At 36.8% G+C, this 92,273-nt stretch carries 41 protein-coding genes; 15 read left to right on the top strand and 26 right to left on the bottom strand.

Going from position 1 to position 92,273, the window contains the following annotated elements:
* The 5 genes from KAOT1_RS04180 to KAOT1_RS04160 all read left to right on the top strand — a co-directional run.
* Nucleotides 1-2,689 (top strand): efflux RND transporter permease subunit (locus tag KAOT1_RS04180; RefSeq protein WP_007093464.1); only part of this gene is annotated, 2,689 nt, incomplete at its 5' end.
* Complete coding sequence (locus tag KAOT1_RS04175; RefSeq protein WP_007093463.1) at nt 2,679-3,902, top strand: TolC family protein; 1,224 nt, start codon at nt 2,679-2,681, stop codon at nt 3,900-3,902. The genes KAOT1_RS04180 and KAOT1_RS04175, both read left to right, overlap by 11 nt.
* A 6-nt stretch (nt 3,903-3,908) precedes the next feature.
* Nucleotides 3,909-4,628 carry a heavy metal translocating P-type ATPase gene (locus KAOT1_RS04170; protein ID WP_007093462.1) on the top strand — a complete coding sequence of 240 codons (720 nt, stop codon included), beginning with the start codon at nt 3,909-3,911 and terminating at the stop codon, nt 4,626-4,628.
* 3 nt (nt 4,629-4,631) lie between these two features.
* A complete protein-coding gene (locus KAOT1_RS04165; RefSeq protein ID WP_007093461.1) occupies nt 4,632-6,329 on the top strand; it encodes an efflux RND transporter periplasmic adaptor subunit in 1,698 nt (565 codons plus the stop codon).
* A gap of 60 nt (nt 6,330-6,389) precedes the next feature.
* Nucleotides 6,390-6,791 (top strand): heavy-metal-associated domain-containing protein, encoded by a 402-nt coding sequence (locus tag KAOT1_RS04160; RefSeq protein ID WP_007093460.1) that lies wholly within the window; start codon nt 6,390-6,392, stop codon nt 6,789-6,791.
* 250 nt (nt 6,792-7,041) lie between these two features.
* On the opposite strand, the gene KAOT1_RS04155 is transcribed toward KAOT1_RS04160, so the two are convergent.
* On the bottom strand, nt 7,042-7,341 hold the full coding sequence (locus KAOT1_RS04155) for a GIY-YIG nuclease family protein (protein WP_007093459.1): 300 nt from the start codon (nt 7,339-7,341) through the stop codon (nt 7,042-7,044).
* A 180-nt stretch (nt 7,342-7,521) separates the two neighbouring features.
* Here KAOT1_RS04155 and KAOT1_RS04150 point away from each other — a divergent pair, with 180 nt between their 5' ends.
* The gene (locus tag KAOT1_RS04150) at nt 7,522-7,896 is read left to right on the top strand and encodes a DUF423 domain-containing protein (protein WP_007093458.1); all 375 of its coding nucleotides are present in this window, start codon (nt 7,522-7,524) and stop codon (nt 7,894-7,896) included.
* 35 nt (nt 7,897-7,931) lie between these two features.
* Here KAOT1_RS04150 and KAOT1_RS04145 read toward each other — a convergent pair whose 3' ends face one another.
* On the bottom strand, nt 7,932-8,558 hold the full coding sequence (locus tag KAOT1_RS04145; protein WP_007093457.1) for a hypothetical protein: 627 nt from the start codon (nt 8,556-8,558) through the stop codon (nt 7,932-7,934).
* 57 nt (nt 8,559-8,615) lie between these two features.
* Here KAOT1_RS04145 and KAOT1_RS04140 point away from each other — a divergent pair, with 57 nt between their 5' ends.
* The 4 genes from KAOT1_RS04140 to KAOT1_RS04125 all read left to right on the top strand — a co-directional run bounded on the left by KAOT1_RS04140 (nt 8,616) and on the right by KAOT1_RS04125 (nt 13,471).
* Nucleotides 8,616-9,392, top strand: a complete 777-nt coding sequence (locus KAOT1_RS04140; RefSeq protein ID WP_007093456.1) for a DUF3108 domain-containing protein — start codon at nt 8,616-8,618, stop codon at nt 9,390-9,392.
* 22 nt (nt 9,393-9,414) lie between these two features.
* Nucleotides 9,415-9,744 (top strand): hypothetical protein, encoded by a 330-nt coding sequence (locus KAOT1_RS04135; protein WP_007093455.1) that lies wholly within the window; start codon nt 9,415-9,417, stop codon nt 9,742-9,744.
* A gap of 700 nt (nt 9,745-10,444) precedes the next feature.
* Nucleotides 10,445-12,001, top strand: a complete 1,557-nt coding sequence (locus tag KAOT1_RS04130) for a M28 family peptidase (RefSeq protein WP_007093454.1) — start codon at nt 10,445-10,447, stop codon at nt 11,999-12,001.
* Between the two features lie 330 nt (nt 12,002-12,331).
* Nucleotides 12,332-13,471, top strand: coding sequence for a glycoside hydrolase family 64 protein (locus KAOT1_RS04125; RefSeq protein ID WP_007093453.1), 1,140 nt, complete (start codon nt 12,332-12,334; stop codon nt 13,469-13,471).
* Nucleotides 13,472-13,696: 225 nt separating this feature from the next.
* On the opposite strand, the gene KAOT1_RS04120 is transcribed toward KAOT1_RS04125, so the two are convergent.
* Nucleotides 13,697-14,101: a hypothetical protein gene (locus KAOT1_RS04120; RefSeq protein ID WP_007093452.1), complete on the bottom strand. Its 405-nt coding sequence runs from the start codon at nt 14,099-14,101 to the stop codon at nt 13,697-13,699.
* 128 nt (nt 14,102-14,229) lie between these two features.
* On the opposite strand from KAOT1_RS04120, the gene KAOT1_RS04115 reads away from it, so the two are divergent.
* The 5 genes from KAOT1_RS04115 (at nt 14,230) to KAOT1_RS04095 (ending at nt 19,194) form a co-directional block, all read left to right on the top strand.
* Nucleotides 14,230-15,453 carry a PAS domain-containing sensor histidine kinase gene (locus tag KAOT1_RS04115; RefSeq protein WP_007093451.1) on the top strand — a complete coding sequence of 408 codons (1,224 nt, stop codon included), beginning with the start codon at nt 14,230-14,232 and terminating at the stop codon, nt 15,451-15,453.
* A 9-nt stretch (nt 15,454-15,462) separates the two neighbouring features.
* The gene (locus tag KAOT1_RS04110) at nt 15,463-16,509 is read left to right on the top strand and encodes a response regulator (protein WP_007093450.1); all 1,047 of its coding nucleotides are present in this window, start codon (nt 15,463-15,465) and stop codon (nt 16,507-16,509) included.
* A gap of 89 nt (nt 16,510-16,598) precedes the next feature.
* Nucleotides 16,599-17,378 (top strand): universal stress protein, encoded by a 780-nt coding sequence (locus tag KAOT1_RS04105; protein ID WP_007093449.1) that lies wholly within the window; start codon nt 16,599-16,601, stop codon nt 17,376-17,378.
* 92 nt (nt 17,379-17,470) lie between these two features.
* A complete protein-coding gene (locus tag KAOT1_RS04100) occupies nt 17,471-18,313 on the top strand; it encodes a universal stress protein (protein WP_007093448.1) in 843 nt (280 codons plus the stop codon).
* Nucleotides 18,314-18,366: 53 nt separating this feature from the next.
* Nucleotides 18,367-19,194: a universal stress protein gene (locus tag KAOT1_RS04095; protein ID WP_007093447.1), complete on the top strand. Its 828-nt coding sequence runs from the start codon at nt 18,367-18,369 to the stop codon at nt 19,192-19,194.
* 110 nt (nt 19,195-19,304) lie between these two features.
* Here KAOT1_RS04095 and KAOT1_RS04090 read toward each other — a convergent pair whose 3' ends face one another.
* From KAOT1_RS04090 to KAOT1_RS03980, 23 genes are all read right to left on the bottom strand, one after another.
* Nucleotides 19,305-19,976 carry a 4'-phosphopantetheinyl transferase family protein gene (locus KAOT1_RS04090; protein ID WP_007093446.1) on the bottom strand — a complete coding sequence of 224 codons (672 nt, stop codon included), beginning with the start codon at nt 19,974-19,976 and terminating at the stop codon, nt 19,305-19,307.
* A gap of 13 nt (nt 19,977-19,989) precedes the next feature.
* Nucleotides 19,990-20,898 carry an alkaline phosphatase family protein gene (locus tag KAOT1_RS04085; RefSeq protein ID WP_007093445.1) on the bottom strand — a complete coding sequence of 303 codons (909 nt, stop codon included), beginning with the start codon at nt 20,896-20,898 and terminating at the stop codon, nt 19,990-19,992.
* A gap of 9 nt (nt 20,899-20,907) precedes the next feature.
* Nucleotides 20,908-22,026 (bottom strand): ACP S-malonyltransferase, encoded by a 1,119-nt coding sequence (gene fabD / locus KAOT1_RS04080; RefSeq protein ID WP_007093444.1) that lies wholly within the window; start codon nt 22,024-22,026, stop codon nt 20,908-20,910.
* Between the two features lie 19 nt (nt 22,027-22,045).
* The gene (locus KAOT1_RS04075; RefSeq protein WP_007093443.1) at nt 22,046-23,323 is read right to left on the bottom strand and encodes a beta-ketoacyl synthase N-terminal-like domain-containing protein; all 1,278 of its coding nucleotides are present in this window, start codon (nt 23,321-23,323) and stop codon (nt 22,046-22,048) included.
* A gap of 28 nt (nt 23,324-23,351) precedes the next feature.
* Nucleotides 23,352-23,597, bottom strand: a complete 246-nt coding sequence (locus tag KAOT1_RS04070; RefSeq protein ID WP_007093442.1) for an acyl carrier protein — start codon at nt 23,595-23,597, stop codon at nt 23,352-23,354.
* A gap of 294 nt (nt 23,598-23,891) precedes the next feature.
* Nucleotides 23,892-24,602, bottom strand: coding sequence for an MBL fold metallo-hydrolase (locus KAOT1_RS04065; RefSeq protein WP_007093441.1), 711 nt, complete (start codon nt 24,600-24,602; stop codon nt 23,892-23,894).
* A 28-nt stretch (nt 24,603-24,630) separates the two neighbouring features.
* A complete protein-coding gene (locus tag KAOT1_RS04060; protein ID WP_007093440.1) occupies nt 24,631-25,590 on the bottom strand; it encodes an acyltransferase domain-containing protein in 960 nt (319 codons plus the stop codon).
* A 21-nt stretch (nt 25,591-25,611) separates the two neighbouring features.
* On the bottom strand, nt 25,612-26,361 hold the full coding sequence (locus tag KAOT1_RS04055) for a polyketide synthase (RefSeq protein ID WP_007093439.1): 750 nt from the start codon (nt 26,359-26,361) through the stop codon (nt 25,612-25,614).
* A gap of 11 nt (nt 26,362-26,372) precedes the next feature.
* Nucleotides 26,373-27,143 (bottom strand): enoyl-CoA hydratase/isomerase, encoded by a 771-nt coding sequence (locus KAOT1_RS04050; RefSeq protein ID WP_007093438.1) that lies wholly within the window; start codon nt 27,141-27,143, stop codon nt 26,373-26,375.
* Nucleotides 27,131-28,390 carry a hydroxymethylglutaryl-CoA synthase family protein gene (locus KAOT1_RS04045; protein ID WP_007093437.1) on the bottom strand — a complete coding sequence of 420 codons (1,260 nt, stop codon included), beginning with the start codon at nt 28,388-28,390 and terminating at the stop codon, nt 27,131-27,133. Before KAOT1_RS04045 ends, KAOT1_RS04050 begins: the two co-directional genes overlap by 13 nt.
* An 80-nt stretch (nt 28,391-28,470) precedes the next feature.
* Nucleotides 28,471-32,502 carry an SDR family NAD(P)-dependent oxidoreductase gene (locus tag KAOT1_RS04040; protein WP_007093436.1) on the bottom strand — a complete coding sequence of 1,344 codons (4,032 nt, stop codon included), beginning with the start codon at nt 32,500-32,502 and terminating at the stop codon, nt 28,471-28,473.
* A 31-nt stretch (nt 32,503-32,533) separates the two neighbouring features.
* The gene (locus KAOT1_RS04035) at nt 32,534-39,481 is read right to left on the bottom strand and encodes an SDR family NAD(P)-dependent oxidoreductase (RefSeq protein ID WP_007093435.1); all 6,948 of its coding nucleotides are present in this window, start codon (nt 39,479-39,481) and stop codon (nt 32,534-32,536) included.
* A gap of 67 nt (nt 39,482-39,548) precedes the next feature.
* Nucleotides 39,549-45,626, bottom strand: coding sequence for an SDR family NAD(P)-dependent oxidoreductase (locus KAOT1_RS04030; protein WP_007093434.1), 6,078 nt, complete (start codon nt 45,624-45,626; stop codon nt 39,549-39,551).
* 59 nt (nt 45,627-45,685) lie between these two features.
* Entirely contained in the window at nt 45,686-55,510 is a 9,825-nt protein-coding gene (locus tag KAOT1_RS04025; protein ID WP_007093433.1) for an SDR family NAD(P)-dependent oxidoreductase, read from the bottom strand.
* 8 nt (nt 55,511-55,518) lie between these two features.
* Nucleotides 55,519-67,830, bottom strand: a complete 12,312-nt coding sequence (locus KAOT1_RS04020; RefSeq protein ID WP_394330260.1) for an SDR family NAD(P)-dependent oxidoreductase — start codon at nt 67,828-67,830, stop codon at nt 55,519-55,521.
* Between the two features lie 53 nt (nt 67,831-67,883).
* Nucleotides 67,884-79,610 (bottom strand): SDR family NAD(P)-dependent oxidoreductase, encoded by an 11,727-nt coding sequence (locus KAOT1_RS04015; protein ID WP_007093431.1) that lies wholly within the window; start codon nt 79,608-79,610, stop codon nt 67,884-67,886.
* A gap of 316 nt (nt 79,611-79,926) precedes the next feature.
* A complete protein-coding gene (locus tag KAOT1_RS04010; protein WP_007093430.1) occupies nt 79,927-80,655 on the bottom strand; it encodes an START domain-containing protein in 729 nt (242 codons plus the stop codon).
* Between the two features lie 153 nt (nt 80,656-80,808).
* Nucleotides 80,809-82,098, bottom strand: a complete 1,290-nt coding sequence (locus KAOT1_RS04005) for an FAD-dependent oxidoreductase (protein WP_007093429.1) — start codon at nt 82,096-82,098, stop codon at nt 80,809-80,811.
* A gap of 85 nt (nt 82,099-82,183) precedes the next feature.
* Nucleotides 82,184-83,092: an outer membrane lipoprotein-sorting protein gene (locus tag KAOT1_RS04000; protein WP_007093428.1), complete on the bottom strand. Its 909-nt coding sequence runs from the start codon at nt 83,090-83,092 to the stop codon at nt 82,184-82,186.
* Nucleotides 83,079-85,670: an efflux RND transporter permease subunit gene (locus KAOT1_RS03995; protein ID WP_007093427.1), complete on the bottom strand. Its 2,592-nt coding sequence runs from the start codon at nt 85,668-85,670 to the stop codon at nt 83,079-83,081. Before KAOT1_RS03995 ends, KAOT1_RS04000 begins: the two co-directional genes overlap by 14 nt.
* Before the next feature lie 91 nt (nt 85,671-85,761).
* The gene (locus tag KAOT1_RS03990) at nt 85,762-86,688 is read right to left on the bottom strand and encodes an NAD(P)-dependent alcohol dehydrogenase (RefSeq protein WP_007093426.1); all 927 of its coding nucleotides are present in this window, start codon (nt 86,686-86,688) and stop codon (nt 85,762-85,764) included.
* A 49-nt stretch (nt 86,689-86,737) separates the two neighbouring features.
* Nucleotides 86,738-90,484 carry a beta-ketoacyl synthase N-terminal-like domain-containing protein gene (locus KAOT1_RS03985; RefSeq protein WP_007093425.1) on the bottom strand — a complete coding sequence of 1,249 codons (3,747 nt, stop codon included), beginning with the start codon at nt 90,482-90,484 and terminating at the stop codon, nt 86,738-86,740.
* An 18-nt stretch (nt 90,485-90,502) separates the two neighbouring features.
* Nucleotides 90,503-92,273: aspartate aminotransferase family protein (locus tag KAOT1_RS03980; protein WP_007093424.1), on the bottom strand; the 1,771-nt coding region annotated here is incomplete at its 5' end.

The raw sequence follows: 92,273 nt of genomic DNA, 5'->3' as shown, positions 1-92,273 counted from the left end.
CGCTCGAATCCTTATTACCTTGCTCATCATTATTATTATGGTGTTTAATCTTCGTGCTTCATTCCTAATTGCAAGTATTTTGCCAGTAGCGGTTCTCTTGGTTTTTGTAACAATGAAACTTGGAAATGTAGACGCAAATATTGTCGCACTTTCTGGAATTGCTATCGCTATTGGTACCATGGTCGATATGGGAATCGTACTTATAGAAAACATCACGCGACATCTAGAAAAAGACACTAAAAACACACCGATCAATTCACTGGTTTACAAAGCAACTTCAGAAGTTTCAGGCGCTATTCTCACGGCAGTGCTAACCACTATCGTCAGTTTCATTCCTGTATTTATGCTTGTTGGTGCAGAAGGAAAACTATTCAGTCCGTTGGCATTTACCAAAACAATGGCGTTGATTTCGGCAATTATTATTACGTTATTCGTCTTACCAGCATTGGCAGCTTGGGTTTTTAGTTGGAAATTAGTACGAAAAAAGTTAAATATCACTCTAAACATCGTGCTTATTCTTCTTGCGATCTATGGAATCATTTCAGGATTTTACATCGCGATTGCACTTATAATCTTCGGAATTGTAAATCTGTTAGAAGCACAACGTATCATCACACAAAAAACAAAAAAGCAAGTACATATTGTTACGGCAATTGGAGCGTTATTAATCCTTCTTACCTTATATTGGCGACCTTTGGGATACACAAATGCTCTGGGAACAAACTTTATATTTGTCGCGCTGACGTGTACAATTGTCATTGGAACGTTCTCTTTGTTCATCAACTATTACGAACGATTATTGCGTTGGGCGTTAACACACAAAATGCTATTTTTAAGTCTGCCACTATTGATACTTCTTGCTGGCATTTCCATTTGGCGAAACACAGGAAAAGAATTCATGCCAGCTTTGGATGAAGGGTCGTTTTTACTCATGCCAACGTCGCTTCCACATGCGGGAATTGAAGAAAACAAACAAATCTTACAGCAATTGGACATGGCAGTTGCCAACATTCCTGAAATAGAAACGGTAGTTGGAAAAGCGGGTCGCGTAGAAAGTGCGTTAGATCCTGCGCCGTTGTCAATGTATGAAAACATCATTCACTACAAATCTGAATACATTACGGATGAAAATGGCAAACCGATTCGTTTTAAAGTAAATGATGCTGGTGAATTTATAATGCGTGCTTCGGCTCCGCTCAGTACGCTGACTAATGAAAATAGTAATGCCACTTCCGTAGATGTGACAAACGAAAACCAAACGTCAGATCGAGTGGCGCAAGGAACGAGCGTTGTATCGAGATCCACTACAAAAAACATAAAAGCAAAAAACCTAATTCCAGACGACAACGGAGAATTCTATCGCAATTGGCGACCACATATCAAATCGCCAGACGACATTTGGAACGAAATTGTGCAAAACACCAAACTCCCAAGTATAACGTCAGCGCCAAAACTACAACCTATTGAAACGCGCCTCATCATGTTGCAAACGGGCATGCGTTCGCCAATGGGAATCAAGATTAAAGGACAAAACTTGGAGCAGATAGAAAGCTTTGGATTGCAACTAGAAAGCATCTTACAAGAAGTTCCTGAAGTCAAAAAAGAAACCGTTTTTGCAGAACGCTTAATCGGAAAACCGTATCTAATTCTCGACATCAATCGTGAAGAAATTGCACGCTACGGATTGTCTATCAAAGCGGTACAAGACATTTTGGAAATTGCCATTGGCGGAAAAATAGTCACACAAACCATTGAAGGTCGCGAACGATACAATGTACGTGTGCGCTATCCGAGAGAATTGCGTGCCAATCCGAATGACTTGGAAAACATCTACATTCCGTTGCCAAACGGTTCTGAAATCTTACTAAAAGAAGTCGTAACCATTGGTTATGAAAAAGGTCCACAAATGATTAAAAGTGAAGATACGTTTCTAGTGAGTTACGTATTATTCAACAAACAAGCAGACATTGCCGAAGTAAACTTGGTGGAACAATTACAACAACTCCTCAAAGAAAAGATTGACAATGGAAGTTTAATCGTTCCAAAAGGTGTCAACTATGAATTTTCGGGAACGTACGAACAACAAGTACGTGCCGAAAAAACCTTGTTGATTATTGTGCCAATAGTATTGCTCATTATCTTTTTGATTCTGTACTTTCAATTCAAATCGGTGGCAACTTCACTCTTTATTTTTGTGGGAATCGCCGTTGCTTTTGCTGGTGGTTTCCTCATGATTTGGTTGTACGGACAACCGTGGTTTCTCAATATTGAAGTCTTTGGCAGTAACATTCGTGAGTTGTTTCACATAAAAACCATCAACCTTAGTGTTGCGGTTTGGGTAGGATTTATTGCCTTATTCGGAATTGCTACCGATGATGGCGTGATTATGGCAACCTATTTAAAGCAAAACTTCGATAAGAAACTTCCAAATACCAAAGAAAGTATTCAAAATGCCGTTGTAGAAGCTGGAAAAAAACGAATTCGTCCTTGTTTAATGACGACTGCCACAACTTTGCTAGCATTATTACCAATACTTACGTCTACAGGACGCGGAAGCGATATCATGATTCCAATGGCGATTCCAAGTTTTGGCGGCATGTTGATCGCGTTAATTACCTTATTTGTCGTGCCCGTTTTATACAGTTGGCATCAAGAAATTCAATTAAAAAGTAATACAAATGAAGTATAGTTTTACATACATTATTGGTTGTTTATTGGTTGTCCATATCGCAAATGGGCAAACCCTAGCGGACTATCTGGCGGAAGCCGAAAAGAATAGTTCTGAAATTTTAGCTAAGCAATTGCAATACGAAAGCGCGCTAGAAAAAGTAAACGAAGTTGGAAGTTTGCCCAACACACAATTGGGCGTTGGAGTATTTGCGCAAGCTGTAGAAACAAGAGTTGGACCACAACGCGCACGATTCTCGGCAAGTCAAAAAATTCCGTGGTTTGGAACGCTTTCGGCGAAAAAAGAAAACGCGCGATTGTTAGCAAAAGCCAAAGAAAGTGAAATTGATTTTTTAAAACGACAGCTTTCGCTGAATGTAAAAATAGCGTACTACAACTTGTTTGAGTTGCAACAAAAACTAAAAATCACACAGCAACACATTGAAATTTTAGATACCTATGAAAAATTGGCGTTAAATGAACTCGAAAACAATCGTACAAATATGGTGGATGTATTGCATATTAAAATGAAAAAGAATGAATTACAACAACAATTTCAAGCAATATCAGAAGACATTCAAAGTCAAAAAGCACAATTTAATTTACTGTTGAACAAACCTATTACTACGGAAGTTTTGCAATTAGATTCATTGGAAATAGCACAAACAACGCTCTTTACAACGGTTGAAACTGTAGCAAATCATCCAAAGTTACAACAATTGGATGCGCAGGAAATTGCTTTGCAACAATCGGAAATCGTTGCCAAAAAAGAAGGAAATCCAACAATTGGTTTCGGACTCGATTATGTACTGGTGGCAGAACGTTCAGGAATTGCATTACCTGATAATGGAAAAGACATCATTATGCCAATGGTTTCTGTGTCGATTCCGTTGTTTAACAAGCGACATATTGCGAAGCAAAAGCAAATACAGCTTGAACAAGAAGCAATTATTCAATCTAAAACAACCGTAAAAAATCAGTTGTTAATTGCTTTACAACAAGCAAAAAACAGGTTGAAAAATGCTACAGAAAGTATGAAAACACAAGAAGAAAACAGTTTACAAGCAGATCAAGCCAAAGAAGTCATCTTAGCAGCGTACCAAACTGCCAAAATGGACTTTGAACAATTGTTAGCACTCGATCAACTAAAACTTGGCTTTGAAATGCAAAAAGTAAAAGACGTCAATACAACCTTGGTTAGTATGGCGATGATTGAATTTTTAATCGCAAATTAAAACAACATGAAACAAACTTATATCATTAACGGAATGACGTGCAACGGTTGCCGAACTAAGGTCGAAAAGCTTTTAAATGAGCTAGATTCAGTGAACAAAGCAACTGTAAACCTAGAAACCTCAGAAGCAATTGTGGAAGCTTCTACTCCACTCGATCCTGCGATTTTGCAATCGGCATTGCCTGAAAAATATACGGTTCAAGAGAAATCAGAAAATCTATTTTCTTCGGTTGCAACCGAAGAAAAAAGCGAACTCAAACAACTATTTCCGTTGTTTCTGATCTTTTTCTACATCACAACCGCAAGTATTTTAATGCATGTCAATAATTGGTCTACATCAGCATTTATGTTAGATTTTATGGGACTTTTTTATGTGGTGTTTAGCTTCTTTAAATTCTTAGATTACAAAGGTTTTCCCAATTCGTTTCAAATGTACGATCCGCTAGCAAAACAAATTCCAATCTATGCATGGATCTATCCATTTATTGAAGTTGCTTTAGGACTTATGTTTTTATTCCGATTTGAAATTCCGATCGCATTAATTATCACGGTAATTATTTTGGGAATCACCACCATTGGTGTTACCAAAGCATTATTAGACAAAAAAGCGATACAATGTGCTTGTTTGGGAACGGCGCTTAAATTACCCATGACCAAAGCGACTTTTATAGAAAACTCCATCATGCTCATCATGGCAATTTGGATGTTGATGAACTTATACTTTTAGACGATGAAAAAATACCTTATTTATATAATTTTACTCCTCGCGGGAATTGTTATTGGGAAGTTTGCCCTTTCGGGAGAAACGACTCAAGAACATTCGCATACGGCGGAAACTACTGAAAAAAGTACAATTTGGACGTGTTCTATGCATCCGCAGATTCAACAACCTGAAGCAGGCGATTGTCCCATTTGTGGAATGGATTTGATTCCTGCGCAAGAACGTACAACCGAGTTGTCTTCAAATGAGTTTCGCATGACGGAAAACGCAATGGCATTGGCAAATATTCAAACTACGAAAGTCTCCGAAGGAACTGCTTCTAATACACGTTTGAAACTTACCGGAACCATTGAACCTAACGAAAAAACGAATGCTATACAAACTGCACATGTTGGCGGACGAATTGAAAAGTTATATGTAAACCTTACAGGCGAAGAAGTCAGAAAAGGACAACGAATTGCGTTGATTTATTCGCCCGAATTGGTTACCACGCAACAAGAATTGTTGACAGCGTTGCGCATGAAAGAATCGCAACCTGAATTGTACAAAGCAGTTCGAAATAAGTTAAAACTTTGGAAACTGTCTGAAAGTCAAATTCAACAAATAGAAACTTCTAAAAAAGTTACAAATAAATTTCCAATTTACGCGAGTGTTTCTGGCGTTGTGACTGAAAAAATGGTAGAAGAAGGAAATCATGTTATGGAAGGTGGCGCGTTGTTTAAGGTTTCTAATTTGAATACTGTTTGGGCAAGTTTTGATGCGTATGAAAAACAATTTTCACAATTGAAAAAAGGCGATAATATTACCATTACTACAAATGCGAATCCTAATGAGCAAATTCCTGCAAAGATTACGTTTATTGATCCTGTATTGAATACAAATACACGAACCGTTGCTGTAAAAGTAGCTTTGAAGAATGCAGATAGAAAGCTAAAACCTGGCATGTTTGTGACAGGAGTTTTAGATACAGAGATTTCTAAAAATACAATGCTTACTATTCCGAAATCGGCAGTATTATGGACAGGAAAACGCTCTATTGTATATGTAAAAAAAGCTTCTACTGAACCTGTTTTTGAAGCACGAGAAGTGACTTTAGGAAATGCAATACAAGATCGTTATGAAGTCATTTCAGGAATTGATTCAGCAGATGAAATTGTTACCAATGGCGCGTTTACCGTAGATGCCGCAGCACAATTACAAGGAAAGAAATCAATGATGAATGCTTCCAAAGATGTTTCAGACGAAACGAAAACAAAAAAAGACATTACCTTTGATGCAAGTTTTGAAAAAGCGTTTCAACCAAGTATTAAAGCCTATTTAGCATTGAAAGATGCTTTGGTAAAAAGTGACACAAAGTTATCCGCAGAAAAAAGTGAAGCCTTCCGAAAAGCATTGGAACAATTGACCGTTCCACAACGAAAAACTGAAAATTCGTATTGGGCAGTGCTGCATAAAACTTCTAAAGGAATCAATAAAAATACATCAATTGAACAACAACGAAAGAGTTTTCAAATCATTTCAAATCATATGATCGAATTGGTACAACATTTTAAGATTTTCGATCAGAAACTTACCGTTCAGTTTTGTCCGATGGCAAATAATGACAAAGGTGCATATTGGTTGAGTGACGAAGAACAAATTAGAAATCCTTATTTTGGGGACGCAATGTTGAATTGTGGAAGTGTAGAACAGGTTTTGGGGGATTAGGTGTTAGGTAATTTAAAATTTCAAGTAAAAAAGTAAATCATTAATTAAAAATAGTAAAAAATGAAAAAAGTAATCTTAAGTCTATTTGTAGTAGCATCGTTTGCATTTGTGAGCTGTAAAGGAGAAAGCAACACAAAAACGGAAACTGAAGTACAAACAACCACAGCCGATGGAAAAGATTTGTCGATGGCAACTTTTGGTGTGCGTGGAAATTGTGGTATGTGTAAAACGACGATTGAGAAAGCCGCAAAAAGTGTGGATGGCGTTGCAAGCGCAATTTGGGACGTGAAAAAGAAAAGTATCAATGTTTCGTATGACGAACATAAAATTAATGAAAAGGAGATTCATAAAGCGATTGCGGCGGCTGGTTACGATACCGATCAGGCAAAAGGCGATAAAGCTGCGTATAAAAGCTTGCCAAAATGCTGTCAGTATGAAGGCGATCAGGTGATGAATCAGTAAAAATTATTACAAGTCTTTGCGAGCGTTTGGAAAACGCGTGGCAATCTGTTTCTAATGAAATTAAAGTTTTATCTGAAACAGATTGCTTCGGCTTCGCCTCGCAATGAAGATTCATAGGCTTCGAAATAAAAATACTATGTAACGTCTTTGCGAGCGTTTGAAAAACGTGTGGCAATCTGTTGCTAATGAAATTAAAGTTTTATCTGAAACAGATTGCTTCGGCTTCGCCTCGCAAAGACGATTCATAGAGTTAATCAAAGTAAAATAACCAACCTTCCGACAGATCATTCCATTCCGGGTTTTCTTTATTGATAAGTTCCTCTTTTCGTTTTCTGTTTCCCGATTTTAATTGTTTCTCTCTGATAATTGCTTCATTAATTGATTGAAATTCTTCAAAGTATACAAGCTTATCACAATTATACTTTGATGTGAACCCCTTATAACTTTTAGTTTTATGTTGATAGATTCTTTTCATAAGATTTGAAGTCACACCTATATAAATAACAGTATTATTTTTATTGGTTAAGAAGTATACAAAAGGTTTCTTCATAGAAATAAATATACTATTTTTCTAGTATATATTTTTGAAACGTCTTTGCGAGCGTTTGGAAAACGCGTGGCAATCTGTTGCTAATGAAATTAAAGTTTTATCTGAAACAGATTGCTTCGGCTTCTCCTCGCAACGATTCATAGACTTTTTAGTAACAATTCAAAATAGTACCTTTGCGCCATGGAAAAAATCGTATTGAATATTGCGACATTGTATGGCGCATTGGGAATTATTTTTGGCGCATTTGGCGCACATGCGTTGAAGAAAGTTTTTTCAGAAGAATTACTGAAAAGTTTTGAAACTGGCGTAAAATACCAAATGTATCACGCCCTTGTGTTGCTTGTGCTTGGATTTCAATTGTCGTTCACAGAAACCATTGAAAAAAGCGCTGCTTGGTGCTTGATTCTCGGTACATTCTTGTTTTCTTTTAGTATTTATGGCTTGTGTTTGAGCAGTGCCAAAGGCAAGAAACTCCGCTTTTTAGGTCCAATTACGCCACTTGGTGGATTATTGTTAGTAATGGGCTGGATTTTGTTGGGAATTTCGTTTTTGTAGTATTTGTACAACACTTAATCAAGATACAGAAAAGATTATTCATTATACAAACGCTTCAACTCAGGAAGTGTTTTGTTGGAAGTTATCAATCCGTTGATGAGGTACTTTCGTAAATCTTCCAAATCGTCATGCGGAATGTATTTTGCCCATTTGGTTTCGGTTGTAATGGCTTTTAGTTGTCGTAAAACTTTGCGTGTTTCTCCAGAAGTTCGCAATACATATTTGGAAGTATACGAAGGTTCATCCTTATGAAAGTATTCGTATTTATGGCTAAATTCACTTTTTTTGATGAAATACAACTTCTCTACTTCATTATCTTTGTAAAAACTTGACCATTTCGCAAAACCAACTTTTTTTCCGTTTTTAATATTGCGTTCATCCGTTTGCAATCGCCATTTGCAAGTAGCTGCGCGTCCCCAATGAGTTGAAATACGATATACACCATCTTCTGTGTAGAAATATTGACTACCAGAACGACTTGTAAAATTGGGCTTTTTATCCTTTACAAGCTGAAAGTCAACTGCTTTAAAAATGCAATAGGTATTTTTGAAAAAGTTTTGTTTGTGGTATATTAATTTCGTCACTGCGCGGTAATGTGTATTTTTGTCAAAGCTACAAAATGTAGAATGATGTGTTGTGACAAATAAATAATACTTTGGCACAATAAGTGTTTTATACTACGTTAATAGTAAAGAATAAAGAACTAAACAATGAATAAAATGAAAAAGATTGTATGTCTATTTTTGGTAGGTTTCATGTTTCAAACCGTTGCAACAGCGCAAAAAATGGCGTTTAAAGATGGCGAAAAACTTACCTTTACCGCATCATACAAAATGTCTGGATTTATGACACAGCTTGCGCAAGTAAGCATGGAAACCTCGGAAGTAAAAACATCAAAAAACACGTTATTGCATTTTAAATCTCGTGCAACTACGTATAAGAAGTTTGATGCTTTTTTTAAAATTCGTGATATGTATGAATCATATGTAAGCAAAGCTAGTTTATTGCCTGTTTTGTATCGTAGAGATATACAAGAAGGGAATTATAAAAAGAAAATGAAATATGTGTACAATCAAAGAAGTAAAACGATAAAAAGTACACAAACAAAACGTAGAGGCGATGGTACGGACTGGATTGTAAATAAAAATTTTAGTTTTAGCAATCAAGCAATGGATGTTGTTTCAACTTTGTACAATTTGCGTAATTTACCAATAGAAAGTGCGCGTGTAGGCGATACGAAAACTTTCAAAATTATTTTTGATCGAAAAGAAACACCTGTCACGATTAAATATGTTGGAAAAGAAACGGTAAATGCTGGAAATTTAGGAAGTAAAGAATGTTATAAATTACAAGTATTGACTTCGGGTGAATTCTTAAAATCTGGAACACTTTGGCTCACTGCCGATGCTAACAAAGTTCCTGTACAAGCACGATTTACCATTCCAATTGGAAGCGGAATGTTACAACTAACGAATGCTTCTGGCTTAGCAAATTAATCATTAAAACCAAAAATATACCATGAGAACATTATGTATCATACTAGGAAGTATTGCCGCTGTACTCGGTTTTTTACTTTCTTTTTTCTTTGACAGTTTTGCGTTTATTCCTGTAGTTTTCGGACTTATCTTAGGATTTGCCGCATTAATTATTTCTAGAAAAAACGGACTCCGCGAAAGCGTTCCAAAATTAATCATTGCATTGTCTTTTCTGGCAGCAGCCATTACTACGATGAATATGTTTAAAGAGAATAAGGTTGCAGACGACGCAAAGTTGACTATTGAAGAAAAGAAACAACAAGAAAAAGAAGACCTAAAAGAGATTGAAAAAGAACTGGAAGGAATTGAATAAATTAAAAGAAATGTAGCAATTTGTTTCAAACAATATTCAAATTTTTCTCAGAAACAACCTTGAATCATTGAATTTTTGAATCCTTGAATTGAGCGAAGCAAAAAAAATAGGTATTAGCTTTTGGGAATTAGGTATTAGTCAAGTTCTAAGAGTAATTGGAAATTCAAACTAAAATACGAATATACTTTGAGCGACAGCGATATTTAAATTTTAATGTAGCAATTTGAAAATTTGGAAATTGTAGCAATTGATTTAAAACAATATTCAGGTTTGTCTTAGAAACAACATTGAATTATTAAATTTTTGAATCCTTGAATTAAGCAAAGCGAAAAAACAGGCATTAGCTTTTGGGAATTAGGTATTGGTCAAGTTCTAAGAGTAATTGGAAATTCAAACTAAAATATGAATATACTTTGAGCGATGCGATATTTAAATTTTAATGTAGCAATTTGAAAATTTGGAAATGTAGCAATTGGTTTCAAACAATATTCAGGTTTGTCTTAGAAACAACTTTGAATTATTAAATTTTTGAATCCTTGAATTGAGCATAGCGAACCTAACGGAAAGAAAAGTCTATCAAAAAACAACTTGATAGACTTTTTTTATTCTCAAAAATACTTGTTTTTACATTTTTTTAAGAAATCTATAACAAAATTAAGATACTGATTTCAATACCTTTGGGCATCCTAAAAATAACTATATGAAAAAATTGCTATCCCTAGCCCTTTTAGCTGCGATTGGATGCGGAACTAATCAGAAAACTTCAGACAAGAAAGATGTCAAAAATGTAGATCCGATTCCTTATGCTAACACAATTACTGAAGCTGAATTAAAAACACACTTGTACATATATGCATCTGATGAATTTGAAGGTAGAGATACTGGAGAACCTGGGCAAAAGAAAGCAGTTGCCTATTTAAGAGATGAATATAAAAACTTAAAGGTTCCTGCGGCGCAAGAGGATGGAAATTATTTTCAAAATGTTCCTTTGCAAAAAGGAGCCGAATTGAATTCAACCTTAACCATTGACGGAAAGGCGTATAAATTTGAAGACGATTTCTTGACATTCAATGCAGGACAAAACGGAACTATAAAATTCTCTGACATTGTATATTTAGGATATGGAATTGATGATGAAAAATATTCTGACTACGACAATCAGAATGTAGAAGGAAAAGTGCTTCTTATCAAAATGGGAGAACCAAAAAATAAAGAGGGAAACTATGTAGTTTCTGGAACAGAAGAAACTTCCAAATGGAGTAACGGCAGACAAGGTCCGGCGGCAAAAATTAACGCAGCAAAAGAACGCAAAGCAAAAGGTGTTTTATTTTATGTGGATGAAATGTATCCGCGTTACAAAATGCAATTGGCATATGTTAAGAACAATAATAGAGTTTCCTTAAAAGGCGAAAAAAGTCCTTTCTTCTATTATGTTATTGGAGATACGTTGGCAAAAGACTTACATGCTACGATTGCTAATGATGATAACGCTAAAACAATGAATGTTGATGCTACTTTAGTTGTTAATGACAAAACGAATGACGTAAGTTCTGAAAATGTTGTTGCAATCATAAAAGGTTCTGAAAAACCAGAAGAATATATTGTAATCTCTGCGCATTTAGATCATGAAGGTGTGAAAAATGGCGAAATATACAATGGTGCTGACGATGACGGTTCGGGAACAGTTGCCATGTTAGAAATTGCAGAAGCTTTTAGAAAAGCACAAAAAGAAGGAAATGGTCCAAAACGTTCTATCGTATTTTTACACGTTACTGGGGAAGAAAAAGGTTTGTTAGGTTCAAGATACTACACAGATAATCCGATTTTTCCATTAGAACAAACGGTATGCGATTTAAATATTGATATGATTGGACGTATTGATCCAAAACGTACTGAAGGTGATCGTAATTATATATACTTAATTGGTTCTGATAAGTTAAGTACTGAATTGCATAACATTTCGGAAGAAGTAAACAAAAAATACACAAACATTGAACTAGATTATACATTTAATGATGAAAATGATCCGAATCGTTATTACTACCGTTCCGATCATTACAACTTTGCAAAAAACAACATTCCTGTTATTTTCTATTTCAACGGAACCCATGATGATTACCACAAACCTAGTGATACTGTAGAAAAAATCAATTATGATTTATTAGAAAACCGTACACGCTTAATTTTCCACACAGCGTGGGAATTGGCAAACAGAGACAAACGAATTGTTGCCGACAAAGCAACAGCTACCAAATAAATAATTCACACACAGAAAAACGAAAAGCTTCCCGAAAACGGAAGCTTTTTTTATGTCTACTTTTAACTGAAGTGATTTAAACTTTTTTGATTTGCTAAAAAATTACTGTTTTTCAGTCCTGTTTTCGTCTTTTTTTCGTTCCGTAGCGCTACTATGAAACTCAAAAAAGCCTTCAACAGTACTTAAAACTTCTAATTTTCGCTTAAACCCGAAAAGTTTAAATCACTTCACTAAGTAAAATCTCCTGTTTTGATAAAACGCGTAATTGCTCTCTATAATAAATTATTGAACCACAGTACTTTTACATCATAATCTAAAACCCTTACCATTATGAGTATACAAGTTAATATTACCAATAACAGTGGAACATCTTCAAGTGATGTATATTGGATTTGCTTTGGATTGGATAGTGATCCTGCGACAAGTTCTCCAAATTGGAGCTATGTAGATGTGGATAGCAACGGAAATGCTTCTTTACAAAAGTTTACCAAAGGACAAGATTGTTCAAAACTATTTAAAACCGTTGACGAATTGAGTGCCTTCAACAACTTACCGCCAATGTGGTCTGGGCAATTCCTATTCTCTTTCAATCAATTGCCTAATGTTTTTAATATTGTTTCTGGCGGACAAAATGGTTTGGGAGTTCAAACACCTCCATTTACACCTGGAACGGCTGATGCTGATACGTTATTTGTTGTGGTAGAATTTACAAATATTGGAACTGAATTGTATGCCGATTGTACCATTGTAGACTACTTCTCTGCTCCTGTTTCTATAGAAGTTATCGGAAAAACTGACTCAAAAACGAATGGAATTATGAAATCGACAAGTTCGCGTGATGCTATTTTTGATGGAATTACCGCTTTGGGAAGTCCGTGGAGCAATTTAATAATGAAAGATGGTTCAGGAAATAACATTCGTGTATTAGGTCCGCAACACGCTGTACAAACTACAAATCCAAACTTACTTTCTTCAACTATTTACGATGCGTATGTAGATGCTTGTTGGAAAAACTTCAAATCGAATACACTAACCATCAACTGTCCGACATTCGGAACATATACAGGAACCGTGAATTCTAGTGACGAATTGGTCTTCTCACAAACCGATCAACCTGACGTTACCATTCAAAAGCCTGGACCAGGAAAAGCATATGATATTTTTGGTTGTGTTGGTACATTAGCTGCACCAAACAATACGCCTTTAGGAGAAATTGCTGCCATTTTAGGAGCTGCTTTAAACAGAACCATCTTAAGTAGCAACGGCAATGATACGCAACCAAATTGTACAACAAGTGATTTTTACACGGTACAAAACGGAGTGACAAATGAATATGCAAACATCGTTCATCAAAACTATAAATCAGGAATTTACGCATTCCCGTTTGATGATGTTTGTAGCAAAGATAGCCCGTTGATTGATATTACAAACCCAACTAACTTTAATATTACTTTATCAGATTGGAGTTAACTCCTACCTATTATATTATTTACAATTACCATACAAAAGCGAGCTGAGAAGTTCGCTTTTTTTTAGTTATACCAAATCTACTATAAAATGCGACTTTAGAAACGAAGTTGCTTTGGTAGTGTAGGACGCAGTGGATTCTTTGCATCTAGCTACGGAAAGGAGCCTCAAGAAACTACACTGCCAAATGAACGAGTTTATATGTTGTATATTATGGTTGATTTGGTATTACTTCTTAAACGCAATACTCAATTTTGCAAGCATGATAAGTTCTGACTTGTTACGATTTGAAAAACTTGAAGCTATTTTGCCCGCAATTGATAATATATTTTCCTTAACCGATGCTGTAAATAGTTCTTCATGCTTCTCTTTAAAACTTATAAATTCATCGTAACAGATTTGCGGTGAAACTTTATCGGCAAACATAAGTGTGAATGCAGAAAGAATATGATGCTTTCCTCCTAAGGTCTTGTCTACAGCTAAAAGTTCTGTAAAAGAGCTTGCCGTAGAAAGTTCGTTTTTTAAAGTGTCAAATTCGCCTTCATCTAATTTGTTATCTGAAAGTGCTACTGCATAAAATAACTTTCCGACATGCTGATAAAACTCAATAATAGTGTGTTGATTTTTTTCCATTTTGACTTGCTTTATATCGTAAAGATACGCCGTTAAAAATTTCTTTTCAATGATATAAATCAGAAACCAACTTCGTGCATATTTTTTTGTAGTTTTATGCTCCTTAATTATAACCGTTACTACGCCATATGTTTCGCAAAGAAGAAGATATTTTTAACATCCTTTTAGGCGCTGTTTCTGAAGGTGTTATCATTGTGAACGAACAGCAAAAAATAATGGAAGCCAATACTGCTGCTGCAAAAATGTTTGGTTATTCACGAGACGAATTGCTTCAAAAATCATTAGACCTCTTAATCCCAAAGAAATATCACGCTGGTCATGGAGCGCATTTTGAAAGTTTTATGAAACATCGTGAAACTCGTCAAATGGGACATGGACGCGATTTACACGGCGCACACAAAAATGGAACTACATTTCCTGTAGAAGCAGGTTTGAATCCGTTTTCGGTAAATGATGAAAACTATGTAATGGCGTTGGTCATTGATATTACAATTAGAAAACAACAAGAAGCAAAAATTCAGGAGTTGTATGCTGGTTTGGAACAAAAAGTGATGCAACGAACACAAGAGTTAAGTGAGACAATTGCTGAGTTGGAAGCTGAAAATAAATTACGTTTACAAGCTGAAAAAGATGCAAAAACTGCGCTAAAACGAGAACAGGAACTGAATGAATTAAAAACTAAATTTTTATCGTTAGTTTCACACGAATTCAAAACACCTTTAAGTAGTATTTTAACATCTTCCATGTTGTTAGGAAAGTATAAATTAACCGAACAACAAGCCAAACGCGACCGACATATTAAGATTATTTCTGATAAAGTTCATTATTTGAATAATATTCTAAACGATTTCCTTTCGGTTGAAAAACTAGAAAAAGGAAAGGTAAATTATAAGCTGAGTACTTTCAAAGTGAGCAAAGTAGTCAATGAAGTTGTCTATAATGCAAACATGTTGTTAAAAGACGGACAACAGATTAATTATCCGGATAATATTGATGGTTTTTCGTTGCATCAAGATGAAAAAATAATTGAATTGGCCTTATCAAATGTTGTCAATAACGCCATTAAATATTCTTCTGAAAATACCATTATTGATATCAGTATTACACAAGACGATTTCATCACAACCATCCAAATTAAAGACAACGGAATTGGTATCCCTGAAAAGGAACAAAAAAACATATTCAATCGTTATTTTAGAGCTGAAAACGCTTTATTAGTGCAAGGAACTGGTATCGGATTGAATATTGTAAAAAATCACTTGGAGAATTTAAAAGGAAGTATTTCTTTTGAAAGTATAGAAAACGTAGGCACCACTTTTACGCTAAAAATACCCAATAAAGCCACTGTATAAAACAAACCGATGAAGAAAGTACTATTAATTGAAGACGATACAATTTTAAGAGAAAATACGGCGGAATTGCTAGAACTCGCTGATTATGATGTTGTGACTGCGCCCAACGGAAAAGTAGGCGTAGAAACAGCGTTACAAGATTCACCTGACATTATTGTATGTGATATCATGATGCCAGCATTAGACGGTTACGGCGTGTTGGAAGCATTGTCTAAAAACGATGCTACAAAGTACATTCCGTTTATATTTTTATCGGCGAAAACGGAACGTCAGGATATCCGAAAAGGAATGGATTTGGGCGCAGACGATTATATTACGAAACCTTTTGAGGAAGAAGAATTGATTAGCGCCATAGAAAGTAGAATAGCAAAAGCTGCGATTTTAAAAGACGAACGCGAAGGAAATGTTGAGAATAATGACGAACACCAATTACGCGATTTAAATGATTTGAAGAACTTTTTTGATGACAATGGTACCATTTTCAATTATGGAAAAAATGATATCATTTACAAAGAAGGACAAAATTCCAATTATATTTATTTGATTGTAAAAGGCGTTGTAAAATGTCATAAGTTTGACGAACAAGGAAAAGAATTAACGACCGCATTGCACAAAGAAGACGATTTGTTTGGGTACACCTCATTTACCCAAAACATGCCATATCAAGAAACTGCAACTGCGATAAAAGCTACGGAAGTTGTCGCGCTTTCTAAAACGGAATTGATTGCAGTGTTAGATAAAAATCATAAAGTTACTTTAGAGTTGATTCAATTGTTGACCGATAATATTTCAGGCATCAAAAATCAATTGTTACAAATGGCATACAGTTCTGTACATCGAAAAACGGCGACGACGATTTTAAAATTTGCCGAAAAACTCAATCGAAATCCAGAAGATCCTATCAAAATTTCCAGAAACGATTTGGCTAGTGTTGCCGGAATTGCCACCGAAACACTTATTAGAACACTGTCGCGCTTCAAGAAAGAAGGTATTATTGAAATTGAAGGTAGAAATATTAAAATTGTTGATTACCAACAACTTCAAGAAATGTATTAAAGAAAACAAGTCATTTTATTGAATATGACCAAAATCATATTTTTTAAAGTTGCTTCCGCTTAGATTTGCCTGTAAACGTCGATCTAAGCATGAAAAACATTTTATTACCAACAGACTTCTCAGAAAACGCATGGAATGCCATTGTGTATGCGCTTCAGTTTTTGGAAAATGCTACGTGTAATTTTTATGTGTTGCATGTTTGTGAATCTCCAGAAACAAATGTAGCCGTAAAGTTTCAACAATTACAAAAACGCATTGCAGCACTTCCTGCAAATGCTCAACATCACTTTTTTACACTTACCGAACAAAATTCTTTTATTGAAGCCATTCGCAATCAAGTGGAAGATAAAAAGATTGACATGATAATTATGGGCGCAAAAGGTGTGTCTAATACAAATTCTTGTATGATTGGACATTACGCCGAAAGTGTCATCACTAAAGTAAAGTGCAAATTGTTAATTGTTCCTGAAAATGCTACTTATACCATGTTTGACGAAGTTGCTTTTCCAACAGATTTTACCTTGGCTTCCGATATTCAGACTTTGGCTCCTATTACAACAATTTTAGATAAAAAAATTACGTCATTACGTATTTTATATATTAATAAAGTGACTCAAAAACTAAACAATCATCAATTAGCCAACAAACATCTTTTGGAAGATTTTTTGGATGATTTGGAATATAGTTTTCACTTTTTGACCAATAATAATGTGGAAGATGCTGTGGAAGATTTTACCGAAAGTAAAGACATCAATTTGATAATTATGGCGGCTAAAAATTTAAATTATTTTAAACAGATTTTATTCCACTCAAAGGTAGATAAAATCAGCTATCACACACACATTCCTTTTTTAGTATTGCATGAATAGTTTTTGATTTTTAGTAATTTCAAACTGATATATATCATAGTTTTTTGTGTTTTTGAAGTGTACTTTTAAGTAACAAATTAAAATGTATCGCAATGAAAAAAATACTTGTTCCCACCGACTTTTCAGAGAATTCATTGAATGCCATTCGGTATGCAGTTCAATTGTTTAAAAACGAATCTTGTAATTTTATTTTACTGAATACGTACACACCTGTAATTTATCATGTAGAACACATGGAAGTTGGTGCTGCGCAATACGGATTGTTGGATGCAATGAAAGAAGCATCTCAAAAAGGATTGGAAAAAATACAGGAAACAATTGAAGCTGAATTCCAAAATCCAAACCATATTTTTTATAAAATTTCGTCTTTTAACATGCTAGTTTCAGAGATTGATAAATTGTATGAAGAAAATGTTATGGATATGATTGTAATGGGCACACAAGGCGCTTCTGGCTTAAAAGAAGTCTTGTTTGGTTCTAATATGATTCACGTATTGAAAACTGCAAAATGTCCTTTGTTGGCAATTCCGAGTGGATTTTCGTTTGAAGAACCTCATGAAATTTTATTTCCGTCAGATTACAATGTTGATTTTAAAGAATCACATGTAAATATCATTCAAAAGTTGGCTTCTTTTTATCATTCTCGAATCAATGTATTGCATGTTTCAAATACTGATAAGTTGACTACAACACAAAAGATGCATCAAAAGCAACTAGAAGTATTTTTAAAAGATATTTCACATTTGTTCCATTTGGTACACGATGATGATATTCCGAGTGCTATTGCTGAATTTCAATCAAAATCACGCATCAATTTGTTAGTCATGCTGAATAATAAACATTCGTTTTTTGAGAATTTATTTTTTGGATCGAAAGTGAAAAAAATTGGACTTCACTTGAATATTCCTTTTTTGGTCATTCCCGCGAAAGCGTAAACACTAACAAGAGTTTTTTATCAATTTAAACATCACAATTTAACTATATAACTATGACAAATATACTGTTACCGACTGATTTTTCAGACAATTCAAAAAATGCAATTCGGTATACCTTGCACTTGTATGCCAATGAAAAATGTACTTTTTACATACTCAATTCGGCAAAAGTAATAGCAACAAGATCGGCAAGTTTTTCAAGCAAATTAGGAACGACCGTTTTGGAAAATTCAAAAAGAGATTTGGCAGCCTTAAAAGATGCTTTACAAGCAGAGTTTACCAATAAAAATCATACATTCAAGATTATTGCGAGCGCAAACGATTTGGACGACGCTATTGAAATATTTGCTGAAAAATATGAAATCGATTTGATTGTGATGGGAACAAAAGGTGCCACAGGTGCAAAAGAAATTTTGTTTGGAAGCAATACTACAAAAATTTTCAAAAAAGTGACGTCCTGCCCTATTTTGGCGATTCCTGAAAATCATACGTTTGTCGTTCCAACGCAAATTGGTTTTCCTTCAGATTTTAATCGCTATTGTGATGCAAAAGAGTTGCATTTTTTGAAGAAAATGGCAAAACTGCATGATGCAAGTATTCGCATCATTCATATACATGAAACGGAACGTTTAAGCGAGCAGCAAGAGCAAAATATGACTACTTTAAAACAGTATTTGAAAGAACATAAACATAGTTTTCATTGGATTCAAAATTACACAAGCAAAGAAAAAGCAATTCATGAATTTATTGATGAAATGCAAATTGAAATGCTAGCAATGGTACAATATTCTCATGGTTTTATAGATCGTATGCTGCGCGAACCTGTCATTAAAAAAATTGGTTTTCATCTTAAAGTACCATTTTTGGTAATTCCTGAATAAAGAAAAACAAAGCTTTGAAAAAAGCATAAAAAAAGTCGTTTTTAAAACGACTTTTCAGAACTAATTCACTTTGAATCTTTTACAAGATCAAAAAATGATTTTTTATGGAATTATATTTTGTTTGCTAACAAAGTAGTAGTTGCTGCTGTAAAATCTAGTTTGTGCAATTTATATGATGATAATTTATTGGTTGCGATCGTTACGCTGTAATCTTCAGCGATATCAATATCACTTAAAAACCATAATTTTCCTTCGTATTGAACTGTTTTATCTTTGACTTCGAGTTCTTCATACGGAATGTAAAATCCGCGACCATCAGCTTTGGAAACACTTTCTTTGATTGTCCAATATTTGTAAAATGTTTCTATTGGATTTTCTGAACTTGATATGTGTTCCCATTGTTTGGAATTCATCGTTTTATCAAAGTTTTCAAAGTCTCGATCCTGCTTTTTTTCAATATCAATTCCAATTCTAACATTTTGACCTATGGCACAAATTGCGTACGCACCAGAATGTGATATGTTAAAATCATAGCTAGGCAATGTTAAAAACGGACGTTTGTGCTCACTATACAGAATCAATTTACTTAGATTGTTATTGATGTTGTGATATTTGAGCGCTTCCATAAGAAGCAATTTTCCAAACAGATTTGCATGCTTGTCTTGCCAACGTAAAAAACGTTCGTTACGTTCTTGTAAATCTTTCGGTAATAAAGATAAAAGTTCCGAATATAAAGTTGTCGGAAGCGGTTCTGTAAATGAAGTGTAAAAGATATCTATCAAGGTGTGAATGTTTTTAAGTGTTAGCGCCTACTTTGAATACTTTTGAAAATATAGCATCAAATATTTCGTCAATTCTATGTACATCTTTAAATTGTGCAGCTTCGTTACCAATAACCAGCAACGGAACTTCATTTTTACTGTGTCCGCCAAAAGATAAATCTTCAATATTTCCATGATCGCTGCTCATGAGTACATGAATATGATCTTCTTTGTTATGCAGGATTCCACGTAAAAATTCATCAAACATTTCAAAGAATGCTATAGATTTACTCATATCTTTTCGGTGTCCAATTAAATCTGGAATAAAACATTCAAACACTACCAAATCGTACGTATCCGTAATGTTTTTTAAATTTTTTCCAGCTTGAAACGGACTGATTTCTGGTACACGATTGTTTGGCAAACCTTGTAATGTACTGTTGGTTATGTCCCAATGTACGGCATTTCCATCTACAAGATCATCCAAAGTATTGAATCCGTTATCGGCTGCCAAAACACTGTATGTGGTTACACTGTAGCGAGACGTATCTGCGGAAGTGAAAAATCCATCTGTATATGAATTTGCAAAGACGTTGGAGATATTGTGCGCATTTGCATATTTAAAGATGGAACGTTTTTGTATAATTTGAACCAATTCTTCACTCGGATACGCCATTAAATGATATCCCAAAAAAGCGGGCGCGTTATAACCTGTAAATAAACACGTTTGTCCTGTAGCACTTTGCGGAATTCCTTTTACACCAAGACATGCATCAATTCCTTTGAGTAATAATTTGTCTGATGAAACCTCAACATCGCGTAGCAATCTTTTGCCCGTAAGTTGATGTACCGTTGGCATGTCAACTTTTGCCAACGGATTGGTTGCAACATTATCGCCCAAACCGACGCCATCCAGAAAGATAAATATGAGTTTATTTCTCATTATTTATGATTAAGCAGGAGTTACTTCGCGTAAATCAAAATATCCGTTGTAACCTTTCATATATACTGCTGCTCTGTGTCCAAATAATACCATTGCTTCGGTACGTGTTTCTAATTCTGAATCGTAAAAGTCAGATTTTACTTTTGTTCCTACAGGGTTTGAAGCATTCCATTGTGCTACTAATTCTAGTGAATCGCCTGATGGTTTTTTAGCTGTTTTTACTTTTTTGGCTTCTGATTTTTTTACTGGTTTTTCAACTGTTGAAGCTTTTTCTTTCTTCGCAAAATCTCTTTTTATGTAACCTGATAGCTTTGTCAGTACGTCTCCAACACCAAGTTCTTCGAATTCCATATCGCCTTTTTCTAGCAAATACGTCATACTGTCAGACCATCGTACGCTGTTGTATAACTGATCTACCAAGTGTTCTGCTACTTTTTTGTCATCGTACGGTTTTCCTGTGGTATTGGCAATGACTTCAATTTTTGGTTTGTAAAAACGTTTTCTTTTTAAGAATTTTTCAAACTCATCTGCGGCTTCTTTCATGTATCGTGAGTGAAATGCACCACTTGTATTTAATGGAATAAACATCACACCAGCTTTTTCAAAGAATGCTTGTGCGTTGTTGATATCTTCTTTTAATCCAGAAATTACAATTTGTGAACCTGCGTTAAGGTTTGCAATATCAATCGTTTCTAGTTTGGCATCCTTTAAGATTTCCTTGATTTGTTCTTCAGAAGAATTTAAAATAGCTGCCATTCCACCATTTTTGGCTTCGCTCATCAACTCTCCACGCTTTTTTACGAATTTCAATCCGCTTTCAAAACTAAAAACGCCTGCGGCTTGTAATGCATTGTATTCTCCCAAACTATGTCCAGCTACAAAATCAGGTTCTTTTTCACCATCTTTTAGCTTTTTTTGGTATGACAATGCATTTACAACATACAATGCAGGTTGTGTAAATTGTGTTTGATTTAATTGTTTGTTCGGATCTTCCAAACAGAGTTCTTTGATGGAATATCCTAAGATTTTATCCGCCTTTTTGGTCAATTCAGGAAATTCATCAAAAAGCCCTTCTCCCATTCCTCGTTTCTGAGAGCCTTGACCTGGAAATAAGAATGTTTTTTTCATGTTTGTATTTTTTAGTTGATTATTTATTATTTTTCAATGCGATAGACGTATTTATTCCACCAAATCCGAAAGAATTACTTAATGCGGTTTGTATGGTATATTTTTTTGCGGTGTTGCCACAGAATTGTAAATCGCTTCGAATTGGTTGTTCTAAATTGATATTTGGATGCAGAAAATCATATTTCATTTGTAGTACTGTAGCAATAACTTCTACCATTCCTGCGGTATATAAACAATGTCCTGTAAGTCCTTTTGTAGCATTTAAATGTATGTTAGCCAGATGATCTGTAAATACATTGTAAATGGCTTCGGCTTCCGTTTGATCGCCCAAAGGTGAAGAACTTCCATGTGTATTGATGTAATTAATGTCAGCATTGGTAATGTTTGCTCGTTCCATTGCTTGTTGCATTGCTTTTTCTTCTCCTGCTAAGTTTGGGTTTGCCGAACTGTTTTTGTCTAAGTAGTAACCGTAACCAATGACATTTGCAAATGATGCTATACTTCTTTCTTCCGAACTTTGTTGAGTTTCTAACACAATACTTGTACTTGCCTGACCGTACACGAAACCTTCATGGTTTTTATCGAAGGGACGACATGCCAACGTAGGTTGTTCATTGTAGGTTTTTCCGCCCATTGCTCCAATATTGATAAATCCTTGCATGTCTAGCGGAGATAAATCTGCGGGAACGCCAACCACCAAACAAACATCTACATTTCCTAATTCTAGCAATTGATGTCCTTTGATGATTCCTACGTTTCCTGTGGCAGAAGCGCCGCCAACAACGACGCCTTCTCCTTCTATTTCAAACAGTTCACTCAATACTCCAACTTGATTGGTTTCTAGAAATTCTAGCGCATATCTTGGTGATAGATATTCTGGATTTTCGTTGAATTCTGAGATGAGTTTGTATTGATAGTTTTGTGTACTATTTTGTCCGGCTACGACCAAACCAATTCGTTCTGAAGCTACTTTGTTATGAAACAAACCTGCTTCTGCCCATGCTTGTAATGCTGCCAAAATTGTTGTCTGAATTACAAAAGGTGCACGCTGTCCCAATCGTTTTGCTTTTTTTACTTTTTCTTCAGGAATGTTTTTGAGATTTTTCAATTGTTCCGCAAAGGAAAAATCGCGAATTTCCGCAGCAATATTCACAGCTAAAACAGGTTCAGCAGTATTGCTCATTTTTTGAATGCCAGAAATTCCTTGTTGCAACGAGTGTGTAAATGTTTCTATATCGTTTCCGATGGAAGATACAATTCCCATTCCTGTAATTCCGATACTTTTTTTGTGTAGCATTTTCAGTCTACTTTTAAGAAATTGTTACTTAGTTGTTTACATTTTCATGCAATACATTTACCAAACCTTCAATATTGTTTACACCTGCAAAACTCATTAAAGGAATTTTTATGTTTAATTCTCGCATAGACATGGTTACAATTTCCATTCGATCAATAGAATTTGCGCCAATGTCTTTTAGTTGTTTTTCGATTGCAATGTTTTCTTTTTCCACATCTGGAAGGATTTCCATAATTATTTCTTGTACAATGTGGTACACTTCATCTTTTGACATAATTTGATTTTTAAGTTTATGATTCGTTTTCTTGTTATTTCATTTCAACTGCGCTCAATGTGACAGTTGTTTGTTGTTTGTTGTTTCATCTCGACTACGCTCGATGTGACAGTTGTATGTAAGATGTTTACTTTTAAATAGTTGCTAAGCTTAAACTTATAAACTTATCAACTGTTGACTTAAGTTGTGATATTTAGTGCAACTGTTCTCGATACAAATTTGCGCTGCAAATCCACTCGAACTGACGTTTTGTACTATTTAGACTTTGAAGTTTTTTAATTCAAAATTTAAATTTTAATAGAACTCAAAGAATTTTGCATGATTTTGTCCTTTTCGTAAACGATAGGCAGCAAAATCTTCTTTGTTCGAAAATTGCAAATAGATATTGTTCTGCAATACTGTTGCAAATTGTTCTCCTGGAGAACGCGCGTATTTGTGTCCTGGAAAAATGCGCGTAGTTTCGTTTACGTATGCTTTTATTTTGTTTAAACTTTCATACATATGGTGAGCTGCTTTGACATCATTGCACAAACCGCATCCTTCAATAAAAAGTGTATCTCCACTAAAAAGATTGTTTCCAATCATGTAACACATACTTCCTGCGGTATGACCTGGCGTAAGCAGCGGAACGATTTTTAATGATTCCACCCAAATTGGCGTTTCATCTATTGGCTGTAATTGCGGCGCATCATATCCTGAGATTGCAATTTCTTCTTGCGACATCCAAATAGGACAGTTGTGTTTTTCGGCTAATGGTTTTGCCAAGTGTAAATGATCGAAATGTGAATGCGTGAGCAAAACTCCTTTTAGTGTTGTGTTACTTACTTCGATTGCTTGCTCAATACGTTCTAAATCCCATGCAGGATCTACAATGATTGAGGTACTATTTATGTGATCTATTACTAGATAATTATAGTTAATTACAAACATATTAGACACTCTCAATACAACTACTTGCGGTTCTAATCCTTCTTCTTGTGGAGTCTCTAAAGTATTTTTATTCATAAGCCATTTTTTCGTTCTTCATTTTATGTTATTGTACTTTTGAAAAGCTTTCTTTGAACTTTTCAAATGTTTGTAAATTTTTTCCGTATTGATTGATGAGTTGCAACGGCACTGATGTTGCATCTTCTTCTAGAATGTATTTTACTGATGTTGCTAATGAGCCACTTGGACCTAAGTCTATAAATACGCAATCCTGTTGATTGACCATCATTTTTATCGCATTTTCAAAGTTGACAGAATAGCGCAATACTTCCCAAAAATCCTGATGCAGTATTTCATGTTTGATACTCGAATCTTTTGAAGAAACTATGGGAACTTTTCCTTTTGAAAGCTGTACTGCTTGTACTGTTTCTTTGAGTTTATCTTCAACAGGATCAATTAATGGTGTGTGAAATCCGTTGTTGACAGGCAATTGCTGAGAAATGATTCCTTCTTGTTGTAATGCTTTTTGCAATGTTTGTATTTCTTCAGGCAAACCACAAACCACAAAACTTTGTGAAAAGTTAGTCGCAATGAGCCAGCAATTTGAGAATATGTCCGGATTTTGGACAATGATTTCTTTTCCCGACATGATTGCCAACATTGCCGCTTTTGGAGTGTTCTTTTCTACCAACTTTGCAATTTCTACAGAAAGTTTTAATCCATCTTTTAGCGATAACACTTCTGAAGCAATACACGAAGTGATTTCACCTAAACTGTAACCCATTACATAATCTGGTTCAATTTGAATATCACGCAACATGCGAAAGAGACTGTATTGTACACTTATCAACGTTGGATTTGTATACAAAAGCTCATCAAAAGGTTCTCCTTTTTTACTCGGATCGTATAGCATTTCAATGAGTGAAGTTCCTATATGAGAAGACACGATTTCACTACATTCATTCATCCAAAAGTTGAAAATTTTGTTGTTTTCGTATAATTCTCTACCCATTCCGTAATACTGCGAACCTTGTCCTGAAAACAGAAAAACTTTTTTCTTACTCATTAATTTCTTTTTACGCTTTTTTTATTGTCCAAATAGTGTTTTGATGCGTTCTTTTACTTCTGGTTGTGCAAAGGTAATTTCGTGCATTTTCACTTCTTGTTGAATGACTTTTGGCAACTCGTTTCGCATTTCTGCTACTAAATGATCTTTGAGTGCAACAAGCGAAACACGTGGTTTTTCTGCTAAACTTTTTCCCAATTCATATGCGTGATGCATCACTTCTTCACGACGTAAAACGCTGAATGGAATGCCACGTGTTTTGAGTTCGTCTCCGCGATAGTTTCTGGCAGTTAGCAACATTTCTTCCGCCAAGGTGATTCCTATTTTTTTGGGAAGAATGTACGTTGCGCCCATTCCAGGCGTAAAGCCGTATTTCATAAAGTTGGTCGTGTAAATACTTTCTTTGCTCAGTATGACGAAGTCTGCGAATAATCCCATGGCAAATCCGCCACCAATTCCATGACCCTGCATTGCTGCGATTACAGGAATTGGGCAGTTTAACGACAAACTATATAGATCGAAATCAGTGAATTTTGAACCACTACCATCTGAAAGCGACATTAATTGATTTTGCGTTCCGCCACTAGCAAAATACGTATCGTATCCTGTAAGAATTACAGCTTTGTATTTTTCTTGCTTTTCAATGTATTTGTATGCTTTGATGAGTCCATCTGTCAATGCTTGCGAAAAAGTGTTTTTACTTTTTTTGTCTTGCATTTTTATTTGAATGATGGCATCATCAATTTCAGTAAGTTCTACTACATTTTCCATACGCTGTTTTTTTATTCCCACGGAAATTGTCCCGTATTCACGAATCGTTTGATTTTGTTTACATTTTCTTCATCCGAAAAGACTTCAATGTTTGCCGCAATGGCATCAGATTTTGAGTTTTCTGGTAATGAATCGAGTTTGTTCATGTATTTTTTGTAGCGTGCTACACCAGCTTTGTTCAATCTGCGGAGGCGTAATAAGTGCTTTCTGAGCAAGTTTTTAGAGTTTTCTTCACAGGCATCTACCAATCCCCATTCTAAGGCTTGTTGCGCATTGACAGGTTGCGTCATGATTGTGAGATAGTTTGCTTTTGCAAAGCCCATTCTTCGGATTAGAAATGGCAATACGCACGCTGGCATTAATCCGAATAGTAATTCCGATAGACTGAATACTGCCTTGTCTTCGCAAAGCACAATGTCGCACGCAGCTACAAATCCTACGCCACCTGCATTTGCTTTTCCGCGAACGTGTGCAATTGATACGAATGATCCTGTAGCAAGTTGCAACCAAACGTCGTATAATGGTTCAGGGTTTTGCTCTTGGTTATCTGTGTTTTCGTTGATTGCTTTGAAATCGGCACCAAAACAGAATACTTCTGGCAAACCTTCAATGACAACAATTTTTGCTTCCGTTTCACAGACTTCCAAAACGGCTTTAAATTCATGTATCAAACGATCATTGATGGTATTGTTTTCTTCTGGACGATCGATTTGAATGAAACAAATTTCGTCCTTCAATTTTACCTGTAATGTATCGTAATTTGTGGTGTTTAAGATATCCATTCGTATTCTCTATGAAATTCGTTTATTTCTTTTAGGAATAGTGTTTCTTTTCCTAGTGCTTTTCTTGCTTGCGGAATGAAATCTGCATCCAATTTAGTGTTACGCGTTCCAAATTTTACGGCATTACTGTTTATGAGCAATTGCTCGTATTCTTCGATTGTCATCTCGTAACGATTGTCTAATTTTTCTTTGATGTTGAATTTCTTTAAACGCTCTTGTCCTTCTTTGTTGACAACACCACTAAAGAATTCTGAACAACAACCAGAACCATAAGAGAAAACACCTATTCGTCTTGGCTCATCAAAGTTTCCGTTGGCAATGGTACTTACTAATGATAGTAAAGCCGTTGCGCCCATAATGTTTGCTACACGCTGACAGTAATCGAGTCCTGGCATTACTCTACGCTGAAAATCTTCTTCGATATCTTTTCTTTTCACATCTGTAACTTTGCCCATGATATTTCTATGTGCTCCTTTAACCATTCCACCAAAAGGTGCGTGAAAAGCCAAGTAATCAAAGGTAGTTTTGTAATCGCAACCTTCTACCCTTTTTGCGTATTCTAAGTATGCATTTTCACAGCAATCTAAGTATGAAAGTAATGATAAGTCAGAGTCACCTGCATCACCATCAGCAGTTGGACGACAAGTGTCCATTACTTCGTAACCGTAATATCCAGTAGCACCAACATCAATTTGGAATATGTGTGGTTGATCGCTCACTAATAAAGCGACACTTCCTGCGCCACCACTTGGTTCTGCAAACGACCAATCTTCTGTGAGTGCATCTCCACCTTCTTCTACCATAAATCGTGATACATCTGTGGCAATCACTAAGGCTTTTGCGCCTGGCGATGTTTGTGATAGGATAAAGTTTACCGCAGTTTGTAAACCTGCAATTCCTGAGTAACAAGCATTTTTTAGCTCGAATAAACGACAGTTTCGGTTTAATCCTAAAAGATCGTGAAAGTAGGTACTCATTGATTTACCGAAGTCGAAAGCTGATTCTGTACAGGAAATCACCATTTCAATTCGGTCACGTTCTTCAGGACTTAACGCGTCAATTAAAGGTTTGGCAGCATTTACGCCATAGGTAATTGGATCTTCATACGGCAATGCAACCGTTTTTTCTTTCATTAATAAGTTTTCAAATCTAGTCATGTCTAGATTTCGATGTTCTGCCAATTTTTTTACGTCTAAACATGCTGATCCTGCATGTACGTTTATTGCTTCAATTCCAACTAATTTCATGTGTTTGGTATTTAATTTGTTTTAGAGAGTTTTGGTATGTTTCTCTTTTTGTTTTGATTATGAGTTTTTATGTTTGTTTATTATTGATAGAGTAATTCCCAATCGATTGCGGCACCTTCTGTCCAGAGTTCCGCAATTTTTTCATGGTTATTTTCTGCTATTAGTTTTTGAATGTATTCACGTTGCGATTCGTCCTTTTTTGTGTTTTTATTTTTCTTTTTGTAGACTGAGTTTCTAAAGATTTTCCCAGAAGTTTTTACGTCATTTTCGTTGAGATATGCATCTATTTGTTGTTCCCAATCTTGAAAAGAATCTGCTACAAAAGCGACACGTTCGGGCATTTCAGAACGACCTGTCTGTAAGGTGTATGCAATACGTTCAAGCGTTTCGGTATTTTGATCTGCTTTTTGAATGTATTCTTTGTATTTGGAAAGGTATTTTTTGAGTCCGTCAGGATCATTTGCAGAAACAACAAAAACCATTTTTTGTGCTGTTTCTTGCGTTTTTTCTTCTGTTACTGTTTTAGGTTCTAGATATTCTTCTAAGACAATGTGTGCGTTTACACCACCAAATCCGAAACTACTAACGCCTGCAACACGTGGTTGTGTAACGTTTTGTTTCCAATCGCTTGATTGATGTGCAATTTTAAAAGGTGTTCCCTCTAGTTTTATGTATGGATTTACCGCATCACAATGCAACGTTTTGGCAATTTTTTCATGTTTCATTTGAAGAATTACTTTTAGTAATCCTACCACACCTGCGCCATATTCTAAGTGTCCTATATTTGATTTGATACTTCCGAGTTTGCATTCTTGCTTTTCTTTGGAAGCAGCACTTGATGAAGCAACCATTTTTAGACCTTCTATTTCTATCGGATCGCCTAATGGTGTTCCTGTTCCGTGGCATTCTACATAGCTTACACGACTGAAATCCATTTCTGCATCTTGCAATGCTCTTTTGATAACTGCTGCTTGCGATTTTGGATTTGGAGCAGTCAATGAATTGGCATGTCCACCATGATTTTCGGCAGTTCCTTTGACTACCGCGTAAATATTGTCGCCATCTTTGATAGCATCTTTTAGTTTTTTAACCATTAAGACACCAATTCCTTCGCCACGAACATATCCATTGGCTTTGTCTGAAAATGTTTTACAACGTCCATCTTCACACAACATTCCCGATTTTGAGAAACTGATGTATACATCTGGCGTTAGTAATGCATTGACGCCACCAATAAATGCTTGATCGCAATGTCCAAGATTAATTGCTTCCATAGCGCGATGTAAGGCAACCAAACTACTACTACACGCTGTATCAATTGGATTACTTGGTCCGTGCCAATCCATTAGGAAACTGATTCGGTTTGGTCCAACTGATGGTACCATTCCTGTAGCTGAGTACGCTTCTACAGGCATAGAACTTAGTAAATGTACGTAACTACTTGGTCCGCAACCCATAAATAATCCTGTGTTGGTTCCTCGGAGTTCATCAGGTGCGTATCCTGCATCTTCCATACATTCCCAAACATATTGGATCATTAAGCGTTGTTCTGGTGACATGTAAATGGCTTCCGCAGGCGAGATTCCAAAAAATAGCGGATCAAACGCTGCAATGTCATCTACAAATGATCCCCATTTACTGATGCCTTCGTAGTCTTTCCAATTCCAACGATCTTTTGGTATTTCGCTAATCATGTCTTTTTCGCCGATGAGCATTTCCCAAAATTCTTCTGGATTGTTTGCACCAGCAATTTTACAACTCATTCCAACAATGGCTAAATCCTTGTCGCGATATACGTTTCTGCTTTTGTATTTTTGCTTGAAACTACGCGCAAACGAAGTGATATCATCTTCTTCTACAGTTTCGTTTTGAGTTTCTTCTTGTGTCGTGTCTTGTGGTTTTTCAGAAGAAGTTGTATTTGAAAATGTACTTGCGTGATTTTCGTATAGATATTCTGTAAAAGCATCAATACTTGTCGCTTCAAATAATACCGTTGGCAATAGATTTAAGTTGAATTCCGCATTGAATTTGTTGATGAAACTTGATAGTAAGATCGAATCAAAACCAAATTCCGACCAATCTTCCGTAGTGTCTAGTTGTTCTATTTTACGTTTTAAGTGTGCTGCAACTTGCTCTTTTACTTTTTGTGAGATTTCTTTTTGCAAACCATCCGTTTCAGTAGCTACATTTGACGTTTTTGGTGTTGCTGTTTTTTTCTTCTTTTTTGGTTTGTTGAATAGGTTTTTGATGTTTTTCTTACTTCCGTATAAAACTACTACTTGTGTTGCTTTACTTTGTAATATCTGCAGCAGCGCCGTTAATCCTTCTTTTGCTGGCAACGGTTTTATTTTGAATACTTCCTGCAAGTTCTTTTTCGTTTCTGCATCTAGTTGCATTCCGTCACTTTCCCACAACGGCCAGTTGATACTGACACTTTTTCCGTAGCTTTTTTGTGTTGCTACTCTTTCAGCACGATCTGTCATATACGCATCCATATACGAATTTGCCGCAGCATAATCTGCTTGACCTGCATTTCCAAGCGCGCCCGCAATGGACGAAAATGTGATAAAATAGTCAAGTTTTAAGTGTGCCGTAGCATTGTCTAAGTATTGCAATCCTTGTACTTTTGGTGCTAAGACTTGCTCAATTTCTTTGTGTGTTTTTTTGGTGATGAAATTGTCTGCGTTGCTTCCCGAACAGTGAATGATACCATTGATATCAGCATTGTTTTTTATCAATTCTTGTACTTCTTCTTCATTGCTTACATCGCAAGAAATATAGTTTGCTTTGACTCCTTTGGCAGTAAGTTGATTGATAAACTTTTTGCGTTCGTTGGTCAGTTTACTTCTTCCAACAAGTAGTAACGTACAGTTGTTGCTTTTTTCGGCAATGTCTTGACAGATGAGTTTTCCAACGCCACCAAGCGCACCTGTGATGAGAATTGTTTTGTTGTTCTGCCACGTAAGTTTAGAGTCTGTTGAAAAATCAGCTTCGGTGAATATGGTTTCTATTTCCTTATTTTCAACTGTAACTTTTGTTTCAATTTTCGGATATTCAATTGTAGCCGTTTTTAGCAAACCAACAATTCCTTTCCATGAAGGTTTGTCTTTAGGAAGTTGTACTTCTACTAAGTGATTTGTCGCTTTTTCTTCGATTAGTTTTTTTACCGTTGAAAAGGTAGATTTTACTAATTCGTTATAGGTTTTTGCGCCTTTGACAATTGTTTTATTTTCGTGTGCTTCTTCGTCTGCATTTTCAGAAGTTTCCCAAGTTGCGTTGTAATAGACCAATTGTTCTTCTTGTGCTGCAATTTCTATTTCACGTGCTTGAAATCCTTTGATGACTACTTTTATTTCTCCGTTTTCGTCGGAAACTGTATAGTCCATTCCGTCTTCTTGCTTTTCAATGTACGCAAACATTGTATCGGTCAATTCGCCAAAAACAAAGGTATTTCGTACTGCAAACGGAACTACATTTGCTTCTGGATTGCTCGCTAAGGCAATTCCACCTTGAATGATACTGTCTAACATTCCCGGATCCATTGCCATGTTTCGCTGGCTTGATGTTGGTAGCGATAGGTTTACCAGTGCAGTGTTATCGCCAATATGAATGGTTTCGATTCCTTGGTGACTTGGTCCAAGAAATACTTCACGCTTGCGCATGTTTTCATAGAATTTTGCTTTGGAAGGTCCTTCTTTCGTACATGTTTCTTGCAATTCAGCAATGGGAAGTGTTTCAGCAATTTTATGCGTTTTACGTACTTCATCTTTTGTGAGAATCAACGCTTTTGTTTGAAAGTGTACACCTTGACTCGTCATGACTTCAACGCCAAATTCACCAAAAGCACCAGGATATACTTTGGCTTGTACTTCTCGTTTTTGAGAGACTAAGATTGCTTGCACAAAGACGCTGTCTTCCAACACAATCATTTGATCGTCTGCAAGTTCTATAGAGTTTGCCACAGCAGCTCGGGATATTTCCAAATATGCCATTCCCGGAAGGATTTTTTGTCCTTGTATGATATGATCTGCTAAGAAAAGTTCGTTTCCTGTAAATGTGGATGTAAATACACCAATAGGATACGTTTCGTTAGGTGATTGATTTTTTGACATGGTTGTTTTTAATATTTTAGTTGTAGACAGTTTATAGTGAAAGTGCTTCTTCGTTGGTCGTTTCCTGACGAACAGCTCTTGCATAGAAGTTGCTTACTTTTACAAGTAATGCGCCTTTTTTGTTTACAATTTTTATGTTGAATTTTTTAATGTCTGATTGTATGCCGTTGTTACTGTCTGCAAATTCTGCAATGACGTAACAGGTTGCTGTTAATGGTCGAATCATTTCAAGTTCATCAATAGCGAAAGGCATGTGCGGATCTTTGGCATTTGAATTTGCTAATAACCCTGCAACAGTTTGCATAGCGCCATCAAAGATGCTTGGATGTAAGATGTAGCGATCAAAATCGGCTCTTAGTTTTGGAGCAATTTTTAGTTTTGATAATGTATACGTATCACTTACATGTAATTCCTGAATGGTTTGAAATGCTTCACCGTAGACAATTCCAGATTTTTTGAACGATTCGTAATATTGCTTACTGTCAATCGTTTTATGACATTTTTCTTGTAATGCTTCAATAGAAACCTGTTCATTTTCGGTAGAAGCATCGCGACTGTTTTCAAAGACAATTCTTCCTTCAGCATGTGTCACCAATTCGTTTTGATTGTTTAATGAACGTATTTGATAACGCGTAGCATTTCCTTTTTGCTCTAAATAGGTTTGTACAGATTTTGAACTGTTTTCAAACGTTAATGGATGCATCCAAACGATTTCCTTGATTTTTCTCGTTTTACGTTCACCTGCAATGTTTCCACATACGTTTGCCATTTCTATGAATCCTGCGCCTGGAAATATTGGCATATCATTTATGGTATGATCCTGTGCATAGTATTCGTTGTGATGTAATAGTGATTCAAAACCAATACTTCGCAAGGTTGAGATATTGTGAGATACTAATGGATGTAATTGTATGCCAACGGTTTCAGGTTGCGTTTGTACTGAACTTTTTGTTGCGTTTATATCTGTAATCCAATAGCTTTCTTTGGCAAATGGATAGGTTGGCAATGAGATTCTTTTTGGTTGATGGTTTGTATATAATTTATTCCAATTGATATCTGCACCTTCTATCCACTTACGTGCAATTTCAGTGAGATTCTTTTTGCCAAGCAAGAATTCAATGTATTCTTTTTCATCTTTTGAGAATCGTTTTTTAATTGCTCCTTTCTCTTGCGTACTTTCAAAAGTATTTGCTGTTGTTTGCTTGTTTCTCCAGCTTTTTAGTTGTTGCATTAATTCTTTTGAATCTTTTGCAATGAAAGCCAAACGTTCCGACATTGCTTCTCTACCAACTTGAAGTGTAAATGCAATATTGGAAAGTTTTTCGTTGATATTTCTTCCCACAAAAGCCAAGAGTTGATTTGCATATTGCTCCAAACTTTCTTTATTTTTTGCTGATAGTACTATCAATTGAGGTTCGTTGTTTGTTGTTTCTTTTTCCGCCTTTGTTTCGTGCTCATGTTCTTCCACAACTAAACAAGCATTTACGCCGCCAGCTCCAAATGAGTTGATGAGTGCACGTCTTGGTGTATTGTTCACTTTTTCCCAACTTGTTACCTTATGTTGTAAATAAAATGGTGTTGCCTCAAAGTTGATGTTCGGATTTACTTCTTCTGAATTGATTGTCGGTACTAATACTTTGTGTTTTAATTGCCATAAGATTTTTGTCAATCCTGCAATTCCTGCGGCAGATTCAGAATGTCCTATGTTTGCTTTTACAGAACCAATCGCACAGAATTGTTTTTCTGTAGTTGCTTTTTTGAAAGCATTGGTTAAGGCTAAGATTTCTAAACTATCGCCTAATTGTGTTCCTGTTCCGTGACCTTCTACATAGTTGATGGTTTCTGGAGAAACTTGCGCATTTTGTAATGTTTCTTCTATTAAAGCAGCTTGTGAGTTAGGATTTGGCGCTGAATATCCGTTAGAACTTCCGCTGTGTCCGTACGCGCTTCCTTTTACCACTGCGTATATGTGATCGTTGTCTTCAATAGCTTTGCTGAGTGGTTTTAGTAAGACTGAACCAACTCCTTCACTTGGCACAAAACCATCGTCTCCTGCTCCAAAACTGTAGTTTTTGTTTCCTTTTGCGACCATTCCTTTGCCACAAAGTGAATGATATTTGGAAGGATGCAAGTATAAGTTTACGCCACCTGCTACTGCTACTTTACATTCTTGTCGTTTGAGACTTTCGCAAGCTAAGTGAATTGCCACTAATGATGATGAACACGCAGTGTCAATTGGCATGCTTGGTCCTTGAAAATCCATTAAGTATGAAACTCTGTTTGCAATAGACCAAGGTAATGCACTTGCATTTAGGTAGTTTCCATCGTTCCATGCATCAGTTGCGAGAATGTTGTATGTGTTTGTGGTGACTCCGACAAATACGCCGACATCTGCTCCTTTTCCTTTTTGATATTTTGTACGCAAACTGCTTTTGGTATATCCTGCATCTTCGATGGTTGCCCAAACAGAAGCTAGAAATAAGCGTTCTTGCGGATCCATCATTTTGGCTTCTTGCTCTGTGATTTTGAAGAATTTTGGATCAAATTTGTCTACATCGTTTACAAATCCGCCCCATTTGCTGTACATTTTTCCTTCGGAAGCTTTTTCAGGGTTTTCGTCGTAATAGTCATCTGCATTCCAGCGTGTGTTCGGAACTTCTTCAATTAGATTTTTTCCTTTTTTGAGATGTTTCCAATACGTTTCTATCGTATCTGATTTTGGATATTTTCCGTTGATTCCGATGATTGCAATAGGTTCATCGCTAGTTGGTGTCGGATTTTGTATGGTTTTTTGTGGAACTGCAGCTTTTATCGCATCGCGTTTTATTTCTGCGGAAGCGACCATAGCAACAGGCTCAGGCTTCGAAATTTCCAATACTTTGTACAATTGGTCTTTTGCTTCAATGTGTAAATGATCTGCCAATTCCTTGATCGTCGGATATTCGTAAAGCAAGGTTTTTGGCAATGCGCCCAAGTCATTTTCGAGGCTGATGTTGATTTGCCCGATGACGATAGAATCGATTCCAAAGACATCAAATGGTTCTTCAATGTCAATTCGAGAAGCCTCAAGTTTGATGACATTTCCGATGAGTTCTTGAAGATAGATTTGTGTTTTTTCTAGTAATTCTGAGTCGTCAATTGTTGTCGTAACTTGTGTTTTTTCAACTTTTTCTGTAACAATTTCTTGTTGTAGGTATTGCTTAATTTTTGCTTCATTTCCGTATAATGCAATGGTTTGTGATTTTCCAGAGCTTAGGAATTCTTCAAAATATTCGAGTCCGATGTTGGTAGCAATTGGATGAATTCCGATGTATTCTTTTCCTTGTGCAATGTCGCTTTCTGAGAGCGAGAAACCGCCTTCTTCCCAAAATGGCCAGTTGATGGAAAGTGTGTTTCCAAAACGTGTTTTCGTTGTTGTCTGATGGTTTCTGTGTGTTGCAAAAGCGTCTAAGAAATTGTTTGCATACGCATAATCTGTTTGACCGTAATTCCCTAAAACACCTGCAATTGATGAGAATACTACAAATATGTCTAGCTTTTCCGCTTTGGTCGCTTTGTCTAGATTGACAGCGCCTAAGATTTTAGGATTGATGACTTGTTGCGCTTCTTCCAACGATTTTTTGATTAAGAAACTATCTTTGCTTACGCCTGCGCTGTGAATGATTCCGTTGATTGTAGCAAACGTTGTTTTCGTGGATTGAACGAGTTTTTCAACCGCTTCAAAGTTTGTCACATCAACTTGTTTGTAGCTTACTTTTGCTTGATATGAATTTAGTTTGTCAAGTCGCGCTTGCTTCGTTTTGTCTAAGGCAGAACGACCAAAAAGCACTAATGTACATGCAAAGTTTTTTGCTAAGTATTCACTGATAATGTAGCCTAATCCGCCAATTCCGCCAGAGATAAGATAGACACCTTTTTGTTTGATTGGTAGAATTGCCAAGTTTCGTTGTACAGGCGAAAATACTTGTATTTTTTTTGCAAATCGTTCCGTTTTTTGATTGCCTTGAACAATGTGTTTGATTTCGTTGTGTTGCCAGTTTTCTTCTGAAAATTCATTGGTGAGTACTTCTGTAATGGTTTCCGAAGTGATTTTTGTTCCTTCAAGAAGAATGGTTTTTGCTTGGTATTTTGGATTTTCCAGCGAAAGCGTTTTAAAGAATGCACCAAAAGCTTCTTGTAATGGTGTTGCTATGGTAGAACGATCTGTAGCAAGTGAAATGATTTTTACGGCAAGCTTCGTTTTTAGACTTACTAAGTTTTTACAGAGATTGAAAAGTGTAACTATTCCGTTTTGCATTGCTGTTGCAACTTCATCATCACTTTTTAGTCCGTGATGAATGATGTGTGTTGGCAATGTATTTTTTGCTTCTAGTTGCGCGATGAGTTGTGAAATATCTTTTTCCTGACTTGGATTGATGTGATATTCCGTTTTTGAAACTTCTTTGTATGTATCTGCAAGTTTTACAAAGATAAGTTGCTGATTTTCTGTTGAAGCATGTTGCTTTTGATACGATTTGTATAAGGTTTCGTCTGTATCAAGAATTAGGATGCTTTTTGTAGTATTTTGAGTTTCTTTTGAAGCAATGTCAGTCGCTTTCCACGCAGTTGTGTAATGTAGTTTTCCTATTTTTTCAGGAACAGCTTTTACAGGAACTACTGTTTCTACAGTTTGTGTTTCTACTTGTACTGTTTCTTCCGGAATTTCCGCCCAATAACGTTCTTTTGCAAACGGATAGGTTGGCAAGTTGACGCGATTTGGTTTTTCACTTCCGTAGAATTGTTCCCAGTTCAATTCCACTCCATTTGCCCAAATTTCAGCGAGTTTGTCAAAGGTTTTTTCGTTTATCCAAGTGTCCACAAGTTTACTAAGTGTTGCATTGTCTTCAAAAATGTCTAACGAATCGTTGTTATTTTTTTGCTTGAGATATACATTTGGAATGTTTTCTTCGCCAATAATGTACGCTTCTAGTTTTTCACAGAGATCACTGGTTGATGTTGCTACAAAAGCAACTCTTTTGCGCATTTCTTCTCTACCAACTTGTAGCGTGAATGCAATATCATTGATATGCAATTTTGCTTTGTTCGTTGTTAGTGCCGCGTGTAAGTCTGTGATTTTCTGCGCCAATTGTTCGTCTGTTCTTGCTGAGATTGGCACAAGAACACCATCTGTATTGATCTCAGGACGTTTTTTGGAAGTTGCCTTGTTTTGAGGATATTCTTCAATGACTAAGTGTGCGTTCGTTCCGCTGAAACCAAATGAACTGATGGCAGCTCTGCGTGGTTGTTCTTCGCCATTTATGGTAGCTTCCCAAGGTTTTTCTTCCCTAGAAATATAGAAAGGAGATTTTTTGAAATCGAAGATTGTATTTTCCTTTTCTACATTTAAACTTGGCACTAAGGTTTTGTTTTGCATGCAAAGCAATACTTTGTGAATGCTTGCTACTCCAGCCGCACCCGACGTGTGACCAAGATTACTTTTTACCGAACCAATTCCGCAGAAATTTTGCTTGTCTGTTTTTTCTTTGAAAACCGTTGATAAGGCTTCTAATTCTATTGGATCGCCTAGTTTTGTTCCTGTTCCGTGAGCTTCCACATAACTGATGGTCTCTGGATTGATGTTGTAACGTTTGTAGATTTCACGTTCTAGTTCTATTTGACTGTTTACGCTTGGCGCTGTAATTCCGTTGGTTTTTCCATCTTGATTGATTCCTGAACCAATAATCACTCCGTAGATATGATCGTTATCGCGTTCTGCATCTTTTAGACGTTTTAAAACAATGGTTCCTGCGCCTTCTCCTGGCACAAATCCGTTTGCTGAATCGTCGAAAGTTTTGCATTGTCCATCTGGCGAAAGCATTCCTGCCTGACACATTCCTACATACGATTCTGGAATTAGATATAGACTAACTCCGCCCGCAAGTGCCATGTCAATTTCTTTGTTTAGTAATCCTTGACAAGCGACATGCGTTGCAACTAATGAAGACGAACACGCCGTATCAAAAGGAATTGCTGGACCTTTTAGGTTCATAAAATACGAGATTCTCGCAGAACCAATGGCAAAACTGTTTGCGGTTGTATTGATGGAATTTGAGTTTCCTTTTGCCATTAAATGTGAGTATTCATTGCTCATGATTCCCATGTACACACCACATTTTTTGTCGCTCAAATTGTTTCTGGAATATCCTGCATCTTCAAAGGCTTTGTAACTTTCTTCCAAGAATATTCTGTGTTGCGGATCCATGGATTCTGCTTCCGCGGGCGATATTTGGAAGAATAATGGATCAAAACAATCTACATCATCTAACATTCCCAACGATTTACAATATATTTTGCCAGGTTTTGTAGGATCTGGATCGTAATATTTACTGGTGTCCCAACGTGATTTTGGAATTTCTCTTACGGAGTTTTTACCCGCTTTTAGGTTTTCCCAGTATTGTTGCAAGTTTGGCGCATCTGGATATCTTCCTGAGATTCCAACGATGGCTATTTTTTCATCTTCAAATCCGCTACTTAACTTTTCTATTTGTTTTTTTCGTGGCTTTTTTGTCAGAGTCGGAAAAGAAGTTAGCGAGTTTAGTGAAATACTCGTGGATGATTTTGGCGTTTCCAATTCGATTTTCTTTACAACTGGTGTTGATTGAATCGGTTTTGGTTGCATCATAGGTTCCACTTTCACTTCTGGTCTTACTGGAGTTTTCTGCGTTTCTGCTGCAACGTTTGCATTTGGATTTTTCGCTAATTCTTCCGCTACATACGCCGACAATTGTTTTACGGTTGAATAGTCGTATACTTTGGTCGACGAGAGTTCGAGATCAAATTCTTTGTTGATAGTTTTTATCCACTCTACGCCTACGATGGAATCTAGACCTAAATCTGTAAATGATTTGTCCGCATCAATTTCAGAAGGTTCTAAGTAAAGTGCGTCGGCTAGACTTACTATAAGACGTTTTTGTATTTGTGTCTTGGTTAAACTATGCATTTTGGTATGTTTTGATTGAGTATTTTCTCAGTGTTTGTAAATGTTTCTTTGGTACTGTAATTACTTGCTATGAAATTGCATTTTCCATACTTTCCATTTCGCTACGTATGTATTTGGCAAGCGCGTTTACAGTTGCGTAGTCGTAAATTTTGGTAGACGATAATTCCATGTTTAGTTCTTTGTTGATCGTTTTTATCCATTCTACACCAACAATTGAATCTAAACCAATGTCTATAAATGATTTGTCGGCGTCAATTTCATGCGGTTCTAGATACAATGCATCTGCCAACGTATTGATAAGCATTTGTTTGAGTTGTTCTTTTGAGAAAGTGTTTTCTGAAACGTTTGATGTTTCAATGGTTACTGATTTTTCTTTTACAGCTTCCACTTTTGGTACATCGAGATCAATTAATTTGATTTCTTTTTGTTTTGGAGTTATTGCGCTTTCCACTTTTGGTGCGTCGTCAAAATCGTCTAAACTTATTTTTTTGATTGTCGGCGCGTCGTTTTGTATTGCTGCTTTTTGTATGATTTGCGTGTTTGCTAATGCTACATTTGTTGGTTTTGGCGAAATGATTTTTTCTTCAATCGCAATTTTGGTAGACAACTCGCGTAGTTGTACGTCTGTTGGCTTTTCTATTTTTGATTCTAATATGACAAACGGTTCTAGATCGATTGTAACCTTTTTTGCTTGTTTGACGGTTCTGTCTAACTTGATTTGTTGTAACTCTAAACCTTTTAGTTGAGCGTAAACAATTCCGTTTTCGTCACAGAAATCTGCATTGATGTATACGGCATCTTCCGAAGTTTGCGATTCGTCATATTGAACTAATACGAACATTTTCTTCGTGAAAGCGTTATAAATCGTTAATGAATCCGTTGCCACAGGAATAAACATGTAGTTTTCAGACAGTTTTAAATCGGTTATGAGACATATTGAAGCTTGCATCACACTGTCTAAAATACTTGGATGTAGTACAAAATCTGTTAGACTGTTTTCAATAGTTTTTGGCAATGAAATTTCTGATAAGAGATAATTTTTGCTCATGTATACTTTCTGAATTACCTGATTGGATGCGCCATAATACAATCCCATGACACTAAAAGCGGTGTAAATTTCGTTTGCTTCGCGTGTGTTTGACTGTAATTCATTTTGAAGTTTGGCTACATCAAATTGGAAACTTTGTTCCGCAGTTTCATAGTTTGCCAGTCCTTGCGCATGAATGATTTCTTCATTTTCTTGCTTGCTTGTAATTTCAAAATAAACACCATTTTCACCTTCTTTTTCAAGGATGATATCTAGTTGTTTGTTTTCATTGAGTAGAAATGGTTTTCCCCAAGAAATTCCTTGCAACGAAATTGCTTCTGCTTTTTTCGATGCAGGTTTGATATGTTCTGCGGCAGCGCGAGCCATTTCTAGACTAGCCAAAGCAGGCAACGCTTTTTTGGCGCCAGTTCCGTTGAGTTTTAGTTGATAGTCTTTTACAAAGAATTCTTTTCCTGTAAATGTCGTCGTAAAACGTTGTTGGTCTAAGTTGGACGTATTTGCATGCACTAATGGATGTAATGCAGAAATATTTTGAGTTTCTGGCAATACTTTTCCTCGCATTTCCGGAGCATTCCAGTATTTTTCTTTTGCAAACGGATAGGTTGGCAAACTGATGCGCTGTATTTTTTCATTGCCATAGAATGTACTCCAGTCAAGTTGAAGCCCTTTTGCCCATAAGTCAAAAACCTTTGCGTATTTTTTCTGTTCAATCCATTTGTTGATGGTTTCCTGAAAGTCTACATCCGAATTGAATAATGAAATGGTTTCTTTGTTTTGCTGTACTTGCCCGCGATAAATGTCTCCGTGTTCGGTGTCACCATTTACAAATGCTGTTAATTTTTCGATTAGGTCATCTACGGAAGTGACCAAGAAACCGACACGCTCATCCATCGCTTCTCTACCAATTTGTAAGGTATACGCGAGTTCCGTAAGATTGATTGTTTCTTTATTTTTTTGAATGAATGCTAAAAGATCAGTTGCTTTTTGAATTAATTGACGTTCAATTCTAGCCGATAAAGGCACAAGAAATTCTGAAATTTCTAACGAATAATCGTTTTGTTTAGTTTCGTATTCTTGTATGATGATGTGTGCATTAGAACCGCCAGCTCCGAAAGATGATAATCCTGCCAAACGCGGAATTGTACTTCCTTCAACAACTGGTTTTTCCCAATCGCGTAAGGTTTGATTGATTTCAAAAGGTGTTTTCGTAAAGTCTATGTTTGGATTTAAGCGTTTGGAATGCAATGAAGGAACAATTTGCTTGTGCTTCATTTGCAATAATACTTTGGTAAATCCTGCAATTCCTGCGGCAGATTCACAGTGTCCTAAGTTTGATTTGGATGAACCGACTAAGCAGTGACTTTTTTCTGCTGAGATTTGATATGCTTTGGTCAACGCTGCAATTTCAATCGGATCGCCCAATTTTGTTCCTGTTCCGTGTGCTTCTACATAACTGATGTGTTTTGGATCTGTTTTTGATTCGCGCAATGCTCTCGATATCGCTGCCGCTTGCGCATTTGGATTTGGTACTGTATACCCATTGGTTTTTCCACCGTGATTTAACGCTGTTCCTTTGATGATTCCGTAGATGTGATCGCCATCTTTTTCTGCTTCTGATAAACGTTTTAAGATCACAGCTCCAACACCTTCGCCTGGAATGTAACCATCGCCACCTTCTCCAAAACTTTGACAGTGTCCGTCACTCGAAATGAATTGTCCTGCGCTTAGCATGCTGTATTTGTTGGCATCGATACTTACGTTTACGCCACCCGCAATTGCCATGTTGGTACGTCCAAGTTTGATGTCTTGACATGCCAAATGAATTGCTGTGAGTGATGAAGAACACATCGTATCAAGCGTCATACTTGGTCCGTGAAGATTTAAGAAGTACGAAACTCTGTTGGCGATACTTGCCAAACTTCCTGAGAGATTGTATTCGCCATACATGACACCAACATAAACACCAATTTGCGCTGATTGATCGTTTTCCATTGGAATTTGTAACGATTGTCTTGTGTAACCTGCATCTTCAATCGCTGTCCAAGCATGTTGTAAAAAGATACGTTCTTGCGGATCTATGTAGCTTGCTTCTCTTGGCGAGATGTTGAAAAATCGTGGATCAAATTCGTCTACTCCTGTGATAAATCCGCCCCATTTGCTTGTATGTGCGCCTGGATTTGCTTTGTCTTCGTTGTAGAAATCACGCCAATCCCAACGTTGCTTTGGAACTTCTGTTACACAGTCTTTTCCGTTTTTTAGATTGTTCCAATAGGCTTCTATATTGATTGATTCAGGATAACGTCCGCTAAGTCCCACAATCGCAATCGGTTCGTTGTTAACTGATTCTAGAGATTTTGAATATGCATTTTGATTTGCTCCTAATTTCTTGAATTTTCTTCGCTGTCTTCTTGTTATTGTTGGCGTTTCTACTTTTTGAACAGGTTTTGAAACTTGCTTTTTTGGAGATTTTACCGCAGTTTTTTCAATGGAAAATAGTGTTTGTAGTTTTTCTTGAAAGTTTGCTGCAATGTATTCGCCCAATTCATCAATCGTTTGGTATTCAAAGAATAAGGTTTTGGATAAGGTTCCAAATGTTTTTTCTAGTTTTCCTGTCAGATTCATTGCTACGACAGAATCGATTCCGTAACGTTCTAGCGGAGCGCGTGTGTCAATTTTGTGCAACGATATTTTTAAGACTGATGAGAATTCTTTTCGTAAATATGCTATCGTTTTTTCAACTAGATTATCTGTAGTTTCAGTCGTTGTTGCTTTTGGCGTTTCTTCCGTAATTTCTTTTATCGTTTCTATCGCTGGTTTTTCAAAGAGTAGTTTGCGAATTTTTTGTGCTTCTCCTTCTAATAAAAATAGTGAAGAAGTTTCTAAGTTTAATGAATGTTGAAATGCTGTTGTACCATTTGCGGTTTCCAACGGACGTACGCCAGTTTGTTGTTTCATGTTTTCAAGCATTTCTGCTTGTAATCCCATGCCACCATTTTTCCATAACGGCCAATTTATCGCAACGTATTTTGTATTGTTTTGCTGTTTGTTTTGATAGTTTGCATAGTGATCTAAGAATCCGTTTGCTAGTGCATAATCTCCTTGCCCTGGATTTCCTAGTGCCGCAACTCCTGATGAAAATAATGCGATGAAATCTATATCAGTATTTTGTGTAGCAAGGTTTAAGTTGTACGTTCCAATTACTTTTGGTTGCAGTACGTTTGTGAATTCTTCCGTAGTTTTTTTGAGAATGAAATTATCTGCTGTCATTCCTGCTGTGTGAAGAATTCCGTTTAATTGATCGAATTCTTTTAAGATTGCTGCAATTGCTGATTTTGTTTGTTTTTCGTCTGAAAGATTTAGTTGACGATAGGCAACGTTTCCGCCATTTTCAGTGAGTTTTTTGAGTTTTGCTTCTTTTTCAGATGTTAGTTCAGAACGACCAGAAAGAATGATGGTTGCATTGTTGGTTTGCTGTAGTATTTCTTCCACGAAAAGCGTTCCCAATCCGCCAAATCCACCTGTAATGAGATACACGCCATTTTCTTTGAAACTGATGTTTTCTTGTGTATTTGGTAAGCTAATTTCCTCCAATTGCCACACATAACGTACTGTATTTTCATATTTTACAACCGTATCAATGTAGTTTTCTTGATTGAATTGTAATTGCTTCGTGATTTCTTTCGCGTCATTTTGATCTGTGAGAATGATTTGTCCTGAGAATTTCGGATTTTCTAAAGCGGCTGTTTTTAGTAAGCCTGTGATTCCTGTAAAGATTTCATTTTCAGCAGTGTTATTATATACGATTTGCAAGTGTACTTTTCCTTGCGATTTCTTTTGAATGAGTTCCTGTACTTTTTTGAAAATCTGCAATGAAACTTCTTCGTAGATTTCTGCTGTATTTTTCTTAGAAGAAACCTTAAATGCACTACATGATGCGTTTGACAGGTTATTTTGAATCGTTTTTACGTCTTCCTGAGCGAAATTATAGAAGATGATTTCGTTGTGATCGAATGCAACTTTGGCAGTTTCTCCTTTGGTTTCTTTCCAAGTTTGTGTTGCGTATACGACTGTCGCTTCTTCTGAATTTGCAATTGTTTTTAGACTTGGAACTGTAAATGTTTTTGACGTAAATCCTTTGAGTTGTGCACAGATGATTCCATCTGCATCACAAACATCTATGTCAAGTTTGGTAATGGTATCGCCACTTTTAGAACCTTCCGCATAGCGAATCCAAACGAACATTTCTTCTGTACACGAAGTAAATACTTGAATATTTTCTAACGCAAATGGCAACATCGGACTTCCAGAAGATAAAGTTGCTAAATCATCCACCAAACCTAAACTCGCTTGCAATGCACCATCTAACATTCCGTGATGCAATGTGTATTTTTCTTGTGTTGCTTTTGAAGCGTTCGCCAATTCGAGTTTGGCAATGAGTTCGTTGTTTCCTTGATAGATTTTTGAGATTACTTGATGCGTGTCACCATATTGTAATCCTAAGTTTGCATACGTTTCGTAAATCTCTGCAGTGTTTAATTCGCCACGATGCATGTTATCTGTAAGTTTTTCAACTTCTAGCGTTTTGTTTTCCTCTTTTTCAACATAATTGATTTCTCCTTTACAGTGAATTGTTTCCTGTGCATTACTTTCGCTACTGTAGATTTCAAACTGAATGTTTTCTTCGTTTTCCGTGAGTAATTCAATATGAATTTCTTTCGCTTCCGACACAAAAAATGGTTGCATCCAAACCACGTTTTTAAGTTCTATGACATGTGTATCTGTGATGTTTGGCAACGCATTTGCTAGCGCGGCATGTGCCATTTCTAAATACGCAACGCCAGGCAAGATTTTCATAAGATTGTCTTCGCCCAATCGTACTTGATGATCTGCTAAAAATGGTTCGCTTCCATTCAAAACGGTGCTGTAACGCTGCTGATAGAAATCAGACGTGTTGGTATGCAGCAATGGATGAATTGCTTTATGTACTGCTTGTGTTGACGATTTTTGTGAAAATTGCTTTATGAGTGATAAGGCATTTCCTTTGGATAGTCTCTTGTGTTTCAGTTCGGAAACTACATATTCAATAAAATCTATCATTTGGTTTTTCTTTTTTTCTGGTGGAAATTTGAAAGTCTTTTTTGGTGAATTGTCTGTTTTTAGAGTAAATCTTTTAATATTAATACTGCTTCATCAGTATCTAATAATTCTCCATCTATACGTTCTATGACATCTTCAATAGCATCTAAATCTTTGAATACTATGGTAGATTCTTTTGGTGTTTCAACTGCTTTTGGCGCTGTTTCTGGCCAACATTTTTCTTGGTCAAAAGGATATGTTGGTAAGTTGATACGTTTTATTTTTTTGCGTTTGGTTTCTGTCGTTGCATCTTTTTGAGTGGCATCTGTTAAACCTTGCGCTTTTAAATCTTCTGTTTTTTCGTGTACTAACGGATGTAGTTTTGCTGATTTTTCTTCTGGAATTTCCGCATTGTAATTGATTGTTGTTGCTTCTAACCAATAGCTTTCTTTGGCAAATGGATAGATTGGTAAACGCTGACGTTTTGGTTTTTGGTTTCCATAGAGAATGTTCCAATCAAAATCCAATCCTTTTGTCCATAAATCAAGCAACTTGTTTAGTTTTTTGTCAGAAACCCATTTTTGAATGATGAGTTCTTTCATTTCTTTATCGCCACTTACCAGTTTGAGTCCTTCTTTGTTTTCTTTGATGTGACCTTGGTAGAAATCTTTGATGAATTCCTCGCCTTGCAAATACGCTTCAACCTTGTCAATGAGTTCTTCCACGGAAGTGACCATAAAACCAACGCGCGCTTCCATGGCATCACGACCAACTTGTAGTGTGTAAGCCATTTCTACAAGATCGATCGTAGTCAAGTTTTGTTTCGCATACGCTAGCAAGTTTTCTGCTTGAATTTCTAGTTGTTCTTCGTTGCGTGCAGAGATTGGAATGAGGTATTTTTTGTTTTGAGTGATGACATTTATCTGCGATTTGTCTACCGTTTCTGGAATGTATTCGCTCATTACCAAATGTGCGTTTGTTCCGCTGAAACCAAAGGCACTGATTGCCGCATGACGAATTTCAGCTTGTCCAACTTCCCAATCTTGCAAACGATCGTTTACGTAAAACGGACTTTTTTCTAATGAAATATGCTCATTTAGCTGATTGTAATGTATGGTTGGTGGCAATTTTTTGTGTTCCATTGCCTTCATTACTTTGATAAATCCTGCAACTCCTGCGGCTGTTAAGCAATGTCCGATGTTACTTTTTACCGAACCTAACGCGCAATATTGCTCTTTTTCTGTATATTTTTTGAAGGAATTTTTCAACGCGGCAACTTCTATCGGATCGCCCAATTTCGTTCCCGTTCCGTGTGCTTCTATGAGTTGAATTTCTTCTGGATTGATGTCGTATCTGTCATACACTTCTTGTTCTAAGTTGGTTTGCGATTGTGAGTTTGGCGCTGTAATTCCGTTGGTTCTTCCATCTTGGTTTAATCCCCAACCTTTGATAACTCCATAAATATTGTCGTTATCGCGTTCTGCGTCTTCTAAACGTTTTAGCATTACGACTCCAACAGCTTCTCCAGGTACAAATCCGTTGGCTTCTTGGTCGAATGTGTGACATTTTCCGTCTTTTGATAACATTCCCGATTGTGCTGTTTTGACATGCATTTCTGGTCCTGTCATTACATAAACTCCTCCTGCCAAAGCAGAATCGCTTGCGCCTGAAGCTAAACTATCACAAGCGTTTGCAATAGCTACTAACGATGATGAACACGCCGTATCTAAAGCAATACATGGTCCTTGCAAGTTTAAGAAATATGAGATTCGCGCCGCTAAGATGGACGATGTTCCTCCTGTAAATCCTTGTGCGCTAAGTTGTTGCTCACGTGAAGGCAATTGGTAATCGCCTGTAGCACAACCTACAAAGACACCACATTTTGTTCCTGAGAGTGCTTGCGGATTGTAACCTGCATCTTCAATACTATGCCAGCATGATTGTAAAAATAATCGCTGTTGCGGATCCATACTTTCGGCTTCTATTGGCGAAATAGTGAAGAATAACGGATCAAATTGATCGTATCCTGCCAAGCTTCCCAACCATTTGCTATTGGTTTTTCCTGGCGTTGGTGTTCCTTCGCTGTAGTATTCGTTAATGTCCCAACGTTCTTTTGGAACTTCCGTGATACAGTTTTCGCCTTGCGCAATGTTTTGCCAGAACTGCTGTACGTTTTCCGCTTTTGGGAATTGTCCTGCCATTCCAACGACTGCAATTGCTTGCGATGTGTAATTGTTTGTTTTGGCAACACTCTTTTTAATCGCTTTTTTGGAACGAATGGATGTTAGTTTTCGTTCTGTAAATTGGAACGTATTGTTGCTATTTGGTATTGTTTGAACCGTTTTTGGCGTTGTAGCAACTACTTTTTTGGTTATTTTTTTAGTTTCTGTTAATCCGAGTCTTTGCAATTCCTCTTTGATGAATTCGCTGAGACTGTTGAGACTTGGATAGGTATATATTTGCGTTGCTTCAATGCTTGTTTTGTAATGATCGTTTATTTTTCGAATCCACGTTACACCAGTAATGGAGTCTAAACCAATGTCAATAAATTGTGCGTCTTCTTCTATTTCATTTTCTTCTAATTGCAATTCGTTTGCTAAGAACTTTTTGATAGTTTCTACAATTTCAGCAGTTCCATCAACTGTTTCTATTACTTCTTCTTCGTAAACGATTGTTTCAACTTCTTTCGGAGCTGGCGTTGCTACGGTTTTTGTTTCTTTCGTAGTTCGTATTGTTCCTCCAAGTTCTTTTTGAATGAAATCACCCAATTGTTGGAGCGTTGTGTATGTGTAAATTTGTGTTGCTTCCAGCGATAGTTTGTAGTAATCGTTTATTTTTCGAATCCACGTTACTCCTGTGATGGAGTCTAAACCAATATCAACAAATTGTGCATCTTCTTCGATTTCATTTTCTTCTAATTGCAATTCGTTTGCTAGAAACTTTTTGATCGTTTCTACGACATCTGAAATCGTATTTTCTTCAATATCATTCGATACTTCTTTTTCCGTAGTTATGACCTCATCAATATTTGTTGTTGCTTGCTTGTACGCAAAGTTTTCTTGAATTTGTTGCAATGTTGCTGCGTCTCCCACAAAAGTTTCGTCGTGCATTGCCAATTCTAGCTTTTTGGTTGCTTCTGCTTCCGCAACACGATTTTGTATGAGTTGCTGTTTGAACGCGATGAGTGTGTTTCTGGAATTTTTTGCAATCATTTTTGCCAATTCCACTGCGTAAGTTACTACTTCATCTTTGGTTAATACTGGTAATGCTACACCTCTATTTTCAAAATCTAGTCCGCTGTATTCTTTTGCTGTGAATAGTGTTTCGCGTGCCAGATCGTATCCCATAATTTCTGGGAAAATGTAGGTTGCTCCTGCGCCTGGCGTAAATCCGTAGTTCATGTACGGACTTAGGTATTTGCGTTCTTTGCTGAATAGTGTGAAATCAGCATACATTCCCATTGCCCAACCTGCGCCAATTGCGTGACCTTGCATTGCAGCGATGACAGGAATTTTACATTCCATTGCGAGTTGGAAAATTTTCGTATCAGTAAATTTACTTTTCCCTTCTTGAATTGCCACCAATCCTTCTTTTGTTCCGCCAGAAGCGAAATAGTTGTCGTAACCAGTTAGGATGACAACTTTGTAGTTTGGCGTGTTTTCAATGTGTTCAAAAACTTCATTTACACCAGCCATAAAGTCGTCCGTAAACATATTTTTAGAACCGCGTTCTTCTAATCGAATTTCTAGAATTCCAGCTTCTAAAACGGTTGCTTTGACAACTGATGATTTTAAATTGACAGTTCCTGTTTTTGGCGCTTTCTCGTCTTTTGCTGTGGCTAGTTTCCACGTTGGAAGTTCCTTTTTTGATTCTTTGATCGCTTTGATTTTGGCTGACTTCCAAGTTTTTGTGTTTTTTGCTGTTGACCAACTTTTTGCAAGTTCTGTAGCGTTTGTCGCTGTCTGAATTGTTGGTATTACGGTTTTTAGTTCTTTTCCATTGTATGATTTTCCAAGCAACAAGAGTTCTTTACTTGCCAATTCGCCATAACACGCTGTGAATAACAACGTAGCTTTTTGTGCTAAGGTTTTGTTGGCTAGTAATTCTTTTGCAGTGTAGTTTCCTGTTTCACTGTAGATTACTTCATCTGTGTGTAGACTTACCAACCATGCTTTTGCATTAGGTGAATTTTGTAATTCTGTGATGATTGGATAGTTGCAGTTTAGTAAGATTTCTGAAAGTTTGATGATTTCTACATCTTTTGCCGTTTGTGGTATGAAACTTTCTTGCTCACTTTTTAGCACAATTGTGCTATGATTTTTTGTGTTGTTGACTTCTGAAAAGAATGCTCCTATTTCACTGTTTAGTGTTCGAATACCTTTAAGCTTCGTGTTCTTGATGGTTACGACACAAACTCCATCTTTTTGGTATTGAACTTTGAAACTTTTTGTTTCGGAAATCTCCACTTTTTCAAAAGCTGTGTTTTCTGTTATTGTCGAAATTGCTGTGAGTTGTTCAACTTTTTCAGAAATATGACGCGATAAATGTTGTTTGAGTAAACGTAATGTTCGCTGAGATTTTTTAGCTAAGTTATCTGCTAAGTCTGCTGCCGTTTTTGTTACTTTTTCTGAAGCAACTATTGGCATGGTAAATCCGTTTTGTTTGAGTTGTGTTCCTGTGAAGCTTTTGTTTGGTTGTAGCAAGTTGTTTGCTAAGACTGCTCCAAAACGTTCATTGAAAAGGTTTGTAAGCTTGTCGTTTGTGTTTGAAAACTCGTATGTTGCTTGTTCGTTGCAAATTATAAAATCACAGAGTGAAGCTAGTAAAAATCCAACATTTGAAGCGTTTCCTTGAACGTTTGCAATGATTGGATAGTTGAACGATAGTATTTCTTTGAATAGTTCTTGTTGCAAGGCTTCATTGAAAACTTCGCTTTCTCCGTGTAAGAAATCTGTTTGTGTTCCTTCTATTAAAAGTACTTTTAAGTTTTCTTCTTTTGCGAGTCTTTGCAATGCACTTTTGAATTGGACAATGAATGTTTTGTCCAATTCAGAAGTTTCTAGTTGTAGTTTGTAGATTCCGTTGCCTGTGTTGAATAGTCTCAACATTGGTACAGTCGTTTCTATAATTTGTTGCGAACTTTCTACTGATAGTTGTACACGTCCTTTTTTCAAGGTTGCACTGTTTTTCTTATCAACTACAATTGCTGTTGGTTTTGTCAACTTAATACTAGAAGGTTTTTCTAGAGAACTTACCGTATTTTCAGCGTTTGTCGCCGTTAATGCAATTGTTGGCTTCGTTTGCACTGTAAAGAATAATTCCTTTGGTGTTTCAAACGTTTCTGCAAGCGTTGCTGTTGCTGCTGCTTTTACCGAAGTTTCTTTTGTCTCCAAAGTTGGTTCGAACTGTGTACTTTCTACGGAAGTGCTAAAAGAGATCCCCACAAATTGCGCACAGATTGTTCCGTTTGTATCACAGAGATCAATGTCAATTTTAACTTCGTTTTCTGCCTGCGAGTCGTTTTCGCTATAGCGAATCCAAGCAAACATTTCGCTTGTACAAGACGCGTGAATGTTTACAGAAGTAATTTCTGTTGGAATGATGGTAGTTGCCGAAATTTCGTTTTGGTTTCCTGCAATTCCTGAAACTGCTTTTACCGCACTCTCCAAAATTGTTGGATGTAATACGTAACTTTTTACGTCGTTTACCACTTCCGAAGGCAATTGTAAATGTGCTAATATTTGCTGATTTCCAAAATGTACGGTTTTTATGCCGCGATATGAAGTTCCGTATTGTACGGCATTTTCATAGATTGTCGTTCCTGAAATCACCGCTTTTGACATTTGTTGACGCAATGCGTTGATGTCTACTTGTAAGGTCGCTTTTTTGTCTGTATATCTTGCTTTTCCTTGCGTGTAAATGATGTCTTCATCGTCATGTTGACTGTATATTTCGTAACTCGCTACCGATTCACTTTCTGGAAGTAACGCAATGTGAATTTGATTTACTGACGAAGCTTGCATGAATGCACCAAATTGCACATTGGTAATCGAAAGAACGTTGTCTTCTTTTTGTTGCGGAATGGCTTGTGCTATTGCTTCGCGCGCCATTTCGAGACTTGCCATGAATGGTAATCCGTGAAGTGTTTGGTTTTCTTTGTGAATCGTAAAGTCTTTTATGTATGCTTCTTCTCCGTTGAATGTACTGCTGAAACGCGTTTCTGAAATGTTGGACGTGTTTTCGTGTACCAACGGATGAATGATCGCTTTTGTGGTTTCTTTTGTTGCTCTGCCTCTTTCTTCTGGCGTAAGCAGGTAACTTTCTTTGGCAAACGGATAGGTTGGTAAACTGATGCGTTGCGGTTTTTGAGTCGCGTAAAGTTCATTCCATTGTACGTCAATTCCTTTTGTCCACCATGCTAAGAGTTCTCCGTAATTTTTGTTTTGTAACCAAGTTGCGCATGTTTCATCGAAGTTGGCTTCCGATTTGAAATCTAGAACATCATTTTTATGATCTTTTGTACGTGCTTGGTGATATTTTGAGGTTTGTAATGCGTTTCCAAGATATGCGTTGAGTGTTTTTGTGAGTTCTTCAATAGAAAAAACTATTGTAGCAAAACGTTCGTCCATCGCTTCTCTACCTGTTTGCAATGTGTATGCGATTGCTAGTAAGTCTGGCGTATGTTCTTGGTTTTCTATGAAACGGGCAAGTTCTTGTATTTTTTGTTTTAGTTGTGGTTTTGTTCTTGCTGATAATACAATAGCAACTTCCGTATTTGGTGTATGTGTTGCTACATTTTTAACTGAATTGTATTCTTCAATGAGAATGTGTGCGTTTGCGCCACCAGCTCCAAAGGAAGAAACTCCAGCAATACGCGGAATGATGTTTCCATCAACGATTGGGTTTTCCCAAGTTTTTAATGATTGATTTACTACAAACGGCGTATGTTCGAAATCGATATGCGGATTGAGTTTTGCCGAATGTAATGAAGGAACTATTTGTTTGTGTTGTAATTGTAAGATGACTTTGGTGATTCCTGCGATTCCTGCGGCAGATTCACAGTGTCCGATGTTTGATTTTGCCGAACCGAGTTGACAGAAATGATTTTCATTATCAATTCCGAAAGCTTTGTTGAGTGCCGTTATTTCTATCGGATCGCCCAATTTTGTTCCTGTTCCGTGTGCTTCAATGTAGCTTACATGTCGTGGATGAACGTTTGCTTCTCGCAATGCACGACTGATGACACTTGCTTGTGCTTTTGGATTGGGCACACTGTAACCATTGGTTTTTCCTCCATGATTGAGCGCGCTTCCTTTGATGATTCCGTAGATGTGATCGCCATCTTTTTCTGCGTCTGATAATCGTTTTAGCATGACAACTCCAACACCTTCTCCCGGAATGTAACCATCGCCACCTTCGCCAAAACTTTGACAGTGTCCGTCACTTGAAATGAATTGTCCTGTACTTAGCATTTGATATTTGTTGGCATCAATACTAACGTTTACGCCACCTGCCAAAGCCATGTCTGTACGTCCAGATTTTAAATCTTGACATGCTAAATGTACTGAGGTAAGTGATGAAGAACACATCGTGTCTAATGTGATACTTGGTCCGTGAAGATTGAGCACGTAGGAAACTCTGTTGGCAATACTTGCCAAACTTCCTGAGAGATTGTATTCTCCGTACATGACACCAACATACACACCAACTTGTCCTGGTAAGTTGTTTTCAGAAGCTTTGTGCAATGCTTCGCGTGTATACCCTGCGTCTTCCATTGCCATCCAAGAGTGTTGCAAGAATAAGCGTTCTTGCGGATCGATGTTTTTGGCTTCTCTTGGCGAAATGTTGAAGAAACGCGGATCGAATTCGTCTACTCCTGCTATAAATCCGCCCCATTTGCTGTAATGACGATTTTGTTCTGTACGATCTTTGCTGTAATGTTTTTTCCAGTCCCAACGACTTTTTGGTACTTCAATGATGCAATCTTTTCCTTGTTGTAGGTTGTTCCAGAATTCTTGAATGTTTTCCGATTCGGGATATCGACCACTTAAACCAACGATTGCAATTGGTTCGTTTTGGTTGGTATTTTGTGGAGTAAATTGTACGTTAAAAGATTGTTCAGATTGCGTTCTTATTTTCTTTTTTGTTGTTTTTGTTTGATGCGACTTGCTATGTACAATCGTCTTTTTCGTGTTTGAAACGGATTGCTTTTTAGTCGCATTTGATGAAAATTTCGCAGTTAATACTGATGTAAAAGCATTTGCTAGATATTCACTGAGTTCATCAATAGTTTGATATTCAAAGAATAGCGTTTTGGAAAGTCGCCCAAATGTTTTTTCAAGCTGACTTGTAATGTTCATCGCTAAGATGGAATCGATTCCGTATTTTTCTAAAGCAACATGTGTTTCTATTTCACGTGCAGGAAGTTTGATGATTGTTGAGAATTCATCACGAACAAATGCTGTTGTTTTACGGAGTAATTCTTTTTCATCTAAGGTTTCAGAAATGATTTCTTCTTCTTGTTGCTGAACTTTTACTACTTGATTAAATAGTGTGTCTTTTATTTTTTCTAAAGAACCTTTTACACCCAAAATGTGTGTTTGATTGGTATTGATGGCTTTTTGGAATATGGTTGTTCCTGTTTGATCGTCAAGCGGAATGAATCCTGTTTCTTCGAGCAATCGTGCTTTGATTTCACTGTCAATTTCCATGCCTCCATTTTCCCAAAGTGGCCAATTGATTGATAGTGTTTTTCCTTTGCGTTTTCCTGCTTGTACAAGTTGATTTCGCTGTTTTGCAAATTCGTCCATAAAAGCATTTGCCACTGCATAATCTGCTTGCCCTGGATTTCCAAACCATGCTGCGATTGATGAGAAATAGGTTATAAAATCTAAGTCAACATCCTTTGTCGCTTCGTCAATGTTTTGTGTTCCTGCTACTTTTGCTTGTAAGACTTCTTTGAATTCTGCTACTGATTTTTTGAGGATGAAATTGTCTTTGTTGATTCCTGCCGCATGAATGATTCCGTGTAGTTTTTTGTACTCTTTTAGTATGTTTTGAACGTTTTCTGCAACTTTTTGCTCGTTTGCAACGTCCATTTGGATGTATTGAACTTTTTTGTTTTTTTCAGAGAGTTGTTGGAGCAATTGGCGTTTTTCAGCAGTTAGCTTTGAACGTCCTGTGAGAATGATTGTTGTTTTTTCTAGTTGCTGTAATATTTCTTTGGCGAAAGCAATTCCGACACCTCCAAATCCGCCAGTGATAAGATATACACCGTTTTCTTTGTATGCGCTGTTGTTTGATTGCTGGGTTTGAATTTCTTCTAGACGTTTTACAGCACGTTTTCCGCCTTCGTATTTGATGATGGCATCTGTGGATTGTTGCGTTTCTTCAATCAGTTGTGCTGCTAGTTTTTCTACCGCATTTTTTTGATCTGAAACGATGAGCTGACCAATTAGATTATGATTTTCTAAGGTTGCTGTTTTGAATAACGCTGACAGACTTTGCAGCAGGGTTTCTTCTACGGAAGTGCCCAAAACAATTTGCACGTAACTGTTTGCCTGAATTTTATTTTCAAGAATATTTTTGATGATGCTAAAACACGACAATGCAATTTCGCTAAAGTTTGAAGCTTTTACAGTGTGAATCGTACTTTGCGGAAGTTTTTTAGCAAGTACTTTTTGTGCGTTATCCGCTATTTGTAGGCAAATCACGTGATGTGCATTTACTGCTTGATTGTCATGCGGATTTTTGACAATTTTCCACGTAGGACTTGCATATAGCGTACTGACATCACTGTGTTTTTGTGCTGCTTTGATTGCTCTTATTTTTTCTAAAGCTTCTTTTTCAGAAAGCTTTTTACTCGATAAGTCTAGAAATATTTTTTTGAGTTGTTCTTTCATCATGATTAATGCTATACGAGTTCTAAAATGTCATCAAGTGAAACTTCGTTATTTAGGTAACTCTTTATTAAGTTTTTATGATAGGTTTCGTCAAACGAAAGTCCGTTTTGTTGGTTCGTTTTCGAAGCTGTTGTTGCTACTACGTAGTTTGTGTTTTCTGTTTGTGTGTTTAGCGTACGCGAAATGAATCCTTGTGTTTGTACACAGATATTCCCTTCGGTATCGCAGAGATCAATGTCTACTTTTGTGGTGTCGTTGTTTCCAACTGCTGTTGATGATTTGCGAATCCAAGCGACCATTTCTTCTGTGCATTTTGCATGAACTTTAAGTGATTCTACTAAGAATGGTAAGGATGGTTTGTCTGAGCTGTTTTCAATGTCTGCCAACAGTCCGATAGTAGATTGAAACGCGCTGTCCATTAAACTTGGATGTAAGTCAAAAACACTTGTATCTTCGTCGTTATCGAGAATTTCTGGCAAACGTAAGCTTGCTAAGACTTCATTTTCTCCTTTGCGTATTTTTTCAATTCCTTGATGTGCTTCTCCATATTCCAATCCGGAAGCTGCAAATATTGGATATAAGTCTGCTTTTGCTAGCGTTCCTTTGTTCATTTTGGTTTCTAGCGTGTTGAGATTGATTTTTGAAACGTTTGAAACTGTCTGATAACTTGCGTGTCCTTTGCAGTGAATGATTTCTTGTGTTGTGTTTTCATCTACAGTGATGAAGCTTCTGATTTCGAAGTCAATTTGTTCCGTTTCGTCATTTTCAAAGAGTACAATTGTGACTTCTTTTGGAGTTTCAACTGCGATTGGATACATCCAAATGACATCATTTAGTTCAATGATTTGTGATTCGTTTGCTGCTTTTATAGACATTGCAACTGCCGTTCGCGCCATTTCTAAATAAGCAACGCCTGGCAATACTTTTTGGTTTCCTTCATCCGTGAGTTTGACTTTATGATCTCGCAAGAAGAATTCTTCTCCTATAAATGTGGATGTGAATTGTTGCTGTGTGAAATCGGAAGTGTTTTTATGTACAAGCGGATGTAATTTTTGTGTCAGATTTGCACCATTCTTTTCTGAATTGATCGCTTTGTTTTCAATCCAATAGCGTTTTTCTGCAAATGGATATACTGGAAGTCCGATACGTTTCGGTTTGTTTTCGCCGTACATTAGGTTCCAATCAAAATTTAATCCTTTTACCCATAATTCGAGCAGTTTGGATAGTTTGTTTTCGTGTATCCATTTGTGAACTATGGTTTCTTTTAGGTCTTCATCTTGTGCAAAAAGGCGTAATTCGTCTTTGTTTTCGTTGCTGTCACCAACATACATTCCTTTTACGAAGTCATCACCATTTGCATAACTTTTTAGTTGTCCTAGCAGTTCTTCGACAGTATTTGTGATGAATCCGACGCGCGCTTCCATTGGTTCTCGACCAACTTGTAAGGTGTACGCCAATTCTTGAAGCTTCAACGTTTCCTGAGAACTTTCTACGGAAGTGATAAGATCATTTACTTTTTGTAAAAGTTGCGCTTTGTTTTTAGCCGCTAGCGGAATGGCAAATCCATCCAAAGTATAGTCTACTGTATGTTGATGAGTATTTTTCGGAACGTATTCTGACAAGACAATGTGTGCATTTGTTCCGCTGAAACCGAACGAACTGATGGCTGCCTGACGCTTTTCTTCCGAATTAATTTTCCAATCTTGCAATTTATTATTTACATAGAACGGACTGTTTTTTAGGTTGATGTGTTCGTTGAGTTTGCTATAGTTGATGGTTGGCGGTAATTGTTGATGTTGCAAGGCTAGAATGACTTTTAGGAAACCTGAAATTCCCGCTGCCCACATGGTGTGACCGATGTTACTTTTTACCGAACCTAACGCACAGAATGTTTCGTTTTCTGTGTATTTTTTGAACGATTGTTTTAGCGCATCTACTTCTATTGGATCGCCTAGTTTTGTTCCTGTTCCGTGTGCTTCTATGAGTTGAATTTGTGCAGGATCGATGTTGAATTTTTCATATACTTCTGCTTCTAAGCTTGCTTGCGATACTGCATTTGGCGCGGTAATTCCGTTGGTTTTTCCATCTTGATTTACGCCCCAACCTTGTACGACTCCGTAAATTCGATCGTTGTCACGTTCTGCATCTTCTAGTCGTTTTAGCATAACCACTCCGACGGCTTCACCTGGAACAAATCCGTTGGCATTTTGATCGAATGTGTGACATTTTCCATCTTGCGATAACATTCCTGCTTGCGCGGTCATGATATGCATTGCAGGAGTTGCCATGATTCCTACGCCACCAGCAAGTGCTACGTTGCAGTTTCCTGAAACTAAGTTGTCGCACGCCGTTGCTAATGCTACTAATGATGACGAACATGCTGTGTCTATTGATAAACATGGACCTTGCAAGTTGAGTAAGTACGAGATACGTGCCGCCAATATTGATGACGAACCGCCCGTAAATCCTTGTGCGCTGAGTCTGTGCTCACTTGATAGTTGATGGTAATCGCTTGCGCCACAACCTACAAATACGCCACATTTGGTTCCTGAGAGTGCATTTGTGTTGTATCCTGCATCTTCAATGGTATGCCAGCATGATTGTAAAAATAAACGCTGTTGCGGATCCATACTTTCTGCTTCTACAGGCGAAATGTTGAAAAATAACGGATCAAATTTGTCGTAATTTTCTAATGCGCCCATCCACTTGCTGTTGGTTTTTCCAGGAGTTGGATCGCCTGCTTTGAAATGTTTTTTGTTGTCCCAACGATCTTTTGAGACTTCACTAATGCAGTTTTTACCTGTTGCGAGATTGTTCCAGAATTCTGTGACATTTTTTGCTTTTGGAAATTGTCCTGCAATTCCGATGACAGCAATGCGATGATCGTTGTTGTTGCGTATATTTTTCGTCGCAGACTTTTGTGTTGGTTGTGTTTTTTTGGTTTGTTGTGCTTTCCAAGATGTTAATCCGTTGCGATTGAATATGGAAAGTTTTGATGCTGGTTTTTGAATTGTAGATTTTTTTGCCTGAACTGGCTTTTGCACTACTTTTCGTTGTACCTTTTTTACAACTTTCGTCGGTGTTGTATGTTTGTCTATTTCTGCTTTGATGTATTTACTCAGTTCCGTTAAGGTTGGATAACTGTATACTTTTGTGGCTTCAATAGATGTTTTAAATTTTGTGTTTATTTTACGAACCCACGTTACGCCTGTGATCGAATCCATTCCCAAGTCTACGAATTGTGTTTGCTCGTCTACATCTTTCGTTTCCATGTGTAATTCTTCTGCCAAGAATGTTTTGATTGCTTGTAAAACTTCACGTTGATCGATGGTTTCATTGACAACTTCTTCTACGATTTCTTCCACAATTTCTTCTGTGATTTCTTCTGAAGTTGTTGCTGTTACAGTTGCTTCAGGAATTTCATCAGCAAGTTTTTCATCAACTTGTTCTTTGATGTATTTGCTAAATTCGTTTAGCGTTGGAAAACTGTATACTTTTGTGGCTTCGATAGACGTTTTGAATTGATCGTTTATTTTACGAACCCACGTTACTCCTGTGATCGAATCCATTCCTAAGTCCACAAATTGTGTTTCTTCATCAATTAGATTTGCTTCCATGTGCAGTTCTTCCGCAAGGAATTTTTTGATGTTGTGTAAAACTTCGTCAATACCTATTGTACGTTTCATGTGTGTTTTCTTTTCGGCGTTCGCTATTGTTTTAGAAGATTTTTGCGTGTCAATAGTTTTACCACTTTCGTGAATAAAGTTTTTCTCTATTTGTTGCAATGCGTTGTTTGCACCTACAAAGGTTTGCTCGTGCATTGCTAGTTCTAGTGTGTATACAGCGTCAATTTTGCTTAGTTTTTTATGTACTAATTGCTGTTTGAAAGCCACAAGAATTGCTCTCGTATTTTTCGCAAGTTGTTTTGCTAATGTGAATGCTTCTTGTATAATTTCGTTTTTACTGTATACAGCTTGTTGTATTCCTTTTTCTTGGAGTTCACTTCCTGAGATTTCATTTGCCGTAAGTAGCGTTTCGCGTGCTAGATCATAACCCAATGTTTCTAGGAAAATGTACGTTGCTCCTGCTCCTGGTGTGAATCCGTAGTTCATGTACGGACTTAGATATTTGCGTTCTTTGCTAAAGAAAATGAAGTCGGCAAACATTCCAAATGACCAACCGCCACCAATGGCGTGACCTTGCATTGCGGCAATGACAGGAATTTTACATTCCATTGCGAGTTGATAGATTTTTGTATCAGTAAATTTACTTTTCCCTTCTTGAATTGCCACCAATCCTTCTTTTGTTCCGCCAGAAGCGAAATAGTTGTCGTAACCTGTTAGGATGACCACTTTGTAGTTTGGCGTGTTTTCAATGTGTTCAAAAACTTCGTTCACACCAGCCATAAAGTCGTCCGTAAACATATTTTTAGAACCGCGTTCTTCTAAGCGAATTTCTAGAATTCCAGCTTCTAAAACGGTTGCTTTGACAACTGATGATTTTAAATTGACAGTTCCTGTTTTTGGCGCTTTCTCGTCTTTTGCTGTGGCTAGTTTCCACGTTGGAAGTTCCTTTTTTGATTCTTTGATCGCTTTGATTTTGGCTGACTTCCAAGTTTTTGCATGGTTTTCTGTTGACCAACTTTTTGCAAGTTCTGTAGCGTTTGTCGCTGTCTGAATTGTTGGTATTACGGCTTTTAGCTCTTTTCCATTGTATGTTTTTCCAAGCAACAAGAGTTCTTTACTTGCCAATTCGCCATAACGCGCTGTGAATAACAACGTAGCTTTTTGTGCTAAGGTTTTGTTGACTAGTAATCCTTTTGCGGTGTAGTTTCCTGTTTCACTATAGATTACTTCATCTGTGTGTAGACTTACCAACCATGCTTTTGTGTTGGGTGATTTGTCTAATTCCGTAACGATTGGATAGTTGCAGTTTAGTAAGATTTCTGAAAGCTTGATGATTTCTGCATCTTTCGCCGTTTGTGGTATGAAACTTTCTTGCTCACTTTTTAGCACAATTGTGCTATGATTTTTTGTGTTGTTGATTTCTGAAAAGAATGCTCCTATTTCACTGTTTAGCGTTTGAATTCCTTTTAACTTCGTGTTCTTGATGGTTACGACACAAACTCCATCTTTTTGGTATTGAACTTTGAAACTTTTTGTTTCGGAAATCTCCACTTTTTCAAAAGCTGTGTTTTCTGTTATTGTCGAAATTGCTGTGAGTTGTTCAACTTTTTCAGAAATATGACGCGATAAATGTTGTTTGAGTAAACGTAATGTTCGCTGAGATTTTTTAGCTAAGTTATCTGCTAAGTCTGCTGCCGTTTCCGTTACTTTTTCTGAAGCAACTATTGGCATGGTAAATCCGTTTTGTTTGAGTTGTATTCCTGTAAAACTTTTGTTTGGTTGTAGCAAGTTGTTTGCTAAGACTGCTCCAAAACGTTCATTGAATAGGTTTGTAAGTTTGTCATTTGTGTTTGAAAACTTATATGTTGCTTTTTCGTTGCAAATGATAAAGTCACAGAGTGAAGCGATTAAGAATCCAACGTTTGAAGCGTTTCCTTGTGTATTTGCAATGATTGGATAGTTGAACGATAGTATTTCTTTGAATAGTTCTTGTTGCAAAGCTTCATTGAAAACTTCCGTTTCTCCGTGTAAGAAATCTGTTTGTGTTCCTTCTATTAAAAGTACTTTTAGATGTTCTTCTTTTGTGAGTCTTTGCAATGCACTTTTGAATTGAGCGATGAACGTTTTGTCCAATTCAGACGTTTCTAATTGCAGTTTATAGATGCCGTTGCCTGTGTTGAATAGTCTCAACATTGGCGCAGTGGTTTCTATAATTTGTTGCGAACTTTCTGCCGATAGTTGTACACGTCCTTTTTTCAAGGTTGCACTCTTTTTATTGTCAACTACAATTGCTGTTGGTTTTGATAATTTAATATTAGAAGGTTTTTCTAGTGAACTAACAGTAATATTTTCAGTATTTGCCGTTGCTGTAGAAATTACTGGTTTCGTTTGCACTGTAAAGAAAATTTCCTTTGGCGTTTCAAACGTTTCTGCAAGCGTTGCTGTTGTTGCTGCTTTTACCGAAGTTTCTTTTGTTTCCAAAGTTGGTTCGAACTGTGTACTTTCTACGGAAGTGATAAAAGAGATCCCCACAAATTGCGCACAGATCGTTCCATCCGTACCGCAGAGATCAATGTCAATTTTCACTTCGTTTTCTGCCTGTGTGTCGTTTTCGCTGTAGCGAATCCAAGCAAATACTTCGTTTCCAAATGGTTGCATTTTTCGAATGGTATCAATCGAAATTGGCAACTGCGCAGTTTCTTGTGCTTCTAATAGTAATGTGCTTGCCTGTAAAACACCTTCTAGAATGCTTGGATGTAATTCGAATTCAGTAGCATCTTGCTGATATTTTGATGGAATTTGTAATTGTGCTACGAGTTGCTGATTTCCAAGATGAATTTCCTGAATCGCTTGATAGTACGCGCCATAGTTGATTTCTTTTTGAGAGAATTCATTGTAAAACGTATTTCCATCAACCGTATGCTCCATTTCTTCAAAAAGCTCGTCAAACGGCAATGTTTCTGTATAATTTCTGTATTCGTAGCTCGCTATTCCTTGCGTATGAACTTTTGTTTTTTCTGAGTTTTCTGAGAATATTTCGTAACCTACAGAATTTTCGTCGATGGCAAATAGTGCGGTTTGAATTGCTTGTTGTGAAGTAATTTCTATGAGCGAACCAAAGTGATGATTGTTTAGTTCTAGAATCGTTCCTTCGTCTGTATTTGCAAATCCTATTGCGATTGCCGCTTGAATCATTTCGACACTTGCTAAGAATGGTAACGCTTTTACCGTTTCATTTCCGTTTTGTAACGCGTAGTGTTTTACGAATGCTTCTTCGCCTGTAAATGTTGTGCTAAACTGCGTTTGTTGCACATTGGAAATGTTACTGTGAATCATTGGATGCAGTTTTGCTGCTCCAGCAACGATAGTGTTGTGTTTGTTTGGCGTAATCCAATAGCGTTCTTTGGCAAATGGATAGGTTGGCAAACTGATGCGTTGTGGCTTTTTGCTTGAGTATAATTCATTCCATTGAACGTCGATACCTTTTGTCCACCAAGCTAAGAGTTCTGTGTAATTTTTGTCTTTTATCCAAGTTGAAAGCATTTGTTTGTAGTTTGCTTCCGATTTGAAGTTTAAGACTTCATCTTTATGATTTTTGGTACGTGAGCGCTGATATTTTCTAGTTTCTAACGAATTATTGAGATATGCATTGAGCGTTTTTATAAGTGCTGCTACAGAAGAAACTGTTGTTGCAAAACGTTCGTCCATCGCTTCTCTACCCGTTTGAAGCGTGTATGCAATTGCCAATAAATCAAGTTCATTTTCTTTGCTTTCAACGAAACTTAGTAAGTCTTGAATTTTTTGTGTGAGTTGTGATTCCGTTCTTGCTGAAAGTACTATAGCAACTTCTGTGTTTGGCGTGTGTGTTGCCAAGTTTTGTGGTACTGCTTCATATTCTGCAAGAATGACGTGTGCGTTTGCGCCACCAGCTCCAAAAGACGAAATTCCTGCAATACGCGGAATGTGTTGTTCCGTTCCGTTAATTTCGATAGCAGGTTTTTGCCATGTTTCTGTAGCTTGTTGCAATTTGAAAGGCGTTTTCCCGAAATCAATTTCAGGATTTAATACTTCTGCATGCAATGAAGGTACTAATTGTTGGTGCTTGAATTGTAGTAGAATTTTTGTCAATCCTGCGATTCCTGCGGCAGATTCGCAATGTCCGATGTTTGATTTTACAGAACCAATTGCACATTTGTTATTGCTGTTTTCAGTTTTTAAAGCACGTGTGAGCGCTGAGATTTCAATTGGATCTCCTAACGCTGTTCCCGTTCCGTGTGCTTCTATGTAGCTGATTTGTTCTTTGTTGATTTCCGCACTTTCTAAAGCTTTGCTGATAACTGCCGATTGTGCTTTTGGATTTGGAACCGTATAACCGTTCGTTTTTCCTCCAGCATTGATGGCACTTCCTTTGATGACTCCGTAAATATGATCGCCATCTGCTTCTGCTTTGTGCAATGGTTTTAGAATGATGGCTCCGACACCTTCTGAGTCTACGAATCCGTCTGCTTTGTTTCCAAAGGCTTTGTTTTGATTTCCTGTAGATAACATCGTCATTGCAGAGAGTTGAATGTAATGTTCTGGATCAATTATGATGTTGACTCCACCAGCAATGGCACATTCACTGGTACCGTTATAAATACTTTCCAACGCTAAATGAATCGCCGTGAGTGATGAGGAACACGCTGTATCAACTGCCATACTTGGTCCTTGAAAGTTGAACGTGTATGAAACTCTGTTGGCAACCGAATAGTGTAAGGATTGCGCTGTGTAGCGAGAGTTCATAATTCCTGCAAAGACACCGATTTTATCATTTTCTGCGATATTTTTTGGTGTGTAACCTGCATCTTCAATGGCATGGTAACATGTTTGCAAGAATAAACGTTCTTGCGGATCCATTTTCTTGGCATCTTTTGGCGCTATTTTGAAGAATAACGGATCAAATTTGTCGATATCACTGATAAATCCGCCATATTTTGTATAGATTTTGCCCGCTTTCCCTTTTTCTTCATCGTAATAGTCTTCCCAATTCCAACGATCTTTTGGTATTTCAGTGATACAGTTTTCTCCTTTTGACAGATTGTTCCAGAAAGTGTCTATGTTTTCAGCTTTTGGATAACGACCGCTTACACCAATGATGGCTACATCAAATTTTGAACGTATGTTGTTGTTTGTCGCGGTGGTTTTGATGGTCGGTTTGTTTGTTTTTCGGAAGATTTCAAACGGTTTACGAGCATCTTTGATCGCGATGGTCGCTTGTTCTTTTTCTTCTGAAATAACAGTTTCTACTTCTACTTCCGAAGCAGTTTCTACAAATAATGCTTGTAATGCTTCTTTTTTGTTTTCTAGGAAGTAATTCACCAAACCATCAACCGTGTTTTCCTCAAAGAATAACGTACTTGTGATGTCTGGGAATACTTTGCGGAATTGATTGGTAAGTTGTACCACCATGATAGAATCTAATCCGTAATTTTCTAACGGTTGTGAAGCTTCTATTTGTTGCGGTTTCATTCTGAGTGACTTCGCTACTAATTCCGTTAAGAATGTGATACTTTTTTCTCGTAAGTTTCCTTGTGGAGCCACTACCGTTTTTGCGATATTCTTTTTGATTGGTGCTTTCGCTATTTTTTTGGATGGTTTTGTAGCAGCAACTTCTTTTTTGATATGTTTTTGTACTACTTTCCCATCACTTACTGCTGCAATTACTTGTTGCCCGTACGGATGCGCTTTTGCTACTGGGAATAAGGTTTGATTGAAACCAACTTCTTTGAGCACTTTTTCCCAGTTTTCTGCATCAATTCCAGGACTTCCAGCGACACGTAAGCTTGTTTCTTCGTATAACCACCAACCTTCTAGCAATCCGAAGATTAAGTGTGTAAATAGTGTCCATGTGCTCATTTCATTGATGAGTACAATTCCTTGATTTTTGAGAATTGCTTTCGTATTTCGCATGGTTTGCCTCATGTTTGGCGTTGCATGCAATACATTGGTTGCAATGATAATGTCGTAGTAGTTTGTTTCTACCGATTGTGTTGCAATTGGTTTGGAAACATCTAGTATGGATGTTGTTAATTTTGGAAATATTGGTTGGTAATTTTCTTCTGCATGAATTAAGAATGCTTTTGATAAGTCTGTGTAACGATATTCCACAACGGTTTCCCCGAACTCTTTTAAAACAGGAAGCACTTTAACTGTCGTTCCTCCAGTTCCTGCACCAATTTCTAGAATTCTTAGTTGTTTGTCAGCATTGTTCTTGATATGTTCATTGATGCAGGTTCTTAGCGTATTGCATAGTACATCGTTGAAATAGTCTACTTGGAAACTTCCTTTGTAAACGCCTTCAACTAGATGTAATGAGGAGTTTGGAAATATGATATCTGTAGATAATACTTCTCCTTTTAATATTTCTGGTAACGATTTTAAACAGACTTCTAATAAGGTTACTTGTTTTTCCCAGTTTGGATTTTTATTCCATTCTTTTTTAGCTTCATCCCATTGTTCCCAAACTTTTGGTAAACTGATAACTTCAGGTTTTGCAAGCTGTGATTCTTCGTTAACAATGTTTTCTTCTCGCAAGTATGAAATGGTTGCTGCTAACCATCTTTCAAAGAATTGTGCTGGCGGCGTTTGTAAGTTTAAGTCAGCTATGTGTGTGTTTCCATCTTTCAACAATCCAACTGCTACTAAACTTGAAACCACAATTTGAGTTGCCAATGCGTTCATTTCGTCTGGAATTTGAACGTCTGCCAATGCTTTTATTTGCTCGTCAGTATCTAGTGTTGGCAGTTGTGCTGAAACAGCAGATAGATTGAACGTTTCTTTGTTTTCATAGAAATGTACTTCTTCCGTAATGGTTAAGTTGGCATTTTCAATTCCGTCTTCAGTAATGATTTTGTGCAACGCCATTTGCGGTACATCTGTACTCATTAATACTTCCAACGCTTGCATGCCTTCGTTAGGTTCTATAGAGCCAATTCCTTGTTGCGCCATTCGTTCTTTGTAGAAAGTATCTGCCACAATTCCTACATTGCCCCAATAACTCCAGTTCATGGTTTTTACTGGATAGTTTTTCTGCTGATCGAGATAGTGTGCAAAACTGTCTTTGAATGTACAACCTGCCGCATAGTTTGCTTGCCCAGGTGCTTTTACAAATGAAGTTAACGATGAGAAGAACAACATAAAGTCTAGATCGTGTGTTCCAAAAACACGTTCCATGTGTATGCTGATGTCTACTTTGGCAGATAGACTTTGCTTGAAACGACTTTCTTCCATTGCCTTGAGACTTTGATCTTTTAAGACAATTGCCGAATGTATAATTCCGTTTATGTTTGTATGTTCTTCAAGGATTTGATCGTGTGCATTTTTGAGTGACGCTTCATCTGTTGCATCTGCTGAAATGTACATTGGTGCTTTTCCGAGCTTACCTAAAGCATCAATTTTATGTTGAATTTCTTCGTTGATTTCTTTTCTTCCAATCCAGATGATTTGTGCGTTGTATTTTTCAATCATGTAACGCGTTAAGATTTCTCCTAATCCACCAGCGCCACCAATGATTACGTATATACCATTTTGTTTGTATAACGTGTGACTGCTATTATTGCTAGAAACATACGCAAACTCTTGGGCAAACCATTCGCCGTGACGATGTGCAAGTACGTTTCCTTGTTCATTCCACGGAAGTGATAAACAACTTTTTGCCGTAACCGCTTGGAACGTGTCAATATCCGCCAATTGAATGTTCCAATTTGGATATTCTTTTGCTAAAGAACCTACAAAACCAACAACACTTGCATGCGTAAAGTTCACTACATCATTGCTGATGACTTTTTGTGTGTTTTGTGTGATGAATGACCATTTTAGATTTTCATCCGCAAAACCAGCTTCTAGTAATGCTTTTGTGATGCGATATATTTCTAAAACACCAACTTCTTGCGCTGAAATTGATTTTTGAATGTTTGTTTTGCTGGTTGTTTCTGGTGCAATCCAAACAAGTTGATCGAATGTGGTATTTTTTAATTTGTCAGCAATAGTTTCAACAGCTTCCTGACTTTCTATTTGCAAATATTTCGTATCAGGAAATGATGTTTGCAACCAGTTTTGTTGAGTTTTTTCACTTCCTATGAGTAAAATTTTAGCATTCTCCGAGATTTCAGTTGCTTCTGAAAGTGTTGCCAGATTCCAAATTGGCGATAAGTATTTTAGTCCATCATCTGCATTATTTTTAGCATTTGTTCCATCTGCTTCTTGTAAGAATCTTGCTGTAAATCCTTCTATTTCTGCACAAATTGTTCCTTCGTTGTCTGTAAGCGTGATGTCTAGTTTTTTCACAGCATCATTCGTGGAAGCTCCGTTGGCAAATCGCGCATAAGCGTACATTTCTTTTTCAGTACGTGAAAGAATTTGAACATTTTCCACAGCATACGGTAATAATGCTTCGTTTGCAGACGCTTCTAAATCGACCATTAACGCCACACAACTTTGCAATGCGCTGTCTAAGATACTTGGATGCAAGCCTAATGTTTCTGCCGAATTGTGAATTGTATTTGGCAATACTAGTTTTGCCAAAATCGTGTCATTTCCTTTGTAAACGGTTTCAATTCCTCTAAACGCAGTTCCGTAATCAACACCCGTTTTTTCAAAGTAGTTGTAGAATTGAGTTGCGCTTATTTGTGTGGATAGTTCTTGTTTTACTTGCGGAATGTCAATACTGTATCTTTCCGATTTTGAATGTAATACAGCTTCTCCTTGACAGTTTACACTATTTTCTTCTTCATTTTTGTGACGATTTCAAAAGCGATTGTTGCATCGTCATTAGGTGTTACGGTGATTTCAATTTCCGTAGTCGTTTCAACTGTTAGCGGACGAATCCAGAAGATATTTTGCAATGAGATTTCATATTCGTCAGAAAGATTTGGAACTGATTTTTCGATTGCGACACGAATCATTTCTAAATATGCCACTCCTGGAAGAATCGCTTTTCCGTGTACTAAATGTTCTTTTAGGAAAAATTCGTTTCCACTGAACGTAGACGTAAAACTTTGCTGATTTAAATTTGATGTGTTTGTATGAACTAACGGATGTATTGTTGCTGTAACTCCTGAATGATTTGTTGCAGCTTCTCCGTTTTGTGATGTTACCCAATATTTTTCTTTTGCAAACGGATAAGTTGGCAAACTAACACGCTTTGGCTTAGTATTTTCGTAGAATTTACTCCATGAAATAGTCAATCCGTTTACCCAAAGTTTGAGTAGTTTTTCAAGTTTTCCATTCTGTATCCAATTGCTGACAGCTTCTTGCAAGTCTGTATCTGTACTAAAGAGTGAAAGCGTATCATTTTGAGTTGTTGCTTTTCCTGTATAGATTTCATTATCGGAATCGTTTCCGTTAAGATATGCTTGCAATTTATTTTCAAGTTGATCTATAGAGTTTACAACAAATCCTAAACGTTCTCGCATGTCATCACGTCCAATTTGCAATGTATACGCGATAGATCCTAAGTCTAGCGTGTTGGTATTTTCTTCTGATGCTTCTGCCTTATTTTGTTCGCTTATGAATGCTAATAAATCTGCTGCTTTTTCTTTTAGTTGCGCTGTTGTTTTTGCCGAAAGCGGAATGATAACAGATTTTGTTTCAGATGTAGCTTGATTTGTTGTTTTTGGATATTCTTCAATGACCAAATGTGAGTTCGTTCCACTGAAACCAAACGAACTTACACTGGCACGACGCAAACTATGCGGATTGGTTTTCCATACTCTTTTTTCCGTGTTTACATAGAAAGGCGAATTGTTGAAATCGAAATGTGAGTTTTCTTTGGTAACGTGTAATGTTGGCGCTAGTGTTTGGTTTTGTAATGATAATAATACTTTGTGAACACCTGCAATTCCTGCCGCCGCCGTTGTATGACCAATGTTACTTTTTACAGAACCGAGTGCACAATAGTTTTTCTTATCGGTACTTTCTCCAAAAACTGTTGACAAGGCTTGTAGTTCTATCGGATCGCCCAATTTGGTTCCTGTTCCGTGTGCTTCTACATAAGTTATTGTGCTCGGATCGATATTGTTTTGTGCGTATACTTCTTGTTCTAGTGCAATTTGGCTTTTTACGCTTGGCGCTGTGATTCCGTTGGTTTTTCCATCTTGATTGATTCCTGAACCTAGAATGACTCCTAAGATGTTGTCATTGTCTGCTTCGGCGTCTTTTAAACGTTTTAACACTACGGCTCCAACACCTTCTCCTGGCACAAATCCGTTGGCGCTGTCGTCAAATGTTTTGCATTTTCCATCTGGCGAAAGCATTCGTGCCTGACACATTCCTTGGTAAGTTTCTGGACCTAACCATAAACGTACACCACCAGTCAACGCCATGTCTATTTCGTTGTTAAGCAACGATTTGCACGCCAAATGCATTGCCACAAGTGACGATGAACAAGCAGTATCTATCGTAATTGCTGGTCCTTTTAAGTTTAGGAAATACGCAATTCTTGCCGCCGCTATTGCGGAATTGTTACTTGTTACGTTTGGCGACATTGCATTGTTTTGTCTTAAATGCCATGAATATTCGCTTCGTTCAAGTCCGAGGTACACACCACATTTGATGTCTTTTAGTGCTTCTCCTGCATATCCTGCATCTTCAAAAGCTTTGTAACCTTCTTGCAAAAATAGACGATGCTCTGGATCCATATAGGTTGCTTCTTGAGGCGATATTTTGAAGAATAACGGATCAAAAAGATCTACTTCATCCAACATTCCCATCCATTTGGCGTATATTTTCCCTTCTTTTTCAGGATCTGGATCGTAGTATTTGTCTATGTTCCAACGACTGTTTGGAATTTCAGTGACTGCATCTACTCCATTTTCAAGATTGTTCCAGTATTCTTTTAGATTTTTTGCTTTTGGGTATTTTCCAGACATTCCAACAATGGCGATTTTGTCATCTGTTGTTGCTGATGATTTTTGTGTACTATACCCGTAAGCTGGCGTAATGTTTCCGTATAAATTAGTGAGATTCGTTACTTTTCTGCGTGTGAGTTTTGGATATTTTTCACCAAAATTGATAAGATTTTCCGTGTCTATTTTGGCAACTGCTTTGACTTCTTTCGAAATAGTCGCAATTGATTTTTTAGCAATTGACGTGTTTTTTAATAAGTGTGAGTTTACATAACTAGAAAGCTCTTTGATGTTTGGATAATCGTATACAATTACGTTAGAAATGGCAGTTCCGAAAGTGTTATTGATGGCAATGGCTAATTCAACTCCCAAGATCGAATTGAGTCCCATATCTACAAAAGTTTGCTCCATGGAAAGTGCCGAAGATTGAATTCCGAGAATTTCTGTTAGAATTCCTTTGAGGGTTTCCTGAGTATTTTCTACTGTGTAATTACTTTCTACAATATTTTCAGAAATCGTTGCATCTTGCGTTGTTTGCGCTGATTTTTTTAGATTGAAAACATGCGATTTGATTTTGTTTCCGTTTCCTTCAACTACCAAACTTTGACTGCAATCTGATTGTAAACTCGTGTAAAATGCTTTTAATCCTGTTTTGGTTGCCAAACTTTGCATTCCGATGGTTTGTGCTACCATTTTCTCGGTTGCTTTGTCGATTCCCATGCCACCATCTTTCCAAAGTGGCCAATTGATTGAAAGTGTTTTTCCGTGTCGTTTTCCTTTTTGAACCAAGCCGTTTCTGTAATACGCATAGTGATCCATAAAGCTATTCGCAGACGCGTAATCTGCCTGACCAACGAAACCAATGGCTCCTGCAATGGAAGAAAAATATACTAAGAAGTCTAGTTCAATTTCCGCCGTAGCGTTATCAATATAGATAGTTCCATCAACTTTTGGCATAAGTACTTGGTGGAATTCTTCTGTTGTTTTTTCAGCAATGAAGTTGTCTGAAATCATTCCTGCACAATGCAAAATTCCATTGATTTGCTGATGTGATTTTAGTACATTTTCAAAGAAATTGTGAACCGCTTTTTCATCAGCTATATTTACTGATTTGTAGATAACCGTTCCGCCATAAGACTTCAATTTTGCAATTGCATCTTTTTTAGTTTGCGTCAGTTCTGAACGACCTGTGAGAATGACAGTTGCATTGGTTGTTTTTTGTAAAATTTCTTTACAGAAAATTGTTCCCAATCCGCCTAAACCTCCAGTAATAACGTAAATTCCTTGATCTTTGTATACAATTTCATTTGACGTTTGTAGCGATTGTTGTTGCCATTGAAAAACGTATTGTTTTTTGTTTTCGTGCTTGACAATCAAATCTGTATTGCGAACAGTTTGCGCGTTGAGTTGTTGCGCTAAATTGTTTTGAGAAACGTGAGCATCCGTGAGCAATATTTGTCCAGAAATTTTAGGATTTTCCAACATTGCAGTACGCAATAAACCATATACTCCTTGTAATGGTGCATACTGTTCCGTATTTGGAATTACAAACCAAATGTGTTGATTTCCAATAAATTTTTCTTTCTGTAAGTTTTTGATGTATTCAAAACAAGCTGTCGCGTATTGATGATATTGTGCGTGTAAATTTTCTTTTTTTAATGAAATGTTCGTGCATACGTTATTACCAATCGCCGTTTCTAATTGCGTTGTTTTAATCTGTGGAAGATCCAGCAAAATGGTATGATATTGTGCTACATCACGCTTTTGCGTACCTTCTACCTTTGTTTCTTGCCATTGCGGAGTAAAGAATAGTTTTTCTGTTTCAGTAGCTTCGGTTGTTGCGGTTAAAGTTTCCGATTGCTTCCCAAATGAGCAACCTACAAATTGTACACATACGTTTCCGAGCGTATCACAAATGTCAATATTTAACGTACAAATGTCATCACTAAATAGACTTTCTTCTACAAAAGAAATAATGATACATGCTTCTTCTTGAAGCGGTTGAATGATTTGAACAGCATCGCAACCAATGATGTATGCGTTTGACATTTTGTGCTCAAATTCCGCTAAGATATTTTGGATATAACTGAGCGTTTTTGGATGCAAAATGAGTGTTTCTTGCTGCTGTAAAATTTCTTCAGAAAAATCGATGGTAGCTACTAATTTTCCATCTGTTTTATGAATTTCCTGAACACCTTTGTAATGATTGCTAATTGTGTGTTCTTCAAGTTGCGTTAGTAGTTCTTGAATGTTGTGTTTTTGCGGCAGTGAATGGTCACTTAATACCGCTTTTCCTTGGCAATGTACTGTTTCGTCTCCATCCGATTCACTGAAAATATCAAAGTGTAATGCTATATTTTCTTCACGTAAAGGCGCCGTTGCCGTTAAAGCAATGTTGATTTCTTTCTTTTCAGATAATGTAAATGGCGTAGACCAAATTAGGTTTTGCAGTGTGAGTGTTGTTTCACTTTCGTTTCCGCTTGTTGCATGTAAAGCTGCTAAACGAGCCATTTCTATACACGTGAACGTCGGAACTATTTTTTCTGTAATTTTTTCATCAGCATTATACTGTGTTTTTAGGAAGAATTCGTCTCCATTGAAACGAGAAGTGTAACGCTGTTCGTAAATGTTTGAAGTGTTGTGATGCAATAATGCATTTATATGTTCTGCGCCTTCTGAGATTTTTGTAAATCCTTTTTCAATACTTTCTGTCTGAATCCAGTATTCGTCGTTGGCAAATGGATAGGTTGGCAATGCTACTCGTGAAATATTAACATCTGTATCGTAGAATTGGTGCCAATCAATCGTAAGTCCGTTTACCCATAACATGAGTAAGTTTGCTAATTTTTTATCTTTAACCCAACGTGCAATTGTTTGTTGAAATTCTGCTTCTTTGGTAAGCAGTTTGAAGGTTTTATCAGGATAATTTTTGTTTCCTTGATCGAAATTTTCTATTTCTTTTGCTTCGTTGATGTATTGAATGAGTTTTTCTTCTAATTCTTCTATCGAACTTACTATAAAACCTAGTCGTTCGTCCATTGCTTCTCTACCAACTTGAAGCGTGTATGTTAATGAAATTAGGTCAAATTGTGATGCATTATTATTTTTTCGTAATGCATCCAACAATGCAACCGCACGAAGTTTTAGTTGTGCTTTATTTCTTGCCGATAACGGAATTAATACTTTTTCGGCTTCCGCCAGAAGCGACTCTGTAGCAAAAGATGCTTTTTCTTGTGGTTGGTATTCTTGAAGAATTACGTGTGCATTTGCGCCGCCAGCTCCGAAAGAAGATATTCCTGCAATTCTTGGTTTTTCTTCATTTTGAACAAAAGGTCGTTCCCAATTTTGTAAATCGGTTGCTACTTGAAAAGCCGTTTTTTCAAAATCGATATTTGGGTTTAAATCTTCCGTATGCAAACTTGGAACGATTTTACCGTGTTTCATCTGTAGTAACACTTTTGTCAAACCAGATATTCCAGCCGCAGCTTCTAGATGACCAATATTTGATTTTACCGAACCAATGGCACAGTAATTTTTATCTGTTGTATCTGCATCAAAAGCCTTTTTTAGACCTTCAACTTCTATCGGATCGCCCAATTCGGTTCCTGTTCCGTGTGCTTCTATGTAACTGATGTCGCGTGCATTGATTCCTGCTTTTTTGATCGCAGTTTTGATGAGTTGCGATTGCGAAACTGGACTTGGCACGGTGTAACCATTGGTTTTTCCACCGTGATTTACATGCGTTGATAAAATGACTCCGTGAATGACGTCATTGTCTTTTACCGCTTCCGAAAGTGGTTTTAGCAATACGACTCCAACACCTTCTCCTGGCACAAAACCATTTCCGCCTAAGCCAAAACTTTTACATTGTCCGTCAACCGACAACATGTGTTGTGACGATAAGTAACTGTATGTTGAAGGATGCAAATACAGGTTTACACCACCAGCAAATGCAACTTCACATTCGCCTCTGTGTATGTGTTCGCAAGCTTCATGAATTGCGGTGAGCGATGAAGAACACATCGTGTCAATAGGCATGCTCGGACCTTTGATGTCTAAGACGTATGACAATCTGTTTGCAACAGAACTAAAGGATGATCTTGGATGAAATTTATGATTGTCGTTTCTGTAAAACGGTGCTTTGAGCTCAAATCCTGTTTTGGTCACTCCTGCAAATACACCAACTTTTTGATGATATTTTTGTTTTAAATCGTGTTTTGTATATCCTGATGATTCTAGCGCACGCCAAGATTCTTGCAAGAATAAACGTTCGTGCGGATCGATGTTTAAGGCTTCTCTTGGAGAGATTCCGAAGAACATCGGATCAAATTGTGCAAATTCGTTGATGAATCCGCCCCATTTTGCATAACTTTTTCCTTCTTTGACTGCTTTTTGCATGTCTGGTTCGTAGAAATCGTCTAAACTCCAGCGAGAAGGCGGAATTTCAGAGATGCTATTTTTTCCTTCTTGAAGGTTTTCCCAGAATTCGTCTAAATCTTTGGCTTCTGGATAGATTCCACTGATTCCAATGATGGCAATTGGCTCTTTGTGATTGATTTGTTTTTCAGCTTCGTCAGTATTTTTTATTGTTTGACCAGTTTTTGAAGCATCTTTAAATATTTTACTTGAACCTTTTTGTGTTTGATTGATATCAGTTTGTGTCCAAGAAGCACAAGTTTCCGTGTATTCGTTTACAAGATAGTTTGTGATTTCATGCAGCGTTTGATGCTCAAAGAAGATAGTTTTTGATAAGGAATCAAAGGTTTTTGATAGTTTTTGATTGAGTTGATTGATGAATATTGAGTCAATTCCGTATGCAGAGAAAGATTCATGTTCGTCTACTTTTGAAGGCGCAAATCCTAAGACTTCCCCAAAGAGTTCTTTTGTTTTTTGAAGTGTTTTTTCAAAGATGACATCTTGATTTTCAACTGAATAGTCTTGTGCTTGCTCAATTGTTTCGTTTGTCGGCGCTAAGTTTTCAAGTGTTTTAACAAGTTTTTCTTCCACGCCTTCCATCACTAATAATTGATTGTATTTATTGGCAATTCCCTGATAGAAAGCATGTAAACCTGTAGCAGTTTCCATTGGAATCATGCCTGTTTCTTCTTTGATAATGGCTAAACTTGACTCGTGAATGTCCATGCCGCCATCTTTCCAAAATGGCCAATTGATTGATAGTGTTTGTCCAGCTCGTTCTTTTTGCGCAAGTAATGTGTTTCGGTAGGCTGCAAATTGATCCATGAAACCATTCGCCGTAGCGTAATCAGCTTGACCGACATTGCCAACGACACTAAATATAGACGAAAATAATACGAAGAAATCGAGGTTTTCGTTTTTCGTTGCTTCGTCTAAATGTATCGTTCCTGCTACTTTTGGTTGCAATACTTCTTCAAATTCTGAAGCTGTTTTTTTGATGATGAAATTGTCTTTCACCATACCTGCACAGTGAATGATTCCGTTTATATTTCCATGCTTTTCTTTGATGGAATTTATAAAGGTTTTCACTTCATCATTTGATGTTAATGTAACTTTATGATAGTGTATGTTTTTGGAGATTGTTGCAAGTTGCTTGATTTTTTCTTGCTTATCTGCTGTTAATTCAGACCTTCCCGTAATTATTATTGTAGCATTTTTGGTTTGCTTTCCGATTTCTTTGATGAAGATTGTTCCCAATCCGCCAAGTCCGCCAGTTAAAATGTATACACCTTCGTCTTTAAAGACAGTTGTTTGCTCGTTTGAACTTTCTTGAATTGCTTCCCAACGTATTACTTTGCGTTCGTTTGCATCGTATTTTACAGTAAGTTCTGTTGTTACTGATTGGTTTTCAAGAAGTTTTTGCGTTAATTCTGGAGTTTTTATTTTTGGATTTACCGCAAGTACTTGTCCGCTAACGGAAGGATATTCCGCGTGAAGCGTTTGTAACATTCCTGAAAGTCCGAGCCAAGTTGTGTGTGTTGTGAGCGCTGGAACCACAATCCAGAGATCTATTTTTTTGTTTGATTTTTCACGAACTATCTGTTGTATTTCCTCAAAACATTCAACAGCAATTTCAGTATATGTTTTTGCTATTTTTTTCTTTTTGGAATTGATTGTTGAAATCGTTGTTTCAGGCAATTCCTGCGATAGTTTTTTACTTAGTAATGTTGAAAATCCACAAAGAAGTATGTGTGTTTCGGTAACTTCTTTTGAGTTTGATTCCGCTATGTTTTCAATCGGAATTGCTTTCCATGTTGGCGTAGCATAAAGCTTAGAATTCGTAGTTTTTGTTGGTTGCTTTGTTTCTGTGATTGTTTCAGTTTCCTGAATCCAATAGTGATCTTTTGCAAACGGATAGGTTGGTAAACTAACAAATGCTAGATCGTTTTGGTTTGCGTAATATGCTTCCCAATTGATGGTTGCTCCAGTAGTCCAGATTTGACCTAGAAGTGAAATGTTTTTTTCTGAGATTGCTTTTGCAATGATTTCTTCAGTGTAGTTCGTTGCTGCGTTTGAACTGCTCCAAGTTGTTTCTACAGTTTTTCCTGCAATCCATTGTGATAGTTTTTCTTTTAAGTCTTGAAAGTTTGTCGCCTGAATTGCCAAGCGTTTTTTCATGGCAGTTCGTCCAACTTGCCAACTGTATATTGCGTCGTTGAAGTTGAATGTTTCCGAAGAAGTATCAATCCAACGAATGATTTTTTCCGCGTAAGCGATTAAACGATCTTCATTTTTCGCGGATAGTACGAATAGGCTTTCATTATTTGTGGAATGATTTTGTTTGGTTTTTTGTTGAAATTCCTCCAAAACGACATGTCCGTTTGTTCCGCCAGAACCAAAACTACTTACACCAGCTAATAATGGTTTTTCAGATTGCCATGATGTTAAGGTGTTTTGTATTTGTATTGGAGAATCGTTGAGATTTATTTTAGGATTGAGCGTGGAAAAGTGAATACTCGCTGGCAATTGTTTGTGTTTCATTGCCAAAATTACTTTGAGCATTCCTGTCATTCCTGCGGCTGATTCTAAGTGTCCTACGTTACTTTTTATGGAACCTATGGTACATTTTTCTAATGTTTTGGAATCGCTATGTGTTGTAAGTGCATTTTTGATGCCTTGTACTTCTATTGGATCGCCTAATGAGGTTCCTGTTCCGTGTGCTTCGATGTATGATAAATCGGAAGTAGAAATGTTTGCATTTTTCCAAGCGTTGACTAATAATTCACTTTGCTTTTTTGGATTTGGCACGGTTAATCCTGCGGCAAGTCCACCGTGATTGATTGCGCTTCCTTTGATAACACCATGAATTTGATTTTTGTCTTCAATGGCTTTTTTAAGTGGTTTTAGTAGCATAACTACTGTGCCTTCTCCACGTACATATCCGTTTGCTTTGCTGTCAAATACTTTACATTTTGCTTCTGGCGATAACATGCCTGCTTTGTGATACGCAATGGATAAGTCTGGATGACAAATGAAGTTTACACCACCAACTATTGCGCTGTCACATTCGCCTGAGTGTAGTGATTGCACTGCTGAGTGTATTGCCACTAATGACGATGAACACGCGGTGTCTACTAATAAACTTGGTCCTGAAAGATCGAAGTAATAGGAAAGTCTATTTGCTAAGATTGCCAACGAACTTCCAACTGCATGATGCGCTTCTATGGCTAGTTTTGCATCTTGTACTTTACGACTGTAGTCTGCGTTGCTTGCACCAACAAAAACACCTGTGTTGGAACCAATGAGTTTTTTTGCTGGAATTCCTGCGTCTTCCAAACATGCCCACGCCAATTCTAGGAGAATGCGTTGTTGCGGATCGGTTATTTGTGCTTCTTTTGGTGATATACGAAAGAATGAAGCATCAAAGGCAGCAGCATTTTGCATGAATCCACCTTGATCGATTCCTTTAAATTCTTCGCTATTTGCCCAGTTTCCGCGTTCTTTCGGATACGAACTGATGAGGCTTTTTTCTTCGGTTAATGCTTCCCATAACGCATCTACGGAAGTGATATTACCCGGAAGTTTACAAGAGATTCCTATGATGGCAATGTCTGTGTCAGAAACATTATTTTTTACGTTAGCTTTTGCTGTATTGGTTGTTTCTGTAGGTTTTTCAGTGTTGTTTATTGTAAAATCTGCTTGTATTTTTTCTGCTACTTTTAGAACTGTGTTGTACTCAAAGAAGAAACCAGCTTCGAGTTGTTGATTTATTTTTTTCTCTATTTGACGTTGCAGCATTTGCAGATCAACAGAGTTTAAACCCATTTCCATGAGTGGTTGCTCTTCATCGACAGTTTCTGTATTAATATTGAGCAGATTTGCGATGGTTTCCGTGATGAATTTTTGGGTAGTTTCTTTTTTTGTAAACTCGCTCGAAGTGTTTTTGCTTATCGTTTCTGGAGAAGCGACAAATGCTTTGTTTGTGTTTATTCTTTCATCTAAATTAGTATAGTGTACTAATACGCCAAAACCTTCGTTTGCAGTGTCTCGCTCACGATAGTTTGCCAAACCTTTTACAATGTTTGCACCGTGATTGTGGTGAAATGCCATGATTGGATCTTGCTTTTCACCTTGTAGATTTAGGTATTCTTCAAAGGAATATTCGCCATTTTTGTCGTAGTTTTTACAGATGGAAACTGCTACAATTTCTGTTACTTTATTTATAAGACTGCAACGTTGTAGCATGAATTCTAGCAATTGATCGCCGTAATTGAAAAGCTGTACACTCGGATGAATGTTTACCGCGAGTAATTGCATTACGTTTCCATTAGCATTGTGCAGTTTGTGCACATTGTCCATTGTTGCCTTTTCAAGCTGTGCTTTGTCGTTAATGGCTTGACTGTAGATGACGCCGACAACTTCTCCATTTTTTTCAAGTACGAATTGTCCTTGTGGAAAGGTTTTTATTCTTTGTTGAATTGCTTCTTTGGATGAACGTATGTGCGATTGCCAGCAAAGTTCTTCTAGCGTATCTAATGTTTGTAAGTCTTTTAGAGAAGCGTTGCGAATGCTGTAAGCTCTTTTTGTGATGTTGTGTAGTGCAACTTCTTTGTTGGTTTTTGAATCAGGATATCTTTTGGATAGTTTTTCTGTAAAGAGTCCAATATTCGCAGCTAGTGTTATAAATTTTTCTGTAGTGATTTGGTTTTTATCTAATGAAGCTTGTGTTTCTGCTACGACATGTTCGCTTGTGAATAGAAGTTGATTGTTTTGTAAATGATCGGCATAGACTTGAAGATATGCTTGCCAATTGGCAGTTGGAGTTACCGTGTGTAGGTATAGTATTTTTTTATCGGAAGAAATTCCAATGTTTTTTAATGCCTTTTTTAGTCCGTTACTGGTTTGAATGTCTCCCAAAAACGTTTGTATGTTTTTATTGTCTAGCGCAAGATTGTCTAGATTTTCTTGAGAAGCATCAACCGCATAGCATTGTACAGGATGTTCTTTTAGGTATTTTCCACGCAAAGTGCTACCTGAAATCGTTTGGTAGATTTCACGCAATACTGTACCATCTTTACATCCCAAATTCACGATAATTTGTGGCTGTTGATTTAAAGATTGATTAAATATTTCTGTTATTGCTGAGCGCAAATCATTTAAATATTTTTCACTAATCATTACTTCTGTTATTGGTTTTTGGTTGTTGTTTTTTAATATGTTTTACCATTGTTTATGGAAGGCACATATTTGGTACCTTTTATTAGAAATATGAATAGGAATAGCCTTTCTAGAAGTTTTCATTGTACATACATTGTATGCATGACAAGGCTTCTTGAAGCTGGCTAGCTATTGCTAAGTAAAAAATTATGTGATTGTTGATTTCAAGCTTTGTATACTAAGAATCAATATACTTTTTGAGGGTTTGCGGGACATTGTAAAGCTTGAAGTAGGATATCACTCATGGCAAAGTGATATCCTGATATTAATTGGTTGCTTATAGTTCTTCTATGAAAGGGAACTTTGCATTTTTATACTTTTCTTTTTCTAAGAATTTTGGCAATTCATTTTTCATGAAATCATAGTTGGCGTCTTTTCCTGCCATATTCATTAGGAATGAAGGGAAAAATCCTCCGAGAGAAATATCTTGCGTAAGCTGACATTGTGCCATTCCGTTTCCGAGTGGCGTAAATTGCCATACATTGTGCATACGTTCTACTCTAATTTTTCCTTTGTTATGCTCTACTGCATTTGGCACACTTATAACATCGATGGTTACCACTTTGTTTTCGTCCTGCTTTACAGATGTGTTGATGAGCAACTCTCTTGGTTGAAATGGCGATGGGAAATCTAACGTCCATAATGAAACATCGTATTGTCTGATGGTATCAAAAGGTTCAATGATTTCGCAGTCTACACAGTTTTCAAACCATTCTTTACAGGTTTCTAAGTTATGGTCTAATAAGTGTGGAGCTGCCAATTGACTAAGCGTGTATTTTCCTTTGAAGATGGTTCTGAATTTTACTACGTTATCTCCTGGTACTTTTAGTGAGTATACTTGTACGCCATCTTTGTCGATTTCAAGTTCCCATTCGTTAGAACCTGAGTTTACCCAGTATAGATTGTAGAGATATAATACGATAATCAGTGATCCAAGACCAATTCCTATGTATTTTAATATTTTTTTCCATCTTTTTGGCTTTGCAGGTTTGTTTTCGTTTTCCATGCTTGTTAGTAATTTTGATTAGTTATTAGTTTGATTGTACTTATTGTAAGCTATTGTTAGCTTATGTTTTGGTGTAATTTTTGGTAATATCTGATGGTTTTCAGATAGGTAATTTTATATTAAATAGTTGAGTTTTATTTGTCAGTTACTTAATTAGGACTCGTTAGATGACAATAAATGGTTGGCTAAATATTTGGCTAAGCAAACTAACGTTAGTGTAGGTGGATCTCTAAAAGTATCTGGTATAAACGATCGATCGCATACATATAGGTTTTCAAATTCTGTTTGCAGATTATTATCGATATGTTCGTTAATTCTAAGCAATCCTCCAATACCTGTTACATTCATAGGACCTTTGATGATGTGCTTTGCTCCTGCATTTTTCAAGATTTTTAAAGCATCTTCTGAACCTTTATCTAATTTTTTATAAACATCTTTAGAGAATTCTTTTTGAAATTGTCCATTATCTAGAAATTTTCCTCCTAAAGGTTCACTTACTTTTACTCCTATACCTATACTATTTGAGTACGAAAAAAAGTGTCTCGGCTTTAATAAGGACAACATTATTAATCTATAAAATGATTTTATAACATTAACGTCTCCTAATGCAAGATCTTCTTCTAAATCTGCTTTCATTGCTCCCACAAAGGTTTTTTCAGATTTAAGACCTGGAATTAATCCAAAGTACACCAAATTAGGATCTACATAAAAGCCACGATCTCCTACATTTTTTACACCGCTATTTCTTAAAATTATAGGGGAAGCAAGTACGCCTGCCGTAAGTATTATTTTGTCTCCGAATACTTTACAAAGTTCAAATTTTTTAGATTTTGTTTTCTTCTTAAGTTTATATTCTACACCAATTGCCTTTTTATTGTCTGTTATTACTTTAGTAACTTCAGCTTTATTGATTATAGTAGCTCCATCTTTAATGGCATCATCTACATAATCTTTTGCTTTCCACTTTGATTCGTAGGTGTAACCAGATTTGCATTTTGACTGATCGACGAACATTAACTGATTATACCAATCATAACCCAATTCTCTTGCACTATCTCTTAATTTAAGAGATTGTGGACCAAGAAGCTCGTCAGGCAAATAGTCAATAGGCAATTCTTCTAGTGCTTCTTTGTATTCTTTCGTAAGATCAATACCTAGTGATTTAAACGTATCAATAGGTGGAGGCGTTGCTACAGCAAAGTAAAGTGAGGAAGTTCCTCCTGTAGCTAATGCTCTCATATCTTTTAGCTTTCCACTGACTGGAACTTCGTTAGCAAGTGCGCCAATTCCTAATAATGATTCTTTTAAAGGAAGTGTAGCTCCTCGTTCAAGAATTAATACTTTTTTATTTTGCTTACATAGTTCTCTTGCTATAGTAGCTCCGCAAGTTCCTGAGCCAATAATTATGGCATCATAGTGCATTTTTAAGTTTGACTGCGTCATGGTTGATTGGTTAAGACTGCTACAAATGTTCTTAGGACACGACATTTTGCCGTGTCGCTAAGAGTTTTTGAAGCTTTTGCTGTCGTTATTTTTTGTTGGAATCTACTTCCTGGAGTGTATTGCGATATTCGTTCATTTTCTTTTCTCTGTATGCAAAGTCACTCATCGCTCTTTGTGTAAAGAATTCATCGTCAATTTCTAGATTGAAATCGATTGATAATACATCGTAATTAGTGATTCTGCGTGAGCGAAGATTTATCATTGCAGATTTTGTTACAATCCAAACACCATCAATTCTGTCTACTTTTTTAGTGATAAGTTGCTTGAATAGTGTTCCTACTCTATCATACAATTCATCTTTGAGAATTACGTAACGTTCTTTATCAACATAGCTAATTACTTTGCTGTAGTATGTTTTTTTAGAACGAGTTTCTGTTGGTGTCGATTCTATAATCCAAACAGGTCTGTCGTTTAGCGTGTTTTCGCCCAAAAGTTTGTATGTGTAATCTTTTGTTTTTCTTGGCGACACATCTTCTATAGAAAACTCTGTTCCAAAAACGCTTCCTGTTTCGCCTCCTTCATTGCTAGATGCGATACGTTTTACTTTTCCTAATGCTGGCAAATACAACCAGAAATCATTGTCGTCCTGATCGGCTTTTTTCCAAACCAACATGTTGGTTCCTTTGTCTGCAATCGGTGATATAATCATATCAAGCGATTTGGCATCTTTCTTTTTTGGACCTACAATGTAGTCTTTGTGAATGTTTTCTACTACGACTTGTCGCGGTCTGTTTTTACAACGTAGTCTTCCGCTAGAAAGGTCATATCTACACGAGGTAAATTGAAATTTACGGATAGACGAATTGTACGTGAAATTTTCAACACTGTCTACTTTTACCATGATTTCTTTTGGACTTTGCGCATGTGCATTCCCAAAGAAGAAAATAGATGATACAATTAGAATGAATTGAATACTTTTTTTAAACGGCTTCATGAATTTGTTCTTTTAAATTAGTTCCTGTTTCCCCATCGTCTGATGTTTTATTTTTTACACCAAAATTTAGATTGAAAACAATGATTAGAGCTGGTAAAAAGAATAAGTCACACATTAATCCTGCAATGATTGCAATGAATCCAAATTTCCCCATGTTGGATGTTCCTGCGGCAGCTGCAACAGACATGATTCCGAAACCAAGTCCTAAGACTAATGAGGTAAATAATAATGCTTGACCAGCTTCTTTCATTGTGTAACGCAATGCTCTTTTTATGTTTCCATCTTTTATTACTTCATGACGATACTGAGTAATAAACGTTACTGTATCATCAACAGATATACCAATTATGATCGGCGCGAGCATCATTGTGTAAAAATCTAGCGGAATCCCAAGTATACCAAGCAATCCGAAAGTTAAAATTGCTGGCAATAAATTTGGAAACATTGCTGCTGCACCTACTTTTGCAGATCCAAAAACGATTAAAAGAATGATACAAATGGCAACTAATGCGATTCCAAAACTGTTTACTTCATTCTTGGTAAGGTAATCTGCGGTTTGCATTGCTAAGGCAAATATTCCAGTGATGGAAACGGTTGCTTCACTGTAATCTTTCTTTAAGTTAGCGACCATTTCTTCAATATCTTTTTGCATATTTTCAAATACTTTGCTGTATTCGTATGAACCATAATTGTGCAATGATATTTTTATGTTTGCTTTTTGATAGTTGTCTCCTACCAATCTTTTTCTGTCTTCCGGACTTGCGTTGTTGAACATGAACAAGGTTTGCGAAAGTACTTGTGGATCTTCAGGAATGATGTATTTGTCATCTTTTCCAGAGTTTAGTTTCTTATAAGCATCTTTGGCAACATCTGCTACCGAAGAAGTCATTACTACGTATTTCTCGTATTTTTCTTCGAATTTACGCTGTAATTGATCTAGTGATTTTAATACTTTAGGATCTTTAAAAGCGTTTTCTTTTCCTAAATCTAAGAAGACAACCATGCTGTATGCTCCCATCATTTTGTTGTCGGCTATTTCTACATTTTCTCTGAATTTAGAATCGTCTGGATATTGATCTAACATGTTTGAGTTTACCGTTACCATTGTTGCTCCATATATACAGAAAGCTATGATTCCGAAAAATATGATTAGGATTGGAATTGGTCTTTTTTCTACCACAGGAACTACTTTGTCCAATATTTTTTGCATGATTACCGCAAAGTTTGGAAAGATACGTCCTATCTTACTACCCAAGGATTTTTTACCTTCTTTTGCTTTTTTCCAAGGCTTCCAAATGTCCATTAGTATTGGTAATAGGAAAATTGTGAATAGGAATGCTAACGAGATTCCTAAAGTAGACATGATAGCAAAGGTTTGAATTGGTACTACAGGTGTAATGTTTAAGGCAATGATACCAACCATGTTGGTCGTTGCAGTAAGTAGTAACGCCGTTCCTACAGTTCCATATATTGTTTTGAGTGATGTTTTGTGATCTACATCAGTGTTTCGTAAGAATGAGTATCCCGACATGATATGCACCGAATCGGCAATACCTACTGTTAGAATTAATAATATGGTAAGAATTAAGAATCCTGTGATGGTTAGTCCGAGTAACGCTGAGATTCCGAGTGTCCAAATGGTACTTAAGATAACGATGGTTAATGACCAAGTTACCGCAGAGAATCTTCTGAAGAAATACCATAACAAGACAATCATAATTAATAATGCTGCCATGTATAAGTCTCCCATTTCTTCTACCATCATTACGTCATATTCTGCCGCAGGCGTGTTTCCAACTGCATAATATTCAAAATGCTCTGCATATTCTGGTTTATTTAGAATTTCGTTGATCGCATCGTTTAGTTTTAAATAATCAACTTGATCTGTTGGCTTAAAACGTGGTGTTGCTGTGTCGGTTGCTGCTTCTTCTAGTGTAAGATCGATGTTGTTGTCGTCCATAATAAGATCGTCAACTTTTACATCGTCTTCAATAGGAATTGCTCCAAAATTGGTTTCTATGTAAATTCCGCCATATTGCATGTCATCAGAAAAATATTGCAACGGAAATTGTTTTTCACCTTTTGCTATTTCTCTTAGTTCTTCACGTTTTTCTTGGCTTTTTGGTACATTTTCACCTACTAACGGACGCGCATATAGAAAATCGTTTTCCGCAGTTAATACACGCGCATTTACTACAGTATTTACTTTTACGATATGATCTAACGCAGATTCTTCGCCTTCTTTTAACTTGGCTCTGTAATTGAGTAAATCTTCTTGAATGCCTTTGACAATTTTCAATGATTTTTCAGAGAATACATCACCATCTTTTGGCTTGTATACGATATATACACCGTCTTCACTTCCAAATTGCGCGTGATATTCATCAAACGCTATTTTAGTAGGATCGTCATCCTGAATCCAACCTTCAATGGTCATGTCCATTTTTAAGTTTCCTAGATTCATAATTAGGAAAACGGTCGCAGCTATGAAAAATCCCAAGTACAGCCATTTTCTTTTTAAGACTTTTTCTGGAATTTTACTAATGAAGCGCGATACGGGATTGAGCATATTCTTCATAAAATTAATTTTAGTAGTTTATTGATTTTTGTTAGTTAATTTTGGTAAGCGAGTCAGCTATACGTACTTTTTTAGGTGTTTTACTGACTTTTTATTTTTCTATTTGTATGATGACATTACCTTTTTTTCGCTCGGTATCTAAGTACTTGTGCGCTTCGACAACGTCTTCCATGTCGTAGGTTCTGTCTATAATTGGTTTTAATTCGTTTTTCTCTATTAATTCATGGATGATTTCCATATCAGCTTCTTTGATATTCGGCAGCCAGTAATTGTTGAGATAGATTCCTTTTGGTTTTAGGATTTTTTTACACTTGAATCGGGTTGATTTCATGACAGCATCATACACAACATCATATTTTTTTCCTGCTTTGATAAAATCTTCTTTGGTGTAATCAATTACATAATCGGCTCCGATAGATTTTACCAATTCTGCATTTTTTCCACTACAAACCGCCGTGACTGCTGCGCCGTAATATTTTGCCAATTGAATGGCATAGGTTCCCAAACTTCCTGAAGCACCATTGATTAAAATACTTGTTCCTTTGGTTACTTTTCCTTTTTGTAAATTTTTCAATGCTGTCAACGCTGCAGAAGGTACAACCGCACATTCTGCCAACGTAAGGTTGCTCGGCGTTTTTTTGATGATTCCTCTAGTTTCTTGTTTTCCATCTTTTACTTTTTCAGGAATACAACAATATTCTGCATACGAGCCCAAACGCAAGCCTGTTAGACCATATACCTCATCTCCTTTTTTAAATAGTGTTGCATTCGGTCCTACACTTTCTATGGTTCCTGAAAGTTCAACGCCAGGTATTAGATTTTTTTTGGGTTTGAAAAAACCAAATAGTAAACGAACTACAATCCAAGGGCTTGATCTGCGGACACGAGAATCGCCTGCATGTGCCGTAGTTGTATGTACTTTTATAAGAACCTCATTTGCTTTAGGTTGTGGCTTTTCGATGTCTCTGATCTCTAATACTTCTGGCGGACCGTATTTTGTGATAATAACTGCTTTCATTAATGATTTTTATTGATTATTTCTGAGAATTTTGTACGCTTATTATCATTTATGAGGTTACTTTTTTACGTTGCGGTCTTTTGAATAGTGTTTGAATTTTCTTTGCAACTATTTCGCTAGAAGCTTGATCGGTAATTGAAAAATGATCTGCTCTTATATGATTTATTTTTATTTTTTCTGCTAAAAGTGCATTCCAACCATAGTCTTTAGAAAGATTTTCATAACCTTCCATATAACCTTCTGTTGCCCTAAATAATACTGCATTTACTTTTGCTGTTAGTTTTTCAGGATTGTAAGCGCGACAACTCATATCCATCGCACGTGCAATGTTGTATGTAGTTTCAAATTGTTGTTTTGGAATGGTAAATCCTTGCTTGGTGATGACTTCATACAGGTAATCGAAACGTTTGTCTTCGGTCATTTTTTTGAGTGCTTCCACATCGATATCGAGTGTACTTTCCGAGGCATCGGTAAATTTCCCATTAAAAACACCCACAATTTCATCGACCATGTCAATGACTTTTTGCGAAGGTGAGAAACAGTCTAAGAAACCTAAGAAAGCTACTTTTTCGCCTTGTTCTGTGAGTATTCTTGCCATTTCAAAAGCAATCATTCCACCGTTGGAAAGTCCCATAAGTCGGTACGGACCTTTTGCTTGTACTTCTTTCATTTCCTCAATGTTTACTTGTGCAATACTTTCGATGGAAATGTCTTCTGGTTTTGTATTTTTCCCCATCACTAATTCCAATCCATAGAAAGGTTGATCGGTTCCAAGTGCTTGTACTAAGTGTTGAAATGATAGTGTTGTACCATTTCCGCCTGGCGACACAGCAAAGATTGGCTTTTTCCTTCCTTTGGTTTGCAGTGGAATTAAGGCTTTTCCACCGTCATCTTCTATTGTAACAGCAACATTGTCTTTTTGTGCCTTTTTTGCATCTTTTGTAACGCGTACGTTTTGTACTTTCTGTGGAAACGTTTCGCAGAGATAACGTGCCAAACTGCTTACTTCTGGATTGTTGAAGATGATGGCTGGCGACATTGTTACACCTAATAGATTCATAGTGTTTGATACAAAAGTTCCGATGTCGATGGAGTTTAGTCCAACTTCTAGGAAGTTTTTAGACTTGTCTACATCATGTACAGAAACTTTTAAGATTGCTGCGATTTCCTGCTGTAAGTACAACTCCATTTTTTCAATAGCATTCAGGTTGTTTTCGTCATTTTCTTTTTCAGAAATGTAAAAAAACCATTCTTGTGCTACTGCTGTAGTTTGTTTTTTGGCTGCTGCCGATGGTACTTTCGTTTCTTCGGAAGCATTTTGTATGGAAGTCACTGTAGCTTCGCCCACAACTTCTGCCCAATGTCTCGTTTTGTAGAACGGATAGAGTGGCAATGAAATTGGTTGTACTTTTTTGTTTTCCCATAATGATTTCCACGGTACGTCAAAACCTGCAGTCCATAGGTTTGCAAGTTTGTGCATACGATCGTTTTGTGCACCATCACGAATGAGCATTTTGGTCATATCATCTGTGAAAATTCCCATTAACGGATTGTCGTCTGTTTGTTTTACTGCGCCATAAAAGATGCCTTTTTTCTCCAACGATTTTTTGTCTTTAGGAAAACCATTTTTTACCGTATTTAGTTTGCTTACAACATCTTGAAACGATGTTGCTACGATTGCCAAACGTTCTTCCATCGCTTCACGTCCTGTTTGTAAAGTGTATATTGCGTTTGCAAAGTTTGCTTCGTCTGCGTTAGCTAAGTGAGCAATGTGATCTTGAACCGTTTGTATTAATCGATCTTGATCTTTTGCCGATAGTACAAATAGTTGTGGTTCTGTGGTTTTTGGAGATAAGTCTCTGGTCGTTTTTGTGTATTCTTCTAAGAGAATATGCACATTTACACCTGTATCTGCAAAAGAATTGATTCCTGCTCTGATGATTTCGCTTTCTTCTTTTCGGATCGTTTCAAACGGAATTTCCTTGTCTGCAATGTATAATGGATGTTTTTTATTTTCAATATCTATAAACGAATTTACTTCATTTTTGGTGATAGATGCTGGAAATTTTTTGTGATGTAATGATAATGCGAGTTTTATGAAGCTTGCCAAACCATTGACAGATTCTAGATTTCCAATGTTTCCTTTTAGACTTCCTAATGCGCAACTTTTTTCGCCGCTATTTGCTTTTTCAAAGGCTTTTTTGACACCTTCATATTCAAAAGAATCTGCCCATTTTGTTGCATAACCATCTACTTCAATATAGTGTACACCAGTTGGTTCTATAGCTGCATTTTCATAGCAATCTGCAATGACATCTGTGATAGATTCAGTATCAATTTCTTGTAAAAATCGAGCGTTTCCTCTGTTGTTTTGATGACAACTTTTGATGACTCCGTATATTTTATCTTGATCTTTTTCTGCATCCGACAATCTTTTTAAGACTACAGAAGCTGCACCTTCTCCACGAGTAAAACCGTTGGCATTGTTATCAAATACCGCACAAGTTCCATCTGGCGAAAGCATGTCATATTTTGAAAGTGCGATGTAATCATCTGCAAAGAGATTGAGTGATACACCACCAACTACCGCAACATCACTTTCTCCGTTTTGTAAGGATTGATACGCTCTGTTTACCGCAACTGCCGATCCTGCACAGTTTACATTGTAGGTTTCGCTTGGCCCATTGAAATCAAATAGAAACGAAAGTCTGTTAGATAAGTAATATGTTGGGCTTGATGATGAGAAAAACGGTTTATTTTTCACATCAAGTTTGGTAACATTGTTACGTAGGTAATGTTCGTATTCTGAGTATTCGTAGCTTGTAAATATCCCTGTTTTGGTATCTTTTAGTTCTTTCGGATTGATTCCTGCATCTTGAAACGATTTGTATACTTCTTGAAGCAATAAACGTTCTTGTGGATCCATGAGTTTTGCTTCTTCATCGTCAATGTTGAAGAATTTTGCATCGAAACAATCGTGATTTTCTATTAACGCTGCCCATTTTGAGTTTGTTTTTCCTTCTGCATTTGTTTCCGAGTAGTATTTTTTCCAATCCCAACGTGATTGTGGGATTTCTTTGATACTGTTTTTTTGTCCGATTAGGTTTTCCCAATATTTTTCAGCGTTTGGCGCATCTGGAAAGTTACAACTTACACCTACAATTGCAATGTCATCGTAAGCAATTCCTGCTGAAAAGTTTTCTGCTTCGTTTCTGTATGCTTCATCTTCGTAGTAGGTTTCTTCTAGAAGTTCATCCACAATGTTGTAATGCGCTAATAATTCATCTAAGTGATTGTTAATGAGCGTATCTGCAATATCTTCGATAGAATTGAAATTGCGATAGCTTAGATCGATTGCGAATTCTTGCTGAATTTTATCGAGTACGTTTTTATGCGGATTTTGAACTCTTTTTACCGTATTACTTCTTCTTGAAACTGTTTGTTGTCGTTGCCTAACGTTGCGTTTTATTGGCTTGTTGACTGGTTTTGGTTTCGGAACGCTTGGCGCCGCTACTTCTTGAACTGTTTCTGCTGTTTCTGCTGAAGTTGTTTCGTTTTCACTTGTCAATTCTTCAATAGCAACCGACAATTCTTTGATCGTATTTACTTCCGTGAATTGTGCTGGCGTGATGGAAATGTTCATTCCTTTTGAAAGGTTTGACATTAATTCCATTGCAATGATGGAGTCAATTCCAAAGCTATCAAAGTCTGCATCCGCATCAAGTTTTTCTAAAGAAATTTTGAGCGTTTTGGAAACTATATTTTTTACCTGTGTGAGTACGTTTGATTCTGCCACGTTGTTGGTGTATTATGTTTATTGATTGAATCTTTTTAAGTCTCTTACTAAAAGATCTTTTAGTTTTTGGAGTTGTGAATCGTTGGTATTGATTTGCTCCTGAGTATGTGTTTGTGTCGGTTGTTGTACTGGCGCTGGCGCTGGAGTTTCTGTAAAGAATTCTTCTTTTGGAGCTTCTACTGGCGCTTCGTAAAAGAATCCTTCTTTTATAAGTGTTTGTAAACTCTTTTTAACAGCTTCTATTACTTTTCTGATGTCTTCGTCTGTATGTGCCGTTGTGATGAAACAGTTTCCTTGAATGTTGGTTTCAACACCATTCATTCGCATAAGTAAAAACATTAATGCCTCGGTAATTCCCCAATAGCTGTCAATGTATCTGAAGCGGAATAATGAACCAAAAAAATCAATAGTTATAGGCAAATTGTGCTCTACAAAATATTGATTTAGCTCCTCCACCATTCGCATGGTACGTGTGTTTAGTTTACAGTACATGTTTTGACAGGTATGTGAATGGAAATTGCAACTCTTGCTACATTTGTCTTCTCTTTTTTCTAATTCTTTTTTGATTTGTTTCATGGTTGCATACGCAGAAGCTACTTTTAGCGGATTTTGCGAGTGTGTTCCGCCCATACCAACTCGTTTTGATTTTGGCATGGAATCGTCTCCAAATTCCCAAGTTCCACCATCAATTAAGTCCATGTATTTTTGTGATCCTGCAACCAATCCTGTTGGCAATCCTCCTCCTGGAATTTTTCCATACGTAGAAATGTCTGGCGTAATGTTAAAAATTCCTTGTGCACCTTTTGGACTTACACGAAAACCAGTAATCATTTCGTCAAAGATTAATGGAATGTCTTTTTCTATGGTAATGTTGCGGAGTTCTTTTAAGAATTCTACAGGTTTGTTGTATATGTGTCTTGATTGTACAGGTTCCACCAATACACCTGCAATTTCGCTTGCATTGGCTTCTATAATGTCTAACGATTCTTCATCTCCGTATTTTAATACTATGATTTGATCGGCAAATTCTTGCAACATTCCTGGACCTGCAGCCAAACTGTTTCCTTGCATATCGCGCATTGCCATGACAACATCCGATAATCCGTGATAAGCTCCTTCAAATAATGCAATCTTTTTTCTGTTGGTAGCGGCTCTTGCAATTCGAGTGGCTACCATTACGGCTTCCGTTCCTGATTGCGTAAATAGTACACGATCATGACCTGTGAGCTCGCTGATAAGTTTTGTAGCATTGTGAATGGTTTCAGAATAACCTGCCAACGGAATTCCACGATCTAAGGCGGCTTTTACAGCATCAACGATAAATGGTGCTTTGTGACCAAAAATGTTTACGCCCATATCACCTGAAATGTCAATGTATTTATTACCATCAATATCGTGCACGTATGCGCCTTCTGCTTTTTCGTAGGTTATTTGAAAGTGTAGTTGCTTAATTTCCTTGATAAGGTGAAAGTTACGTCGCTGATCTACAAAGTGATAGTGATGTTTTGGTACGTTTGCTTTTGATTTTGGAACAAAGGCTTCGTATTTTTCCGTTAACTTTTGAATAAATTCACGATGATTGTCTTCTAAATCTCTTTGATCTAATGGTTTTAGCCTTTTGGTAGTAGTTCCACTTCCATTAACTACATCTGTCATGCCTGTCAATGACTTTATTTGCGAAATTAGCTGTAGTTTGTCTGTTTCAGATAAACCGTCAAAGATCCGCATCGCTTCTTTCTTCTCAATTTTTTTCGAAATAATTTTTTCTGCTATTTCATTATCAAGTGTT

Source organism: Kordia algicida OT-1 (assembly GCF_000154725.1).
Classification (GTDB): Bacteria; Bacteroidota; Bacteroidia; order Flavobacteriales; family Flavobacteriaceae; genus Kordia; species Kordia algicida.
The sequence above is the reverse complement of the archived record's forward strand: the minus strand, read 5'-3'. Positions and strand labels throughout refer to the sequence as shown.

What these genes read in the sequence shown, in the direction of transcription:
- KAOT1_RS03995 (WP_007093427.1), bottom strand. Translation starts at nt 85,670, where the DNA reads ATGAAGAATATGCTCAATCCCGTATCGCGCTTCATTAGTAAAATTCCA.
- KAOT1_RS04150 (WP_007093458.1), top strand. Translation starts at nt 7,522, where the DNA reads ATGGAAAAAATCGTATTGAATATTGCGACATTGTATGGCGCATTGGGA.
- KAOT1_RS04165 (WP_007093461.1), top strand. Translation starts at nt 4,632, where the DNA reads ATGAAAAAATACCTTATTTATATAATTTTACTCCTCGCGGGAATTGTT.
- KAOT1_RS04095 (WP_007093447.1), top strand. Translation starts at nt 18,367, where the DNA reads ATGACAAATATACTGTTACCGACTGATTTTTCAGACAATTCAAAAAAT.
- KAOT1_RS04175 (WP_007093463.1), top strand. Translation starts at nt 2,679, where the DNA reads ATGAAGTATAGTTTTACATACATTATTGGTTGTTTATTGGTTGTCCAT.
- KAOT1_RS04060 (WP_007093440.1), bottom strand. Translation starts at nt 25,590, where the DNA reads ATGAGTAAGAAAAAAGTTTTTCTGTTTTCAGGACAAGGTTCGCAGTAT.
- KAOT1_RS04075 (WP_007093443.1), bottom strand. Translation starts at nt 23,323, where the DNA reads ATGCTACACAAAAAAAGTATCGGAATTACAGGAATGGGAATTGTATCT.
- KAOT1_RS04155 (WP_007093459.1), bottom strand. Translation starts at nt 7,341, where the DNA reads ATGAAGAAACCTTTTGTATACTTCTTAACCAATAAAAATAATACTGTT.
- KAOT1_RS04015 (WP_007093431.1), bottom strand. Translation starts at nt 79,610, where the DNA reads ATGATTAGTGAAAAATATTTAAATGATTTGCGCTCAGCAATAACAGAA.
- KAOT1_RS04000 (WP_007093428.1), bottom strand. Translation starts at nt 83,092, where the DNA reads ATGAAGCCGTTTAAAAAAAGTATTCAATTCATTCTAATTGTATCATCT.
- KAOT1_RS04030 (WP_007093434.1), bottom strand. Translation starts at nt 45,626, where the DNA reads ATGATAGATTTTATTGAATATGTAGTTTCCGAACTGAAACACAAGAGA.
- KAOT1_RS04140 (WP_007093456.1), top strand. Translation starts at nt 8,616, where the DNA reads ATGAAAAAGATTGTATGTCTATTTTTGGTAGGTTTCATGTTTCAAACC.
- fabD (WP_007093444.1), bottom strand. Translation starts at nt 22,026, where the DNA reads ATGAAAAAAACATTCTTATTTCCAGGTCAAGGCTCTCAGAAACGAGGA.
- KAOT1_RS04135 (WP_007093455.1), top strand. Translation starts at nt 9,415, where the DNA reads ATGAGAACATTATGTATCATACTAGGAAGTATTGCCGCTGTACTCGGT.
- KAOT1_RS04130 (WP_007093454.1), top strand. Translation starts at nt 10,445, where the DNA reads ATGAAAAAATTGCTATCCCTAGCCCTTTTAGCTGCGATTGGATGCGGA.
- KAOT1_RS04120 (WP_007093452.1), bottom strand. Translation starts at nt 14,101, where the DNA reads ATGGAAAAAAATCAACACACTATTATTGAGTTTTATCAGCATGTCGGA.
- KAOT1_RS04100 (WP_007093448.1), top strand. Translation starts at nt 17,471, where the DNA reads ATGAAAAAAATACTTGTTCCCACCGACTTTTCAGAGAATTCATTGAAT.
- KAOT1_RS04125 (WP_007093453.1), top strand. Translation starts at nt 12,332, where the DNA reads ATGAGTATACAAGTTAATATTACCAATAACAGTGGAACATCTTCAAGT.
- KAOT1_RS04040 (WP_007093436.1), bottom strand. Translation starts at nt 32,502, where the DNA reads ATGTCAAAAAATCAATCACCTAACGAAACGTATCCTATTGGTGTATTT.
- KAOT1_RS04005 (WP_007093429.1), bottom strand. Translation starts at nt 82,098, where the DNA reads ATGACGCAGTCAAACTTAAAAATGCACTATGATGCCATAATTATTGGC.
- KAOT1_RS04160 (WP_007093460.1), top strand. Translation starts at nt 6,390, where the DNA reads ATGAAAAAAGTAATCTTAAGTCTATTTGTAGTAGCATCGTTTGCATTT.
- KAOT1_RS04085 (WP_007093445.1), bottom strand. Translation starts at nt 20,898, where the DNA reads ATGAGAAATAAACTCATATTTATCTTTCTGGATGGCGTCGGTTTGGGC.
- KAOT1_RS04070 (WP_007093442.1), bottom strand. Translation starts at nt 23,597, where the DNA reads ATGTCAAAAGATGAAGTGTACCACATTGTACAAGAAATAATTATGGAA.
- KAOT1_RS03990 (WP_007093426.1), bottom strand. Translation starts at nt 86,688, where the DNA reads ATGAAAGCAGTTATTATCACAAAATACGGTCCGCCAGAAGTATTAGAG.
- KAOT1_RS04065 (WP_007093441.1), bottom strand. Translation starts at nt 24,602, where the DNA reads ATGAATAAAAATACTTTAGAGACTCCACAAGAAGAAGGATTAGAACCG.
- KAOT1_RS04105 (WP_007093449.1), top strand. Translation starts at nt 16,599, where the DNA reads ATGAAAAACATTTTATTACCAACAGACTTCTCAGAAAACGCATGGAAT.
- KAOT1_RS04025 (WP_007093433.1), bottom strand. Translation starts at nt 55,510, where the DNA reads ATGATGAAAGAACAACTCAAAAAAATATTTCTAGACTTATCGAGTAAA.
- KAOT1_RS04170 (WP_007093462.1), top strand. Translation starts at nt 3,909, where the DNA reads ATGAAACAAACTTATATCATTAACGGAATGACGTGCAACGGTTGCCGA.
- KAOT1_RS04050 (WP_007093438.1), bottom strand. Translation starts at nt 27,143, where the DNA reads ATGGATATCTTAAACACCACAAATTACGATACATTACAGGTAAAATTG.
- KAOT1_RS04115 (WP_007093451.1), top strand. Translation starts at nt 14,230, where the DNA reads ATGTTTCGCAAAGAAGAAGATATTTTTAACATCCTTTTAGGCGCTGTT.
- KAOT1_RS04110 (WP_007093450.1), top strand. Translation starts at nt 15,463, where the DNA reads ATGAAGAAAGTACTATTAATTGAAGACGATACAATTTTAAGAGAAAAT.
- KAOT1_RS04045 (WP_007093437.1), bottom strand. Translation starts at nt 28,390, where the DNA reads ATGAAATTAGTTGGAATTGAAGCAATAAACGTACATGCAGGATCAGCA.
- KAOT1_RS04010 (WP_007093430.1), bottom strand. Translation starts at nt 80,655, where the DNA reads ATGGAAAACGAAAACAAACCTGCAAAGCCAAAAAGATGGAAAAAAATA.
- KAOT1_RS04035 (WP_007093435.1), bottom strand. Translation starts at nt 39,481, where the DNA reads ATGCATAGTTTAACCAAGACACAAATACAAAAACGTCTTATAGTAAGT.
- KAOT1_RS04055 (WP_007093439.1), bottom strand. Translation starts at nt 26,361, where the DNA reads ATGGAAAATGTAGTAGAACTTACTGAAATTGATGATGCCATCATTCAA.